The following is a 115343-nucleotide window of genomic DNA, read 5'->3' on the forward strand; positions in this document are numbered from 1 at the left end:
GGGACATCGCCATGGTGTTCCAGTCGTACGCGCTGTACCCGAACATGACCGTGCGGGAGAACATGGCGTTCCCGTTGCGGCTGGCGAAGCTCGACAAGGAGACCATCGACCGCAAGGTCGACGAGGCGGCGAAGGTGCTGGAGCTGACCTCGCTGCTGGATCGCAAGCCGGCGAACCTCTCCGGTGGCCAGCGTCAGCGGGTGGCGATGGGCCGGGCGATCGTCCGCCAGCCGAAGGCGTTCCTGATGGACGAGCCGTTGTCCAACCTCGACGCCAAGCTGCGGGTGCAGATGCGCACGGTGGTGTCCCGCCTGCAGAAGCAGCTCGGCACCACCACCGTCTACGTCACCCACGACCAGACCGAGGCGATGACCCTCGGCGACCGCGTGGTGATCATGCGCGGGGGCGCGGTGCAGCAGGTCGGGCCGCCACAAGAGCTGTACGACCACCCGCGCAACCTCTTCGTGGCCGGTTTCATCGGCTCGCCGTCGATGAACTTCCTGCACGCGGCCGTGCAGGACGGCGAGCTGCACACCGCCCTGGGCACGGTGCCGCTCGGTGACCGGGTCCGCCGGGAGTTGGAGTCGGCCGACGCGCCCCGCGAGTTGATTCTCGGCATCCGGCCCGAGCACTTCGAGGACGCCGAACTGGTCGACGACGACACCCGTCGGCGGGGCATGGAGTTCGAGGCGCCGGTGGACATCGTCGAGTCGATGGGCTCGGACAAGTACGTCTACTTCACCGTCGAGGGCGAGAAGGCAAGCGCCGCCGAGTTGGAGGAGCTGGCCGCCGACGCGGGCGCCACCGACTTCGCCGGCGCCGGCGGCAACCTGGTGACCCGGCTGTCCGCCGAGTCCCCGGTCGCCGAGGGGCAGACGCGCCGAGTCTGGTTCAACCTGGAGAAGATCCACCTGTTCGACCCGGCCAACGGCCGAAACCTGACCCTGCACGAGGGTCGGGCCGCCGGCGCGCTCGCCGACTGACGGCCAGCTCGCGCCGATCTTGCAGTTTCGGTTGTCGACACAGGTGGAATGCCCCTTGTGTCGGGACAGGAAGTGCAAGATCGGCGCGGCGGCAGCGCGGGCGCCCCGCCGCCCTGCGGCGGTTGGCCGGGCGTGGCAAGGTGGTCGCAGGTCGCGTCGTGAAGCGGGGGACGGGCATGAACCGACGATTGGCCGCGCTGGCCAACGCGCACGGTGTTTCCACCTGGTACGAGGATTGGCGGCACCGCCGCGTCGAGGTCGCACCGGAGACCGTGGTGGGGGTGCTGGGGCTGCTCGGGGTGGACGCCACCAGCCCGACGGCGATCGCCGACGCACTCGCCGCCGCCCGTGCGGTCGACCGGAGCGCCCTGCCGGAGACGGTCGTGCTCACCCATGGCCGCACCCGGGCGCTGCCCGGCCCCGGGGTGGTGACCCTGGAGGACGGTGGCCGCCGCGCGGTCGACGGTGAGCTGCCCGCGGACCTGCCGCTGGGTTGGCACCGGCTGGCCTGCGCCGACCGGGAGGTGACGCTGGTGGTGGTGCCACGCCGGCTACCGGTGCCGCCCCGGACGTGGGGGTGGATGCTCCAGCTCTACGCGCTCACGTCGGAGCGTTCCTGGGGGATGGGCGACCTCGGTGACCTCGCCGACTTCACCGGGTGGGCCGGTGCCACCGGGGCGGGGCTGGTGCTGCTCAACCCGCTGCACGCGGTCGGGCCGGCGCACCCGGTGGCCACCTCACCGTACTCACCGGCCAGTCGGCGCTTCGTCAACCCGCTCTACCTGCGGGTCAGCGACACCGCCGCGTACCGTGCGGCGGACCCGGCGACGCGTGCGGTGGTCGACGCGTTGCGTCCCGACCGGGGTTCCCTGATCGACTACGACGAGGTGTGGGCCGCCAAACGGCGCGCCCTGGAGTTGCTGCACCCGTACGCCCAGCCGGTGGACCTCGCCGCGGACCCGGCGCTGACCAGCTTCGCCACCTGGTGCGCGCTCGCCGAGCGGCACGGCAACGACTGGCGGGCCTGGCCCGCGGAGCTGCACCACCCCGACTCCCCGGCGGTCGCCGAGCAGCGCCGGCAGCTCGCCGACCGGGTCGGCTTCCACGCCTGGCTGCAACACCTCTGCGACGAGCAGCTCGACGCCGTCACGGCGGCGGCCCGCTCGGCGGGAATGCCGGTCGGTGTCGTGCACGACCTGGCCGTCGGCATCGACCCGGGCGGCGCGGACGGGTGGCAGCTCGCCGACGTGCTGGCCCAGGGCGTGCGGGTCGGCGCACCGCCGGACGACTTCAACCAGCTCGGCCAGGACTGGGGGCTCGCCGCGTGGCGCCCGGACCGGCTCGCCGCCACCGGCTACGCCGCGTACCGGGACATGCTGCGCCGCACGCTGCGGCACGCGGGTGGTCTGCGGGTCGACCACGTCGCCGGCCTGTGGCGACTGTGGTGGGTGCCGCCGGGCGGCGGCGCGGCCGAGGGCACCTACGTGCGCTACGACGCCGAGGCGATGCTCGGGATCCTCGCGTTGGAGGCGCACCGGGCCGGCGCGGTGGTGGTCGGTGAGGATCTCGGCACGGTCCAACCGGCGGTGACCCGAGGTTTGCGGGGGCGCAACATGCTGGGCTCGACCGTGCTGTGGTTCGCGCGTGACGACGCCGGTGACTTCGTGTCGCCGGCCCGGTGGCCCCGCAACGCCCTCGCCACCATCTCCACCCACGACCTGCCCACCGCGCCGGGCTTCCTGACCGGTGAGCACGTGCGGGTGCGCGACGAGTTGAAACTGCTCGGCACCGACGTGGCGGTGGAGCGGGCCCGTGCCGCCGCCGATCGGGACCGGCTGCTCACGATGTTGCGCGCCGAGCACCTGCTGCCCGAGCCGGCTGCGGGGTCCGGGTCGGCTGAGCCGGCGAAGACGCCCGACGACGGCGAGGTGGTGGTGGCGATGCACGCCGCGCTCGCGGCCAGCCCGACCCGGCTGCTCGGCGTCTCCCTCTACGACGTGCTGGGCGAGGTGCGCCAACCCAACATGCCGGGCACGGTGGACGAGTATCCGAACTGGCGGCTGCCGCTGCCGGCCAGCGTGGCGCAGATCCAGGGGGACCCCCGGGTGACCCGGATCGTCGACCTGCTCAGCGCCGCCCGCCCCCGACCGGCCGACCCGACGCCGGCCGCCGAGGAGTGACCCGGCCCGGTCAGGTCGGCCAGTCGAAGCGTGCCGGCAGCCCGAGGAAGTCCGCGTAGCGCCCGAGCGCCTGCTCCACCCGGGCCCGGGCGGCGACGTCGAGAGTCGTGAGCGGCTGGACCGTCAGGGTGACCGCGGTGCGGCCGATCTTGCGCTTCCACACGCCCACCACCCGACCGGCGCGGACCACGGTGGCCTGGAAGATGCCGTTGTTGCCCGGCACCACGGCCGCCTGGTGGGCCGGGTCGAGCATCAACGTGCGGTCCCGGAAGCCGAGCAGGTACTCGTCGAAGCCGGGCAGCGCCAGCACGTCGTCCGGCGCGGTGCGCGGCGCGTCGGCCAGGGCCGCGTCGACGTACATCGGTGTGCCGTCGACCCGCACCGTGCTCAGCGCGTCTGCGGCGGCGGCCAGGCCGCGTCGGGCGTCGGTGAGGGTGAGGCCGCTCCACACGGCGAACTCACGGTCGGTGACCGGGCCGTGCCCGCGTACGTAGCGGTGGGCGAGCAGGGCCAGCGCCTCGTCCCGTTCCAGCCGGTGGGTCTTGGGCGCCCACTCGTCGAGCAGGGCGAAGGTCTGGTCGGTGCCGATGTTCGGCGCCACGCAGGTCACGCCACGGACGCTCGCATACCACAGCAGGTGGTAGCCACGTTGCCCGTCGGTGCCCAGGCCGGCCGCCCGCAGGGTGGCCAGGCACTGCGCGCGGGTGAGCCGACCGCCGCCGGCCAGCGCGGCGCCGAGGACGTCCGCCGCCCGGTCCGCGTCGGCCTCGGTGAGCCCGAGCTGTGCCCGCCGGGTCGCCAGGCCGGCCAGCGATCGTACGCCGGTCAGCTCCAGCATCCAGCGGGCGTCGGCGGACGGGACGAGGTGCACGGTGCCCCGCATCGGCCAGGTGCGCAGCGCCTCGCGCCGCTCCAACGCCGCCTGCACGTCGGTGACGCTCCGGCCGGGTAGCCGGGCCCCCAGCGACCACAACCCGCTGGCCAGGTCCTGTGCCTGCATCGCGCCGAACCACTCGACCACCTCGGCGACGCTGTCGGGTCGGGTGCCCGGGTGCGGGCGCAGCAGCAGGCTGGTCATCCGCAGCGCCAACGCGTCGGCCGCGCTGAGGTCGACAGGCATCGGGCGCTCCTTTTCGTGGCCGGGCGGCCAGCCTAGGGCCGACCACCGACACTTCCGCAGATGGGAGGCGTAACGGCGGTCGTCGGGGGAATGCGCCCCGCCGGAAGTACGCGCGCCGCGCGTACGGAAGGGAATCTCATGACTGCCGCAAGCGAGCCGGCCCGGGGTGCCGGCGTACCGGCCGGGTCCCGCAGCCATCGGGGGGACACCCGCGCGAAGACGAGCGCCGCCGCGACCTTCGCCCTGGTGTTCGGAGTTGCCGGCCTGTTCAGCGTGTTGACGGCGATCCTCGCCTGGTTGGGGCTGGTGCTCGGCATCATCGGGATCATCCTCGGCATCGTCGGCCTCAAGATGGCCCGCCGACCCGGGGTCACCGGTCGTGGCGTGTCGATCGGCGGCCTGGTGCTCAGCATCCTGGCCGTGCTGATCGGCCTCGGTCTGGCCGCCGGAATCACCACGTTCGTCAACAACGAGAACGCGGTGAACCGCCTGCAGACCCAGGTCGACAAGCTGCGCGACAAGCTCGACTGACCCGCGCGTACCGGTCTGGGCCGGCCCGCCACCCGTCCTGGCCGGCCCCAGTAGGGTGGGCGGCGTGCTCCGCCAGGTCACCGCGATCCGCTACGTCACCCCGCTGCGCGAGGGTGGGTCGCTGCCGGGCGTGGTGGAGGCCGACGACCTGGGCACCTACGTGGCGAAGTTCCGGGGTGCCGGGCAGGGGCCCAAGGCGCTCGTCGCCGAGGTGATCTGCGGTGAGCTGGCCCGCCGGCTGGGGTTGCTGGTGCCGCCGCTGGTGGTCCTCGACGTCGACCCGGTCATCGGGCGGGCCGAGCCCGACCAGGAGGTGCAGGAGCTGCTGCGCAGCAGCGGTGGCGCCAACCTCGGGATGGACTTCCTGCCCGGGGCGCTGGGCTTCGACCCGGTGGCGCACCCCGTCGACCCGGCGTTGGCGTCCCGGGTGCTCTGGTTCGACGCGTACGTGGAGAACGTCGACCGGAGTTGGCGCAATCCGAACCTGCTCGTCTGGCACAGGGAGCTGTGGCTGATCGACCACGGTGCCTCGCTGTACTTCCACCACAACTGGCCGCGCGCCGAGGCCTCCGTGCACCGGGCCTACCGCGCGGAGGATCACGTGCTGGCCCCGTACGCGTCGCGGCTGGCCGAGGCCGACGCCGAGTTGGCCCCCCAGGTCACCCCGGAGCTGCTCACCGAGGTGTTGGCCCAGGTGCCGGGGGAGTGGCTGACCGCCGCCGACTTCGAGACGGCCGACGCGGCGCGCGAGGCGTACCTGGACCACCTGTCCCGCCGCGTCGCCCGCACGGCCGACTGGCTGCCAACGGGGAGCGGGGCATGAGGCAACCCTTCGAGTACGCGCTGATCCGGCTCGTGCCCCGCATCGAGCGCGGTGAGCAGATCAACGTCGGGGTGTTGCTCTACTGCCAGCAGCGCGACTTCCTGGCCGCGCGGACGCACTTGGACGCCGACCGGGTTCGCGCGCTGGCGCCGGACGTCGACCTGCCGGCGGTGGCCGCGGTGCTCGACTCCTGGGACCGGACCTGCTCCGGTGACGGGCCGGCTACCCGGATGCGGCTCGGTGAGCGGTTCCACTGGTTGGCCGCTCCACGGAGCACGATGATCCAGACCGGGCCGGTGCACACCGGCCTCACCGTCGACCCGGCGGCCGAGCTGGACCGGCTGATGGCGACCCTGGTCCGCTGAGCCGGGGCCGGGGCCGGGGCCGGGGCCGGGGCCGGGGCCGGGGCCGGGGCCGGGGCGCGGGAGCGGTGATCGTCCCCTGATCGCGCTACGCCAGCGCCGTCGCCGGCGGAGCGCGATCCCCCGTTCAGGTGCCCGGTGCGGGGCGGCGGCTCGATCCCGCCGGCACCGATGGCATCAGGATCGTCGTCCGCGTGCGGCGTCGGGCCGAAACGACCGGGAAGTTGCGGAAAACTTGAGTTGGCGCACGGCGTGCGGGGCGCCTCGGGCTGTCGTTAGAGCACCTCCGCAGCGGGTAGTCGCGTGAGCTGATCCGAGACGAGAAGGGGACACTCTGATGGCTGCCCAGACCAAGGTAGCGGTGTTTTACTACAGCGCCACCGGCACCACCTACCAGATGGCGCAGGCCGTGTGTGAGGCCGCCGGGGATGCCGGCGCCGACGTGCGCCTGCGCAAGGTGCGCGAGTTGGCGCCGGACGAGGCGATCCGCTCCAACTCCGGCTGGCAGGCGCACCGCCTGGAGACCCAGGACGTGCCCGAGGCGATGCTCGACGACCTCACCTGGGCCGACGTGGCGATCTTCGGTGCGCCGACCCGGTACGGCATGGTCGCGGCGCAGCTGAAGCAGTTCATCGACACCACCGGCCCGCTCTGGAGCCAGGGCGGGCTGGTCAACAAGGTCTACTCCGCCTTCACCTCGACGGCGACCTCGCACGGGGGTCAGGAGACCACGCTGACGTCACTCTTCAACGTCTTCTACCACTGGGGCGGTGTGGTGGTCACTCCCGGTTACACCGACACCAGCCAGTTCATCGCCGGCAATCCGTACGGTGCCTCGCACACCAGCAACAACGGGGAGATCGCCCCGGACGCCGTGGCGCTCGGAGCCTGCGCGCTCACCGCCCGGCGCGCGGTGCAGCTGGGTGCCGCGCTGAAGGCGGGCCTGGCCGGCTGACCGGCTGACGGACGAGGGCGACCGGTGGCGCGGGCGGGGGCTCTCGGCCCGTCCGCGCCACCGGTCCACCCAGCCCTACCCCCGGGGCGGGCCGACTATGCGCCGCCGAGCGTCGCGGGCAGCTCGTCGGTGCGCGACGCGGGCAGCAGATCGGTCACCAGCTCGCTCAGCACGGCGAGCCCGTCCGGGCTGAGCACGGACTCGGCGTGGAACTGCACCCCGGCGAAGCCGCGCCCCCGCAGGGCGTGCACGGCGCCGTCGCCCGGGTCCCGGGCCAGCTCCACCGGCCCGTACGCGGTGGCCAGCAGGTCGGCCTCGGCGCGGGCGGTGAACGTCGAGTAGAACCCGACCCGGCGGGTCCGGCCGAACACCGGTACCTCCCGCTGCAACCCCTGATAGGCCGCCTCCCGGCGGTGCAGCGCCAGCCCCAGCAGCCCGGCCAGCACCTGATGGCCGAGGCAGACCGCGAGGGTGGGACGGCCGGTCGCCAGCAGCCCGGTCAGCAGCTCCCGCAGCGCCACCATCTTCGGCTCGTCCACGCTGCCCGGGTCACCGGGCCCGGGGCCGGCCACCACCAGGTCGTAGTCGTCGACCGGGCCGCTCGCGTGCCACGGCCGGGTGGTCACCGTCAGGCCCAACGCGCCCAGTTGGTGGGCCAGCATGCCGGTGAAGGTGTCCTCGGCGTCCACGATCAGCACCCGGCGGCCGACCAGCCCGGGCAGGCCGGGCGCGTCCGGTGACCGCTGGTCCAGCCAGAAGCGCGCCAGCGGTGCGTTGCGCGCGGCCAGCGCGTCGCGTACCGCCGGGTCGTCGGCCAGCCGCGCGACCGGCCCGCGGTCGCCGACGGCCGCCGCCGGGCCGAGGCCGAGCGCGGCCAGGACCCCGGCGGCCTTGGCGTGCGTCTCGGCCACCTCACCGGCCGCCGTCGAGTGCCGGACCAGGGTCGCGCCGACCGGCACCCGCAGCCGGCCGGTGGGGGAGATCTCGGCGGTACGGATCAGGATCGGCGCATCGAGGGTCTGCCGGCCGGCCTCGTCGTGGCCGAGCAGCGCCAGCACGCCCCCGTAGTAGCCCCGGCCCCGGCGCTCGTGCCGGGCGATCACCCGGCAGGCGTTCTCGATCGGGCTGCCCGTCACGGTGGGGGCGAACATCGTCTCGCGCAGCACCTCCCGCACGTCGCGGGTGCCCCGCCCGGCGAGCAGGTACTCGGTGTGCGCCAGGTGTGACATCTCCTTCAGGTACGGGCCGATCACCTGCCCACCGTGCTCGGCGACGGTGGCCATCATCTTCAGCTCCTCGTCGAGCACCATGTACAGCTCTTCGATCTCCTTCTCGTCGGCGAGGAAGCGCAGCAGGGCCGCCCGGTCCGCGACGCCACCGGGGCAGCGGAAGGTGCCGCTGATCGGGTTCATCATCACCAGGCCGTCGTCGACGCTGACGTGCCGCTCCGGGCTGGCGCCGACGAGCGTCCGGGTGCCGGTGTGCACCACGAACGTCCAGTACGCGCCGCGTTCGGCGATCAGCAGCCGGCGCAGGGCGGCCAGCGCGGCCCCCAGCGGTGGGCCCTGCACGGTGGCGTGCAGGGCGCGGTGGATGACGAAGTTGGCGCCCTCGCCGCGGCCGATCTCCTCGGACAGCACCCGCTGCACGGTCCGCGCGTACTCCTCGTCGCTGACGTCGAAGCCGGCGTCGCCGGTGTGGACCGGTTCGTCGGGCAGCGCGGCGAGGGCGTCGGCCAGCGTGATCCGCTGGTGCTCGCGGACCTGGAGGAACTCCAGCGGGGCGCCGTCGTCGACGCAGGCGAAGCCGCGCTCGGTGATCTGCCGGTACGGCACCAGGGCCAGCGTCCGCGCCCCGGGCGGGCCGGGCGGCAGCGGAAGGTCGGTGAGCCCCTCGACGGTGTCGACCGGGCCGGTGAACAGGTCCAGTTCGTCCGCGCTCTCGCGGCGCAGCAGCGCGAAGGGGCCGGGGTCGACGCCGTGGGCGACGGCGGTGAGCAGGTCGGTCAGGTGGGTCATCGGGCGTCTCCGTCGGGCAGGGGCGCCGCCGTCGGGCGGCCCGCTGGCCGGGAGATCCGGCGACCGCCTCGATGGCGGCCGCGTGGATGGAGCTACGCGCGGGAGATGGCCGCCGGGTCGGCGGGCCACCAACTGGTCAGTTGCGCGAGCATGTGATCCACCCTACGCGCCCGTCGGCCGGCTGGCACGGGGTAACTTGACCGGCGATGAACATTCTCGCGCTCGACCTGGGCACCTCCTCGGTACGCGGGCTGGTGCTGGACGCGGACACCCAGCCGCTGCCCGGCGCCCTGGCCCGCCGCAAGGTCGACCTCGCCATCGGTGACGACGGCACCGGCACGCTGTCCGGTCGGGACTATCTGGCGAACCTGGTCGAGTGCCTGGACGAGCTGGCCGACTCGGGGCACCTGCACGACGTCGGCCTGGTGGCGGTCTCCGCCCAGTGGCACTCGGTGCTCCCGCTGGACCGCGACGGCGCACCCTTGGGCCCGGTGGTCACCTGGCTGGACACCCGGCCCGCCCCGGTCGGGCGTACCGCCGGTCCGGCGGACCCGGACGGCTTCCACCAGCGCACCGGCTGCTGGTGGCACCGCTCGTACTGGTCGATGCGGTTGCCCTGGTTGCGCGAGCAGTCCGGCACCCCGATCGCCCGGTTCGTCGGTCTGCCCGAGTACGTGCTGGGCGAGCTGCTCGACACGGCACCCATGTCGATCTCCCAGGCCTCCGGGACCGGTCTGCTGGACCTGCGCACCCTGCGTTGGGACGAGGAGGCGTTGACCCTCGCCGAGGCGCGACCGGAGGAGCTGCCGCCGCTGGGCGAGCTGGACTGGCACGGCCGGCTCCGGGTCGACCTGGCCCGTCGGTGGCCGCAGTTGGCGCAGGCCCGGTGGTCACCGCCGGTGGGCGACGGTGGGGCGTCGAACGTCGGCTCGGGCTGCGTCGACCCGAGCCGGGCCGCCGTCACCGTGGGCACCTCCGCGGCCGTACGGCTGATGCAGCGGATCCCGGCCGGCGAACCGATGCCCCGCCTGCCCGAACGGCTGTGGCGGTACCGGGTCGACCACGACCACGTGGTGACCGGGGCCGCGTACGCCAACGGAGGCAACCTCTTCGCCTGGGCGGACCGGGAGCTGCGGTTGCCCCGGGGCGCCGAGTTGGACGCGGCGCTGGCGCTGGTGCCGGCGGGCGGCGGCCGACCGGCGGACCCCCGCTTCGGTGGTGACCGGGCGCCGGGGCTGGCGCCTGCGGGCAGCGGTGAGCTGCGCGGTCTGAGCTTCAGCACCACCTCGGTCGACATCCTGGCCGGGCTGATGCAGGGGTTGTGTGAGCTGGTCGCCGCGGACCTCGGGGTGCTGGAGTCCACCATCGACAAACCGGTCGGCGTGGTGCTGGGCGGCGGCGCGGTGGCCGCCTCGGTGTGGTGGCGGCAGGCCTTCGCCACCGCGCTCGCACCGCGACCGGTGTCGCATCAACGCAACCCGGAGATCGGCGCCACAGGTGCCGCGTTGGTGGCGTTGGGGCGCTTCGGTGACGCCATCGAGCTCGCCGACATCGGCCGGACGGACGAGCTGGTTTTACCGACCCCGGCAGGACGTTCCCACCCGCAGTATCCTTCCTGAACCTCGGCCTCGCCCGGGCCGTTGACAGCGGTACCGAGCCTGGTTGGATGGACTGCGCTCCCCCGACCGCGGTGGACGCGGTAGGACGGAGGAGGCAGGGTGGCGGCAGGTCCCGACCCGGCGAACGGCGCGGTGTCGAACCATCGCCGACGCCGCTTCGACGTCCGAGTCGTTCCGCATCGACGGCGCTCTCCGTTCCGGCTGCGCGACTGGCGGATGAGCACGAAGCTCGCCACCGTGCTGCTGGTGCCGTCGATGGCGTTCCTCCTGCTCGCCGGGGTGCAGACCAGCACGCTGGTGGGGCGGACGACGGCGTTGAACGACTTCTCCGGTCAGGTCGGTATCGGCCGGCAGATCACCGCGGCGGTGCACCAGCTCCAGCAGGAGCGCGACCGCTCGGCGGGGGAGCTGGGTGAGCTGCGTAAGGGTGGTGACCGGCAGGCCGCGGCGAACGACCTGAAGCCGTTGCAGGCGTCCACCGACAAGGCCATCGTGGACCTGAGCCGGGCGGCCGAGCCGCTGGCCGACGCGGACGCGTCCTGGCGGGTCGCCTTCTCCGAGGCGCTGGAGGCGTACGACCAGGTGGTCGACATCCGCGCGGCGATTCCGCCGGCGGTGCTGAGCAGCGAGACCATCCTGGGCAACTACCACCGGGCCGTGGGGGCGTTGCTGGACCTGCTCGCCGAACCGACGCCGGGTCAGAACCAGCCGGCTTTGAACGACGCGGTGCTGCGCTACGTCCAGCTGGCCCGGGTCAAGGAACTCTCCTCCCGGGTGCGGGCGCAGCTCTACGCCGCCGCGCGCGCCGGTGCGTACGGCACCGAGGACCGGGTGGTCCTCGCCGACCTGCGCGGCCAGCAGCTCACCGCGCTCGGTGCGTTCCGGGTGGCCGCGACCACCGATCAGATCCGCCGCTACGACGAGACCTCGGTGTCGCCGATGTTCGTGGTCGCCACCGGGTTGGAGGAGCGCAGCCTGTCCTCCGGTGGCGCGTCGCCGCAGGTGCTGCCGTCGGAGCAGTGGTGGTCGGCCAGCCAGCAGCGCCAGGAGCTGCTGCGCCAGCTTGAGGCGGGTGTGCTCGACGACGCCGTGCGCCAGGCCGAGGAGGCCAGCGACGATCAGCTGCGGACGACCCTGCTGGTCGTCGGTGGGGTCGTCACGGTCCTGCTGGCCGCTCTGCTGATCTCGTTGCTCATCGGGCGGTCGGTGGCCCGGTCGATGCGGTTGCTGCGCAGCCAGGCGCTGCGGATCGCCCAGGTCGAGTTGCCGGACACCCTGGACCGGCTGAAGACCGTCACCGGCGGGGTGCCCCGTATCGACGTCGCGCCGGCGGTGGTCCGTTCACTCGACGAGATCGGCGAGCTGGCCGAGGCGTTCGTGGCGGTGCACCGCAGCGCCGTCACGGTCGCCGTCGAGCAGGCGCTCATGCGGCGCAACGTCAACGCGATGTTCGTCAACCTGGCCCGCCGCAGCCAGGTGCTGGTGGAGCGGCAGCTGGAGCTGCTGGACGACCTGGAGCGCGAGGAGAGCGACCCGGACCAGCTGGAGAACCTGTTCAAGCTCGATCACCTGGCCGCCCGGATGCGCCGTAACGACGAGAGCCTGCTGGTGCTCGCCGGCACCGACTCCACCCGCCGGTGGAACCGGCCGGTCGGCCTCGGTGCGGTGCTGCTGGCCGCCGCCGCCGAGATCGAGCAGTACCAGCGGGTCCGGATCGAGTCGGTGGTCGACGTGCACGTGGTCGGGCACGCCGTCGGCGAGTTGGTGCACCTGCTGGCCGAGCTGCTGGAGAACGCCACCGCCTTCTCCCGCCCGGACACCGTCGTGGTGGTGACCGCCCGGGTCGAGGCGGGCGCTCCGCTGATCGAGATCGTCGACCGTGGTCTGGGCATGAGCCCGGCCGCGCTGGTGCAGGCGAACGAGGTGCTGGCCAGCCCTCCGGCCGCGGACGTCGCGGCGGTGGAGCGGATGGGGCTCTTCGTGGTCAGCCACCTGGCGGCCCGGTTGGGCGTACGCGTGCGGTTGACCGGCGGCGAGGACGGCCTGGTCGCGCGACTCGCCCTGCCCGCGGTGTTGCTGGCTCCGGCGGGCAACGTCGAGCTGGACGCGCCCCCGTCTGCGCGGATGTTGGCGGCGAGCGCGGCGCGAGGGTTGGCTGGGCAGTCCGGGGCCGCCGGGCCGGCCGCCGCCCCGGTGCCGGGCGCCGCGGCGCGGGACCTGCCGGTGGCCGGCCGCCCGCCGGGTGTCGGCGTGCCACGTCAGGGCCGCCCGGTGCCGGTGCGCGCCGAGGACGTGTTGACCCCGAACGCTGCTCGCGGTGGCGGCGGGGGCTGGTATTCGCGGCAGGGCCCGAGCGGGCCGGCGGTGCCCGCACCGGCGGCGCCGCCGACCGTCCCGGTGACCGCCGGCACCAATGAGCGGGGATTGCCGGTGCGGGTGCCCATGGCGCAGTTGAGCGCGGTCACCCGTTCGGCACAACCGATGTCGGCACCGACCCGCACCGACCCGGACCCGGAGGCGGTCGGCGGCATGCTCTCGCGGCTCTACAGCGGAGTACGGCGCGCCGAGGCTGAGGACACCACCGAGATACCCGTGCCACCGTCCGGGGGGCACGACGAAGGGGGACGACGACAGTGACGACGTTGAGCCAGGAGGCACGTGACCTGAGCTGGCTGGTGAGCGCGTTCGCGGAGCGGGTGCCGGGTGTGGCGCATGCGGTGGTGGTCTCCTCCGACGGGCTGCTGGTGGCGATCTCCGATCACCTGCCCCGTGACAACGCGGACAAGCTCGCCGCGGTGACCTCCGGGCTGATGAGCATCACCGCGGGTGCGGCCCAGATGTTCGACGGCGACGTCGTCAAGCAGACGGTGGTCGAGATGGGCCGTGGCTACTTCCTGGTGATGCAGATCCGCGACGGTTCGATTCTGGCCACGCTGGCCGCCGGTGACGCGGACATCGGTGTGGTGGGCTACGAGATGGCCCGGCTGGCCAAGCAGGCGGGGGAGATGCTCACCCCGGCCCTGCGGGCGGAGTTGCAGCAGGCGCTGCCCCGCTGAGTGAGCCGGCCGAGGCCCGGACGGTCACCGGCTCACCCGAGCCGAGCCGTCCGGGCCCGGCCGTCCGGGTGGCGGCGCCTTCAGAAGCCGCCGGCGGCGATGACGGAGCGGTACCAGGTGGCGCTGCTCTTGAGCACCCGCCGCTGGGTGGGGTAGTCCACGTAGACCAGGCCCCAGCGTTGGTCGTAGCCCTGGTCCCACTCGAAGTTGTCCAGCAGTGACCAGACGTGGAAGCTCTCCAGCGGCACCCCGTCGGCGATGGCGCGGTGCGCGGCGGTGAGGTGGTCGCGCAGGAAGCTGATCCGGCCGGTGTCCTGGACGGTGTCGTCCGCGTCCAGAGTGTCCGGTGTGGGCAGCCCGTTCTCGGTGATGGTGAGCGGGATCGGGCCGTACTCGCGGGTGATCCGGGTCAGCAGGTCGTACATCCCCTCGGGGTAGATCTGCTGCCACTCGGCCTCGGAGGTCGCCCAGCGGTGCGCGGTGCCGCCGTCGGCGGTGACGTAGATCGGGGTGTAGTACTGCACGGCCAGCAGGTCGACCGGCGAGGAGATGATTTTCAGGTCGCCGTCGCGGATGCCCTGGACCATGCGGCTCTGCGGGCCCAGGTCGGCCAGCAGGTCCTCCGGGTAGCTGCCCTTGAACAGGGAGTCGAGGTAGAGGCGGTTCTCGTAGGCGTCGTAGAGGTGGGCGGCCGCGGCAGCCTGCGGGGAGTCGTCGGCGGGGTAGCAGGGGTGCAGGTTGAGTGCGGGGCCGATCCGGCTGTCGCTGCCGCTGGCCCGCAGCGCGCCGACGGCGAACCCGTGGGCGAGTTGCAGGTGGTGGGCGACCAGGTAGGCGGCGTCCGGGTCCTGCCGGCCGGGGGCGTGGTGGCCGGTGAGGTAGCCGTTCTGCACGACGGTCTTGGGCTCGTTGATGGTGAGCCAGGCCGGCACCCGGTCGCCGAGGGCGCGGAAGACCACGTCGGCGTAGTCGGCGAAGCGGTGGGCGGTGTCGCGTGACTCCCAGCCGCCGGCGTCCTGGAGCGCCTGCGGGAGGTCCCAGTGGAACAGGGTGGCCATCGGGGTGATGTCGCGCTCGTGCAGGCCGTCGAGGAGGCGTCGGTAGAAGTCGAGGCCGCGCTGGTTGGGCGTGCCGGTGCCGTCGGGTTGGATCCGGGGCCAGGAGATGGAGAAGCGGTAGCTGCGCAACCCGAGGTCGCGCATGAGGTCGAGGTCCTCGGCGTAGCGGTGGTAGTGGTCGATGGCCACGTCGCCGGTGTCGCCGTTGCGGGTGCGTCCCGGGACGCGGCTGAAGGTGTCCCAGACCGACTCGCCGCGCCCGTCCTCCTTGGCGGCGCCCTCGATCTGGTACGCGGAGGTGGCTGCGCCCCAGCCGAAGTTGTCCGGGAAGCGCAGCGGGCCGGCGGGCCCAATAGGTATCGACATGGATTCTCCTCATGGATACGGGGCCACCGCCGAAAGTTTCGGGAGCGCTCCCATGATAGGGCAGGCGCTGCCGGCCGGTCAGCCGGCCGTCAGAACGGCCGGCGCTGGCGGATGGGATGCGGGTGTGGCCCCGAGCAGCGAACGAGGCCGTCCGGGCGGCGCGGCGCGCCTGTCCCGTCGGCCTCTTTTCCTATCGTGTACGGGGGTTTAGTGTGGGGACGGGGGAGGGCAACCCCCGTCCCCACCGTAACTGCACACACACGGGCGGAATTTGGGTCCTGCCGTGCGTGTCGCGCGGGAGCCGGGCCACGCGAGTGGCTCTGGTTCCACCTCCCTCCCTGTGGCGGGACGATGGCTGACGACGGCGTCCGGGCTGGCCCGTCGTCGGCCCTCGGTCTGGTTCCCCGGGCTCGTCAGAGACGACCCCAGCGATCTTCTTGTTGGAACCTTGTCGATGGAAGCGCTCCCATCGACCGATGTTGCGACTGTAACGCCCGTCACGCCATTGTGAAAGCCCCAAAACGAGATCGAAACAAGGAGCTGATCCGGCGCTCCGTGCGCTTGTTGTGGGAGCGCTTCCATGGCACACTGTCGATTCGACGCGACACGAGCCACATCGCGTGAGTGCGGGTCCACCGAGGGCAACCGGCAGCACCAGCTCCGGTCACGGTCACCCGAGCGCGGCCGGCGGGACCCCCTCCCGTGCGGGCCGCACCGCCCTACCCCGGCCGGGCCCGGGGAAGACCACCTTCCCGGCGCCTCGACATCCCCGCGGACCACCACCCTCGCGGGCAGGCGCCTCGCCGGAGAACCATCCCGGCCTGGTCCGAGGAGACACCGCGCACATGAGACAACTGGCAATACGCCGCCGCGTGGCGCTCGCCGCCGCCGCGCTGCTCGCCATCGGCGGGGTGACCCTGCCTGCCGGCGCCGCACAGGCCGCACCCGCCTGCGACGTGGTCTACGCGACCAACGACTGGAACACCGGCTTCACCGCCAACGTCACCATCAAGAACCTGGGCGACCCGGTCAGCAACTGGACGCTCAAGTGGACCTTCCCGACCAGCGGTCAGCGGGTCACCCAGGGCTGGTCGGCCAAGTTCAGCCAGTCCGGCAGCGAGGTCACCGCGACCAACGAGTCGTACAACGGCAACCTCGGCACCGGGGCCTCCACCACCATCGGCTTCAACGGCGCCCACTCGGGGAGCAACCCGAAGCCCACCGCGTTCACCCTGAACGGCACCCCCTGCAACGGCACCCCGGCCAACCAGCCGCCGACGGTCTCCCTCGGCCTGCCGGCCGGGCCGTTCACCGCGCCGGCCGACGTGCCGTTGACCGCCACCGCCAGCGACCCGGACGGGACGATCAGCAAGGTCGAGTTCTACCGCAACGGCCTGCTGATCAACACCGACACCAGCGCCCCGTACGCCTACACCCAGGAGGACCTGCCGGCCGGCAGCTACACCGTCCAGGCCAAGGCGTACGACAACGCCAACGGCATCGGGGTCGACGAGAAGGCGTTCACCGTCGGCACCGCCAGCGGCCCGACGTTGATCGCCACTCCGTCCGCGGTGAGCGTCACCGAGGGTGGCACCAGCACCTTCAACCTGAAGCTCAGCGCCGCGCCGACGGCGAGTGTGCCGGTCACCCTCACCCGCACCGGCGACACCGACGTCACGGTCTCGCCGGCCACCGCCACGCTGACCACGAGTAACTGGAACACCGGGGTCACCGTCACGGTCGCCGCGGCGGAGGACACCGACACCGTCGGGGGCGCCGCCACCATCACCGCCTCCGCCACGGGTCTCGCCTCGCTGGCGGTCACCGCCACCGAGATCGACAACGACACCCCGGGCGGCGACAACACCTACATCGCGAAGTTCCTCGACCAGTACGGCAAGATCAAGAACTCGGGCTACTTCAGCCCCGAGGGCGTGCCGTACCACTCGGTGGAGACGCTGATCGTGGAGGCACCCGACCACGGTCACGAGACCACCTCGGAGGCGTTCAGCTTCTGGCTCTGGCTGGAGGCGAACTACGGGCGGGTCACCCAGAACTGGGCCCCGTTCAACAACGCCTGGACGGTGATGGAGAAGTACATCATCCCCACGCACGCCGACCAGCCGACCGCCGGCTCCGCGGGCACCCCGCAGTACGCCGCGGAGTACAACCTGCCCAGCCAGTACCCGTCGGCGCTGAACCCGAACGTCCCGGTCGGTCAGGACCCGCTCCGCTCGGAGTTGCAGTCCACCTACGGCACCGGCGACATCTACGGCATGCACTGGCTGATGGACGTCGACAACACCTACGGCTTCGGCCGCTGCGGTGACGGCACCACCAAGCCGGCCTACATCAACACCTTCCAGCGGGGCACCCAGGAGTCGGTGTGGGAGACCATCCCGCAGCCGTCCTGCGACACCTTCAAGCACGGCGGTCAGTACGGATACCTCGACCTGTTCGTCAAGGACACCGGCGCCCCCGCCAAGCAGTGGAAGTACACCAACGCCCCGGACGCCGACGCCCGCGCCGTGCAGGCCGCGTACTGGGCGCTGACCTGGGCCAAGGCGCAGAACAAGCAGGCCGATGTCGCGGCCACCATCACCAAGGCCGCCAAGATGGGCGACTACCTGCGGTACGCGATGTTCGACAAGTACTTCAAGAAGATCGGCAACTGCGTCGGGGCCAGCACCTGCCCCGCCGGCAGCGGCAAGGACTCGGCGCACTACCTGCTGTCCTGGTACTACGCCTGGGGTGGCGCGTACGACGCCAGCCAGAACTGGTCCTGGCGGATCGGCTCCAGCCACAACCACTTCGGCTACCAGAACCCGTTCGCGGCCTGGGCGCTGACCAACACCCCGGAGCTCAAGCCGCAGTCGTCGACAGCGGTCGCCGACTGGACCAAGAGCTTCGAGCGGCAGCTGGAGTTCTACACCTGGCTGCAGTCCGCCGAGGGCGGCATCGCCGGCGGCGCGACCAACAGCTGGGACGGCAGCTACGCCCAGCCGCCGGCCGGCACCAGCACCTTCTACGGCATGTTCTACGACGTCGACCCGGTCTACAACGACCCGCCGTCGAACCAGTGGTTCGGCATGCAGGCGTGGTCGATGCAGCGCATCGCCGAGCTGTACCTGCAGACCGGCAACGCGAAGGCCAAGGCGCTGCTGGACAAGTGGGTGCCGTGGGCGATCGCCAACACCACCGTCGGCACCAACTGGTCGATCCCGTCGGACATGGCGTGGACCGGTCAGCCGACCACCTGGAACCCGTCCAGCCCGCAGCCCAACACCAACCTGCACGTCGAGGTGATCAGCAAGGGCCAGGACGTCGGCGTCGCCGCCGCCTACGCCCGAACCCTGATCGCGTACGCGGCCAAGTCGGGCAATGTGGCGGCGAAGAACACCGCCAAGGGTCTGCTCGACGCGCTGTCGGCCGCCAGCGACGCCAAGGGCGTCTCCACCACCGAGAAGCGTGGCGACTACCGGCGCTTCGACGACGTCTACAACGCGTCCACCGGGCAGGGAGTCTACGTCCCGCCGGGCTGGACCGGGAAGATGCCGAACGGCGACGCCATCGCCGCCGGCAAGAGCTTCCTCGACATCCGGTCCTTCTACAAGAACGACCCGGACTGGCCCAAGGTGCAGGCGTACCTGGACGGTGGTCCGGAGCCGAGCTTCAACTACCACCGGTTCTGGGCGCAGGCTGACGTCGCCATGGCGTACGCCGACTACGGCAGCCTGTTCCCGAACGGCTGAGGCGACCCGGGGTGGGTGGCGTGGACCGCCCACCCCGGGGTCCGGCCCGGTCCGGGGAACGACGGACCAGGGCTGGCGGACGGCCTGACACCCACGGTCAGGCCGGGGTGGGCCGGCCATCTGGCCGACGCAGCGGATCGGTCGGCCCACCCCACCGCCCGGACTGAAGCCAACCGCGAAAAAGCCCAGAAATTCGGGCCGTCGCGGGATCACACCGAGGTCCGTGACGGAGTAACGTACGTCACCGGAGAGGCCGCTCCCCCCGTGGCGGCCTCTCCACTTTTTTTGCCCCGAGCCCGGCTGCTTTTTGCCCCCGAGCCCGGCCGTGCCCCGGCGGTCAGCGAGGCGGGGTGACCGGGTGACGCAGCCCCGGGTGCCCGGCCGGCAGCGAGCGCCGCAGCACCACCCAGCTCAGTGCCAGCGCCGCGGCGACCAGCGGCCAGGTCAGCGCCACCCGGGCCACCACCAGCGCGAGCACCTGCCCGCCCAGGTAGAGCGGCACGAACACGGCGAGCCGCAGCAGGTAGGTAGCCGTCCACACCCAACTGGCCCGCCCGTACCCGCGCAGCAGCGCCGGGTCGCGCCGCCACCCGGCCCGTTGGCCCAGCACCGCGCCGACCAGCACGCCGAGCAGTGGCCAGCGCACCACGATGCTGACCGTCCACGCCAGAGCGCTCGCGGCGTTGGAGAGCACCTGGATCAGAAAGAAGTTCTCGGCCCGGCCGGTGCGCACCGCGATCAACGCCGCGACGCAGACGGCCAGCAGCCCGATCAGCACCGAACGCGGCCGGTCACCCCGACGCAGCCGTACGCCCGCCACCACCGCGCCCACGGCCAGCGCCGCGCCGACCCCACCCCACAGCGACTCGCCGCCCAGCAGCCAGCCCGCCGCGAACGCCAGCGGCGGCAGGGTGGCGTCGATGGCGCCACGTCGCCCGCCCAGCAGATCCGTCAGCGACTCGGCCCGCGCCGGCCCTGCCGGACCGGTGTCGGCGCCGGTTGGCACCGGCCCTGCCGACCCCGGGTCGTCGCTCCTGCGCTGCTCCGGACCGGGCTGCGCCGGGCCGCTGTCGCGCTCCGGTGTTCCGCTCACCACCGCCTCCTCGCCTCCGGCACAACCTAACCGGCGATGGATGGCGGGCCACCGCTCGGACCGCCGACACCTGCCGCTACGGTGTGCGGATGCGCGCGACGGCACGGGGTTGGACCGCGGTCTGGTTGGTCGTACTGGCCCTCGTCCAGGCGGCTGCCTTCCTCGCCGTGTGGCGGGTGGCCGTGCACCTCGAGATCGGTCAGTGGGTGGACACGGTCGCCCTCACCGGCAACCGGATCGGGCAGGACACCATCGACGGTCCGGTCGATAAGATCCTCAACGCGATGTCGGTGGTCTCGCTGCTGGCCGCCACCGCGACGATCGGGTTCATCGCGCTGATCCGGGGGCGGATCGCCCTGGCGATCACCGCGACCCTGCTGATCGCCGGAGCGAACGTCACCACCCAACTGCTCAAGTACGGGCTGAACCGGCCCGACTACGGTCTCGACCCGGAACGCGCCGCGGTGGGCAACAGCCTGCCCAGCGGGCACGCCACGGTGGCCGCCTCGGTGGCGGTCGCGCTGATGCTCGTGCTGCCGCGCAAGGTGCGGGCCGTCGGCGCCTTCATCGGTGCCGGCTACGCCGCCGCCGCCGGAGTGGCCACCCTCTCCGCCGGCTGGCACCGGCCCAGCGACGCCGTCGCCGCGTACCTGGTGGTGGGCGTGTGGGCGGCGTTGGCCGGGTTGCTGCTGTTGGTCACCCAGCGGGAGCAGGCCGAGATCGCCCCGGGCGACGCGCACCGGGTCGCGGCGCTGGTGCTCGGGCTCGGCGGGGTGCTCGCCCTGGTCGCCTGCGGGCTGTCCCTGTCCTGGCTGCTCGACCTGCGCGACACCGGGCCGGAGGAGTTGGCCCGCCGCCCCCTGTTCGTCGGGTACGCGGGCAGCGCCGCCGGGATCGCCGGCACGATGGCGGTGGTGATGGCGTTGGTGCTCAGCGTCGTGCACCGGCTGGTGCCCCGGGTCAAGGGCTGATCCCGTCCGGTGCAGCCGGTCCGGGCGGCGTTCTCCGCCGAGTGCGCGCGGTTCACCGAGATCCTTGCCGAGCTGACCGACGACGATCTCAACCGGCCCAGCGACTGCCCTCCGTGGAACGTCCGGGACCTGATCGCGCACACCCGCACCGGGGCCGGCCGGCTGACCGACATGCTCGCCGCGCCCGCCCCACCCCGCGCCGAGGTGGACGCCGCCGGCTACTTCGGGGCGGCGAAGTTCACCGCCGAGGTCGACGCCGACCGGATCGCCGGCGGCCAGCGGGAGGCGCTACGGGTGGACCGGGCGGCGCTGGCGACCGAGTTCGACCGGGCCTGGCGGGCCACCGAGGCGGCGGTCGCCGCCGCGCCGCCCGACCGGGTGGTGCGAACCCGGCACGGCGACGCGATGCGCCTCGACGAGTTCCTGCGGACCCGGGTCGTCGAGGTGGGTGTGCACGGGTTGGATCTGGCCGCCGCGCTGGGCCGGCCCCCGTGGCTCACCCCACCGGCGGCGGTGGTCATCGCCGAGCTGCTCACCGGCGGACGACCGACACCGGCCGGGTTGAGCTGGGACCGGCTGACCCTGATCCGCAAGGCCACCGGCCGGGCGGTGCTGACCGCCGCGGAACGGGCCGCGATCGACGCCGCCGGCTTCCGTTGGCTCGCCTTCGGCCGCTGACCCGGGTCATCCGAGCCGCGGCCGTTCGGTCGCTGCTCGCCTCTAGCTGCTGGCGTTGACCAGTCAGCTCGCGGAGCGTGGGGCGGGGACGTGCGGGGCGACGCCGCGCAGGTGTGTCAGCACCACCGGGTCGATCCGCCCCGGCACCAGCCGCTCCTCCAGGTTCTCCAACCCGGCCCAGGAGATCAACGCCGCCTCCGTGCCGGCCTGGTGCACCGGGTGGCCCAGCGCGCCGAGCAGCGCCGCCACCTCGGCGGCGACCGCGCCGCTCAGGTCGAGCAGGGTGGCCGGGTCGGGCTTGCCGAACAGCATGGTGTGCACGGCGAGCAGGCGACCCAGCTCGGCTACCGGGGCCGGGTGGTCGTCCACGCGCAGGTCCACCACCACGTCGCTGGTGCCGCCGTACCCGCCGCCGCGTTCGACCACCAGCAGGCCGGCGCTCTGCCGGCCACGCCGGTCTCCGCCGGCCTCGTCGCCGGCGCGCAGTGCGGCGAGCAGCCGCTCGGCGAACGGCAGCGCCGTATTCGCCTGCCAGGCCTGGCCGAGGGCGTCGACGACCTCCGGGCCGGTGAGCACGTTGCCCTGTGCGGCCCAGCCGTCGCCGGTCCGCCCGCCGGCCCACGGATGGCAGGCCGGCCCCGTCCAGGTGGCGCCCGAACCGCTGGCCCCCACGACGCCGAGCTGGCGGTGCTCCCGCTCCGGGTCGGCGGCGATCAGCCCGGCCACCACGTCGGCGGCGGCGACCCCGGTGCGCAGCAGGGTGAGGCCCTGCGGGCGGTAGGCGAGGTTGACGTGCGCCTGGGTGGCCAGCGCGCCCACCTCGGCGGCGGCGGCCGGCACCAGCGCCCCGGCGGCGAGGAACTTGCTGGCGACGGCCACGCCGTGCAGGCGGCCGTCGGCGGAGCGGGCGACGAGCGAGAAGGTCACCGGCCGAGAGTAACCGTCCGCGCCGGCGCCACATCGACCCGCGAGGCTCAGAACGGCGGTGCGGCGGCTTCCGGTGGGGCGCCGTGGGCCCGTCGGGCGTCCGCCACCGCGACCGCGGCCAGCACCACCGCCCCGACCGCTGTCGAGACCACACCGGGCAGGAACAGCAGCGGCACCGACGACGCCACCAGCACCGTGAGGGCGATCCACCGGGACGGGGAGACCCGGGCGAACACCTCGTACTCCAGGCGGGCCCGCCCGGCCAGGAACAGGGCTGGCCCGCCGAGCACCATGGCCAGCCATGGCCCGGGGATCCGCTCCAGCGGATGGTTGATGATCAGTTCGTAGCCGATGGCGGTGGCAGCGAGACCGATCACCATCAGCAGGTGGGTGTCGGCCGCCGACCGGCCGATGGTGGCGGGGTGGCGGGCCTTCATCACCGCCTCGCCCAGGATCCGGCCGGCCCGCTGCACGTAGATGCGCCACAACATGATCGAGGTGGCCAGTGCGAGCGCGAACGCCCACACGTGCCCCGCCTCGTACGGCCCCGCGCTGTAGGCGAACCCCGCCACCAGGATCGTCTCGCCCAGCGCGACGAGGAAGAACTGCTGGTACCGCTCGGCCAGGTGCTCCCCGGCGATCTCCCACTTGGAGACCGTCGAACGACCCAGGCCGGGTACCGGCCAGCCGTAACGGCCGGCCAGGTACTCGATGAGCAGCGCCGCCGACCAGAGCACCACCTGCGCGTTGGTGGTCAACATCGCGCCGCTGATCCAGAGCACCCCGGTGACGGCGAAGACCACCGCCATGCGCACCTTCAACCGGCGGTACGGGTGCGGTCCGAGCGCGATCGACAGGATCACCGGCCGGGTCACCTGCGCGATGACGTACGCCACCGCGAACATCAGTCCGGTCGCGCTGAACGCGCGGGGGACCGCCACCCCCATCACCATGCTGCACACCAACGCGGTGATCACCACGGTCTGCAGCGGCACCCGGTACGGGTCGTACCGGCTGGTCGTCCACGCGGTGCCCTGCCAGACCGCCCAGAGCGCGAGCAGCAACAGCAGTGTCTTGCCGCCGCCGGTGACCGTCCCCCAGCCGTGCTCCCGGCCCGGGTCCTGGGTCAGGTCCTCGAACGCGCGCGCCGAGATCCGGGTGAGCGCGAAGACGAATACCAGGTCGAAGAAGAGTTCCAGGAACGTCGCCCGGCCGGGCGTGACCGCCGCGGGGACCGGCTCCAGGTGTCCCGCCGCCCTGGAACCCATGGTCAGCGGCCTGCGCCGTCGGTCCGGTCCACCTCGAAGTGGTAGCACTTCCCACCGGCGCGCACGGCCGGAAACCGGCGATTCTGCCCAACCCGGGGATCTTGCTCGGGCCGGCGTCAACGGGCACGATCGATCGGTGACGAATCGATGGGGCATGACGGTGCCGCTGGGCGGGATCGCGCTGGCGCAGCACGACGCGGCCTACGCGGCCCTCGACCGGGCCGGGTTCACCGACGTGTGGTCGTCCGAGGTCGCCGGGACCGACGCGTTCACCCCGCTGGCGCTCGCCGCGGCCTGGCAGCCCGGGCTGCGGCTCGGCACCGCGATCACGCCGGTCTTCACCCGGGGGCCCGGGCTGTTGGCGATGAGCGCGGCGGCGCTGGCCGAGGCGGCGCCGGGCCGGTTCTCGCTCGGCATCGGCGCGTCCTCACCCGTGCTGGTCCGGGACTGGAACGCGGTGCCGTTCGAGGAGCCGTTCCGCCGCACCCGCGACGTGCTGCGCTTCCTGCGCGCCGCGCTGGCCGGCGAGACCGTCGACGAGGTCTACGACACGTTCGCCGTCCGCCGGTTCACGCTGGAACGACCGCCGGCGGTGCCGCCACCGATCCTGCTCGCCGCGCTGCGCCCGGGAATGCTCCGGCTGGCCGGCGCGGAGGCCGACGGGGTCATCCTCAACTGGCTCAGCGCCGACGACGTGCCGCGTGCCCTCGCCGAGCTGGGCGAGCGCCGCGCCGGCTTCGAGGTCGCCGCCCGCATCTTCGTCTGCCCCACCGAGGACGCCGCGTACGCCCGGGCGCTGGGCCGTCGGCTCATCACCAGCTACCTCACCGTTCCGGCGTACGCGGAGTTCCACCGCTGGCTCGGCCGCGACGAGACGCTCGCGCCCATGTGGGCGGCCTGGGCCGCCGGTGACCGGCGTGGCGCCAGCGCGGCCGTGCCCGACGAGGTGGTCGACGCGCTGGTGCTGCACGGCTCACCGGAGCGGTGCCGCGCCGAGGTGCGCCGCTACGCCGACAACGGGGTGGACGTGCCGGTCTTCGCGCTGCTTCCCACCCCCGAGGTCACCGCCGGCGGCGCGACCGCGCTGCTCAGCCTCATCGCCCGGTTGGGCACCAACCTCGTGGAGGCGTCCGCGTGAACCTCACCGACCGGGTCGTGGTGGTCACCGGCGGGGCCGGTGGCATCGGCGCGGCGCTGTCGCGCCGGTTCGCCGCCGAGGGGGCCGCCGCCGTGGTGGTCGCCGACCTGGACGCCGACGCCGCCCGCGCGGTTGCCGAGGGCATCGGCCCGGTCGCGCACCCCCGCGCCCTCGACGTCACCGACGAGGAGCAGGTCCGCGCGCTGGTCGCCGACACCGAGCAGCGGTACGGCCGGATCGACCTGTTCTGCGCCAACGCGGGGGTGACCACCGGCGGGGGAGTTGAGGTCGACGACGCCGGCTGGGACCGCTCCTGGCGGGTCAACGTGCTCGCCCACGTCTACTCGGCCCGCGCGGTGCTGCCCGGAATGCTGGCCCGGGGCGGCGGGCACCTGCTGCACACCTGCTCCGCGGCCGGTGTGCTGACGGCGGTGGGCGACGCCGCGTACACCGCGACGAAGCACGCCTCGGTGGGGTTCGCCGAGTGGTTGGCGATCACCTACCGGGACCGGGGCATCCGGGTCAGCGCGCTCTGCCCGCAGGGGGTGGACACCCCGATGCTCGCCGACGGGCTCGCCGACGGTCACCTGGGCGCCCGGGTGGTCGCCGCGTCCGGTGCGGTGCTCACCCCGGACCAGGTCGCCGACGCGGCCATCGCCGGGCTGGCCGAGGAACGGTTCCTGATCCTGCCGCACCCCGAGGTCGCCGACTACGCGCGCCGCCGCGCCGAGGACCCGGACGGCTGGCAGGCCGGCATGCGCAAACTCATCCGCCGGCTGACCGCCTGACCCGCTACCGCGTTGGAACGCGTCCGACGGCCAGGAGGTGGGCGCTGGAACTGATCAGCGCCGGCTCGCTGCTGTAGAGCCGGGCGAGGTCCAACGCCGCGGCGAAGACGGCGTCCTGCGCCGGTCCGTTCGCCGCGGCCTCCGCCGCTGTCCAGGCCGGGCCCTCCACCCCGTGTACGACGACGTCGGTCAGCCCCGCGGCCACGCACTCGTCGGTGATCTCCTCGACGCGGTGGAAGTAGGCGTGGGTGAAACCGATCCGCGGGTCGTTGACGCCGTCGCTCAGCAGCGCCCTGGCCTCGTCGAGCAGCCTCTCGTCGAGTCGTCCGGTGGCCGCGAAGTCCAACGGGCCGGCGAAGCGGGAGATGACGGCGGCCACGACGAGACCGCCGGGGCGGGTGACCCGGACCGCCTCGCGGAGGGCCTGGAGCCGGTCGTCGCGGCGGATCAGGTGGTACAGCGGACCCAGCAGCAGCGCGGCGTCATACCCGCCGTCGGCGTCGGGAAGCGCACGCGCGTCGGCCACCTGCGACTCGACCGGAGGGTGCCCGTCGCGGGCCTGCGCGACGTGGTTGGGCACCAAATCGACGAGGCGGACCTCGTAGCCGGCGACGACGAGGGCCCGCGCGTACTCGCCGGTACCGCCGCCGATGTCCAGCACCCGGGCACCGGCACCGGGCAGGAGGTCCCGCAGGAGCTGCATCGTGCGGGTCCACTCCAGTCGCGCCTGTGGCCTGCCGGTGAGCCGCTGGTCCTCGCGGTAGCGCTGCGTGTAGTAGTCGACGATGTCACTCGAATGCTGGTCCACGCTCTGATGGTCATCGTTGCGCACACGTACCGCCAGCGTGTTTCGGTCCCCGTTGATCCTGCCGCCGGTGATCAAGAAGTTTGGGTCAGAAGTGGGCCCGCAGTCGACGCAAAGCTCTTGATCAGCGGGGGGAGCGGCGGGCGCGGCGCAGGGGGGCGGGGTGCACGGACCAGAGCAGGCGGCGCCACCAGGGGCGGGCGGAGCGCAGGGTGGCCACGTACGCGGTGGCCACGTCGGCGGCCCGGGTGGCCTGGTCGGGCGTTGCGGCGCCGGGGGCGAAGCCCACCTGATTGAGCAGGGTCGCCAACTCGTCGACGGCCGGGCCGGACGCGTCTGCCTCCGCCGTACCGGCGGTGGGCGCGACGGCGTCCGGGGCGGCGGTCGTGTCGCCGATCGTGCCGGTTCGGGCCTCGGCCAGGGTTCGGCGGGCGTGCCTGGCGACCTCGGTGGCGGCCAGGTCGTCCCCGACCGGTTTCCCGGCCAGCCGGAGCGCGTCGGTGACCTCCCGCCAGGCGCCGGCGATGCGCTGGCCGGGGTCGCCCCGCACGAGCCGGCTGCGGGTGAGGGAGCGGCGCATGGCCAGCAGGGTGAGCAGGAGTGCTCCCACCACCAGCAGTAGGCCGCTGCTGCCGCCGGCGACCAGCACCGGCGTGGACAGCCCGTTCGAGGCGGGCGGGGCGTCGGCGGCGGTCGCCGGTTCCGGTGCGGCGCTCGGCTCGGCGGTCGGTGCGGGTGCCTCCGACGGCGGCGGGTCTTCCGGCGTCGGGGGGAAGTCCTCCTCCACCGGCCTCGGTTCGTCGTTCGGGCGGGGTAGCGGGTCGAACGACACCCAGCCCAGCCCGTCGAAGAGCACCTCCGGCCAGGCGTACGCGTCACCGGCCAGCACCGGCCCCTGCCCGCTGGTCCGGAAGCCCACCACCACCCGCGTGGGTAGCCCGGAGAGCCGGCCGAGGACCGCGAAGGCCGCCGCGAACTGCTCCGAGGTGCCCTCCTGCCCGCCGCCGTTGCGGGGTCCGAACAGGAAGAAACCCAGATTCGGGTACGCGTGCCCGCTCGGGGCGTCCGCCACCACCCGGTAGTGCTCGGCCAGGAACGCCTCGATCGCCAAGGCGCGGGCGTACGGGGCGCCGTTCTCCTCGGCGAGTTGGGTGGCCAGCCGGCGCATCGGGTCGGGTACCCCGTCGGCGACCCGCAGTACCCGGGCCACCTCGTCGCCGGCGGGCACGTTCGCGGTGGCCAACAGGTTGGAGTCCGGGCGTTCCTCGGCGGAGGTCACCGTGTACCGCAGCCCCGGCGTCAGCCCTTCCGGCCGGATCAGCGTTCCGCTCGCCGGGTCGTACGCCACCCGTGCCCCGCTGACCTCCCGGGGCGTCGCCACGGCGGGCAGTAGCCGACCGCTCAATTCGGCCACGCTGATCTGCTGCCGGACCGTCTGCAGGGTGCTGTCCCGGGCGGGAGTCGCGGCCGGCAGGATCCGCCCGGCGTTGCGGTACGTCGCGCCGACGCGCCAGGTCACTCCGTCGTAGTCGCTGAGCACCGCCAACCGGATCCGCACACTGCGCGCGGTGTCAGGCGCTGGCGGGGCGTCGGCGGGTGGTACGTCGGGTCGTTCCGTGCTCACGTCGAGGAGCTTCTGCTCCGGGTGCAGCGCCCATCCGGAGATCCGGATCAACGGGTTCTCGTCGAGCGTCTGCACCTGTGGCGGTTCGACGTACCGGCGGGGGTCCACCGGCCGGCCGTCGACCTGCTCGGCGACGAGCGGGCTGAGCAACGCGACCAGCCCGACCACCAGGGCCACCCCGAGCGCCGCGCTGGTGGCCAGTCGCAGCCGCACCGCCGCGCGTACCCGGGGGGTCAGCTCGGCGGTCGGGTCGCCGCCGCCCGGCGCCGTCTGGGTGGGGGTGGCCAGGCCGAGGGCCGCGACCGCGACGAACGCCAGCGTCGACCCGAGCGCCGGTTCGGCGTTCGGGCCGACCACGTAGAGGGCGGCGGCGTAGAGCCCCGCCGCCGGCAGGTAACCCAGCAGCACCCGGCCGGTGCGCAGCGCCACCTCCGCGCCGGTCAGCCCGGCCAGCCAGGCGGCGACGACAGGCACCAGCACCGTGTCCGGTGTGGGCTCCACCGGGATCATCGCGGTGAGCAGTCGGGGGATGCCGTTGCGGGCGGCGTCCGCGGTGACCTCCAGCAGGCCGCCCGGCACCTCCGCGCGGGTGGCGGCCAGCCGCAGCGACCACAGTGTCCAGCCGGCCATCGCGGCCACCGACACCGGTGCCACCAGCCACGACGGCAGCCGTCGGGCGGCCACGCTGACCAGCACCGAGCCCGCCGCCGCGCCGACGACCAGCCAGGTGAGCAGGGCACCGGCGTACACCCGGGCGAGCACCACCCCGGCGAGCGCCGTCAGCCCGATCAACGCCAGCGGAAGGACGGCCGCCCGCAGCACCCGCACGGCGCCCGTCACCACCGGCGTACCCCGTCCCACTCGGCGGCGAACTGCGCGCCGTCCGCGGCGTCGACGACCACCAGGCCGGCGGTGCCCGGCGGCGTCGGCTCGGCCGCGCCGAACACCCCGACCACCACCGACGGGTACGCCCCGCGCAGCGCCCCGACGTGTCCCAGCTCGTCCCGGCCGCCCGGCCCGGTGAGGAAGATCAGCGTGTCGCCGAGCCGGTCCTGCCGCAGCCGGGTGGTGGCCGCCCGCACCGCGTCTCGGTCGGTGGACAGTTCGGCGGCGGCGAGCCGGTCCAGCGGCCCGAGCGGGCCGTCGGCCCCGCCGTCGGCCGTCGTGACCTCCGCGGGCTCTGCCGGCTCGGCGCCGACCAACAGCAACAGCACCGGCAGGTCGGCGCGGTGCGCGGCGGTGACGATCGACGCCGCCGCCTCACAGGCCGACTCGAACGATTCCGCCACCCCGCCGACCCGCTGCGGGTGCGCGGCGACGCGGTTGTCCAGCAGGACGACCAGGCGCGGCAGGCTGGTGTCCACGTTCTCCCGCACCATCAGCTCACCCACCCGGGCGCTGGTGCGCCAGTGCACCCGGCGCAGTTCGTCGCCGACCACGTACTCCCGCAGCGAGTCGAACGTGATCGACCCGTGCGGTACCCCGTCCACCCGGCCGTCGAGGCTGCGCCCCGCACCTCTGGGCACCGCCGTCAGCGGGTGGATGCGGGGGTGCACCCAGACCGGCACCGCCGCACCGTACGGGCGGGCCAGCGCCACCAACCCCAGCGGGTCGCGCCGGGTCACCCGCAGCGGACCGACCGGCACCACCCCACGACGGTCGGTCGGCACGTCGTAGCGGACCTCGGTGTCCCGGCCGGGTCGCAGGCGCAGCACCGGCACCGGCACCGTCCGCGTCCCGCACCGGTCCTCCGCCAGCAGGTTCGCCGAGCGCAGCCGCCCGGTGTTGCGCACGGTCAACGTCATGCTCGCCGGCTCGCCGCGCGCCACCCGGTCCGGGTCCGCGCGGCGGGTCACGGTCAGCCGGGGCCGCCAGACCGCGACCAGCGCCGCGTAGCCGACGGCCGCGCCGGCCGCCGCGCCGAGCAGCGTCAACTCGGGGTACGCGAACCGGAAACCCGCCCCCAGCAGCACCACGGCGGCAACGAGCAGCCCGATTCCACGGGCGGTGATCCCCATCGCGCTGCTGCCGGTCAGCCCTGCACCGGAGCGGGTTGCCCCGACGGCAGCGGCACCGGCACCGAGGCGACCGCCTGGCGCAGCACCTCCGCGGGGGTCATCCCGCGCACCTGGGCGTCCGGGGTGAGCAGCAGCCGGTGCGCGAACACCGCCTCGACGAGCGCCTTCAGATCCTCCGGCATGATCCAGCCCCGCCCGTCGATCAGCGCGTACGCGCACGCCGCACGGGTCAACGCGATCACGCCCCGAGGGCTGACCCCGACGCGCACCTGCGGGTGGGTGCGGGTGGCCGCGGCCAACCGGACCGCGTACGCGTAGAGCGGCTCGGCGATGTGCACCCGGCGGGCCATCCGGACCATCTCGCCGACGGTGGCGGTGTCGGTGACCGGGGCGAGCGCCTCGGGAGACCGTACGGTCGCGCCGCGCAGCACCTCGACCTCGACCGCCTCGTCCGGGTACCCGACGGAGAGCTTCACCAGGAAACGGTCCAACTGCGCCTCGGGCAGCCGGTAGGTGCCGTCCATCTCCACCGGGTTCTGGGTGGCCACCACCAGGAACGGCGACGGCACCGGGTGCCGGACCCCGTCCACTGTGACGGTGCGTTCCTCCATCACCTCCAGCAGCGCCGACTGGGTCTTCGGCGACGCCCGGTTGATCTCGTCGGCGATGACGATGTTGGCGAAGACCGGCCCCGGATGGAACTCGAAGTCCCGGGTCGCCTGGTTGAAGATCGTCACACCGGACACGTCCGAGGGGAGCAGGTCGGGCGTGAACTGGATGCGCCGCCACTCGCCCTTCACCGTGGCGGCGATGGCCCGTGCCAGGGTCGTCTTACCGACCCCGGGCACGTCCTCCAGCAGCACATGGCCCTGGGCGAAGAGCGCGGTCAGCGCCAGCCGCACCACCTGCGGCTTGCCGAGCACCACCGCGTTGACGTTCTCGGCCAGCCGGGCGGCCAGGGCGGCGAAACCCTGCACCTCCGGTTGGGTGAGCGGCTCGTGGGTGTTCACGGTCGGTGGTGCTCCTCGCCTGGTGTCCTCAGCAGGTGGGCAGGACGTTGATGTTGTCGCCGCCCTCCAGGTTGAGCCAGGCCCAGGGGATGTAGTTCTTTCCCTTGTAGCTGACCTGCACCCACCAGGTGCTGCGCTTGTTGTTGTTGTAGATGTAGGCGTAGACCTCTTCGCCCGACTTCTTGCAGTACGCCTGCAAGCGTTCGCCGTTGGGCACCCAGCCCGCCTGCCGGTCGTTGTCCTGCCGGGTGACCTCGAAGATCTCGTTGCCGTTGCGCTCGCCGGGAATCTCCCGGGTGCAGTAGCTCGCCTCCGGGCCCGATACGCCGTTGCGGCAGGTCGCGATCCCGTACAGCGGCTGCGTCTTCTGGGCCCGCGTCGCGGTGCCCTTGCCGGCGGCGTTGCTCGCCGTCACCGTGAACGTGTAGTCGGTGCCCGGCGTCAGGCCCGTCATCGTGATGCTGGAGCACGCCCCGGCCTTCGCCGGCTCGCCCGCCGTGGTCAGCGCGCAGGTGGCCTGACCGCCACCGGCGTCCACGGTGAACGTGACCGTCGCCCCGGTGGCCGTCGACGAGGAGCCGGTCACCGTGACCCGTGGCTCGGCCACCGTGCGGGCGGTGGCGGTGGCCTCCGGGCCCGGGCCGGCCTCGTTGACCGCCTTCACCTTCACCGTGACGTTCTGCCCGTTGCCCAGCCCGGTGACGGTCGTGCGGGTGTCGGTCACCTCGCTGACCCGCCCGCCGACGTCCACCAGGTACTTCGTCACCGGTCGACCGTTCGCCTCGGCCGGCGCCCACTGCACCGTCACCGCGCCCGGCTGGTTGGCGACCGTGCCGGCGCGCAGGTCGAGTGGCCGACCGGGCGCGGCGAAGGGCACGACCGTGTTGCTGACCGGGGACGCCGCCGACCCGGCGCCCTTGCTGTTGACCGCCACGACGGTGAACGCGTACTGGGTGCCGAACTCCAGCTCACCGGCGGGCACCACCAGCTCCGTCTTGGTCGACTCACCGGCCGGCGCGTTCGTCCCCGCCGAACTGGCCGTCACCGCGTACCTCGCGATGGTGTTGCCCTGCCCGTTCGCCGCCGGCCACTTGACGAGGACCGTGCCGTCCGGCCGTTCCTGCGCGGTGACGCTCGCCGGCGGGTCGGGCACCGCGGCGGTCGGCGTCACCGGGTTGCTGGTGCGCGGCGGGCCGTCGCCCTTGGCGTTGACGGCGTGCACCGCGAACCGGTACGTCTCGCCGTTGGTCAGACCCTTGACCTCGACCGCACGCTGGTTGGCGCCCACCTCCAGGCGCTGGTCGGCGCCCTCCACCACGTACTTGATGATCTCGGCGCCGTTGGCGGCGGCCGGCCGCCAACTCACCCGCGCCTGGGCGTTGCCGGCGGAGGCGGTGACGCTGCGCGGTGCGCTCGGCTTGCCCACCCGCGGCTTCTTCGGCGGAGGCGGCGGCGGCGGAACCGGCGGTGGGTCGCCGCCGAGCACGTCGTTGGCGTACTTGTTGACCTCGCGCACCTGGTGCTTGTCGTCCACCACCCGGGCGGTCGCCGAGTCGGGGGAGTTGATGAACAGGTGGTTCTCCCGGACCTCCAGCTCCAGCGGCCCGTTGGCCCGCCCGCGGATGGTCTCCACCAGCTGACCCGCGGCGTCGAAGGAGTAGATGGTGCCGGTGGCCTCGTCGGCGCAGTAGAAGCGGTTCGCCCAAGCCACCGCCGGGCTGAGCCGATCCCCCTCACCCGGCACGGTGAACCCGCTCTCCTGCCCACCGTCACCCACGAGCAGCACCCGCCGGTCGGCGGTCACCGTGACGGGGACCCGTGGGCCGCTGGTGCGCGCGGGCAGCGCCGCCGGGCCGGACAGCGTCAGCGGCGTCGGGTGGACCTCACCGTGCTGCACCCGCACGAGCTTGCCGGCCGTTCGGTCGAGCACCGCCACCCCGTCGTCCAGGGTGGAGACAACCAGCTCGTGGCTGGCGTCGGCGACGTCGTACGACTCGACCCGCTGCGGGCTGAGCCCGGCACTCGCAGTCGCCGGCGCGGACGGCAGCTTCGCGGCAGTGATCGCCGAGACGGTGCCCTGGCTGGGCACCGCGATCCAGAGTCGACCCTTGCCGTCGAAGGTGCCGCCGGTGATGCCGGGCGGGTAGCGCACCGGCTCGCCGACCGGGGTCAACGATCGCGGGTCGAGTTGCCGGACGATGCCCTGCACGGCGTCGACGACGAACGCCGCGTCCTCGTGTAGGGCGACGCTGACGCCCAGGCCGGGGGTGGTGCGGGTGGTCGCGCTGAGCTGGAGGGTGGCCAGGTCCAGGGAGCTGACCTGGCCCGTCTGCAGGTCGCGCAGGAGCAGCAGCCGGTCGGTCTGGGTGATCTGCATCGGATGTTGCCGGGCACCGGGGATCTCGGTGCGGGTGTCGACCCGGGCGGTGACCCCGTTGACCCGGGCCAGCTCGCTGCGCGCTGCGCTCCACAGCCAGGAACTCGCGTCGTAGTTGGCCACCGCGTTGTCCGCCGCGCCCAACCCGAGGACGGTCAGCCCCATGGCGGCCAGCAGTGCCGCGACCGTGCCGACGGTCACCAGCCCGCCGCGCAGCCGGGACCGGGAGCGGGGGGCCTCGGTCTGTACGGCGTCGTCGATGCTGGCCACAGCCGGCTGCCTCCCCTGAGTCGTGGCAGGTGGCGCGCCTCGCGGCGACCCCTCCCCTGAGCCGGGTGCCATCATATGGCGCTGGTGGTGGCGGGGGAACCCGCAGTGTCACCCCTGTGGATACCGAGCGTGTGCGTTGTGGACGTCCAGCTCAGCCCGGTTCCAACGCGACTCGCGCGGTTTCGGGGCGACTCAGCGCGGCGACGGTCGGCCGGAGGGCTCCCCGCTCGACGTGGCTGTGCGCTCCCGGGCGGTGCAGACCTGTCCCGAAGTCGCAAAGCTGTCAGTCGAGTAGACCGCCAACACGGTGAAACAGTGATCCACTCGGGAGTTCAACCCGTTGACCGTGTAGGTGGTCCGGCCCGGGTCCACGGTGGCGATCACGCCCAGAGCCTGCCCGGCCCGGCCGGCGGCGACCATGAACGGCACCGCCCCGCCGGTCGGGTCCGTCCAGGTCAACGTGATCGTGGTCGAATCGTCCCGCAGCTTCAGGTCGCCCGGTGGAAGCCCGGCCGCCGTCGGTGCCGGCGCCGCCGCCGTCGGCGCGCTCCCGGTCGGCGGTGGATCGTCGCGGGTCAGCACCACCGCTCCCAGGCCCGCCACCGCCACGACGGCCACCCCGGCCGCCACCACCGCGCCGATCAGCGCCGCCCGGTTGCGGCCCGTCGACCCACCTTCATCGGCGTACGCCGGCCGGTACGCATCCGGCGCCGGGTGGTACTGCTGACCCGGGTACGGCGCCTGGTCCTGGGTGTACGGCGTCTGGGGTGGCTGGTGGTGGTACTGCTGTACCGGTGGCGGTGCGGCTGGAGGTGCCAGCGCCGGGTCGACGCCGAGTCCCGGTGACCAGGCCGGCGCCGCCGAGGCTGCGACGGGGCTTGCCTGAGTGATGCTCGGGTTCGCCGGGGCGGCGGTGGGGTTCGCCCGTGCGGCCGTGGGATGCGGCTGTGCGCCCGTCGGGGCTGGCTGGCTGGCTGCGGGCCAGCCCGGACTGGTCTCGACCCCGGCCGTGCCGCCATGCGACGGAACTGATGGGAACACCTCGGTCTGGTCGGACGGCACGCCACGGGCCTGCCGGGTCGGTCCCACCGGGGCGTCGAGAATGCCCAGCCCGGAGTCACCACCGGCACCGGTGCCGCCCGGGTCCATCATGGTCTGTCCAGCCACCGTGGTCTGCCCAGCGGTCGTGGCCTGCGCAGCGGTCGTGGCCTGCCCAGCGGTCGTGGCCTGCGCAGCCGTCGTCGTCTGCTCGGCGGGGCCGGCACCTGGAGTTGGCAGGGGCTGCGGTGGGGCGCTGCTGCTCCAGGGCGGCGCGGTCAACCCCCAGGGCGGCACGGGTGGCGCGCTCACCGGCGGCGCGGAGATCGGTGGTCCGTAGGGCGGCCCGGAGACAGGCGGCCCGAAACCGGGCGGCGCGGACACCGGGTAGGTGTGCCCGGGTGGTGCGGAGACGGGTTGGCTGTGCCCGGGTGGCCCGGACACCGGTTGGCTGTAGCCGGGTGGCCCGGACACGGGTTGGCCGTAGCCGGGCGGTCCGGAGACGGGCTGGCCGTAGCCGGGCGGTCCGGAGACGGGCTGGCTGTGCCCAGGTGGTGCGGAGACGGGCTGGCCGTAGCCGGGTGGTGCGGAGACCGGGTACGGCTGCGCTGGTGGTCCGAAGACCGGGTGCGGCTGGGCCGGTGGTCCGGAGACCGGGTACGGCTGGGCCGGTGGTCCGGAGACCGGGTACGGCTGGGCCGGTGGTCCGGAGACCGGGTACGGCTGGTCGGGTGGTGCGGAGATCGGATGCGGGGTCGCAGGCGGTGCGTTCGTGGGCTGGGCCGGTGGTTCGCTCACCGGGTACGCCGCCCCTGGGCGGTCAACGGTCGGAGAGGGCCTGCCCCATGGTGTCGCCTCGGCGGCGGACACGTTGTGCGATTCGCTCGGCCCGGTTGGCCGGGCGGCGGCTCGGGCGGCCTCCTCGGCGAGGAGTGGCTCGATCTGCCGTACCTGGATCGTGGGGTTGTCCCAGCGCGGTGCCGGCACCACCGGTGTTGCCGGCGGGGCGGTCGACGCCGGGGCGGTTGGGGTTGTCGGCTGGGGTGGCACGGCGACCACCGGTGGGGACGCCTGGTCGCCCACCCGCTGACGGGGTGCGACGGCGGGCCCGGCCGGCGTTGTCGGCGGACCTTCAACCCTCGTTCGGGGCATCGGGCCGACCGCCGGCCGGGGCGGTCCGGGCGGTGGCGCGTCGGCGCGTTGGCGGGGCGGCATCGCAGGTCCGGGTGCGGCCGTCGGCGTGGGCTGCGCTGGCGCGATCGAGGAAGCTGCCGGCTGGACGGGCGCTGCCCGAGGGGCTGGAACGGGCGTCGCGGTGGCGTTGCCGGGCGACGTGGGTGTGGCGGGTGCGCGTACCGCTGGAGGGGTTGGTGGGGGCGTGGCCGGCGGTTGCGGTGGTGCCCAGGGTGAGACGGCGGGCGGCGGGCTACTGGCGGAGGGCCGCATCGCGGCGAGGGTCGCCAGCGACAGGGTCGGGCCGGAGAGCGCCGACCGGGCACCCGGGTCGGTCATCGCGACGGGGGCCGGACCGGGCGTAGGTGCGGGGTGCTGCGCGCCCGGCGTCGACGGGGGTGGGCCGAGGTAGTCGCGGGCTGCGCGTACCGCCGGGTGGTTCTCCCCGAGCGCGGCGGGCCCGGCGGTGGCGACGCGGGTGTAGTTGCGGCGGGCCTCGTGCCGGTTGCCGAGTTCCTCCGCCACCTCGGCGAGTTCGAAGGCGAGCGCGAGCATCAGCGGGTCGGAGTGCTCCCACCGCCGCTCGCCCGCCGCGAACGCCTCCTCCAGCACCCGGCGGGCGGCGAGTGGGTCGTCCCCCTCCCGGTGCAGCCGTGCCAGCACATGCGCGGTGTGCAGCATCTCCGGATGATCGTCACCGTACGGCGGGGGAGCGGATTCGACGGCCTCCGCGAGCAGTTGCCGGGCGGCGCTGAGGTCGCCCGCGGCGCGCAGGGCGAGGGCTCGGTGCTGGGCGGCTGCCAAGGGGGAGGGATGGGACACGTGGCAATGCTGCCGTCAGAGGACCGCCGGACGCTACCCGTACACGCTCCGACGGTGTGTCGCCGCGGCCGTTCGAGGCGGCCTGAGCAGCGCGTTCGAGGCGGTCTGAGCAGCGGCGGAAGCGCCGGGGGAGAGGCGCCGGAAGGCGATGTGCATGATCCACGGCCGGCGTGTACAGTAACTCCCCGTGCGGCCCGCCGTGCCGACCACCGGATGGAAAGATCATCTGGTCGGCGAGGTAGGCTGAACGTGTAGGTCCGGGTGGCGGAATGGCAGACGCGCTAGCTTGAGGTGCTAGTACCCGTATAGGGTGTGGGGGTTCAAGTCCCCCCTCGGACACGACCCATAGGCCCACGGTGCGCGCTGAGATCGGTTTCAGCGTGCACCGTTTGCGCTGCCGGGTGGTACGTCAGCCGCAGACCGAGCTGACGGTAGACCTCGGCTTTGTCCGCAGGGTCCGCATCGCGGAGCACGGTGACGATGTTCCCGAGGGCGTGAACCAGCGCGGTGATCTCTGCCTGGGTCATCCGGCGTAGTGCGGCGGAGGTCCCCGTGTGCAGCTCGGTTTCGGCTCGGGTCCGTTCAGCTTGTGTCTGGGCTATCCAGTTGCTGACGATCGAGGGGTCGGCTCCGGCGTCCAGAGCCGCCCGGTAGCGCTGAAGTTTCGCGTCGCACTCGGTGATGGTCGCGCGGGCGGCGGTGATGGCGGGAGATGGGTGGTCGGCCAGCTGGGCGTCTCCCATCGCGGTGATCGTGTTCTCGATCTGGTCGGGGTGGAACGCGGTAGCGAGCCAGGTGTCGAGTGGATCGGTGAGGGTCTCCTCGCGCAGGTAGACGTTGCGGGGATGGTCGACGTCGTTGGCGAGGGCGTATTCCTGGGGGAAGCGGCAGCGGTAGTAGGCGGCGCCGTGGTTGTACTGGCCCTGCATGCGCCGGTTGCAGGCGGCGCAGTAGTTCAGGCCGCGGAAGACGTACGGGTTGCGGGCGCGGCGTTGTCTTTGCGGGATGTCCAGGCCCAACCGGTGTCGTGCGAGCAGTGTCTGCGCCTGTTCGAAGGTGGCCTCATCGATGATCGGTGGGTGGGTGATCTCTTTGGAGATGACCCACTTGTCCCGCGGGTTCCAGCGCATGACACCGGTGTGACCGAGCGCGACGTCGTCGACGTCGAGAAGGACCTCGTCGGTGCGTTGCTTGTTCCAGACCTGCCGGCCGGTATACCGGGGGTTGGTGAGGATGACGCGGACGGCGCTCTTGGACCAGGCGATGCCGCTGCGGTGGGGGTTACGGGCCCGGTCGTGTGCGGAGGGGCAGGGCACGTGGTTACTGGTGAGTGCTTCGGCGATGGCGTAGAGGCCGCTGCCGGTGAGGAACTCGTGGAAGATCTGGCGGACGATCGGGGCTGTCCGCGGGTCGGGGGTGAGGCCGCGTAGGTGTTTGCCGTCGGCTGCCTTCGCCGGGTTGGGGTGGGGGCCGAGGTCCTGCAGGGTGTAGCCGTATGGGGGACGCCCGCCGAGGTAGCGGCCTTCGAGCAGGGTCTGAGCGGCCATGGCGGTACGGACGCGCAGCTTGATGCGGTTGCGTTCACCTTTGCTCATGCCGCCGAAGACGGACATGACCAGTTCGTGGGCTTCGTTGTCCGGGTCGATCGGACCGCCGATCTCCGGTACCCACAGTTCGACGCCGTAGTGGGCGAACAGCGGCACGGTGAGACCGAACTGGTTGCCGTAGAACGCGCGGTGGGGTTCTCCGACGACGACGGCGGAGAATCCGCGTTTGGGGTCGCGGAGCGCGGCGAGAAGTCGGCTGGCGTGCGGGCGGCGCTGCCACGGCAGCGAACGGCTCTGGCCGATGTCGAAGTACTCGGCGGTGATCTGGCCGTCGCGCGGCTGGATGAGGGTTGTCGCCCGGCTGAGTTGCCAGCTGCGGGAGGACTCCGGGTCTTGGTTGTCCTCGGTCGACACGCGGCCGTAGAACGCGAAGGGTTTCGGTTGAGGGGCGGTCATCGGTTCTCCTGGTTCGAGTTGTCGGTGCGGCGGTCGTTCACGTGTCTGAGTAGCTTCAGGAGGGCGGCAGCGGCGCCGGGGTGCAGCTCGGGTGGCTGCCTGGGTACCACCACGCTGGTAACGCTGTGCGGTGCGCTGCCGTCGATGGTCCCGACCGTCCATGAACCGTTGTCTTCGCTGGGCTGGTCAAGTCGCTCGTCGGCCGGTGCGGGCGAATCCGGCTCTTTGTGATGTTCAGATTGCTGGTCGGGCGGCAGTGTCATGCGCCTCCGTCCGGCGGTCGCCCCGGCCGGGACGCGCGGCGGTGGGCGTGTGCCGTTCGCTCCTTGGCCTCCGTCATTTCGTGGTGAGAGGGGGCGGCTTGAAGGGCGATGCCAGCATCGGCCGTGTGGTTGGGCGGGATCGTGGCGCTGCAGCTCGTAACGCTGGTCACTCGTGTCGTGGCAGATGAGTGGGTTGTCATGGGAGACGTCCTTCGGGTTGGTCGGTGCCGGTTGCCCCGGCGGGCATGAAGAAGCGGCCGGTGCCGTCAGGCACCGGCCGCTCGTTGAGCAGTGAGGGCGTTACGTGTGTCCGGTTGTCAGGGTGGTTGGCGGCCGTTGAGATGGGGGCAAGCGCCTGATGGCGCGGCTTGCTGGGCGTCCGGATGGACCAACTTGCTGGGAAGAGCACTCTCTTCACCGCGGAGTGCTCTGCGGTTCTGCACAGCGGTCGTCAAGCTTCTATGTGGCCTGGCAGGGGAGTGCGCGTAGGTCAAGGCGGTAAGGCGCCGTCGGCTCGCCCGGCCTTGCAACTGGGAGCAGATTGGGTGCAGGTTGGCGAAGAGGTCACCGCGACCGAAGTGCTCACCGACGCCGGACTGACACGAGGGCTCTGAACTGCAGTAATGCGGTTAAGCGGTGCGGTGTGACCTCCCAGTAGAGGTCGAAGTGGTCAGGCGTTGCTGCTCCCGGGATGGCTGGCCCCGGCCGGCGTCTCGGTTCGCCTAGAGTCACGTCTGTAGCTCGTCTTCTGTGACGACACTTCCACCCGAATCGCCGGTAACCGCAGGAAGAACCCATGATCGTTGAGCCCGCGATGGGCACCGCACTTCAGGTGGTGCTCGGCCTGCTAGCCGACCGCGAGTACGAAACGCTCGCTTCCATGACCGGGGAGGAGCGCCTGTCGGCCGATGAGATCCGGACTGCGGTCGAGTCATATGGCCGGACCGTTGTTCGGCCACCCGGGGACGGGCTGCCTCCAGATCTCGATGTGATTGAGGTTGAGGGCGAGGGTCGTCGCCGGGTGGCCGCTACAATGTCGCTCTGGACGGTTGAGGAGGGACGCTCAGACCTGTCACTGCAACTTCTTCTCACTGAGATTGCAGATGGGCTATGGACAGTCCGACTCGACGATATCCGTACCCTGTGAACGGGCGTGAGCGCGCTTCGGTCCGCTGCCTTGCCTATAAGCGCGGAAGTGATGGACTGTGGCTGAACTAGAGGAACTCCTCCTGCTGGCAGAGTCGCAGAGCTGGCAAGAGCGCAGCAAGGCTGGCCAGGGACTGGTGGCTCGGCTGGGCGAACCGGCTGTCGATGCCGTCATCCTTCGATTGCTGCTGGATGCGAGGGACACCGCTGTCACCACTGCCACCGCTGAGGCGCTATTGGCTCGAGGTGATCTCGTTTCATGGCGGATGTTTGCGCGCGCATGGGGGGCAGCCGCCGAGGATTCGAGTGCGACGAACTATATAGATCACCTTAACAGCTGCTTGATTGGCGCGATGTATGTCGCGAGCATGGACCCCGAGAAAGCCGCGAGCCTGAGGGGGATGGTCGAGCGGCTGTCCTTTGATGAGGATGAGGGCGTGAGGTTTGCTGCGACAGAGCTACGCAGTTTGGTGTTGGAAGGGCTGTGACGTCCAGTAAAGCGTCTGCGGCGCCCGGCTGGCTGCGACCGGTTGCCGCTGGCCGGGTTGTGTTGCGTTGTTAGCCTGCGTGGCCGGAAGCGCAATGACGCACTGCGCCTCTTCCGCCCATGGGCGACGCCCGTGCCGCGCAGGCCAAGTGAGAGCCACACGACCTGCGTGGGCAGCCGCGACGAGAGCGACGGCCCGGGCGCCTCGACCAAAGCCTTGCCGGCTACGTCCTGAGCTGGCCCTTCAGGATGGTGACCTCTTCGGCGAGTCCGAAGGCGTCAGCGCTGGCCCCGCAGAGACGGTAGAGCCGCGTCCGCTCATGGCGACTTGAATGCGGTGCACGGGATCCCGCCTTGGGTGCCGACGCACCACGGGCGGCCGTTAAGTCTTGCTTGCGGGCCTAGATCCCATGAAACTGCGGTTCTGACTGCGACACGGACGCGCGCATACGCGGGCGACCAACCCGCCTTTGATCCGGTTCGCTCTCATGCCGCTGGGCGCTCGGATGCGTCCGCTCGCCGTTCGCCAGCCCAGTGATCGTCGAGTGCTGGTCGTATGGTGTCCGGATGTCGTCAAGGGTGCTTGGTGTGGACGCGTGCAAGGCTGGCTGGGTTGGTGTTGTCCTGCAAGATGGCGCCGTGACGGTACACGTCGGGAGAACGATCGTCGCGCTCGTAGCCGGTGCTGAGATGGATGGTCACCTCACCGTCATCGGCATCGACATCCCGATCGGCCTGCCGGATACCGGGCGGCGCCATGCGGACGTGCTGGCGTACAAGTTGGTAGGGCCTCGACGATCGTCGGTGTTCATGACGCCGGTCCGGGCCGCGTTGGAGGCCGAGAGCCATGCGGCGGCGGTGCAGGTGAACAAGGAGCGGACCGGTGAGGGCGTCTCTGCCCAGGTGTACGGGTTGCGCGCCAAGATTTTCGAAGTCGACATCTGGGCCCGGCAGGCAGGGCGACAGGTCGTGGAGGTGCACCCGGAGGTCTCGTTCGCGAGGTTGGCCGGCTCGCCGCTGCCCGACGGTAAGCGCACCTGGGCGGGAGCGCATCATCGCCGGCGCTTGCTCAACGATGCTGGCATTCATCTTGCCGACGACGTGGGGCAGGCTGGCCACGCCGCGGCCGTTGACGACGTGCTCGACGCTGGTGTCGCAGCTTGGACGGCCGCACGAGTCGCTACCGGTGCCGCAACGTCTCTTCCAGAACCGCCTATCGAATACTCGGATGGCTGGCCCTCAGCAATCTGGGTCTGATCCGACGTTCAAACGGCATCCAGGAGGGCAAGCTTCGTCTGCAGTCTCAACTTGATGATCGACAGCGGATCAGGGCATAACGTGATGCCGCTGCTGGATCGGGATGCCGCGGTGAGGGATCGCTATCGTGCTCGGTTCCAAAGCGGTGACGCCGCTCGCGAAGGAAGCCCGATGACCCTCGCCGCGCACCTGCTCAGCTCTTCCAGGCCGCAGCTCCTCGTGTCGGCACGTTGCAGGCCGGCGGCGTGAACCGCGACGGGGTGAAGCGGGCCTTCGCAGAGCGGTCCTGTTGGCCGCCGTCTCCTGTCCGGCCCGGGGTCGCCGCGCCGGATGTCTCGTGCCGCATCCCGTTCGAGGCCGTACGCACCCGGCCGGAACAGCGGCCCGGGCCAGGCCATGGCTCAGTCGAGCAGATAGCTGGCAGGGATCGCGTCGGTGAGCCAGACGCCGTTGGCGCTGCGGTGGAACACGTGCCCGTCGGCGGCCATCGCCGCCGCGTCGATGGTGAGGATCACGACCCGACCGGCCCGTCGGGCGCCGACCCGGTGGGCGGTCTCGGTGTCGGCGGAGAGATGGACGTGGTGCCGTCCGCCGCGGTGCAGGCCGGTGGCCCGGATCGACTCCAGCGCACTGGCGCTGGTGCCGTGATAGAGCCGCTCCGGTGGGGTCACCGGGGGCAGCCCGAGGTCCACCGGGACTGAGTGGCCCTGGTTGGCCCGGATCCGCAGCACCCCGTCGGTGCCGGGCTCGACAGCGAACCGCTGCTTGTCGTTGCCGGCGACGACCGCGTCCAGCTCGGCCCGCTCGATCCGTAGGGCGGCGAGCAGAGCGTCGACGGGAGTCCAACCGGCCGGGTCGAGCACCAGGCCGGCCCTGTCGGGATCGTGCCGGAGTGCCTTCGACATCCGTTTGCTCAACTTCACCAGGTGCTCGCGTTCCACGGTGGCATTGTGGTCGATCCCTGTCGCGGGAATCGAGAGGTTTTCCGACGACGCCGAACCCAGCGTTTCTCCGGTGGGCCTGCGTCGCTGCTGCCAGGATGGCTGCCGCTGGCCGGTGCCACGGCTCGCCTGATGCCACGCCTGTAGGTCTGCTGCAGATCGATGTGAAGAGTTGCGGGTGAGCTTGCTGGAGTCCGATGAGGTTCGGTCATCTGAGACACCGATCCCAGGGGGCAACGCCCCTGGCGCCCGCGGAGACGGCAAGGCCGCCTCCGCCTTTGCCGTTGAGCGGTCGGAGAACTCGTGGACAACCTAACGGTGACGAAGCGATCGACGCGCCGACCTGGATGACCGACCGCACACGACATATCCGTTGGCGGCGATGCTGGCACTTGGACAGAATGGGCAGGTGGGCGACGTGCGGGACACCGACGAGGCAGGACAGCACGGTTGGTACGCGGTGAGGTCTGTCTTCCAGTACGGCAGTGCCGCACCGTTCGTGTATGAGGAACGCATAACAATCTGGCGCGCCACGAACTTCGACACCGCGATCGCTCTAGCTGAGGCTGAAGCCACCGAGTACACCGAGGACATCGACCGTGCCTACTTGGGCTTTGCTCAGGTCCACCACTTGTTTGACGAGCCGGGTCACGGCGCTGAAATCTACTCACTGATGAGGGACAGCGCCCTCCCCGCCGACGCCTACCTGGACAGGTTCTTCGACACCGGTGACGAACGCCAGGGATCTTCGGGATCGTCACCCAGGAATAGCGGCGAGAACGATACTGATTCATCGCGCCGCGCTCGTGCTCGCTGCGGCCTTGACCCTCAGTGAGCGAGGCGACGTCCGGGCCACGATCGCTGAGCACCCCGCTCACATCCCACCAACAACCTTCTGACCAGGGATCCTTTGCTGGGAGACCTCTTCGGCGGTCCCGAAGGTGTCAGCCGTGGTGTTCCCGGTCGTCGATCGGGCGGCGCCCGCTCAGGCCGAACGTACTATCGCCAACGGCGTCACGCCCGTCGGGAGGCTAGCGTCGATGCGATACCTGGGGCCGGCCTGGACCACGCGCAGCCGATAGTGGCGCGCAGGCTCCCGTAATTGTTCGCGGTTCAACGGAGGACGAGCGCGTCGCCGATGCGTAGAACTCTTCCATCGTGGTGGATGTGCTGACCGTCGTCGAACGCGGCGCTGGTTATTCGGAACCGCGACGGTTGGGTGATCCCCTCGCTGGCGAGAGTCCACGGTACTGCGGGATCTGCGCCTGGCACCGCGGCGAGCAGGACGGCACTGCCGTGGTGAGGGACGTCGTAATCGTCGTGGGGCTCGTCGTACCGGGCATGACGCAGCATGACCGGGCCGGAGCGGATTGCCTCGGGCGGCACCTCGGGCGGTACGTGACGCCACCGTTGTTCAAGCTGCCCGAACGCCGTCTGACGCGCCGCTCCACGGCGCGCGCTCGCGGCAATAATGGCGCTGCCCGCGTCGGCCGCGACACGGCAGATGTCAAGGATCGGGACGCCGGCGGCCAGATTCGGATAGTGGTGGACAAGCCGAGCGTGGTTCATCAACATGACGAGCGATCGAGCGGCGGCCCGCTGCGGTGCGGTCAGGGTCGACGTCGGTATCGGCTTCCGCCGTTGCGGCCGCTCGTGTTGCGTGGTGAGGTCGGCCGCCTGGCCGGCCGTCGACTCGTACCATCGCGGGTCGTCGGGCCAGACTGAAGCCTCGGTCGCCTGCAGGTGACCGCTCCGCCCGATCGTCACGGCCGACCCGGCGCTAGTTCGGCTTACGGCCATCCCGATCCGGTCCTCGGCGTCGAACTGCAAGTTGGTGACCCCGTTGAAGGTGAACTTCAGCGGCGCGGCCGGCCAGGGCATCCTGGACCCGTCCCGCGAGACGCGTCCGGTACTGGGTATGAACCGCCGTGGAGCGGCCAGAGTCAGGCGTACTTGCAATCCCTCATTCGACGGTTGGGCGGTGAGCGAGCGGACGCTGCCGTTGACGAGGTCGTAGTCCTCGGCTAGCACATCGATGATCTCTGCGGTCAGCCGGAAGGCGCCCGGGAAGACGCGCCCTTGGTAGTCCCGATGTACGGAACGCTGCGGCCGTGCGGTGGGAAGCAACCTGTCGAGGCTCGGGTCCAGGTCGACCATCAGCCTGCGTCGGTCGGCCCCGAGGTCAGCCATCCATTCCAGGCCGCTGCTGGCTCGTCGGGATCGAAGTGGCCAAGGAGCACATGCGGCGCCCACCAGAGGCAGAGCGTTGTTGTCCCAGAGATCGGCGATGCGGCCAATGCGAGTCGCGTCGAAGCTCCGGGCGTCCATGGCCAAGGCGACGATCTCCCGGATGGAGCGGTCGAGCAGCCCGGCGAAGGTCCCCAGCGGCAAGCTCACAGCGGCGAGTATGGCAGCTGCGCGAAGAGGAGGGCCGCGTGGATTACGAGGCGACTTGCCGTGGGGGTGCTCCTCGTTCGACCGATGCGGCTGCTGGTGCCAACCAAAGCACTCGTCCAGCAGCTCATGATCGATCGGCGGTCGGCGGTCGGCGGTCGGTGCGAGCCCGGTTAGTGGGAGCAGGTTGGGAGCAGCGGGGTGCCCTGAACGGCCTTGAACTGCGTCCAACGGCATGGAACGGCGCTCAACTGCACCTGCCCCACCTGCGGCTTCTCGTTTCCGCAGGCCAGAGTGGGTGCGGCGTCCTGTTTCCCGCAGAGGGCTCCGCGGTTCTGCGCAGCGGTCGACAGTGCTCTATGTCGCCTGGCAGGGAAGTGTGCGCAGGTCAAGGCGGTAAGGAGCCGCTGGTTGGCCTGGCCTTGCATCTGGGAGCAGATTGGGTGCAGGTTGGCGAAGAGGTCTCCGCGCCCGAAGTGCTCACCGATGCCCTACAGAGACGAGGGACTTTGACCTGCGGTGATGGAGATCGAGCGGTGCGGCGTGACCTCCCAGTGAATACCGAAGAGGTCAACCCTCCAGCCTCCCGACTGGCTGGTGACGGCTGTTGAACTGAGGCCTACCGGCGCCAATTACGAGGCCAGCCCGCATCGATTCGCGTCTCTGGCTGTCGTCGCGGTGGCGTCGGTACGGACCCCGCGAGCTGCGACCCAGATCCCACTGGCGAGCCTCTGAGCAGGGCTTCCTGAACAGCGACCTCTTCGGCGGGGTCGAAGTGGTCAGGCGTGTCGTTCCGCAATGGCTGGCGCGGGCCGGGCGCGGTGGTGGTGGGTCGTCGGCTGAGCGCGATAGCCGGTCACCTCGAGCTCTCGCCCGGCTTCCCGCCCCAGATGCGACCGGGCGGTGGCGTGCCGCGCGCAGGGACCTAGGCGAGAATGGGCCAGTTCGGAATCTGTGCAACCCTGGAAGGACCCTCCCTTGGCCGGTGGACTCGTAGCCCTGCTGGATGACGTGGCGGCGCTGGCTCGCGCGGCTGCAGCGTCGATCGATGACATCGGGGCGGGCGCCGCGAAGGCCGGCGCTAAGGCGGCGGGTGTCGTCGTCGACGATGCTGCCGTCACGCCGCAGTACGTGCGGAGCCTGGCGGCCGAGCGCGAGTTGCCGATTATCAAGCGCATTGCCGTGGGGTCGCTGCGCAACAAGTTCTTCATCATCCTGCCGGCGGTGCTGCTGCTCAGTCAGTTCGTGCCCTGGCTGCTCACGCCGATCCTCATGCTCGGCGGCGCCTACCTCTGTTATGAAGGCGCGGAGAAGGTATGGGCCAAGATCGCCCATCACGATGCCTACAGCGCGGGCGAGGAAGAGGTGCAGGACGAGACGACGCTGGTGTCCGGGGCGGTACGAACCGACCTGATCCTCTCGGCGGAGATCATGGTCATCACCCTTAACGAGGTGATCGATGAGGCGTTCTGGTCCCGCCTGGCGATCCTGGCTGTCGTCGCCGTCGTCATAACCGTCCTGGTGTACGGCGTGGTGGCCCTGATCGTAAAGATGGACGACGCCGGGCTGCGCCTGTCGCAACGTTCCGGCGCCGTCGCCACGTTCGGCCGCGGTCTGGTGAGGGCGATGCCGGTTGTCCTCACCGTGCTGACGGTAGTCGGCACCGCGGCGATGCTGTGGGTGGGCGGGCACATCCTGCTGCTAGGCACGAACGAGCTGAACCTGCACTTCCTGTATGAGGCCGTGCACCACGTGGAGGTCGCCGCCCACGACGCCACGGGTGTTCTCGGCGGGCTCGTCGGCTGGCTCGTCAACACGGTGGCCAGCGCGATCCTCGGGCTGATCGTCGGAGCGCTGGTCGTGCTGGTCATGACTCTCACGCTCCACCGCCGCACATCCAAGGCTGCGGCTGCGACTGCGGCGGGCCCGACTCGCACTGACGGCACCATCCCCGCGCCGCCGAGCCGTGCAGCTCCGCGTCGCGACGCTCCTGCGGACCGAGCGCCGCGCGGATGACCGCAAAATCATCGCAACTCGACCACGCGGGTCAGGCGTTCTGGTGCCGAACCGCGCTTAACCCGGTTGAGCTGCGCGGGTATGCCGAGAGGACACCGTTTAACCTCGCGAGAGGTGGGTGGGTCCCAATGACCGGGAAGGGATGAATGACATTTTCATGCCACCGCTTTTTTTCTTTGGCAACGTCGTCGGCGGCGTCATGATCAATGCCAGCGAGGCGACAGAGATCGCGGTTGCGCCCAGGACTGCGGCCTGCGCGGGAGTCGGAACGATCCGTAGGGCGCAGGACGCGGCTGCCTCTGTCTGACATGTGCGCTACCGGCGCTCCGGCGGCTGAGCTGCCGATCAGTCAAGCCAGCAGATCACCGCGGCACCATCGCGGGCGGCTGCAGCGAAGAAGGTCTGGACGCCTGGCAGATAGTGGGCCACCCACGCAAGTTCGCTGGGTCCTTCCCAGGGGCCGGGGTAGATGTCGGCCCGTTTCAACTCCTTCGGGTCGACGCCCCGAATGAGGCCGTCTTCGGTGAGCGCGGCCAGTCGCGAGGCCGCCGTCGCTACTTGGACCAGCGTCAGATAAGAGGGTGGCCCGTAGCCCCAGTCGTCTTCGAGGTTCTCCAGGAAATCGAACATCTCCTCGCTGTCAGGTTCGACGTCTGGCAGCTCCACGAACCTCTCCGCGCCCAGGACCAGCGGAATTTCGAAGCCCAGCCGATCGAGTAGGAAGTCAAGCCCGTTCCATGCCTTGTCGGTAGCTCCCCAGCGTTCGGAGTTGTCGTCGCGTTCCGTCATGGCGAGTTCGTAGGCCCAGTCGAGGTCAGTTCTCGCCTGCTCCAGTTCGTCCGGCGAAACGCGCAGCCAGTTGCCGTTCATGCTCACCGCGCGAGCCTAAGTGCTGGTTACGACAGTTCCGTCGACAGCGGGTGAACGTCGCCGGCAACCTGGCGGCGCGATGTTCTGCCGCTGACAGGCGCGGCGATCGTGAGCGTGCTCCCCGATCGGCCGATGCGGCTGCGAGAGCCAGCGCTGGCGCGAGCCGAAGCACTAGGCCGGCAGCTCACGATCGGTCGGCGGTCGGCGGCCCGATGCGAGCCCGGTCTGGGGGAGCAGGTTGGGAGCAGCGGGGTGCCCTGAACGGCCTTGAACTGCGCCCAACGGCACCGAACGGCACTCAACTGCACTCAACTGCACCCACCCCTGCCTGCGGCTTTACGTTGCCGCAGGTCAGAGTCGGTGCGGCGTCCTGTTTCCCGCGGAGTGCTCTGCGGTTCTGTGCAACGGTCGACAAGGCTCTATGTCGCCTGGCGGGGGAGTGTGCGCAGGTCAAGGCGGTGAGGAGCCGTTGGTTGGCCTGGCCTTGCGACTGGGAGCAGATTGGGTGCAGGTTAGCGAAGAGGTCTCCGCATCCAGAATGCTCACCGACGCCGGACAGAGACGATGGTTCTGACCTGCGGTAATGCGGTCAAGCGGTGCGGTGTGACCTCCCAGTGGATACCGAAGTGGTCAGGGCTCGCTGCTTGAGCATTGCTCGTGGCCCCCGGTCACGGGTCGCTGATCGTCACAGTGTCTGGTCTGCTTTTCATCGATGTCCGGTCATGCACTCCCGCCGTGCCGGACCAGTAGCTGGTCCCGTTATCTGAGACACCGATCCCACTCGCGGCGCCGTGAGCAGCGCATCCTTTGTGGTGATCTCTTCGGCGGATCCGAAGCCGTCAGCGCTGGCGCCCCGCTGAGGTTGTAGGGCGGCGGCTGCTCATGTCGAGTGAGTGCGTTCAGGGTGGCGGGAACCTCGATGAGGCTTGTCCAGGCGAACGCCTTGGTCCCTCATCCTCGGATGCCTTCGCCTGGCCCGAATGGCAAACTGTGGCGGTGGAGGGCTTTCGGTGTGCGAGCTGTGGGAACACGCTGAGCGTCCCGGTCCGGTTGGTGGAGCTGCCGGCAGGACCGCACTGGTCGGTCTTGGATTGTCATCACGTGAACCCGCCGCTGTTGGACCCCGGCACCTATGCAATCGACGAGTCGGTGTATGGCCGTGATCAGGTCGTCGGCACCTTCGTCCTCTCACCTGGCGATGTACGTGGGACGCGCTTCATCCATGACCTTGTTCTTACGGGCTGCTGGTCGATGGTGGGCTGGGACCCGTCCGTGGCTTGCGGAGACTGTGGCGCCTTGGTCGCCTCCCGGACGGACGACTGCAGGGTGGCTCAGGAGACGCGCTTCTACCCAGCGATGGTTGTCCGGGAGCCGTGTGACGATGAGCCTGGCCGCGACACGGATCCTTTTTCGCTAATCGCCGACTGGGACAGCCCCGCGCCCGACACCAGTCAACACGGCCGGGTCCCCAAGCCGGCCCGCCCTCGTCCCGAACTCGTTGCAACCCGCTGGGGACCAGGCTTGAAAGAGCACCTCTTTCGAGATGATCCGCCAGCCTGACCAGATGGCCAATCAAAGTCTGTACAAGATCCGGGGCGGTTCAGTTGCTGTCGCCCGGGGTCCCTGCGACAGGACAGGGCAGGCCGCGACGTCGAGAGGTGGGCCGCCGAGGAACACGTCGTGCAGTTAGTTCGGCAGATCAGCGCCTGCATCGGGTATGCCTATGACGATCTGGACGAGGTGGCACTGATCGGCGCGGTCGGTGATACGTACGACGAAGCAGTCAACGGCTGGTTCGACCCGCTGGAAGGTTGTGGGCCGTCTCTGGCCCACCATCGATTGGCAGGTAGGCATTCCCGACTGTGCCGCTGATGAGGTGATACGCGACGATCACCCGATGCAGCGTTTCGACAGCGTCGGTGGTGACCTGGTGGCGGGCACCGCTGTCCGGGCGACGATCATCAGCCACGAGCCTTGGGGGGTCATGGCCGAGGTCCTCGGACATGAAACGGTGGGTGCGTCGGCCGACGCCGGCGTCATCGACAGCCCTTCGGGCGCACCTCGGGCACTGCCTGAGGAATACCCGCCGGTCGGAGTGCAGGTCGAGGCGGTCGTCCAAGAGATCCGCCGGTACCACCCGCCCGCCTGGATACGCCTTACGATGCGCGCCGCGGACCTGCGTGAGTTCAGCTGGCTGTGCGGATGCTGCGGCCAGCTCACGATCCTCAGTCCTGGTGGCGACGGCGTCACCGTCGACGTGCGCAGCAGCGACGGACCGGGCTGTGCTTCATTTGCCGCGCACCGGTCGTGTTTGGCCGACCGCCTCGACCCGGACTTCAACGGCGACCGCGCACGGGTTGTCGCCGTGGGACGCAAACCGACCGCCGCTTGCCAGAGACGGCCTCCAATCGCCCTGATTGCCGCACCGCTACCGCCGCGCGGTCGGCGCCGCAATCCTCAGCCGGAAGTGACCCACGGGCATCCGTAGCCGGGTGCGGTTGGCGCGTTCGGGTGATTAGTCTGCGCGGTCCAGCGTGACGGCGCTGTGCACGGGGCTCGCCCACAGTGCTTGCAATGTCGGGTGGTGCTGCACCTTCCACTCCGCTTTGCCGATCGCATGGTTTCGCGCCGGGCCGGGTGGACTGAAGTTGAACCCGGTGTCCTGGACGTCGAGCTTGTCGAGGTCGGCGAGCGCGGGTGCAACTGCGAATACCAGATCCAGGCTTACGTGCCAGATTTCTGGCTGGTACCAGTCGGTCTCGGTCCAAGTTTCCGCAGTCTCAGGCAGCAGCCGACAGTCCTCTATGTCCCCTGGCGGGGGAGTGTGTGCAGGTCAAGTGGTAAGGAGTTGCCGGGTAGCCCGGCCTTGCGACTGGGAGCAGTTGGGCGCAGGTTGGCGAAGTGGTCAGCGCGCCCGAAGTGTTCACCAATCCTGGACGGGACCGCAGGCGTTGACCTGCCGTGATTCGAACGAGCGGTCCGGCATGAACTCCCAGAGAAGATCGAAGAGGTCAGCCCTCACTAATCTGACTTGGCCAGCCAGGCCGGTCAACATCTGCCCGTTCTAGGGCAACTCACTAACAATTTTCATAGTCGCCGTGCGAATGGCATCGTGTGATGTGGCGTGAATAGTTGTGATGCGAGCGTTCGTGGCGCCGTCGCTAATAGCCACGTAACGCAGATCGGAGAATCGGGAACTTCCCTCGAGCATGGCGGCGATAGGAGCCTCGCCGGCCGCAATGATGAGTGCACATTTCTGGAGTGCGAGGCTGTTGAAATAGGCGGCGGCATTTGCTGCGGTCTGCGGTCCAAATACCGAAAGGTACTGCACCTTGGTGAGCGTGACGACTGACGCCTCTTGCATGCCTGCCCAGGCGGCCTGCGCCTGCTCACTGGCGAGTCCTTTGTCGTCTGTGAGTAGGCAGGCAGTCGTAGCGCGGTACTGACGTTCCCGCGGGGGTGGCGAGGACTGCGGCCAGAGTGCCCATGTACCGCAAGCAACGAAGAGCGCTGCCAGGGCTAGCGCGGCTGCCCTCCATTTCGGATGCTGCCAGGCTCGCATCGGCGTGTCCCCCGTTCTCTGATGTCCTGCGGGATCGTACTGTAGGCGCTGCGGCGGCGATCGTCGCCGCCTAATGGACATCGAGCCCATACCTAAGAGATCCGGTTGAGGCCTGCGCCGCCGCCGAGCGGCCGTACATCAACGGTCGTGTGCGCTAGCCGTGGGAGCCGCCGGGTCGGCGTGGCGAGTCAGTCGACTGCCTCACGGGCTGTGACGCGCCGGATCGTTCTGACGTCGGCCGTAGCAGCGGACGTGCGGCGTTGCAACCGCCCGACTATCCCAAGGGTGGCGACCCGCTCTCGGGTCCCAGCGGGCGTCGAGGTGGTTCAGACCCGGGCCGGCAGCATAACCATGGCAATCGGGTCGTCGGAGCTGCGCGGCGTGCGAGGTTAGTGCAGTGTCATTCGGTGGTGAATTCATCCAGTTCCGCTGAGTATGAACCATCTCGCTGATGCCCCACCTGCCCGTTTAGGGCTATTAACAGCTTAAAACGCACGTCCCAAATCTGGGTCCATCAGATGAGATCACCTGTGGTGATCATCGCTGGTGGAATGGGATGCCGTGCTGCGTGAGCGCTGTTGTTCTTGTGTTCTCAGCTTATGTACAGCAAGCTTCCGCGCAGTCTGTTTCGACGGGGGAGAACTGTCATGCGTGGTTGGCCGGCATCGGTTGGTGCGGTGGGCGAGTGTGTTCGGCCGAGACGCCGGGTGGGCGGCTTCACCCGGAGATTGGCCGTCCTCGTGACGTTGGCGCTCGTGCTATCCGTGGCGGTGCCAGCAGGTGCGGTTCCCCCCAGCCGTTCGGGGGGCTCCCTGTCGTGGCTGTGGGACTTGTTGTCCACTCGCCCGTCGTGGGCCTTCGCTGATCCGCCCACCCCCGAACAGAAGCGCGGAGTGTCCCCTGAGCGCGGACATTATGTGCCCGCCAAGTATGTGAACGACTTCGGTGACGAAGAGGACCGGGCGAAGAGTGAGCTGAAGCGCTATCAGCCGCACCGGCCGGATGCGAAGAAGGTCACTACACCTAAAGCGGGGGATGGTTTCAGCGTATCGGCCAGTAAGGCGGTTCCCTCTGGGGCGTCGCGGAACGGGGATCTCTTCCGGAACGCCGACGGCTCGTACACGCGCTGGGTCCACGAGCACTCGGTCAACTTCAAGGCCACGGATGGGTCCTGGCGGGCAATCGACAGCTCTCTGAAGCTGGGTCCGCAGGGGCGTCCCCAGGTGACCGCGAACTCGTTCGGACTGAGTTTTGCCGACGGGCTGACGCGATCCGACGTCGGCTCGACAAGCCGATCCGGCGGGCCGGTCGCGGAGTCGACGGAGTCGACCGCCGCGGATGACCTTGTTCGGCTCACATTCGACGCTCGCCGCGAATTGGCCTATTCGCTATCCGGTGCCTCGATCAGTCTGCCCGCATTGGATCGGGAGATCGCCCGGTATGCCGGCGTCTACCAGAATGTGGACCTGGAACTGGCCGCCATGGCCGACGGGGTCAAGGAAACCCTGGTCTTCCGGTCGGCGGACGTGCCGACGTCATACGAGTTCCCGCTGCGCCTCAAGGGGTTGACGGCTCGGGTGGGCGAGGCAGGAGCGGTTGAGTTCATCGATGACGACAGCGCCGTTGTCGCCACAATGCCGGTGGGCTACATGGAAGACGCGGCAGTTGGCGTATCGGGTGCGGGTGCGATGTCGCACGACATCCGCTATTCAATCGACACCGCCGGCGAAATTCCTATTCTCAAGATGTCAGTCGACGCCGCCTGGTTGCAGGATCCGGTTCGGAAATTTCCAGTGGTCTTGGATCCGACGATCGCGACGACAAGCGGCGACACGTACGTCCAATCGGGAGTGTCTGAGTCGGATCGGAAAGCAGAGAATAACGTCGCGGTCGGAACGTTCGGATCGGACAACGGCGTTCCCGGCAGGGCCAAGGCCCTTCTGCCGTTCCCTACCTTCGGCACATCGTACGCCGGGAAAAGGCTCAGCGCCGCCACCCTTAACGTTTTCATGTCCTACCAGGGGGTGGGCGGCCCTTGCGTGGCTCGACAGTTCGACGTCCGCAGAGTCACCGCCAACTGGTCGTCCTCGGTGAAGTATGACACCTTCCCCGCCTATTCTGATCCGCTCGGTAGCGCCTCACCGAGCAGCACGGCTGCCTGCAACAACTCTACCTATCCGCCGCCCCGCAATGTCGGTACGTGGGTCGCGGTTCCTCTCGACACGGCGGGCGTCAACGAATGGGTGACCGGTAGTGGAAACTTCGGCTTGGCGCTGACCGCGTCGGAGACGGACACGGCCGCATGGAAACGGTTCACTTCCGTAGATGCGAATGTGATGTGTGCGCATCCAACGCGAGGCAGTATCCGGTGTGACCCCTTCATTGACATCACTTACAGCGACAACGTGCCGCCGCAGGTCGATTCGCAGTACCCCTCGAACAACTACGTGGTCGGTACGCTAACTCCGGAGCTGGCGGCCGGCGGCCACGACCCGGACAATTGGCCCAACAAGGGTTTGCGCTTCAACTTCCTCGTCTACAACGACCAGGGTACGCAGGTCACCTCATCCGGGTGGGTGCCCGGCGTATGGAAGGTGCCCGCAGGCGTACTCGCTTGGGGAAAGACCTACACCTACGCGGTCGAGGTCGATGACTTCTCGTCAAAAAATCCTACGCCGACGACCAAATCGGCCCTCACCACTCAAGTGCCGCAACCCATGGTGACATCGACGTTAGCGCAAAACGGTGGAAAGGGTTACGAGGCGAACGTCGGTAACTACACCTCGTCAGATACGGACGCCCAGGTAGCCGTCGCCGGCCCGGCCCTGTCCATCACTCGTGACTACAACAGCCTCGACACCAGGGTCGATGGTGCCTTCGCCAGCGGCTGGTCTTCTGTCCTGGACATGCGGGCCCGAGACATCCTCGACGGCACCGGTGTCCTGCAAACCGTGAATGTGCGGTACCCGAACGGGCAGGAGGTCGCCTTCGGCCGCAACAACGACGGCACCTTCATGGCACCGGCGGGCCGCTTCTCGGTCTTCAAATCCATCACGGGTGGGTATTCACTCACCGACAAGGATGCCACTGCGTACGAGTTCACGCGGTCCACCGGCAGTGGCGTCTACGCCATCACCAAGGTCACCGACTCGTCCGGGAGAGCGGTGACGTTCCGCTACGACGCGAACGGCCGCGTCGATCAGATGAAATCGACGTCGAACCGGACGCTGTCCATCGCCTGGTCCACACCGCCGAACTCGGTACACCCGCACGTCTCGTCCGTCACCACCGATCCCGCGGTGGCGGGCGCCGCGAGCACGGCACTCACCTGGAATTACACGTACGACAACGACCTGTTGACGAAGGTCTGCCCGCCGGGAACGACCACCAGCTGCGCCACCTATGAATACAGCCGCGTCTCCCAGCACGCCACCACAGTGCTGAACACGAGCCCGTACTCGTTCTGGCGGCTGAACGAGGCGGCCGGTACGGCGGCAGCGGCCAGCTCCGTGCTGTCCAACGACGGCACTGACAACGCGACGTACAGCAATGTCACCCTGGGAGGCCCGGGGCCGCTGGCCAACTCGACGTCAACTTCTGCGGCGTTCAACGGCACGACCTCGCTTGTCGCACTCCCTTCGAAGCCCGTCGCCGAGACGTCATACCAGTCGATCAGCATGTGGTTCCGGACCAGCACGCCCACGGGCGTCCTGTTCAGCTACCAACGGGACACGGTCGCCCCCGGCGCGACCACAACGGGCAGATTCAACCCGGCCCTGTACGTCGGATCGGACGGCAAGCTGCATGGCGCGTTCCCGACGGGGACCGATGGTGCGGCCATGTCGTCGCCGAACACCGTGACCGATGGTCAGTGGCATCACGTCGCGCTGGCCGGCAACGGCGGCAATCAGCAGCTCTACCTGGACGGTGCGCAGGTCGCCACGCTGACCGGCACCATCAAGCTCAGTGAGCTCGATGCGACAAAGAGCTACGTGGGCGCCGGATTCCTCGGTGGAGCCTGGCCCAACCAGCCGAACACGACCGCAACAGCCACCTACTTCAACGGCTCGGTCGCCGATGTCGCCTTCTTCAACAAGACCCTGACCCTGCCGATGGTCGTTGCGATGCATTCATCGGGCAGGACCGGCACCGCGCAGCTGACCAAGGTGACGAGCGAGGCCGGCCGCGTGCAGGCTGAGGTCTCCTACGACACGGTCAGCGGCCGCACCAGCACGGTGACGGACGAGAACCGCGGCGTGTGGAAGATCGGTGCACCGACGGCGTACGGGTCCAGCCAGGTTTACGTCTCCTCAGTGCTGGGCTCTCAGCCAACCGACTACTGGCGCCTGGGCGATGTCCAAGCGCCGGTCGACGCCGTCAACGTCGTTCACAGTAACGAGGCCCGATACAACAACGTCACGTTCGACACCACCCAACCAAACACCACCAGCCCGTTCCCGGATACCTACGGCGCCGTCTTCAACGGCACCTCCTCCTTCGTGAAGCCCTACAACCCCAACAATCAGGCCTACCCGGGCACCGACTATCCGGCAACCGAGGCGACCACGGTCGAGATGTGGTTCAAGGTTCCGGCGAACCACGCCGCCAGCGGAGTGCTCTACTCCTACCAGTTTGCACAGTTAGGCGCATCGATCGCCGCTAGCTGGACGCCTGCGCTGTACGTCGGCGCCGACGGCTACCTCCGCGGGGGTTTCTGGACGGGCAGCGCGGCACCGGTAACCTCGGCAAAGAAGGTCAACGACGGGCAGTGGCACCACGTCGTCCTGTCAGCGTCGAACACCCTCCAGCTGCTCTACCTCGACAACACCATCGTGGGCGGAACCGCCGCGATGCTCGCCACCAACGCCGCACACTCCTACATCGGTGCCGGCACCACCCGGTCATGGCCCGGATCGTCGGGTGATGTGAGCTACTTCAAGGGCAACATCGCCGAGGTCGCCTACTACAACCGCGCTTTGTCGCCGTTCGAGGTTGACTCCCACTTCAAGGCGTCGAAGAGCAGCCTGGCTGTCGGAACGACGCCGACGCTGACGCCGGTGTCGAGCGTCACGATCACCGACCCCACCCAAAAGACATCGAAGCAGCTTTTCGACCTGCTCAACGGCGGCCGGATGGTCGCCTCGACCGACGTCTTGGGCCAGACCACGTCGTTCGGCTACGACATCGGCGGGTACGAGTCGGTGGTGTACGACCCGCTCGGTATGAAGTCGGTGACCGGCCGGGACGTCCGAGGCAACACCATCCGATCCACGGTGTGCCGCGATCAGGAATACTGCGACACCACCTACTACAAGTACTGGCCCGACGCGACGACGGTGAACCTGACCCCGGACCCGCGCAACGATCAGCTAATCGAGATTCGCGACGCCAGGTCGCAGTCCGAGACGGACAACAAGTATCTGACGAAGTTCGCCTACGACACGTCCGGCAACCGACTGAGCATGACCACGCCGCCCATCGCCGGGTATCCGAATGGGCGCACCACGACCATGACGTACACGACCGCGACGACGACCGCCGTGGGCGGTGGTACGACTCCGGCCGGGCTGCCGCTGACCACGAAATCTCCGGGCAACGCCCAACAGAGCACTGAGTACAACGCAGCCGGCGACGTGGTACGAGTGACCGACGCCGCCGGCCTGGCCACCGAGTTCAGCTATGACGGGCTTGGACGCACGGTCACCAAGACCGCCAAGGCCGGTGCTCCGACCGGCGACCTGACCACCACCTTCCTCTACGACTCGGATGGCCAGGTCGTCGAGCAGGTCGACCCACCGGTGCTCAACCAGGTCACCGGTGCCACGCACACCGCGAAGACGACCACCTCATATGACGCCGACGGCAACGTGACCTACCGCAAGGTCGAAGACACGACCGGCGGAGACGCGTACCGGGACGCCAGCAGCTTCTACAACAGCTATGGCCAAGTGGTGAAAACCGTCGACGCGGTCGGCACGGTCACCTTGTTCGAGTACGACCCGTACGGCAACAACACCAAGACAGTCATCTGCGACAGCAACCCGAGCCCATCGGCTCCCTGCCCCGCCGGCGATCGGCTGCGAATCGTGGAGGAGATCTACGACGCCGCTGGCCAACAGCTCACCACGACGGTCACAGGCCAGGACGGCACCGCCACCCGCGTGTCGTCGAAGGCGTACTACGCCAACGGCAACGTCGCCTCGGACACCGACGCGATGAACTGGGTCACCAGTTACGAGTACGACCTGAACGACAACGTCACCAAGGTCACCCGGACCGACGGCGTGAAGATCTTCGTTCAGGAGGAGAACAAGTACGACGCGGTCGGGAATCCGACCTCGCGCCGGTCAGACAACGGGGCGAACTGGTCGACATTCGAATACGACGAGGCGAACCGGCTGCGCAAATCGGTTCTCCAGCCCTTCGATCTACACCGCGTGACCAGCTACCAGTACGACGCGGACGACCATCCGACCAGCACCCGGAACTCCGTCGGTCAGCTCGAGACACCCCTTCAGACCATCGACAACACATACGACCCGATGGGGAACGTGACCTCGAAGAGTGTCAGCGTCAACCACAGTTCCGGACCGTCGGGCTGGTGGAAGATGGAGGAGCCCGGACCGGCGTGGGAGGCGTACGACTCATCGCCATCCCAACAAACCCTGGCTTCCTGGAACGGCGCCATCGCGCGTTCGGGCGGCGCCGCCGTCTTCAACGGGACGGCGCTGTACCAGACGCAGCAGCCCGTCCTCAACACCACGCAGTCATACTCGGTCTCCGCCTGGGTGAAGCTAAACAACTTCACTACCTACCAGACGTTCGTGGGCGAAGGTGGATCAAATCATGGAGCCTTCTTCCTTCAGTACAGCAAGGGCCTGAACAAGTGGGCGTTCATCTCGCCCAGCAGCGATTCGGCGTCACCGTCGGCCTACTACTCAGCCAGCTCCGCAGCCTCGCTCACTACCAACACCTGGGTGCACCTGGTCGGCGTCTTCGACTCGGGTACCAAGGCCATGACGCTGTACGTCAACGGCACCCAAGGAGGCACGGGCACCAACCCCACGCCATTCAACGCGATCACGCCACTGGGTGTCGGTGGAGTCATGATCGGCGCCCGCGAGGGCGACTACGTCAACGGGTCCATGGACAACGTGCAGATCTTCCAACGCGCGTTGTCGGCGTCGGAGGCCTCAACGCTGTATGGCGCAGGCAACGGCCGTAGCGCCGACACGACGGTCACCGGCCAGCAGCTGACCACCAGGTACACGGTCGACAAGCGCGGTCTGACCACCGCGATGACCGACCCGATGGGCAACCTGACGAGCTACGAGTACGACAGCGCCGGGCAACTGGCCAAGGTCGTCGCGCCATCGGTGCCGACGGAGACGTTCGCAGGGGCCGGACCGGTACCCGCGGTGCCAGTGTCACGAAGCGGCTACAACACCTTCGGCGAGGCAACGGAATCCCAAGACCCGCTGACCAACACCGTCACTACCCGATACGACGCCGCAGGCCGCCCGGTAGAAACGCGCTTGCCCGACTACACCCCACCCGGCGGCACGCCGATCACCGACGCGAAAACCATCACTGTCTACGACAAGCTCAGCCAGGTCGCGTCAACCACCGACCCGCTCGGCAAGACCACGACCTACGGATATGACTCACTCGGCAACACGGTGAGGGTGACCGATCCGCGTGGGAAGGTGTCGACCGCGGCCTACAACAAGGTCGGCGACCCGATCGAGTCCGTCGACCCAACCGGCGCCAAGACGACAGCGACGTACGACTTCCTGGGCCGAAAACTCACGTCAAGCCAGGTGGTCCGACAGCCCACCCCGACAACGAACACCACCACCTACGACTACGGCTCAGGCGCGTACGGCACGACACCCGCCGCAGGTCCCTGGCTGCAGAAGGTGACCTCCCCCGACGGAGTCGTCACGTCGTCGACGTACAACTGGGTCGGGGAACCGCTGACGGTCAAAGACGGCGCCGGCAACCTCACCACCACCGAATACGACGGCCTGGGACGTGCCGTCAAGACGATCCTGGCGGACAACACCAAGCAGACACTCTCGTACGACGGCGCCGGCCGTCCGGTGCAGACCCAGAACCTCGACGCCTCCAATGCCGTGCTCACCACCCAGTCGATGGGCTACGACAACAACGGCAACGTCACATCGGTCAAGGACGCCCGAAACACCACCACCACATTCAGCTACGACGCCCTCGGCCGCGTCACCGGCGAAGTCCAGCCAGTCACCGCCACCAAGTCGATCGGCACCTCGTTCGCATACGACCTGGCGGGCAACCGCACGCGCTTCACCGACGGCCGAGGCAACCCGTTCTGGACGACATACAACTCGTGGGGACTGCCGGAATCGCAGATCGAACCGTCCACGACGGCCTACCCCAACCCCGCAGACCGCACCTTCACCACCAGCTACGACGCGGTGGGCCGCCCCAAGAAGCAGACAATGCCAGGCGGGGTCACCGTCTCCAACACCTATGACGAGCTGGGCCGGATCAAGCAGATCTCCGGCGCGGGCGCCGAGTTGGCCACGGCCGATCGGACGTTCGACTACGACGATGCGGGCCGGCTCACCTCCCTGTCCGTGCCGTCCGGTACGAACACGCTGTCCTACGATGACCGCGGTCTCCCGCTCACCATCAGCGGACCGAACGACAACGCCTCGTTCTCCTACACCAGAGACGGCCGCATGGCATCGCGCAGCGATGCCGCCGGCACGACCAGTTACACCTACGACACGGCCGGCCGATTCAAGACCGCGACCAACCCCACGACCGGGATCAACCTGACCGTCGGTTACAACAACCTGTCGCTGCCAGCCTCCGTCACCTATGGCACGAACAACAACGTCCGCACGCTCACCTATGACGCCCTGCACCGGTTGAAGACCGACACCGTCAAGACATCCAGCGGCGCGCAGACCCTCGGGTCGATCACCTACGGCTACGACAACAACGGCAACGAGACGTCGAAGGTCACCACCGGATTCACCGGAGCCGGATCTAACACCTACACCTACGACCTCGCCGACCGGTTGGCGACCTGGACCAGCGGCTCCGCCACCACCAGCTACACCTACGACGACTCCGGCAACCGGACCCAGGCCGGCGCGAAGGTGTTCACCTACGACGCCCGCAACCAGTTGACCGCCCAAACTGGAGTCGGCTCGTACGCATACACCGCTCGGGGCACCCTGCGCCAGACGACCGTGGGCACGGTCAACTACGCCACGACGTCGAACGCGTTCGGCGAGGTGCTGTCCCAGCAGGGCACCGGTGGTGTCACCAGCACCTACCTCTACGACGCGTTGGGTCGGGTGGTCCGACCCGGGTTCAAGTACTCGGGCTTGGGCAACACCCTGGCCCAGGACAACACCGCCACCTACACACGGGGCCCCGAGGACGCCCTGATCGGCGTCGGGTCCGGCGCCGGCGCGAGCTCCCTGTACGCCTGGACCGACCAGCACACGGACCTCGTCGGACTGCTCTCTGCCACCGGCGCCACTCTGTCGGCGTCCACCACCTACAACCCTCTCGGCACAGTCACCGCGACATCCGGAATGGCAGGCAGCCTCGGCTACCAATCCGAGTGGACCGACTCGACGACCGGGCGGGTGAACATGCTCGCCCGCTGGTACAACCCAGACACCGCGCAGTTCGACTCCCGCGACACGGTTGCCAACAATCCCGTGCCGGATTCGGTCACCGCCAACCGCTTCCAGTACGGCGATGCCAACCCCCTCACCACCACCGACCCGACCGGGCACTGGGGCATCAAGAGCTTCTTCAAGGCCGCGGTGAAGGTCGTGAGCAACCCGGTCGCGACGTACAAGGCGGCGGTCAAGACCGCAAGCAAGGCCTACAACTACGTCAAGACGGCGACGAAGAAGGTCGCCAGTGTGGCGAAGAAGGCCGTCAGCAAGGCGAAGAAGGCCTACAACGTCGTCAAGGAATCCACCGTCCGCTGGGCGAAGAAAAAGATCAACACCGTCAAGGACGCCTACCACTCGGCCAACAAATGTCTCTCCGGTGGGGTCGGAAAATGTGTGAAGGCGACCGCGAAAAAGGCGGTCAAGTCAGCCGCGGCGAGTGTGCAATCCACGGTCGACGCCATCAAACAGGATCCGTGGAAGTTCTTCGCCTCGGCGGCAGTCGGCCTGGCCGCGGCGGTGGCGGTCGGGGCACTGTGCGCCACCGGTGTGGGGTGCTTGATCCTGGCCGGCGCGGTCGCGGGCGCGATGTCGGCCGGTGCGGGTTACATGACTGATGTTGCCCAGGGAGATGAAGACTTCTCCTGGAGCGGGCTGGCCAGCAATATGATCGAGGGCGGTCTCGATGGCGCCTGGTCGGCCGGGGCAAGCCGACTGACCGGCGGTCTTGGCACCAAGCTTCGCGGCGGGTCTGGCGGCCGGATGCCTGGGGTCTCCAGCCGCGCCGCAGGTACGGGTGGGTCGCCGTCTTCCGCGCCGCGGTCTCGTTCCAAGGAGAGTTCCTCGTCAGGGCCGGGGTGTTCGCGACACAGCTTCGACCCGGCAACGCGGGTGTTGATGGCGAACGGGAACACCAAACCGATCGAGGATGTCGAACTCGGCGACGAGGTGACCACCACGGATCCCACCACCGGCGAAAGCATGTCCCAGAAGGTCACCTACCTGCACGTCAACGTCGATGAAGACCTGACCGACGTCACCGTCCGCGACGGCGAGACCGGCACCACGTCGGTGCTGAAGACGACCGAGCATCACCCATTTTGGGACGCGACGGACCGGCGATGGGTAGACGCCGCGCAGTTGACGCCGGGACACCGACTGCTCGTCCACGACGACAAGCGGCTCGAGGGCGACAGCACCGGCGCCGGTATGGGCGGCGGCGGACCAGGACACACCGTCACCGTCGTCCAGGTCACCAACGTCGACGGCAGCAAGACCATGCGCGACCTCACCGTCGACAACACCCACACGTACTATGTGATCGCCGGGAATCAGCCGGTCCTGGTTCACAATAATGACCCGGGCTTAATCAAACTCGGCGTCTCCGGTGGCGAGTCGTGCCCGGTCGGCCGTGGCGCGAATTCATGGACGCCGGACTCTGCTAACGGGTATCCCAGCTATGACAAAGCTGGTGGCTGGTTGCAGGTGCACGGGCCGGCCAGAGATTATGCGACGCCAGGCGGGCCTAAATTAAACTGGGAGCACGTCGTTGAGCAGAGTCAGGGGAAGCAGGGGCCAGGAAGATCCAACTTCCCGCAGGAGTGGATCAATAACCCTGATAATATTTTCCTTCAGGATCAAAGCATAAACTTCGCCAAGAATGGGTACTACGCGAAAACCTTTAACTGGACAGGCGGAAAGCCGATCCGAGACATGCTTGCGGATATGCCTTTTAATCAGCAATGGGACTTTGGATTGTACGTAAATAACACACTCAGGACGCATGGGAAATCGGGTCTAGTGGGGGATGTGTAGGAGCCATGAGAGCGATGGACAGCGTATACAACCTGGCAGTCGACTATGGAGTTGAAGGCGTGGTGCCGGCCGACGCGCCGCTCGGGGTGGCTAAGCTTGCCCATGTCCATCGTGTCTTCAATGCAATTATGGGCGGTGGCTTCGGCTTTGCTGTGGAGGTCATCGAACCGGATGAGTTCGAACGCGCGATTGACGGTTTTCGGTACCTCGACCTCGTCGAGGTTGCGGACCTGCTTGCCGAATTAGTTAGGAGTTATGGTGAGTCCAGCTACGACGAACGCAAGGAAGAGGCCTTTGATGCGCTGATCAACGAGAGCGCCTTGGTTCTGGATGCCTATCGACGAAAGGCGGCCGAAGAACCTGCCGACTTCGGGCTCTGATGTCTCAACCCCGCGTTTCGCTTGTGGGTCGGGATTGCATCAACGACGCGACCCCGGTCCCACCGAAGGCTGCCGCCGGACGCGAGAACCTCGAACAGCGCTACGGGCGCGGCGTAGTCGACTCATGGCTCATGAATCCCAGGGGCGAGCGCACGGTGCGACCAGGAGACGAGGTTGTACTGGTCCAGGCAGGCACTCTCCGTCAACGACCGCGTAGCGACTCGCCTGCCAGACCGCCGCAATCGTGGCGCGTGTCGTCCTCGACGGAAGGAGGCCGACCGCCTTGCTGGTCTGGCCCCAGGCCGCGGAGGACGACCTCGAACTGCGGACCTACGAGCAGGTGCTGGACGCGGTCGAGCAGGCTGGCGGGGAGATTGACTGGGACAAGCCGTTCCCGGCGCGGTCGACCCACGCGACGGCTATCCGAGCGCTGTGGGGACAGCGGGCGGTGTGATCTGCGCGGCACTGAACCGCTGGAGCGCGGTGTCGCCCCCGCTCAGGCTCACGCAAAACAGGCGATACGGCCTGGCGCACAACACCAACCGAGTTCACGCGGCGCGGGCCGAGACCATCGCGGCTTCGACCGGCCGGTGCGAATCGTGGATCGGGGAGCAGATTGGGAGCAACACGGTGCCCTGAACGGCGTTGAACTGCGCCAAACGGAATCGAACGTCCCTCAACTGCACCCACCCCTGCCTGCGGCTCCACCTACCCGCAGGTCAGAGTCGCTGCAGCGTCCTGTTTCACCGCGGAGCGCTCCGCGGTTCTGCACAACGGTCGACATGGCTCTATGTCGCCTCGTGAGGGAGTGTGTGCAGGTCAAGGCGGTAAGGAGCTGTTGGTTGGCCTGACCTTGCGTCTGGGGGCAGGCTGGGTACCGGTTGGCGAAGAGGTCTCCGCGCCCGAAGTGCTCACCGATGCCGGACAGGGACGAGGGGCTTGACCTGTGGTGATGCGGTGGAGCGGTGCCGCGTGACCTCCCAGTAGAGGTCGAAGTGGTCAGGTGTTTCTGCTCTCGGGATGGCTGGCGCCGGCCGCCGTCTCGGTTCGCCTAAGGCCACGTCTGCAGACGTGCTGCATATCGATGTGGAACGTTGCGGGTGAGCTTGCTGGAGTCCGCCGCGGTTCCGTCTTTCGAGACACCGATCCCAGGTGCAGTGCCCTGACCAGGCCCTTCAGGCTGAAGACCTCTTCGGCGTGCCCGAAGATGTCAGCCGCGGCGCTCGCGGTCGTCAGTCGGGGGTGTCCGCTCATGCCGAGTTGAGTGCACGTAATCATGTCAATGTTGACACGCCGAGACACTCCTTGGAGTTTAGGGTCAACCTTCTTTTACACCGTAAGGAAGGGCAAATATCCATTGTTGAGACATATCTCCCCTGCGCGGCTCGAACCATGGTTGCCAGCCATTTTCGGCGCTCTCGTTCAAGGCGAGGAAGAGATGACTACTCGCAGATTGAATCCGATAGCCCACGCCGTCCGGTGTCCCACTCAACCGCCACCGCTGTGAAGGCGAGCCATTGGGCTCACGCATCTCAGGATGAGGATCCTCGCTTCGCTGATCGGTGGCGTCCAAGGCCAACCCGTTCGACGCGGAAAGGATGAGCACTTCACCTTGGACGCCGCTTGGCTGCACGGTCCACAGTTGCTGGGGCTGTCCGTGCGCCGCCCAAACGATGACGCCGTGGTTGGGCTCTGCGGCGTATGCGGTGTCGAGGCCCTTGCCGCAAGAGCGGGCGAAGATGACAAAGGGGCCGGCCTCCCTGCGTCTACCCTTGAACACGGTCCGCACATCATCAACGCCGATCGTCAGAAACGGCAGCTTGAGCTCCACCTTGATCCGTGGCATCGGCATGGGAGGAAGATACGCCATGTCCGTCAGGGTGGGCGATGATGTCGGACTGACGACGCAATGATGATCTCGATTTGCGCCCCGGATAGTGGTGCAACGCCGCTGGCGTGATCGCAGACGACACGGCTCGGGGCTGGACGAACGGCATGGCCTCCCCCGAGCGAGTCAACGCCCCCAACAGGCCACCGGCACCGCATCCTTGAAATGGAGCATCCCGGCCGATGGCGGTTCGCCTGATCCGCCACAACGTCTGGCCATCTCGGTCGCTTCAACAAACTCATCTGCCGCTGACAATGCGCGGCGATCGTGAGCGTACTTCCCGATCAACCGATGCGGCTGTGAGGGCCAGCGCTGGTGCCAGCCAAAGCACTGGCCGGCAGCTTACGAGCGGTCGGCGGTCGGCGAGCCGGTGCGAGCCGGATTGGGGGGGCAGGTTGGGAGCAGCGGGGTGCCCTGAACGGCTTTGAACTGTGTCCGACGGCATCGAACGGCGCTCAACTGCACCCATCCCTGCCTGCGGCTCCACGTTATCGCAGGTCAGAGTCGGTGCGGCGTCCTGTTTCACCGCGGAGTGCTCCGCGACTTTGCGCAGCAGGCGACAGCGCTCAATATCTGCTGGCAGGGGAGATGCGCAGGTCAAGGCGGTAAGGAGCTGCCAGATGGCCCGGCCTTGCAGTTGGGAGCAGATTGGGTGCAGGTTGGCGAAGTGGTCAACTCGCCCGAAGTGCTCACCGATGCTGGACAGGGCGGCGGGCGTTGACCTGCGACGATGCGGACGATCGGTCCGGCATGAACACCCAGAGGAGGTTGAAGTGGTCAGGCGTGGGATGGCTGGTGCCGGCCGACGTCTCGGTTCGCTTGAGGCCACGTCTGAAGGCGTGTTGCAGATCGATGTGGAGCGTTGCAGGTGACCTTGCTGGAGTCCGCCGCAGATCCGTCATTGGAGACACCGATCCCACGGGGAGCGCCCTGACCAGGCCCTTCCGGCTGAAGACCACTTCGGCGAACCCGAAGGCGTCAGCGCTGGCGCTCCCAGCGGATGGGGTAGGGCGGCGTCCGCTCATGGAGACGAGAGGGCGTCGCGGTCGCTGTTGCACCGATGTGAGTTCGCCGAGAAGTGGCCGTGAGTGGGTCGACTGACCGCCGGGCACTCGGAGCGCGTACGGCGGTGGGGTGCTCGGCGCCGGCGGTCAGCAGTTCCCGCCAGTTGGCCGGCGGCGCCGTTGAGTACATCCCGGCTCACGCTGTGGTTGCCTTCCGGGCACCGGCAGGCCTGAGTGGTCGAACAACTTCTCAGGCACGCCAGGCTCGCATCGAGGGACCGCGCGAACGCGCACTCGATCAGGTGCTCGCTCATGCCGCTGGTCGGGTGCCCGCCTCTGCGTCTCGGTCAGGAACGCGCGGCGCTGGCTTTGAGGCTCCGCAGCTGTTCGACCTTGCGCTCGGCGTCCTGCCGTGAGTACGAGCCGAGCGCTGAGAGAGGCATAGCGTCGGCGTCGTCACCGAGACGGAGGACGGGAGCGTAGAGCGGCAAGCCTCCCCGTACGCCGATTTGCCTGCAGTCGACCGACTGGATCGCGCTCCACGGTGTGACCTGGTCACGGCTGTCGAAGCCGCGGACACGGACACCCTCTCCGCCGATAACCACGCCGAGTCGAAGAGCCCGCCAGATGCCGGCCAGGCCGCTCGTGACGAGTAGGCATCCGAGCACGATGCCGAACCAGTCGCGCTCGGCCAGTACGTGCCCGGAGGTGAAGTACGTGACGCCCAGCAGGGTCCACACCGCGAAGATCACGACTAGGGCCGGAATCTGGATGCGTGGCCTGATGACGATGCGGTGCATGGCCGAACATGCTACGGAGGGGCCTGTCCGGCCAACGGCGTAGTCCAGTCCGACTGCGGCGTTAAGCCGTCGGATCAACGGACTGCCGTCAAGATCGGGCGCACGGATCTGCCGCAGACAAAGCGCGTGGCTTGGATGGCGCGTAACGCAGTGTGACGAAATGAGGGTCCCGTGCGGTCGCTCAGTGGACCAGCTGGAGCCGTCCAGGCCACCCGACCAGATAGCCAGAATCAAGTGGCCGGATTACTGAGCTGCTCTGGGGCTAGTGAGCAGCTGCCGCGCGTTGGTGGCCCACCGGATCGCCGTGCCTTCGCTGAGGCCGAACACGGCGGCCAGGTGTAACGGGTCCGCGCCGGCGGTGATGGCTTCCTCGAGCTGGCGGTCGATGCGTAACCGTTCGAGGGTGCCGGGTAGACCGCGTAGGTTCAAGATCCAGGTGTGGCTGACGGGCGCGTGGCCCAGCGCGCTCGTGCTGCTGACCAGCAGATGTGGGTTGGCGGTGCCGGGCCACCGTTCGCGCCGGTGGGCAAGCCAGTCGAGCAGGGCGTGGGTGGTGAGTTCGTCGAGCAGGCGGCTGTTGCCGCCGATGGTGATGCGCCGGGTGGCGAGATCGACGTCGTCGAGGTGCAGGGCGCGGATCTGGCCCGGTCTCGCAGCGTGGACGGCCGCGAGGATCACGTAGAGCCTGGCCTGCGGGGTGGTCGCGGCGGCGACGCTGGCGGTGATTTCCTCCGGGCGCAGCGGCTGCCAGATCGGGTCCGGCACGGCCGGGATCGAGATGCCGTGGGTCGGGTTCCGGAAGATCAGCTTGTGGCTTTTGGCCCATCGGAACAATGCGCGTAACGCGGTGGCGGCGATCTCCCGGCGTGTTCCTCGCAGCGTGCCGAGGTAGGCCAGGACATCGTCGCGGACGACCTCGCGCAGGTGGCCGTGTTGTGGCCAGGTCGCGGCAGCGTTCGCCGCGACGCCGAGGTAGGCGCGGACGGTCTGCTCGTCGCGGGCCCGGCTGCGGGGGCCGCCGTCGCGTAGCAACCGTGCCCAGGTGAGCAGGTCGCGGCGCCAGGGGTCCGGTAGGCCGGCGACTTTGGCGGCCATCAGGCTCTCCAGAGCGGGCGGCCGGTCGTCGTCGAGGACGTCCATCGTCGCGAGGATCTCGACGACATGGTCGAGGTTGATGAAGTACTGGGCCGTGAGGGCGCCGAGGTCGGTCGCTCGGATGAGGTCGGGTTCCCGGTGATCGGCCAGCAGCCGGACGAGGACGCGCTGCATGGCGCGCTGTGCGGTGGGCCGCCAGCCGCGTGTCTCGGCGATGCTGTGGGTCAGGTGCAGGGCCCAGGCCAGCCAGGGATTGTCCGGTGGCGGCCCGGTGCGCAGGTCAACGACGGCGTTCAGGTAGTCACGCGGTCCCGGCGGCAGCAGGACTGGTTGCAGCCAGGCGCTGACTGGCCGTGCGGCGGGTGGCGGAGCTTGCTTGAGCGGGCGTCTTTGGTGCCGTAGCGGCGTGGGGTGGGTCGTTCGTGGCGACGAATTCTTCATGGAGAAGCCGGTGCCCGAGGGTGGATTTGTTGTGATTGAAGGAACGCGGCCACCTTGTTCAAGTTGTCAGGGGGCGATGAACCGGGCTGCTGAGGACACTGCCTCAACCTTCGCTTACTTCTGGCAGGACAATAGTGGCAGAGTTCAAACTTGGCAAAGCACCAAGTAGAATCCGGTTGTTAGGGAATAGTGGCGGCGCGGAGGTTGGAAGCGTAATGGAGAGTGGGCGCATTGACCCCGTGGAGATTCTTGCAAGGGTCGGCGGATCGAGGCCAGGGATCGGCGGTAGCGAGCGCGCTTTTCAGGTGTGGGTCGACAAGGCGCGCAGGGCCGGCTGGGAAGTGCGCGAAGACCCCGGATTTAGGGACGTTGAAGATTCTACCGAATGCGGGTCGGTGATTATCGAAGGGATCCGGTACTGTATTCACTACGGACTGCGAGTCCGTCGCGATCTGGTTGACGACTCTGGTGGGCAGCTAAGGCAGCGCGTCATTTTGGGATATGCCGCATGGGGCGAGCCCGACCTTAGGAATTACAATCCCGAATAGAGGCATTCCTCGGATTGGCTGCGGAGTGACTAATGAGAACGTTGTCCCGCTGGCCTATCTGTACATCAACCGGATTTCGCGAACAGTGAGCTTAAGTGGCGGCTTCCGGTCGGTGGGCCGTACAGCGGGGCGGTTAGAACCCGTAGGCAGTGGTTAAGTTCCGCGTAAATCACGTCGCCCTAAGAGCGCGTTTAGTTTGTGGGTCGGTCGGGTGGGTCGCACAGTGGGTCCGGTCGATGGACGTGGCTCTAAGCTGACGAGCACCCGCTGAGCGCGAGCCAGAAGGGCCGACACCAGATTCGCGATCGTGTGCGTCTTGCCGATGCCAGGAGATCCCTGTACCATCACCCCCGCCTCGGAGCGAAGCAGCTCGAACTGGGGAGGACGTGGCGATGACGGTTGCCTGGAGTCGGCTCGGGCACGCGTACGGCCGGGCGATTGACACCGCGACGTATCTGGCCGCGCTAGAGTTCGGTGACGCCGAGGCCCGGGAGGCCGCCCTGGACCACCTCGACATGGCGGTGCTGCATCAGGGTTTACCGGAGACAGCTACCGCGCCGACAGTTCGGGCCGTGACCGCGCTGCTCGCCGAGGGGCGAGCCCACCCGGACACCGTCGAATCGCTTTTGGAGTTCCTCGGCGACGCGGCTATGAGCGTGATCGACCTTTCTGACGATCGCTACTTCGAGGGGATACTGCCGGACCTCGCTGATGCCGTTGCGCAGGCGTACCCGGTGGTGCTTCCGCTGCTCGTGGCGTCACCGCCGGACCGCGCGTTGTTCCGCGCAGAGAATCTTGTGGCGATTGCCCGGATGCGGTCCCTGGCGGATCGGCGGGAGGAATTGACGCTGCTCCTCCTGCAGTGGTCGGAACGCGGTGCCGGGCCGCAGGCCGAGTGGCTACGCTGCCTCGGCCAGCTCGGCGTTGACCTCCGCGATCGGCTCATCGACCCGGACCCGGCGGTCCGGCTCCTGGCCGCACTGGTTCATGAGGATGACCCGCGCGGCCGTGAGCTGATCCTGGCCGCCCTGGCTGAGCCACCACCTCCGGGAGTTCATCAGTTCGATCTCGTCGCCGCGGCGATCCGCGTCGCCGCTGACTTCGACGAGATCGCCACGGCTGCTTGCCAGGTGGCCAGTCGGGACAGTTGGGCCGGCTTCGACGACGGCTGGGGCGCGTTGGTGCGGTTCACGTTCCCCAAGCCGTACGCGACGAGCCGGCCCCTCACTGAACCGCAGCGCGCGCTGGTCCGGGCTTTGGTGACCAACGACGAGCTCTGGGACCCGACGAACGGCAGTTGCGGGCTCGTCTTCAACCAGGCCGGACTACCGCACGGTCGGAGTGCGTGCCGCCGGCTCGTTGGGTGAGCACCCATCAAGATCAGAAATCCGGATCTTCCCGACGACCCAGCCACCCGGATATGCCGCCGACCGTGCGTTGCGGGTGAGCCTGCTGGAGTCCGCCGCGGTTCCGTCATTCGAGACACCGATCCCACGGGCAACGTCCTGAGCAGGCCTTTTAGCCTGGCGACCTCTTCGGCGGGTCCGAAGAGGTCACCACCGCAGCTTGCGCGAGTTTCAGAGTCGCGCCGAGCGTCATCGGCGGTGGGGCAATGGATCGAATCCCCCCTCGGACACAAAAATTTGCCCACGGTGTGCGCTGAGATCGATTGCAGCGCGCACCGTTTGCGTTTCAGGCTGGTAGTTCAGCCGGAGACCGGGTTGCCGGTAGACCTCGGCTTTGTCGGCGGGATCGGCGTCGCGGAGCACGGCGGTGATGTCGCCGAGCGCTCGGACTAGGTCAACGATCTGGGAGCGGCTCATCCGGCGTGGCTCTGTCTGCTGGGTCGTTTGAAGATCAGCTTCGGCTCGTGTCCGTTCGGCCTGGGTTTGAGTGATCCAATCGGTGACTAGTGCGGGATCTGTGCCGGCGTCGAGGGCGGCCAGGTACTGGGCGACCTTCAGGCTGGAGACCTCCTCGGCGGACCCGAAGAGGTCGGCCGGTTTGCTCCCGGTCGTCAGTCGAGCGGCGTCCGCTCATGTCGATGAGCGGATGCCATTCTCGAATGATCGACTGTGTGTTGGTCTGATCACCTTCTGTATCGTGCGGGTGTGCTTCGGGCTGGGTTGAGGTGGGTCGGGCGCTGCTGGTGGGCGGTGCTGGTTCCCGCAGCGGTCGCTGTACCCGCCACAGGCGCATCTGGTGGACGCGTTGACCGTGCCGGCGAACGTCATCGAGGTGCCGGCTCGTATTGAGGACTACACCCCGCAGCAGATCGTGGCCGAGGCGGTGGTGGCGTTCTCCGCCCGGCTGCATCGCCGGCCTCCGGGTGATGTTCCACCCCTGATTGGGGTAGGTCCGATGTTCCGGTACTGCGGATGCATGCGCAGGCGCTGCTGGCGGTGTTGGGCGGGCCGCTTGGTGATGACCCGTACGACGTGCTGGCTGAGGTGCTGGGCCATGAGGCCCGGTACTGCGGCACCGGGCCCGCCGCGACGGTCTACCAGGTGCGGATGGGCCAGCTGCCGACGCCGTGTTGCGGCGGCTGGTCGCCGTGGCGGCGCTGCTGGGCGCGGACAACCGTGAGCAGGCCATGGATGCGCGGAGATCTCCCCGGTCGTCAGGCCTTTGGCATACAGCGACAGGATCGCCTCGTTGAACCCGTCCAACCGGCGGGCATGCTTCGGCACGATCCGCGGCGTGAACGACCCGGCCCGGTCCCGCGGGAATGTTGGTCCGCCAGCCGGTCGCCTCGTCGACGCCGACCTCGTCGAGGTGCGCATCCACCTCACCGTCAAGCGCTGATTCAAGGACCGTGCCGGTGATCCCTGCGAGGAGCCCTCGCGGCCCGACCAACGAAACTCCGTCGGCTTTGGCCCGCTCGACCAGCTGCTGCCCGAACTCCACCTCAGCCGCCGTCGGCTCCGGAAGCTGAACAGCGTTCTTCTTGTCTGCCCTGACGTGGTCCTTCCCGGACAGGATCAACGTCCTGTCCAACGGACCACACCCAGGTCAAACACGGAAATCTACGCAGTCCCCATCCGGGGCGCGACCGCCGCACTCTTCTGCCGCGATCCGCGCCGCCCGTATTCACGCGGCCGGCATCGGGCGCAGCGCCTTCAGCGCGGCAAGTACGCGGTCAACTGGTCGGCGAGTTGCTTCGGACGGCTGAGCGCCACCGCGTGACCACCGTCGATTTCACCCGGTACGGCATCGAGCGGTCGGCCGCCGCGCGGCGCTGGAAATCGGGAGGAAGAACCGGTCTTCGCGGGCGATGAGCACCCTCGTCGGCACGTCCGGCCACGCATCCACGGGGCCACGGCTCGTTCCATTCGGCGCTGACCTGGTCCCTGCCAGGCGCCGTAGCCTTCGCGACAATCTCGGCCGGCACGCCATTGTAGAACTGTTCCTCCTCACTGAACCCTATGCGCTGCGGTAACCGGTGTTGCCCCACCAGTAGCTGGGACTCTCACCCGGCTTCGGGATCATGGGAGTGAGCAGGACAATGAGCCGCACAGGCAGCTTGTCAGCGACCAGCGGCGCCGTGAACGCACCATACGAGTCTCCGACGACCACAAGGTTGCTGCGATCGCCGACGGCATTGACGACCCGTGTCACAGAACTCGGCGAGGCCTGCCGCCCTATCCCTCGATCGGTAGCTCCGGCACCACCACGTCGTGGCCCCGCTTTACCGGGAGTTGCGCCTGACCACCGCCTTCCCCGGCGCGACCCGTTTGGCCCGGTGCGGCGACGCGGTACGCGGTTGTTCGGCGTTGTGCGAGATTGATTGATTGGCGCCACCACCAGCGGCGATCAACTTCGCTGTTCCGTAGAAGTGGACGGCGGGACGACTCTCAACCAACCCCGTCCCTGAGGAGTGGAAGTCATGATGCTGCGCAAGGCGTTCGGAGCGCTGCTGGCGATGCTGACCTTCGGCACGGTGCTGGTCGTCACGGCGGCCCCGTCGCAGGCGGCGGTGGCCTGCTCGGGCACGGTCACCTACAGCTACGCGTACCCGCCGAGCAAGCCCGTTGCCGAGCTGGTCATCTACTACAACAGCACCAACGGCGGCACGAACAGCGCCTGCATGTACCACCGCGGCGCGGCGTACGGCTCCTCGGCGCGGACCTCCGTGCAGATCGCCCGGTGCGCGGAGACCTCCGGCACCGGCTCTTGCACCGCCACCGCGGTCTCCACCAAGGACAACGCCGACTACCTGTACTACGCCGGGCCGCGCGGAGTGACCGGCACGGCGAACAACTGCGTCGACGCGTACGGCGAGATGGACTGGGCCGGCACCACCTACTGGATCCACTCCGGTCGCCAGGGCTGTTGAGTTCGGTGCGCCTGACCGGTGGCCCGGTGGGATCCGTCCCGCCGGGCCACCGGTGGTGGCCATCCGCCGTCCGCGTACGTCCCCATCAGGGGTAGAGGCAGGCGGTACGGCGGGCCGCGAGCCGCTGGTCGGCGGCGAGCGGCAGGGCCTCGGCGGTGCTGGAGCCATCGGGGCGGGCCGCCCGCACGTCGAGTACGTCGGTCGGCGCGCCACCGCCGAGACAGGCGACCGCGGCCACCGGGATCTCGGCAGTGGGTCCGGGTTGCACGGACAGGCGCTCGAGCTTCCAGACGAGGTCGAACGGCGGGGCGGCCGTGCCGGTCATTCCGATCTGGTGCCAGCGGCGCTCCGCCGGCAGCGCGGGGTCGTCCGCGTAGTAGGCGGCAAAGCCGACGATCTCCACGTGCGTGCCGGTCGCGCTCAGCCGCCACCCACCCGGGCCGGTCACATCGGGGGCGATCGCGAGGGCGATCGCTTCCGGCCCGGGTCGGTCGCCCTGGCAGCGGGACGGTTCCAGGCCCGTGGGCGGGTTGCCGTGCACCACCCCGGAGGCGATCAGCCCACCGTCGGCGAGGGTGAACCAGCGGATGTCGGGGGTCTGGGAGGTGGAGTCGGTGATCCGCTCACCCAGGCAGTAGCCGGTGAGCCCGACCACGCAGCCGGGCGGAATGGTGTAGAGGATGCCCTGGTCGCGGCGGGGCTCGCTCCGGACGTGCACGCCACCGCCGTACGTGACGGCGGTGAAGGCGGCGTCCGTGGTGGTCGCCGGGCAGGCTGTGGTTGTCGTCGTGCCAGCGGCCGACGTCGCCCCCTTGGCCGCCCACCTAGGCTGGGTCATCGGCACCACGGCGGCCGTACCGGCGAGACCGGCGACCGCCACCGCCGCCGCCACCGCCAGTCGCCGTCGGAGTTTCCGGTGGCCCGGGGGGCTCGCGGGCCGGTCGTGGGTCGGTCCGGCTGCACCGCTGGTGCCGGTTGGCTCACCCGTAGTCGGGGCGGGTGGATCCCCCGCAGTCACAGTGGACGGTGGCTCTGCAAGGGGCGTGGCGATCGGTTCGGCCGGCGTCGGGTCGGGTGTTTCTGCCCTCGCCGGGTCGGCTGGTGCGCTGGCCGATCTGGCGGGCCGCAGTTCCTCGTTCAGTTCGAACCAACGCTGCCTCCACTGGGCGGCGTCCCCGCCGCAGGCCCCGACGTACGCGAGCAGCACGTCGAGGCTGGGTTGCCGGATTCCGCTGGCAGCGGCGGAGAGGGTCGAGGCGCTGTAGCCGGCGATTTCGGCCAATCGCCGGTAGGTGGGGTTTCCCGCTTCGACACGTAACTCTCGTAGCTCATGGGCGAAGGACGACAACGGCCCAGCCGTTGGATCTACGGGCCGCTCGTGCCGAGCCATGCCGCTCCCTTGTCCCGGTAGCGCCCTGGAGCGGGGGTGCCGCAGCACAGGGCTCATGTTCCTTGGTAAGTCCTCCAAAGTGGAGGAATTATATTGAATTCCTCGACCGGCAGACGACGGCTACCAGTGTCCGGGGGGCGTGGGATCGGCAGTGCGCGCTCAGCCGTTGAACGTCGCCGGGTGCGGCCCGACACGCAGGTCCCGCTCCAGCGAGCTGATCGCATCGAGCTTCGCGGCGCTCAGTTGTGGTCGGTCTTGCCGAACCCGAACACCAATCGCGCCGGCTCATTGATCGCCACGAAATTCTAATACCGATCCCTGACGTACGCCGGACGACGTGCCGACGGCGGCCGCTCGCCGGTCGGCGCCGCCGGAGTGAGACCCGCCAACCGGAAGAGGTGAGCCGTCTCGGCGGTATCCAGCCGCAGCGCCCGCCCGACCGCGCCCAGCACCGACTCGGACACCTTGATATCCCGACCTTGCTCCAGCCACAGGTCGAAGACGGCGACGCCATCCTGTGCGCCGACCGCGAGCAGGCGCCGTTAGTACTGCAACGGCAGCTGGGTAGGGCTAGCCCTGTCGTCGGTAGTGGCAGGTTCGGGCTTGGTGTTGGCGTCGTCGGCGCCAGTGGGACCAGGCCCAGACGTGCTGGGCCGTCCGGCCCCAGCCGGACGGCCCATTACTGAAGGTTGTCAGCTGCCTGCGCGCAGGAGAGCGGGTTCGGGCGTGCTCGTCGGCGGCTGAGGGTCGTCGTGACGCCTGAACAGATCGCTCGGCCACCACATCCATCGATCAACGTCCACTGTTAGCGCGGTGACCAGCACCGAGCGGACGATCATGGTGTCCAGCAGCACACCAAACGCCACCGTGAACCCCAGCTGCGCCGCGAAGACCAACGGCAGTGATCCCAGCGCCGCGAAGGTACCGGCCAGGACCAGACCGGCGGAGGTGATCACGCCGCCGGTGGCGGACAGTCCGGCCCGCGCGCCCTGTCGGGTGCCGTGTAGCTGTGCCTCTTCCCGTACCCGACTGACCAGGAAGATGTTGTAGTCGATGCCGAGGGCGACCAGGAACACGAACACCAGGAGTGGGAAGTTCGCGTCCGCCCCGGCGAAGTCGAACACGTGGTTGAACACCAGCGCGCTCACGCCGAGGGCCGCTCCGAGCGACAGCACCACCGTCGCCATGAGCAGCAGCGGTGCGACGATCGCCCGTAGCAGCAGCGCGAGGATGAGGAAGACAACGATTAGTACGACGGGGACGATCACCCTGGTGTCGCGGGCCGCCGCCTGTTGTGTGTCGAGCGCGATCGCCGTACTGCCGCCGACCCGCGCATCCGCACCCTCGATCTTGTGGACCGTGGCTCTGGCTTGCTCGACGGTGCGCATCGCGGCCTTGCTGCCGGGCGCGTCCTCGAGCGTCCCGAGAACGAAGACGTCACCATCCTTGACCATAGGTGCCGCGACGCCGGCGACCCCTGGGACGCCTGACAGTGCCGTCCTGACCTGCTCCGCCGAGGCGGCCTTGGCCACGACGTAGATGGGTCACCCGACCCGGCCGGAAAGTGCCTGGACTGGATCTCCTCGCCGACGACCGCCTGCGGCTCGCTGGTGAACTGGCCCTTGCTCGGGATCCCATCGGCCTTGAGCCCCGTCATCCCGATCGCCATGACACCGAGGACGAGCGCGGTGGCGACCCACACGATCCGCGGCCGGCGGGAGATGGCGGTGCCGATCCGCGTCCAGATGCTGTCCTTGGCCGTCCCGACCGAACCGTACGACGGCTTCACCGGCCAGAAGATCCAGCGGCCGCAGATGACCAGGAGGGCCGGCATCAGGGTAAGCATGGCAAGCAGCCCGATGACGATACCGATGGCACAGGCCGGGCCGAGACCTTTTGTGGAGTTGAGTGTGGCCATCAGCAGCACCAGCAGGCTGACAGCGACCGTCGCGGCGCTGGCGATGATCGCGGGACTGGAGCGGTACAGGGCTTCCGCCATCGCCTCGTGCCGGTCCTCGTGTCGCCGCAACTCTTCCCGGTACCGGGAGATGAGTAGTAGCGCGTAGTCGGTGGCGGCACCGAACACCAGTACGGTCAGAATGAGGCTGGTCTGCGTGTTGACGGTGAGCCCGGCATTCTTCGCCAGCAGGTAGATCACCGCTTCCGCCGCGACCAGAGCGCCGCCCGCGCTCAGCAGCGGCAGCAGTGGAAGTAACGGACTGCGGTAGGTGAACAACAGGATGACCACCACCACCAACGCCGTGATCATCCCCAGGGCGCCTCCTCCGCTGAAGGCCGTTACCGAGTCGGATGCGTAGCCGGCCGGCCCCGTGACGTGGAACCCGAGACCGTCGGCGTCTCGTTCGCCGATCGCGGTCATCTCGTCGACGACCTTGCGGGCCCCATCCCAGCCGTCAGTACCGTCGTCGACCTGGACCACGGTCTGGATCGCCTTGCCGTCCTGGGACGTCAATGGGCCCTGTGGCTGCCCTACGACCTTCTCGATGCCCTTGAAGGCGTCCGCGTTGGCGTGGGCCTTGGCTATGTCGGCAGGGGTGACGCCCTCCGGCCGGTCGTAGATCACGATCGCGGGCAGGGTCTCGGCTGGCTGGAACTTCTTGGCCTGGTCGAGGACCTTGGTCGCCTCGGCATTGCTGGGCAGCCAGGCCGAACTGTCGTTCTTCTCAACGTCGCCCAGGTTGCCGGCCAGCATGAAGGCTGGTGCCAGCAGGGCGACCCAAATGGCTACGATGGCCCATTTCGTGATCCGGCCACTGGGCAAGGTTACTACTTTTCGCAACATAGGATTCCTCAGTGCTCGGTCGACGTGAGAACGCTTGCAGGGATTCCAGACGGCATCGATTCCGCGTACCTGGCCGCAGGCCGAAATGAGGTCGGGGACGATGACGGCGAGGGGGATCGCAGCCGGCGAACAGCAGCGCGCCGTTGACATTTTGGTAGACGACGTTGAGAGCCGTGCCGAAGCGGGGAAGCCCTCTACAGGCGTCCCACCGTCCATGGCCGGAGTTTGTCGGGGTGGCGTACCGCCCAGATGCGCTTGATCCGGTCGCCGACGACCTCGAACGCGTACACCGATACGGTGACGCCGTCCTGTTGGGCGATAAGGCCGGGTTGGCCGTTGACCGTACGCTCCAGGATCGTCAGGTTTCGAAGTCTGCCCTCGAGGTGGATCAGGGAGCGGACGATCTGCTGGGCGCCTTCGATCGGGTGGAGCACGGCGCCGACAATGCCGCCGCCGTCGGCGATTGCCGTGGCGTTGGGGTCGAGGAGGCCGATGAGGGCGTTGATGTCCTTGGCTTCCCAGGCCTGTTTGAAATTCCTGACGATGTCGGCGCGTGGGGCTGTCGAGGTCGCGGGCGTCTGTGTTGCGCGTACGCGCCGGCGGGCCGAGGAAGCCAACTGGCGGCACGCCGCAGGGGTACGACCGACGATGTCGCCGACTTCCGCGAAGGAGTAGCGGAAGACGTCGTGCAGGATGAACGCGACGCGCTCGGCCGGGGTCATCGATTCGAGTACGACGAGGAAGGCCATGTTGATCGACTCGTCGAGGGTGATGCGATCGGCCGGGTCCGTGGTGGTGGCATTGGACCGTCCGCTGATCCACTCTGTGGGTTCGGGTAGCGGCTCGGGGATCCATTCGCCCACGTAGGTCTCCCGCCTAACCCGCGCCGAGGAGAGCAGGTTGAGGCAGATCCGGCTGGCGACCTTGGTCAACCAGGCGCCGGGGGATCGGATCGCCTCCTGCTGTTGGTGGGACATGGCGTACCAGCGGACGTAGGTCTCCTGGACGGCGTCTTCGGCGTCGGCCAGGGAGCCGAGGAGCCGGTAGGCGAGATTGATCAGCTGACGCCGTTCGTTCATGACCGCGGTCAGGCCTGGGTCGGGTCGGCCATGTCCTGGCTCGGTTGGTCTGGTCATGGTGTCGCCGGCTCCCCTTGGTCGCATCTGCCCTCGCTTGGTTCGACAAGACAGCACACCGAACTGTGAGGTTCGTGCGTCGCCTCACATTCCGAGGCGCCCTGTTGTCGTACCACTGAGACGAACAGCCACCCAGCCGGCCGAAAGCGCAGTGAGACGGTGGCCCTTCCCTCGGTCCTGACGATCGCAACTGACCGGAACCCTGGCCTGTCCCGACAGCACCGATTACACCGCCAGCGTGGACAGCTGCTTCCGGCCCCGGCTGTCTACTTCCATTGCGCGATCCCGGCAATTTCCGACACATCAGACCGATTTGACGAGGCGACTGAGATGCGAACTGAAGCGACCAGAAAGTTCCAGGAAGCGACCGACGAGAAGTCGGCTACCGTCACACGAAGCGGCTGGGACTGGAGCCGGATCCGCCCCATCGCCTTTTGGGTAACGACGTTTGTAATCGTCTTCGAATTGGCTGCTGGATCGGTGTGGAATCTGCTGACGATCGAATGGGTGGAAGTGCAGTTGCACCACCTGGGGTACCCGCACTTCTTCGCCTACATTCTCGGCGCGTGGCAGGCCGGCGCGGCCGTCGCGATCGTCGCGCCCGGGCTCCCGCTGCTCAAGGAATGGGCGTACGTGGGCGCCTTCTTCCTGTGGTCCGGTGCCGTGGCGTCGCACCTGGCAGTCGGTGACGGCCTTCAATCGTGGGGGGTGCCGCTGATGTTCGGTGCGTGCGCGATCGCCTCGTGGGTGCTGAGGCCAGCCGACCGCCGGCTTCCGGAGACGCGGCTCCGTCGGGCCCGCCCTGCCGACGCTGGACCGGATGGCTTCGGGCCGTTGGAGATCCGTCCTCGCACCTGGGCAACCCGTCCTCGCGCTTGGATCGTCCCGATCGGACTCGTCGCTGTTCTGTATGCCGTCTCGTTCCTGACGCTACCCGTGATGGAAGACGTCATGCGTGAGCAGGCAGTTGAGCTCGGCTGGATCGACAGGTAACGACTAGGGGCTCGACGTTACGCGATGCTTCCTCGCCCTGTCGTGGGCGCACCATATCCGTATCGGAACCGTTCAGGGCGCTAGGTGATGCCACGGCTCGTAGATCGCCCAGCACCCCGCAGTGTCGTCGAAGACCACGCCTGCACGGGAAGACGGTCACGAAGCTGCCCCGTCACCCGTCAACCACTGCACATGAAGGGAGACGACCATGACTCACCGCCTGGTGGTACTCGGCGCCGGGTACGCGGGCCTAGGCGCCGCCAGGCGCGCCGCCCGCCGGCTGCGCCGCACCGACGTCGAGGTGACGCTGATCAACGCCACCGACCGATTCGTGGAACGAATCCGGTTGCACCAGCTCGCCGCAGGGCAGACCCTGCGAGACCGGCCGCTGCGAACCATGCTGGACGGCGCCGACGTGAAACTCGTCGTGGCGCGGGTCACCGCCATCGACGTCGACGCCAGCATCGTCCGAATGGACGCCGAGCCGCACACGGTCGGTTATGACACCTTGGTGTACGCGCTGGGCAGTGGCGCCGACGTCGGCAGCGTGCCGGGGGTACGGCAGCACGCATTCACGATCGCGGAGGCGGCTCAGGCGCGGCGGTTACGGTCGCGTCTGCTCGGTGCCTCGGCCGGCGATGTCGTTGCCGTCGTCGGCGGTGGTCTGACTGGCATCGAGGCCGCCACCGAGCTTGCCGAGGCATATCCGGGGCTACGGATCAAGCTGGTGACGAATGACGCCCTCGGGGGTTGGCTGTCTCCGCCCGCCAGACGCCACCTCGGCCGGGCGTTCGACAGGATGGGCATTGGCGTCCACCAGGGTGTCCGGGTCGAGACGGTCTCGGCGGCAGGCCTGCGCCTCGACGACGGGCGGGATCTCGACGCGGAGGTCGTCGTCTGGACAGCCGGTTTCCGGGTGTCCGCGCTGGCCGATCGGGCCGGTCTGGCCGTCGACGGCCGTGGCCGGATGATCGTTGACGAGACCTGTCGATCGGTTTCGCACCCGCAGGTGTACGGGATCGGTGACGCCGCGGCGGCACCCGCACTCGGCGGTGAGACCCGGATGTCCTGCCAGACCGGCCTTCCGATGGGTCTGTACGCGGCGGACGCGATCGCGGCCGTTCTGAGCGGACGGACGCCGAGGCCGCTTCGGATCCGTTACGTCTGGCAGAACATCAGCCTCGGTCGACGGGACGCGATCACCCAGTTCACCCGAGCCGATGACTCCCCGATCGGTGCGTTACTCACCGGCCGGTCCGCCATAGGCTTCAAGGAGGCGATCAGTCGCAGCACGGTGTACCGCCTGCGCCACTCCGGCCCGGTGCGCTGAGGGCAAGGCCCGGCAGTGTTGTCGTCATCGTGGAGGTGGCGTTGTGGCGCACGCTGACGGCAAGCATGACGTGGCTGATGGCGATCGTTTCCCCGCCGCCGAGACCTACTAAGCAGGATCGCCGGAAACGCCGTTAGCGAGCCATGGCCCGAGTTGGCGTCATTGGTGTACGTCTATCCACCACCCGTCGGCGACCTCGCGGCCGCGAGCGTCAGGGACGCGGCGGCGGCGAGCACCGCAGCGACCGGTCCGGACAGGACGTGTCGAGATTGCACAAGGTCGGCCTGATGGTCAACAGGGTGCCTGCCCTGATGCATTGAAGTGGGCAGGCAGCGCGGGAGGCCGTTACTGGATGGGGACGTTGAGGTCGCGGAACGGGCCGATCTTGACTTTGAGGGTGTCGGCGGTGTCGGGTAGGGCGAAGAGGTTCCAGAACTCACGGGTCTGGCCTGGTGCGAACTTTTCGGTGTTGATGCGGACGCCGGAGACTGCTGTGCATGCGCAGTAGGAGTCCACGCCGTCGTCGGTGGGGACCTCGATGCGGCCGGGCAGGTACTGGCGGTGGGCGGCGACGTCGGTCATGCGGACGTTCGTTGCGGCCTGGTATTTGTACGCCTCCCAGTCCTGAGCGTGGTGGAGGTTCCTGAACCATGCCTCGGCCGATCCCTGATTGGTGATCGTGTAGGTGAGCAGGCCGAGACCGCCGGGCAGTCGGCGCAGGCTGGTGACCTGCAAGGCGATGGGTTGGCCGTCGGCTTTGGTGGTGCCGGTCAGGCCGGTGGCGCCGGGCGAGGTGGTGGCCGCTGGTTTCTGGGTGGCGGGTTGCGGTTTGGGGAAGGTGACCGTGACGCGGCGGTTGCGGCGTTTGCCCTCGTCGCTGTCGTTGCTGTAGAGCGGGCGGCGTGAGCCGTACCCCTGGGTTTGGAAGCGGATCCCGTTCCTGGTCAGCAGCGTCGACAGGGCGTGTTGTACCGCTTGGGCGCGGCGCAGCGACAGTGGGTTGTTGATGGCGTCGGTGCCGGAGGAGTCGGCGTGGCCGGCCACCGTCACCATTGTGGCGGGGGAGGCGTCGATGAGCTTCGCGGTCTGGGCCATGACCGATTTCGCTTCGGGGGTGAGGGTGGCCTTGTCCACCGCGAACAGCACGTCGGCGGAGAGGTTGACCTGTAGGTCCTTGCCGTCGTCGGCGGTTTCCTCGGACTTGTCCAGGGATTCGGAGGGGAGGATGAGGCGGCGGGTGAGCGGGGTGATGGGTTCGGCGTCGGGGTCGGGGAAGTCGCCGGCCGGAGGGTCGTCGCTGATGGGCACGTCGAGCATCGGCGGGCCCACGGGGGTGACGACGGTTGTTGTCGCGGGGTTGCCCGACGGTGCGGGCAGCACCGCGTAGACGGTGATCGACTGGCCAGGGTCGATGAAGCGGCTGGGGACGTCGCGGTCCACCGCGCTGCACAGGCAGGGGGAGTTGGCGGGTTTGTAGGGCAGGAGCCAGGTGCGGGCCTGGGCGTCGAGGATCCCGATGCCGGAGGCCCATTTGATCTCGCCGAGGGGGCGCGTGTGGTCGCCCATCTCGCCGGGCCAGGACAGGTGCTTCTCGGTGCCGGTGTTGGACAGCCGGATCTGGGCGATGAGGTGTTTGCCCTTGACGCGGTTGAGGCCGACGACCTCGACCTTGAGATTCTCGGTCATGGTGCTGCGGGTTCCGGCCAACGCCGCGCCGGTGCTGGCGCTGGCTGCCGGAGTATTGGAGGCGGGCGGGGCCGGGGAGTCCTTATTCGGCGGTCCCTCGCACCCGACCATTGCCAGGGTGAGTACGGCGCTCAGGGCTAGCCTTCGGCTAGAGCTGGGGGAGGCGTCCTGCCATCGGAAATGACGGAGCTTGGTCATGATCCTCGTTCTCGGTCGATGTGGTTGGTCGCGAGTGGACCCGGGGTGGCGCAGCAGGTATTAGTGCACGCCGTTGTTCGGATCGGGCCGCGTCCGCTGTTCCGGCCTATGCCCGGCTCCTGCCTTTCCACCTCGGTCTCACCACACGCACTGGACGAAGCTCCAACCCGGTTTGTGACAGCCGCGAGCCACGACCATCTCCCGCCCCGGGACTGTCCAGGAAGGTTGCCGGCGAATCCTGTAGTGCCCACTACAATTAGAACGATCGCTACGGTAGATTTGTGGCGGCGGCATCGTCAAGGTCGCGGTGAGAGGTGTGCGGAATGACAGGGGCACGGCCCACGCGCAGGAAGCGCGCCAACGGCGTGGAGTCGCGGCAACGCATCCTCGACGCCGCCGTGCAGATCGCGAGTGAACGCGGGTATGAGGGGACCTCGATCGCGGCGGTGAGTGCCCGTTGCGGATTGCCCGCGAGCTCGATCTACTGGCATTTCAAGGACAAGGACGACCTGCTCGCCGCAGTGATCGAGCGCAGCTTCGAGACCTGGCTGGCGGCCGTCGACCTGCCCGGCGAGGAAACCGGTACGCCGCTGCAGCGTTTCGTCGCCGTCGGCGCGGCGGTGGCCGCGTCGCTCGTCGACGCCCCCGACTTCCTGCGCCTCGGTCTCATGCTCGCCTTGGAGCGGCGGCCCGAGGAGCCCCGCGGGCGGGCCGTGTTTCTGCAGGTCCGCGAGGTCGCCCGACAGAGGTTCATCGAGGTGATCGAGACGCTGGTGCCGGACCTCGATCCGGCGGACGTGCGGACCGTCGTGACGTACGCCCTGGCCGGGGCCGACGGGCTGTTCCTGCAGCGAGAGATCCACGGCGATGCCGTCGATCTCGCGGCGATGTTCGAGCTGCACGCGCGGCTGGTCTACGAGGCGGCCCTCCGGATGGCCCCAGGGGCTTCCCATGACCATGACCATGACCATGACCATGCCAAGCCGTAGCCGTGGTCAGCGGTGGTGGGGATGGAGCTCACGGCCGTCCCGCAGCAGCCGTGTCTAGCGCGTCGAGAGGAACCACAGCATGACCGGTCAGTTAACCAGGATCGACGTCCATCAGCACATCCTGCCGCCCTTCTACCGCGCCCTGCTCGCCGAGGCCGGCGTCACGGCAGCGGGCGGTCGGGCGCTGCCCGCCTGGACACCCGAGTCCGCATTGGACCAGATGGACCTGCTCGGCACCGCCGTGGCCCTGCTGTCCGTCTCGACCCCCGGCACCAGCTTCTTCACCAGCCCGACCGAAGCCGGCGACCTTGCGCGGCAGCTCAACGACTACGCCGCGGGGCTGGCCGCCGAGCATCCCACCCGATTCGGGTACTTCGCCACCCTGCCGATGCCCGACATCGCGGCCGCCACCACCGAGGCCCGTCGCGTCCTCGACGAACTCAGCGCCGACGGCGTCACTCTGCTCGCCAACAGCAACGGCGACTACCTCGGTGGCCCCGACCAGGACGCGCTGTGGCAGGCCCTGGACGAGCGCGCTGCCGTCGTCTTCGTTCACCCCGCTGACCTGCCCGGACCAGCCATCGACGGCATCCCACCGTTCGCCGCCGATTTCCTGCTCGACACCACCCGAGCGGCCTACCTCCTCGTCCGAACCGGCGTCCTCCGGCGATACCCCAGAATCCGGTTCGTCCTCAGCCACGCCGGAGGCTTTCTGCCCTACGCCTCACACCGCATGGCCCTGGCCATCGCCGCCGACACCGCACGCAGCCCGCTGGACATCCTGGACGACTTCCGCACCTTCTACTTCGACACCGCCCTGTCCTCGAGCCCGGCCGCCCTGCCCACCCTGCTTGCCTTCGCCCGACCCGGGCGTGTGCTTTTCGGCAGTGACTGGCCCTTCGCGCCCATCCCGGCCGGGCAGTACTTCGCCAACGGAATCGACACCTGCCTCGAACTCGGGCAACTGCGAGCGGTCAACCGCACCAACGCCGAAGCCCTCTTCCCGCGCCTGGCCAACGGCGGCACGCCAGACCCGGACCATCGGGTGGCCGCGCGCCTGCAACGGGCAGCGCAGCGAAGCGCAGCCCGGTTCTTCTTCCGACTCGTCCAATCCGGCAACGGGGAGAAACAGATCCCCTGAGCGCCACCGGCGAGCCGTCTGGGACGGGTAGCGCGGCGGCACGGTCAGCGGCCAACCCGGCCTGATCGCCCAACAGGACGGCGTCACCGTATCGGTGTACGCGTTCGAGGTCGTCGGCGACCGAATCAAGCGCATCTGGACGGTACGCCACCCCGACAAGCTCCGGCCGTGGACGGATCGCCGGCCGGGTGGTCGAGGTCGCGCGGGATCGGCGTGAACTTCGCCCTTTCGGGCACGTGCAGGGGGCGCGCAGCCGTCTCATCTCCTTCGGCGGCACGGATCGGCGGCCCCGGCATACGGAGCCTCAGCCCCTGCACCGCAAAGGCCCGATCGGCGATTGATCAGGCGCTCGTCGACGCGAAATGCCCCACGGCGGCGACGGCGAAGACGAGGAAGACCGCGGGAAACGCGATGTTGTGGAACACCCGCGCGCGGGCGTGAGCCAGGATCGCGCCGACGAAGAACAGGACGAGGCCGAGGGCTGCGGCCAATCCGAAGGGACGTACGCCGAGAAGGCCGAGCACCAGACCCACGACGCCGGCCCCCTCGACCACCGCGAGGTAGGGTATCCACCGCGCGGACAGCCCGACCTCGGCGCAGTTGCGCATCACGAAGTCGGCCCTGATCACCTTGGCGGTCACCTCGATGGCGTTGGCGAGGGCGCAAAGGATGGTCGCGACGACCAGGACGCCCTCCAGTACGGCGATCATGACGCGCGCCGACGCGATCGAGCCATCGGTAAACTCACAGGTGCCTCCACGTGTGCGGGTTCATCAGATTGTGGTCTCTCGCCCTTCTGACGCCCAGCACGCATGAAAGGTGACCAGACGTGGAACTCGTCGAACACTTCGAGGCCTCGAGGGCCCGACTGATGTCGTTGGCCTATCGCATCGTCGGCTCGCACCACGATGCCGAAGACGCGGTGCAGGCCGCCTGGCTGCGCGCGCGGTCGGCCGACCCGGCGCAACTGGTCAACCCCGAGGGCTGGCTCACCACAGTGACGGCACGCCTGTGCCTCGACCAGCTTCGCGCCCGCCATCGCCGGCGCGAGGTCCCGCTCACGGCCGACGACATCCCCCGCGAGCAGCTCGCGGCCGACGAGGCGTTCATCCGTCGTGAGGACGTCTCCCGGGCACTGCTGGTCGTGCTCGACGAGCTGTCTCCCCCGCAGCGGGTGGCCTACGTGCTGCATGACCTCTTCGCCGTCCCGTTCGACGAGATCGGGCCCGTGCTCGACACGACGGTGGCCGCGGCGAAGAAGCTCGCGAGTCGAGCGCGGATCCGGCTCAGGGACGCTCGTGCGATCGACCTGCCGGGGTCGGCCCACCAGATGGAGATCATCGATGCGTTCCTCGCCGCGGCGCGTGGCGGCGACATCGCGCGGCTCGTCACGCTCCTGGCGCCTGACGTCGTCCGCACGGCCGACCTCGGATTCCTCACGGACGGCACCGCGCCTGTCGTCCGGGGCGCCTGGGCGGTCGCGAAGGAGACCAGGGCGTTCGTGGATCGCATCGCCGCCGCCGCCCCGGTCCTCGTTGAGGGTCACCCAGGGGCGGTGATCGCCCCTGGTGGCCACCCGTTCGCATTGATCCGGATCGGCGTCCGTGACGGCCTCGTCACGAGCATCGACATCACCCCCTACGAGCGCGGCACCGTGTCCCTCCCCGCTGCCTTGGGTGCGTGATTCTCAGTCCACTCAGGATCAGAGTGATGGCTGTGCCCACGCAGGCCCTTGAGCCGGCCGAGCGCGGGTCTTCGCGGGTGAGCGTTGTGTTCGGCGGTGATCGGGATCCTTGCGGAAGGATCTGCATACCATACCGTATGGTATGCTCGACTCATGGGAACGCGTGATCTCTGGCTCGGCGAGGGCATCGTGGTATTGACCGACGAGGGACCGGCGGGTTTGCGGATCGACCGTCTGGCTGCCCGCCTCGGCCTGACGAAGGGGTCGTTCCATCACCACTTCACGGGGGTCGCCGACTACCACGCGGCGTTGCTGACTCATATCGAGCATGGACAGGTCACCCTGTTGGATGGGCTGTTAGGCGAGCTCGCGACCGTCGATCCGGTCGACGCCCTGCGGGCCCTTCCCTCGCGGCTCGACGAGCTGTTCGACGCCGAGCTGGATCGGGCCCTGCGGGCGTGGGCGATCGGGAACGACGCTGCGCGTGGCGTGGTCGAACGCGTCGACAGCGCACGGCTCACTTTCCTCGAGACCCTCTGGAACCGCGTTGTGCCCGACCCGACCCGGGCGCACGCCGCCGCCCTGCTGCCGCATCTTCTCCTGATCGGAGCGAACGCCATCCGCCCACCGCTCGACGCTGCCAGTCGACGTGCGGTGTTCGACCTACTGCCAGACCTGATCGCCCATGTCTGAGGTCCCACGCGCCCCCGCCTGCGGACGGGCGCCGTGATTGCCGTCGCTGTTGCGCTCGCGCCGGGCATCGTGACTGCTACCGGGGTTCATCGCCGAGAAAGAGGAGACAGATGCCCGCTGCCGATGTGCTGATCGTCGGGGCCGGCCCGACCGGGCTCACCCTCGCGGTCGATTTGGCCCGCCGTGGAGTTCGCGCGGTACTGATCGAGGCCGCGCCCGCACTGCCTCGTCAGTCCCGAGGCAAGGGCCTGCAACCTCGAAGCCTGGAGGTGCTTGACGATCTCGGTGTTGTCGACGCGGTTCTGGGACACGGCCAGTCGCGCCAGGACATCACCCTGTACCGCGATGGCCGGCGCCTTGCGCGGATACCCGCCGGTCTCGCCGAGCCGCGCGCGGACTTGCCGTACCCGAACATCGTGATGATTCCCCAGTGGCGCACCACCACGCTGCTCGCACGGCGGCTGCACGAACTCGGTTCCGCGATTCGGTTCAACACCCGCCTTGAGTCGTTCACCGCTGGCGACGACGCGGTGCGCGCCGTGGTCACCACACCGGACGGCGGCCGGGAGGATCTGACCGTCCGCTACCTCGTCGGCTGCGACGGCGCGCACAGCATCGTGCGCCGCACACTCGACCTCGAGTTCGCCGGCTCGTCCGACGGGACGCAGCGCTACCTGCTCGGTGATGTCACAGTTCCCGGTTGGCACCCCGAAGCCGGCGGAGCCGTTCGCTCACACGCATGGTTCGGCACGGACGGGTCGTTCCTCGGTCTGGCTGGCCTGCCCGGGACCGGGCAGTGGCAGATCGGCGCGAGCATCAACGTCGGCGACGACCTCGAGCCCACCCTGGAGGCCCTCCAGCGGCTCTGGGACGAACGCACCGGCCACCCGCAGGTCCGCCTGTCCGACGCGACCTGGTTGTCGAACTTCCGGGTCAACGTCCGCATGGTCGAGGACTACCGCCGCGGCAGAGTCCTCCTCGCCGGCGACGCCGCGCACGTGCACCCGCCCACCGGAGGGCAGGGAATGAACACCGGCATCCAGGACGCCTACAACCTGGGATGGAAGCTTGCCGCCTGCCTCAACGGCCACGACGACACCCTGCTCGACACCTACCCGGCCGAACGCCTTCCCGTCGCCCGTCGTGCGTTGGCGCAAAGCACCAACATCCTCGACGTGGTCACCAACCGCAACCCACTCGTCCGGTTCGCCGTGCAACGACTGCTCCTGCCGCTACTCAGCCGACCCTCGATCAACCGCAGGCTCACCGCGCGTGTGTCCCAGATCGACATCGGCTACCACGACGGGCCCCTGGCAGACGACGAGCTGTCCGGCGGCCGCGTCCGACCCGGCGATCGAGCCCCAGATGCCCACCTCGTCGATACCGCAACCGGGCAGCCGCTGCGGTTGTTCGACCTGCTCCGCGGGCCACAATGGATGTTGCTTCTCGTCGGTGACGCCTCGACCAGCCGCCTCGACTGTGATGCTCTTCCCGACGAGGTGCACACCTGCTTGATCACGCCCGCGCGGTCGACGTCGTTCTCCGGCCGGGTGGTCATCGACCGCGACGGGACGTTTCGCCGGGCCTACCGAGCAAAGCCCGGCACGGCGTTGCTCATTCGCCCGGACGGCTACCTCCACTGGCGCGCGCACACCCCCTGCGCCGACGCGGTGGCCAAGCACGTCCTCGGCGCGGGCGCGCACCCCCCACGCGCTGCCGCACCCCGACGACAGCCCGGCACGTGAGAAGGCCAAGACACGGAGGAGGGCTGAGCCTTTCCGCTGAGGCAGGGTGGCTGACGGGCACGGCAGCAGGCGTCGGGAACGGGCCGTAGACGATGGCGGGTCACCGCTGTCCGACATGGTGAGGCTCACTCCACGTCCAGTGTGGTCGATTGTGACCCATTACCTGAGGAGTCCTTCGAGATGGTGCAACCCTGGTGGCCGCTCGCCTTGTTGGCAGTGATCCAGCTCTGCGATGCGGTGCTATGCGTAAAGCCGGTCGCCTTCATTCGGCAATGTTTGACCGACGTCCGATTCCCCGAACGCTTCTGGAAGTTTCTTCCTCCGCTCAAGGCTGCCGCAGCTGCTGGGCTCATCGTCGGGATCTGGGTCGCGCCGTTAGCGGTGCTCGTGTCCGCGGCGCTGGTCTGCTACTTCGCGGTGGCGCTCTCGGCGCACGTCCGCGCCCGCGATTTCGGCCGCAACCTGTTCCTGAACGCGACGGCGATGTTGGTCATCTGCTCGGCGACGCTGGTCTTCACCGTCCAAACCGCATGATCGAACACGCGACGATGGCGCGGGGGTTGGTCATCGCGTGTAACGCTTCGTATTCGCGGCTGGGGCGTTGGAGTGCCTGCGCCGGATCGCAACCTGCAGCGCGTCCAATGCCAGGTCGACCTAATCGATTGCGGCATAACGGCGAACAATCGGGGGGTTAGGATCGTGGAGTTTCGGATCCTGGGCACAGTCGAGGCATGGGCGGGCGGGAAACAGGTCGATCTCGGTTCGCGCAAGCAGCGCCTGGTGCTCGCGGTCCTGCTGCTGGAACCCAACCGAATGGTGCCGCTGGACCGGCTGGTCGACCTCGTCTGGGGCGAGGATGTGCCGGCGTCCGCACGAGCCTCGATCCAGACGCTCGTATCCCGGCTACGTGCGGCGCTTCGGCAGGCCGGCGACGGGCCCGCCATCGTCGGCCGTGGAGCAGGCTACGTCATACACGTGGATCCGCTCGTGATCGACGCGCATCGGTTCACGGACCTGATTCTCGCGGCGCGCTCGTCGGACGACGAGCGCGCGGTCGAGCTGTTCGACCAGGCGCTCGCCCTCTGGCACGGCGAGGCACTCGCAGGCGTGGCGTCCACCGAAGTCGCCGAACGCCTGTGCGGTCACCTCGATGAAGCCCGATGGACCGCCCTGGAAGACCGCCTGGATGCCCAACTGCGGCTGGGCGACGGCCGGCGGCTGCTCGCCGAGCTCACCCGGCTCGTGACCGACCACCCGCTGCGGCAGCGGCTCGTGGGCCAACTCATGCTGGCCCTGCACCGTGACGGCCGCACCGCCGCCGCGCTCGACGTCTATCGCACGCTGCGGAAGCGACTGGCCGGCGACCTCGGCCTCGATCCGGCACCAAAACTGGTGCGGTTGGAATCCGCGATCCTGCGCGCGGACCCGGCTCTGGATCCGGCCGCGAGACCCATGGACACATCACCACCCGAGCCGGTACGACCGGCGCAGTTACCGCCCGCCGCCCACGGATTCGCCGGACGCGCAGAAGAACTCGCCCAGCTCGACACCGGATTGGAGCCCGCGTCGGGCATGAAGATCTGGGTGATCAGTGGCACCGCCGGCGTCGGCAAGACGGCGCTCGCCCTCCAGTGGGCCCACCGACACCGGGAGAGGTTCCCGGGTGGGCAGCTCTACCTCGACCTCCGTGGCTTCGACGCCGAGCACGACCCGCTCAGCGAGTCCGCCGGACTCCTCCAGTTGCTCAGCGGCCTCGGTGTCGATCATCGGCTGATCCCGGCCGATGCGGCGGGCCGGGCCGCCCTGTTCCGCTCACTGCTGGCCGGCGAACGCGTCCTGCTGGTGCTGGACAACGTGCGCGACGCCGCCCAGGTGAACGCGCTGATCCCGTCGGCGGGCACGGTCATCCTCACCAGTAGGCAGCGGCTCGGAGAGCTGATCGCCCGCACCGGCGCGCAAACACTGTCGCTGTCCGTGCTCACCGCCGCCGACTCTCGCCGGCTGCTGGAGGCCGCGCTCGGCGTCGACCAGGTCGCCGCCGAAGCAGCCGCCGCCGGGAAGCTGGCGGATCTCTGCGGTCACCTGCCGCTCGCACTGCGGATCGCGGTGGCCAACATCGTCGCTGTCCCGAAGGCGGAGATCACCGGGTTGGTGCAGGAACTCTCCGAGGGCGACCGGTTGGCCGGGTTCACTGTGGACGGCGCCGAGGAAAGTGCTGTCACGAGAGCGTTCGCCTCGTCCTACTGGGCGCTTCCGGCGGAGCATCGCCTGCTCTTCCGTCGCCTCGGGCTGCTGCCGGGACCGACGTTCACTGCGCTGTCAGCGAGCGTGGCGGCCGGGCTGCCCCCGGCTCGGACTGACCGACTGATAAAGGCATTGGCCGCGGCACACCTGATCGAGCAATACACACGCGGGCGCTTCCGGCTCCACGACCTGCTCCGAAGGTATGCGGTCGGCCGGGCGCTGGTAGAAGACACCGCTGTGGAGCTCGAACACGCTCGCGGACTCGTCCTGGACCATTACCTGCACACGGCTGACGCGGCGGGCAGGCAGCTCATTCCTCACTTTCTGCGGCTGCCGAGGAAGGCGGAGGACGGGATCAGCTTCCCGGACAACGACAGTGCGCTCGCCTGGCTCGACGCCGAGTGGCCGACTCTCGCCGCCGCGGTCGGTCAGGCAGCGGCGCGAGGTCCGCGACCGCTGGCATGGCACATCGATGCTCAGGCGGCGGAACCACTGCAGTAGGGCTCAATCGAGCTTCAGGCCCTCCGTGACGACTCCCTCTCCCGCTCGGCCGCGCACCTGTGGGACGGGGCGCGCTTCAGAGGGGTCGGGATGCTCACCACGTCACGGCTGCGCTGTCGCCCCGCCTCCCTAGTCGAGGTCGATTTGCGAGCCGACGCGGACGAGTGCATGGCTTTTGCAAGCGCGTCACGTGACAGTGGCCGGACTCGCCCATCAACTGGCAGGAGCCGATACGTGCGGAAGATCCTCAGCCTGGTCTTGACTGTTCTGTCAGTCGTCATGTCCGCGGCGACAGTCGCGCATGCCGACGACGGGCCCGTGACCCGGGTGACGCTGACCAGCGCGAACAGTTTCCACTCGCGGGTCGAGGAGCGTCTGGTGAGCAGGACGGTCACCCTTGCGGCCGGTGAATCCCGGCACGTGCGCGGACGCCTCCAGGCGACCAGCAGCGTGCAGCAGATCGTGTCGATGAACAACACCCTGAAGTGTGTGAACCCAGCCGGCGCAGTCGTCGGCACCACATCAACGTCCTCGCGGAACCACGAGGGCTCGGACACCACCTATTACGCCAGGCCTGGGCACCTGCCGATCTACGCCGACCTGCTATTCACCGCGCCATCGGCGGGCACCTACACCTGCGGCATGTACGGGTACACGGCCTCCACCTCGCTCGACGGCTACTACCTGACCGCCGTCGCGACAGACACCTGGCTGGAGGTGAGCGACACCAACCAGGTGGGTGCGCGGTGGTGGCAGAACCCCGCCTGCAGCAGCACCGGTACGTCGAGCACCTGCACCTACGTCGGCGCCGGCACGTCCACGGCCTGGGTGTTCTACGACGACGGCACCCCGGTGCACAAATGGAACGCCGCCGCCAACGCGACCTCGGCTCAGGCGCTGGCGACGCTGGAACTGACCACCTGCTACACGGGCACCGCGTCATGCAAGAGCGCGATCGACGCGTACGAGCAGCCGCGCGGGACGAATGCGGTGGTCGACGTGCGTTTCGAGTTCATCCAACTCGACCCGACCGCCCACACGTGCCGGACCACGAGCACCGCAACCTCGCGCAAGACGATTCGCGACGACGCCCACCACTACGTCGCGAACTTCGCCCTCACCGGCGTGCCGATCGACCCGACCTGCGGAACCCGGACCTTCATCATGCGGATCTTCGTGAAACACGTCTCCGGCAACCCGATCAAGATCGACGGGGTCCAGAGCACGACCTCACTGACGAACGGCATCGCCATGAACATCTTCTGACCGTCGCCGGTCCCGGTCGCCCGACGGCCGGCCAAGACGGACAGGGAAAGGATGCGGGCCCTCCACGGGAGGGGCCCGCATTCGTGCGTTCCGCAGGCCGAGGTGGGGGCCACCGCGATCCGGCGGGAGGCGGACTGCAGGCGGATTGCAAGCGGACTGCAGGCGGATTGCAAGCGGACTGCGGGCATCCCGCGCGAAGGTAGCGGCATCGAGCCCATCGCCCCAACAGGAGGTTCCGTGCGTAGACGCATGGTGTTTGTCAGTTGTGTACTCGTAGCGGTCGCGGGTACGACGTCCGCAGCCCAGGCAAAGGTGTCCCCGGATCGGGCGGCCGCACAACCGTCGCTCGCCGGTTTCGCCCCGGCCGTCGACGTCGACGCGATGAACCGGCAGTTCCACCACCTGGAAGCCATTGCCGCCAGAAGTCCGGAGGGCTCGGGCGGCACGTACTTCGACGAGAAGACCGGGCAACTGGTCGTCCGGCAGGTGGCGAACGCCGACGGCGCGCGACTGCGGGCCGAGGTGGCGGCACGTTCCCGACAGGCGGGCGAGGTGCCGGTCCGGTTCGAGACCACGACGGTGTCAATGCAGCGGCTGGAGACCGCCACGAAGGCGTTGAAGAGTTCCCGGGCCTGGGCCGGCGGCAGCGCCGGGAGTGTGCACCAGGTATGGCTGGACCGCCTGACACCGCAGATCGTCATCGACGCCTCCGGCGACGCCGAGGCCCTCGTCGCGGCGGCGGTCAAGGCCACCTCCCTGACGCCGAGGGTGTCCCTATCGAAGACCGGAACCGTCGAGGCGAGCCGCCGGGTCGACAGCGTCCCCTACTACGGTGGGCTGGCACTGTTCAACAGCGTTCCCGGAAACGCCCGTACCGCGGACGCGTGGTGCACGACCGGATTCCGGATGACCCGCGGCGGGACCAACAGCAACTGGGTGACCACCGCCGGACACTGCGGCCCGAACCAGCGCAACTTCTGGCACGGCGGCTGGAACCTGCGGGTCAGCTCGAACTACTACAGCCTGGGCACGGACGTCGCCATGCTGGCGGGGGAGAACGGCGCCTACTTCAGCCGGCACTCCTGGTTCGGTGGGCGGGACACCAGCACGTCGCACCCGGTGACGGCGAAGTTGACCGGATGGCCCGCCATCGGGTCGGCGGTCTACCTGTCCGGCGCCAACGGTGGTCTGGTGTACGGCCTGGTCCGGGACACCAACAACACCGACTGCAACGGCACGCCGACGGTTGTCGTCGACACGGACACCGGGCACCCGAGCGACGGTCCGGTGCTCAGTGGCGACTCGGGCGGGCCGGTCACGCGGTGGAACACCGCCACCTCGGCGACGGACGACCTCACCGCCGAGGGCATCATCACCTGTAGCGACAGCTCGAGCCGGGCGGACTTCACGCCCATCCACCGCGTCGAGGCGGCCACGGACGCCGTCGTGGTGATCGGCGGCAACTGACCGGTCCGGTACGCGGGCGGCGAGCGTGCCGCCCGCGTACCGGTGCCTTGGGGCCGCGCGGTGCTCGCGGCCTACGCGGGCACCATCACCGAGGCGTGTGACAACGGGTCGCTGGGCGGTCGCACCCCGGAGAGCCCGGACGGCCCACGCCGGCAGGGCGGCGGCTACTGGGTGTACGAGAGACGCCGCCGAGACCGGCTACGCCAGGGTCTGATGTAGCGCGGCCGCACCCTCGCCGCCTCGCGTGCCCCGTGTCCCCGTGCTGCAGGGTCGTCGTGCGGTGTGGCGTGGTGTCGCCATAGACGGAAGGCGTGCCGCCATGATCATCCACCCAGCGGGGCGGCGGGGGTGTTTCGTTACGCGTTCAACTGCGCGACGGCCCTTACTAAGCGATGTCTCGGCGGGGCGATCGTCTCACCCCGTACCTCGTCGAGCAGGTCGGCCTGCTGGTAGATGCGCAGCGCCTCGTCGTCGCAGGAAAAGGCCCGGTCTGGGAGTCGCTGACCCCGACGCGTCGGTGGGCGCACAAAGTCGCCGCCAAGTGGCCACCAAGTCGCTGCTGGCCTGATCCTCATATGAAACGCACGCTTGCGGGGGCGGCAGCCCTCCTCACGACGCTCGGAGTGCTGACGACGCCGGGCGCGGCCAGCGCCGTCCCGATCTGTGAAACCAATCCGCTGGGCTGCGAGCCCCCGCCACCACCGCCACCACCGACGCCGACCGACAAGGCACCCACCGGGACCGCCCAGGCCACCGGGCCACAGAACAACGGTGTCCTCGGCATCACCGGCTGGGCCACCGACAGCAACGGGTGGCCGGTCACCGTGGACATCACCTTCGACGGAACCCTGGTCGCGTCGAAGCCGGCCATCGACTTCCGGACCTGGCTGCCGGCCGGACCATTCGGGTTCACCCACACCGTCGTCGTCCCGCCGACCGGGCCGGTCCGTCGGCTGTGCGCGACCGCACGCAACGTGCCCGACGGCAGCACACCGGTGGCGTCGGCCGTGCCGCTGGGCTGCGTCAGCTCCCGGCCGTCGAAGCCGACCGACCTGCTGTCGACGGCCGAGAGCGCCTACAACCGCAGCACCCTGCGACTGGGCTGGACCGACAACGCGACCGACGAGACGTCCTACCTGGTCACGCTCAGCTACCTGCGTCGGCACTGGGAGGGCAACTACTCCTGGCAGGAGCCGATGAGTGAGTCCTTCGTCGTCGCGGCGCAGCCCGGTACCGGACGGATGTCGCTGGTGCTTTCCGACCAGGACGCCAACACCCATTTCCAGGTGCTCGTGAACAGCAGAGTCGGCGAGATCACCTCGGAGTCGCTCAGCGGCGGGGTCACGGCGCCGTGACCACCATGGGAGATGAGGGAGGTTCGCAGGTGAGACCAGGCAGAATCCGCAGGCGCGTGGGTGCCGCGGCCGTCGGGGTCGTCGTGGCGGTGTCGACGTACGCGGTCCCCGGCTACGCCGCGCCGGTTCCGATCGACGAGGCGGCCCTGCACGACAGTCTGTATGCCGCAGCGGTGCAGTCGCGCGCGACCGGCGTCGCGGGCGTGGTCGACGCCGTCGTGGCCGCGGAGATCGTCGACTGGCGAGCGGCCCATCCGAACGTGGAAAGCACGCAGGTGGTCCGCCACCTCGGACGCACCGACGCGGCCGTGCGGGCGGCCGTGTCCGGCGTCGGCTCGTCCGAGGGGCTCGCCGCGTTCACGGCCGCCACCGCGGGGTTGCTCGCGGTCGCTGTCGACCAGGACCCGGCGCAGGCCGCGCTGGACCGGGCCGAGGTGCGCGGGCCCAGCCTGCGCGCCCTGCTGACCGCCACCACCGGGGAGGAACTCGGCGCGGTGGTCACACCGACCGAGCAGGTGCGTACCGGCAGCCAGAACTTCCTGTGGGAGGTGTCGGCGCCGGGGCGGCTCGCCGGAGCCTGGAAGCGGTTGCACCGGGCCGCGTCCACCGACGCGGAGCTGCGCGCGGCGTGGGACGGCACCTACGCGGCGCGCCTGTCGGTCCGGCTGGACACCCCGGCGCAGGACCTGATGGCACTACCGGCGTTCGCGAGCCGGGTCGACCTGCCGGGCATCCTGGCCAAGAAGGACGACGAGGCGGCGTTCTCCGTTGCCGTACGCACGGCGGTGCAGTCGCAGTTCGACGCGCTGGAGGCGTTGGCGAACGACCGGATCACCGCCGCGACCGCCCTCAACGCGAAGTTCCCGATCGAGGGCGCCAAGCCGACCCCGGCGGAGGAGGCGGCGGCCAAGAAGTCGGCCGAGGACGCCAAGAAGCTGGTCAGCGAGGCTGGCAGTCTGCTGACCGTGGTCCTCGGCGACATCGGGGGGATCTACGACCCGAAGTTCGCCAAGACCGTCAAGACGGTCGGTGACGCGCTGGTCAAATCGGTGACCTCGGTGATCTCTTACGAGATGACGATCGCCTCGGGTCAGCTCACCGGCGCCGCGTCGGCCGCCGCCGCCCTCTCGCTGACCGGCAACTTCATCGGTGCCGGGATGGCCCTGCTGCCGCTGTTCATGGGCCAGGAGTCACCGGATCAGATGATCAGCAAGCAAATCAAGGGGCTCAGCGAGCAGGTCCGGCGGATGGCCGAGGGCATCGGCGACCGATTCGACCGGGTCGACGCGAAACTCACCGCGATGTACGACGGCCTGAGCACCCAGCTCGGTCTGTTGGGCCAGGACGTCAGGGAGGTCAAGCGGATCCTCGGCGTGATCGGGGACCAGCTCCACACGATGGATCAGAAGATCGACCAGATGGCGCTGGCCAACCAGGCTGCCTTCGAACAGTTGGCCGCGGACGACGTCGACGACGCCACCGACCGCTACCTGCATCGGGCCGTCCGCGTCGACGGTGGCGCGATCGGGTCGGTGGCCGAGTACTTCGACGAGGTGGACTCGCCGACCCGGACGTTCGCGACGACGGCCGCGAAGAAGGCCCCGTTCGTGGTGCCCGCGGGCACGTCGACCGCGAACCCGGTCAACGTCCTCGACCTCCATTTGCCCAACGGCGCGATCGACTACCTCGCCGGGTGGGCGGCGGCCAAGGGCGTTCCGCTGCGGCCGGCCACCGGCGACCAGGCGGTCAGCGGCGTGGCGAACCCGTCCGCCTGGCTGATCGGCGCCCGCGCGAACCTCGTCATGCAGCTGGAGAACCCGCAGTTCGCGGCGGCGGTCACGGCGGAGCACACCGCCGGCACCTTCGACGCGGGGGACCGGGTCAATCAGCGGGTGCGGCAGTTCAGCAACCCGGGCGCCGGTGGTGCCACCAACGAGCTGTTCACCCGGCTTGTCGCCGACTACCGGGCCGCTCTCGACGGGTGGTCCGACGCGCTCGACGACGTGGGGCGCGCCGTCCGCTGGAACCAGGCCGACCCCGCCTACCCGGCCGCCGGCAACGACCGGACGTACGACCTGTGGGGTGCCCCCGACCAGGCGCTGCCCGCGGCGGCGCAGATCCCGGACGCGCCCGGCCTGACGCCCTGCCGGGTCGGCGACATCGGTATGCCTGCCTGGTCGGTCCCCGCCACGCTGCGCAACTCGGACCTGCCCGCCTACTACGACCTGCTGGCATACGCGGCGCCGCCCAGCTACCGGCCGACGCTGCGCACCTGTATCGAGGGCGACTTCGTCAACGTCAAGGAGACCATCAGGCCCAAGTACGAGATCTACTCCGGCGACCTGAAGATCACTCTGCGCCACCAGGTGAAGCAGGGCGGCAGTGAGACCTGGCAGGACGTGCGCAGTGTCACCACGACCCGGCCGGTCGGCGTCTACTGCGAGATCTACAACGGCAGCGGGCCCTACCCCGACACCGAGTGCCACAGCCCGTCGGACTACGTGCTCACCCAGTGGCCGCAGTACCTCAACGCACTGCAGACCCAGGGCACCGTCACCACCCATCCCCAGGTCGACAACGACACACTTGCGCGTACCCGGTCGATGCTCTCCGGACGGCAGAAGTACTTCTACCGGGTGGCGGCCGTCGGCACCGGTGTCGAGGCCCCGCCCGTCACCACCTGGGCCGTCTCGCAGACGTTGTGGGAGAAGGGCCGCCAGCTCGCCGAGTCCGTTCGACTGTTGCAGGCGTTCACCCAGTTGGGCTGGGCGAGCGCGCTCGACCGGGACGAGATGATGCACCTCGTCCTGTTCGGTGACCGCTCGCTGCCCGGCGACTACACCGCGCCGCGTGGCGACCTCAACGGCGACACGGGCCGGCGTTACCTCCAGACGGCGTACGCCCAGGCGGTGAGCAACTACGCCGGCTGCGCGCAGGCCGTCGACTGGGATCCCTGCCAGGGCCTGAATTCCGGGTTCGACCCGAAGCAGGGCCAGAACCCGTACTTCGCGTGTGGGCAGGTCGACCGGCCCAACGCGCCGGTCGACCCGCTGGGCCGGTGCGTATACGCCGTCGCCGGTGACCGGACCAATGAGCTGGCCGGCCGGTACGCCCACTGGTCGGCGGAGATCGCCGGCGGCCGGCACCGGGAGGGCATTCCGGAGGTCACCACCGTCACCAACCTCCTGCGGATCACCAACGAACACCTGCACTGATCGGGGTCGGCACGACGCGGCGGGCCCGCACCAGCTCGGTGTGGGTCCGTCGCCCGTACGCGGGCTGATGCCCCCGGCCGCGGGGACTGTCCGCCAGTTGTCTGCACGTGCCGCCGCACTGACCTACGCTCCTGCCCGTGCTGAGAATCGGGGTCCTCGGTCCGCTGCGGGCGTGGCGCGGCGACGTGCCCGTGGAACTCGGTCCGCTGCGGCAGCGTGCCGTGCTGGCCCGACTGGCCATCATGGTCGATCAGGTGGTTCCGGTGGACCGGCTCATCGAGGACCTGTGGGCCGGCGACCCGCCACCGCGCGCCCAGGCGGCACTTCAGGTGTACGTGTCCAACCTGCGTCGGGCCCTCGAGCCGGACCGGCCGCCCCGCAGCCCCGCACAGGTGATCGTCACCGCCGCGCCCGGCTACGCGCTGCGGCTGCGGGCGGAGCAGCTCGACGCGGGGCGGTTCGAGGCGTCGACCCGCTCGGCGATGGCCGTGCTCGATGCGGATCCCGAGGAGGCGTACCGTCGGCTTGACGTGGAGCTGGCTTGCTGGCGCGGCCCGGCCTACGTGGAGTTCACCGACGAGGGCTGGGCCGCCGCGGAGTCGGCCCGGCTGGCCGAGTTCCGTCTGGTCGCCATCGAACACCGGGCCCGGGCGGCGCTGGCGTTGGGCCGGGCCGAACAGGTCGCGCCCGAGCTGGAGCGGCACGTCCGGGCGCATCCGCTGCGGGAACAGGCGGTCGCCCTCCTGGCCCTGACCCTGTACCGATCGGGCCGGCAGGCCGACGCGCTGGCCGTGCTCCGGCGGCTGCGCACCGAACTGGCCGACCAGCTCGGCGTCGACCCGAGCCCCGGCCTGCGGGCCCTCGAGACGGATCTGCTGCAGCAGGCGCCCTCCCTGGAACGGCCGACGCCTGCCACGCACCTCCGGCTCGCCGCGCCGCGATTCCCCGCCGCAGTCGTGGCGTCCGCTCCGGTGGACGGGGACCCGCTGCCCCGACCAGATGAGTTGGCCCGGCTGCGCGAGGCCGCCGCGTACGCCGTCCGGAGCGGATTCCGGATGTCCTGGGTGCTGGGCGACGCCGGCGCGGGAAAGTCGACCCTCGGTCGGCTGCTGGTCGGGCAGTTGACGGCCGACGGTTGGCGGACGGCCGTCGGCCGCTGCCCCGAGCTGGACGGGGCCCCGCCGGCCTGGGCCTGGGGTGAGGTGCTGCGCGCGTTGCAGACCACCGCTCCGCCGGCACCCGCGCAGGCCGACCGGCTCGCCACGCTGCTCAGCGAGGGCGGCGCCCCGCTGCCGACGGGCGGCGAATTCCACCTCCGGAGGGCGGTCGGCGACTACCTCGGCACCGTCGCCGCTGGCGGGCCGCTGCTGCTGGTCCTCGACGACGTTCACTGTGCCGATGGGGAGACCCTCCAGGTGCTGCGGCACCTGGCCGTCGCGTTGGTCGACCGGCCGGTACTGGTGGTGGCCACCTACCGTCCCCACGAGGTGAACGCCGACCTGGTCGCCGCCCGTGGCGCGCTGACCGGGGGGTGTGGTGAGGACGTTGTCCTCGCCGGTCTGTCCGAGACCGACGTCGCGGAGCTGCTGCGGCGCCACGGCGCGGGGATGGTGGGCCCGGACGTGGTCCGCGCGGTCTGGCAACGCACCGGCGGCAACCCGCTCTATGTCACCGAGACGGCCCGGCTGATCGCCGCGGAGGGACCGGCGGCGGCCGTCGCCGGGGTGCCGGTCGGTCTGCGGCACGTGTTGCGCCGCCGGCTGGCCCGGCTGCCGGCAGCCGCCCGGTCGACATTGCGGACCGCCTCGGTGATCGGCCAGGAGGTCGATGTCGACCTGCTGATCGAGGTGGTGGGCGGCCCGGAGGAGACGGTGCTGGACGGGTTGGAGGCCGGGCTGCTGGCCGGGCTGCTCGTCGAACCCGCTCCCGGGCGGGTCCGGTTCGCGCACGCGGTGATGCGCGACGCCCTCTACCAGGACATTCCGCTGCTGCGTCGCACCCGCGCGCACCACCGTGCCCTGGAGGCCCTGGAACGGCGTCGGCCCCACGACGTGGCCGGCCTGGGCCGGCACGCCCTGGCCGGGCTCTCCACGTCCACCGCCGAGCGGGCGTTGCGTTACACCACCGCCGCCGCCCACCACGCCACCGATCTGGACGCGCCCCGAGAGGCTGCCGCATTGTGGTCGGGGGTGGGCCGGGCGATTGCGCTGCTGCCCGAGACGCCCCTGGCGACCCGGCTGGCGGGCTGGTGTGCGCGAGCCGCGGCAACCGCCCGCGCCGGCGACATCCTCACCGCCCGGCAGGTACGCGGCGAGGCCGTCGCGCTGGCGGCCATGGCCGCCGATCCATCCGCCCTGCGTCGGGCACTGACCTGCCTGGATGCCCCGGTCGCCTGGACCGTCCGGCCGGACCGCGCGGTCGACACGAAGTTCGTCGCCGCCGTCGAGGCCGCGCTCGCTGCTCTCGGTTCGGACGCCCCGGTGTCCCGCTGCGAGCTGCTGTGCACCCTGGTCTTCGAGGTGGAGGGCGCCGACGACGACCGGGCCGACGAGGCCAGCCGCGAGGCTCTCTCGCTGGCGCGCGAGTCGGGGCAGCCAGGGCTGCTGTGTCGGGCGCTAAACGCCCGCTACTTCCCCGTGATGGCGCCGGCCCGGCGTGCCGAGCTGCCGGCCGTCGGCGAGGAGATGCTGCGGGTGGCCACTGCCCACGGGCTGACCGGGTACCGGGCCCAGGCTCATCACATCCTCTTCCAGGCGGCGCTGCACCGGGCCGACCTCGTCGACGCTCGCCGGCACGTCGACAAGGCGGTGGAGCAGGCCAACACCGGACAACTGGCACTGATGCTGGCCGTGCTGTCCTGGTTCGATGGGCTGACCGCGTTGCTCGCGGGGGACTATCCGCTCGCCCTGCGGCGCTACGGCGAGGCCGCGACGCGGATGGAACAGGTTGGCGGGCCCAACGCGCAGGCGATGGGGATGCTCGGCCGGTTCGTCGTAGGGCTGACCGGGGGTGGCGCGGCCCAGTCGGTGCCCGAGCTGCGGCAGGTGCACGCCCGGGTGCCCCAGGACAGCCACGACCTGCTCGCCCTGGCCCTGGTGGAGGCCGGCGATCTGGAGCAGGCGCGCGCCGTGTGGAAGCCGGAGCTGCCGATCCGGCCCGACTACTTCTGGCTGCTGTGGGCCTGCGTGCGCGGGGAGGTCGCCGCCCGGCTCGGGAACCGGACGGTCGCCCGCAAGTCCTATGCCGAACTGACGCCGTGGCGGGGGTGTTTCGCGGGTCTCGAAACTGGTTCGCTGTCGCTGGGTCCTGTCGACAACACGTTGGCGGCGCTGGCCGACCTGCTCGACGACCCGTTGGCGGCGGGTCGGCACCGAGCCGACGGGCTGAGCCTTGCACGGCGGGTCGGCGCGGTGCCGTGGGCGACGAGCGCCGCCGGTTGACGACGTCGCCGCGTGGGCCAGCGACCGGGCAGCCGGATCGTCCCACCGGCGCCGACCGTTCAGGCGATTTTGCGATACACGTCGATTAACAAATGCACTATTCGGCTGACGCCATTTCCGTCGAAGTGACGTCGCACAACGATTTGGGCGTGCCGACATCTTATGACCGGCACGGGCATCACGAAGCGGTGGTGATTGAAGAACCCGGGAATATTTCCCCATGCACATTCGATACTCATGGAGCGAAAAACGTTGCTGGCCCACTGTGGACATTGGAGGATCCGAGCCCAGTCAGACTCGCCGTACACTCTCCCAGCTCATCGCAGAAGAACAGTCGCTCGTCGGTGACCTCCTCGATGATGTCTTGGCACCTTCGTTGCGGCTTGAGCAGGAGTGCATCCGTACTCCGATATCACGGATCCGTGGAGCCCGCGGAAGCGTCCGGGTGAGCACCCCGACCGCGATCCGATCCACAGGCGCTCACCCGACGACTTCACCTGACCAGCACGCGGTACACCACTACAACGACCCCAAACAGCAGAGTAACCGGTAGTGGGTCTAGACCGGCTTCGGACTAACTGGGAAGCCAGATGTAAAGGTGGAACTCGCCCCCCGCCATAGGTCCACGACACTGGCCGCGAATACCTTTGTTGTTCCAGTAGTTATTGGCCGCTACATCACACGTCCCACGGCTAGGGTAGGAGCCGTTGTAAAACCAATCCCAAGCGACGACCGATTTGCTTTCTACCGGTTTGGCGATTGGGCCGGCCGTAGCCGGTGTGGCCGCCATGCCTCCCATGAGTGCCAGTCCCGTCAGGATCGCTGTCGCTGACACTTTCCGCTTGGTGAGGATGCTCATCCCTTACCTCCCTCTCATGTTGAGACGCACAGGACGGAGACGTCCTGCATGGGCTACATCGACCTGGCGCTTAGCCTGGTCTACGGCTGATGAGGCGAGGAAGGGCTTGAGCTGTGCGGAACAGTTCCGAACACGTTGTCTCGACCGCTACCCGCGGGCTGCCTGTCATGAGAGGGTGGTTCGGAAGGGCATGTCCGTGGTGGCTTTGCGCGGGGTAGAGGTCCTGCTCGTGGTGCTAGTACGACAGCCCGGGTTCGTTATGTAGATGTCGATTGATGGATAAGCTGTCCGCGTCGGCGGTAGTGGCTGGTCTTGGCGCGGGCTTGGTGCCGGCGCCGCCAGGTCGACCAGTGCAGCCAGTGGTCGAGGCTGTGGATCGTGTTGGTGATCATCCGGGTGAAGAGTCGTCGGATCTCGTTGAACGTCAACGGGATCAGTATCTGATCGGTGTGGCGCTCGCGCTCGCGGGCGGCGATCACGGTAAGGATGGCGTGGGCGAGCATGACCAGCGTGACGTGCCGGTACCAGGAGACCCAGCGGCGTACCTGCGGCTCGTCCAAGCCGATTGTCTTGCCGGTTTGGAAACAGGTCTCGACGTTCCAGCGGGTGCCGGCCACCCGGCCCAGGGTCCGCAGCGGTACCGGCTGGGGTGTCCAGCAGCGGTAGAAGACAAGTCATCGATGATCATTCGGCGGCCGCCTCTATGCTCGCCAACACACCGAGTCAACGTCCGGGCAAGTCGCGACATTGGCGCGCGACCCACCCCGCCATGATCGGCACCGCGAAGCCGCAACTACATTGCGGGCCAGCACGCCAGATCCCTACGATCTGCCACGTGACTGACCGCGAGCGCATCGGCACAACAACAGCCACCACGCGCGAGTGGCGAGACGAAGAGGGCTGGGGAGTCGTCGACTCACCCGATACGCCCGGCGGGTGCTGGGTGCACTTCAGCCACATCGACATGCCCGGTTACCGCGCCCTGACCCCGGGACAAGTAGTACGACTCGACTGGGAATCCCCTGGCCAGGATGGCTACGACTACCGCGCCGTCCGCGTCATTCCGTAAACCCAACAGCGAGCCGACGCCCCCGAACACCAGGTCAGGTCCAAGGACACAACCACCCGCCCTCGCATGCCGAACCACGCTCTGCTCATCGCTGGCCATCTACATAACGAACCCGGGCTGCCGTACTAGGCCGATCCGGACAGGCGGTGCCGGTGTCATCTCTTATGCCCCGGTCAATCGACGTTCGGCGAGGTCATCTCCCGCACGCAGGACATCGTCTGGCGACCGCGAGGTCGACGCCACCGGTTGGCACGCTCACGGATCCTCGTCGGCGGGCAGCTACCCAGCCGCAAGGCATCCCCGCTGAACTGCGGAGTACGGCGGCGACCGTCCCGACGGTGACTGAACAGGCGGGATCAGGTGCACCGACGAGGTCATGGGCCAGGGTACTCAGCGGACGTTGTTGGGTTGCCAGATCTGGCTGTGCAGGTCGGTGCCGCGGATGACCTGGACCCGCCACGGCGCCAGGTGCAGTACGTGGAGCTTGGGATCAGCGGGCCCCTGCCAGAACTGACCCAGGTCGTACCCGGCTCCCTGCGGGCTGGTCTGGCGGTAGAGGTGCCAGACGTGACGCTTGGTTTCCAGGTCGTCGACCCACTTGGCGACGGTATCGATGGCGACCGCGTTCTGGCGCGCGGTCCAGTAGGAGAAGGTGGTGTGGGGATTGTTGGCCAGATGGGCCGCCTTGACCGGGGTCTTGTAGGTGGCCAGCCACCCGACGGGCTGCCCGTCGACGATCTCCCAGACCGGGATCAGCACCCGGGCCCGTGGGCGCCCCATCCTGTCGACGGTGGTCATGGTGGCGTAGACGATGTCGCCGATGTAGGTGTTGAACTGGTCCTGGATCGCGGCGAACCGCTTCACTTCGGTGGCCATCGGATTCTCCAGTCGAGGTCAGACCGAGCTCTCGCCGCCAACGAGTGCGGGTGTGGGGACGGGCTCGGCGGCCGTACGGGCGGCGCGGAGGCCGAACGCTGTGATGATCGCGCCGAGGACCGCGGCGGCGACCGGGACGATGAGCGCGGCCCGGAGTGCGTCAAGGCCCGCCTGGGGTGAGTCGCCGTCGGCGAGCGCGGCGACGTTGACCGCGGTCACCGCCGACAGTCCGAGCGCGGTGCCGAACTGCATGGCCGTGTACAGCAGGCCACCGGCGAGTCCGTGCTCGCTTTCGTCGATCCCTTCGAGGGCGGCCATGGTCAACGGCCCGTACGCGAGCGAGAAGGCCAGGCCGAGCAGGGCCATCGTCGGCAGCATGGCGGCATAGGTCCAGTCGGGCCCGACCGGCAGGAAGAGCGCGTAGGCCAGGGACGCCAGCACCAGCCCACCGAACAGCACCCGGACGTTGCCGAAGCGGTTCACCAGCCTGGGTGTCAGAGTGGGGGCGAGCACCGTGTCGATACCGATTACCAGCATGGCCAGACCTGTCTCCAGCGCGCTCCAGCCGCGTATCTCCTGGAGGTAGAGGGTGGCCAGGAACTGGAAGCCGGCGAAGGAGAAGAGGAACAACAGCGCTCCTAGGTTGGCCCGGACCAGCGGTCCTGAGCGCAGGACGCCAAGCCGTACCAACGGGTTCGCCGACCGGCGCTCGATCAGCACGAAGGCCACCAGCAGCACCAGACTGGCGGTGAACACCGCGATCGTGACGTTCTGGCCGTTGTCCAGGTGTTCCAGTCGGATCACCCCGTACACCAGCAGCAACATCGCGCCGGTGATGCTGAACGCGCCGGTGAGGTCGAAGCCGCCGGTCGGGAGCGCCGGCGTAGGCGAATCCTTGAGCAGTGGGATCGCGGCCAGCAGGAGCAGCGCGGACAGGATGACCGGGGCGAAGAACACCCACCGCCAGCCCACCGCGGTCAGCAGGCCGCCGGCGACCAGACCGAGCGAGAATCCGCCGGCCGCCGTGCCGGCGTAGACGCCGAGCGCCCTGGTGCGCTGTGGGCCCTCGGGAAACAGGCCGGTGAGCAGCGACAACCCGGCGGGGGCCATGAACGCCGCCGCGACCCCGGTGGCGAACCGGGCGACCAGCAGCGTCCAGCCCTCGGTGGCAAATCCGCCCAGACCGGAGAAGATCAGGAAGACGGTCAGCCAGAACAGGAACATCCGGCGCCGCCCCAACAGGTCGGCGGCGCGACCGCCGAGCAGCATGAACCCGCCGTAGCCGAGCACGTAGGCGCTGACCACGCCGCTGAGCATCCCGGTGGAGAGACCGAGATCGGACCGGATCGCGGGCAGCGCGACGTTCAGCATCGCCACGTCGATCCCCTCCAGGAAGATCGCACCGCACAGCACCAGCAGCACAGCCCAGGCGCGACCGCCCATCCGGACGCTCGATGTGGACATCATTCGACTCCTCTCGGGAAACGCGGAAACAGGCCATGGTTCCCCAAGTGGATGCCGGTTCCCTCTTGTAACCAGCAGAATCGTCGAGCAGCATCGGTATCCATGGAAGACGGCACTTCAAAGTCCCCCGGTTACTGCCGGGATACCGACGGCGACTACGACGTTCTCCAGTGGGACACCCGGGAGGACTGCGAGGTACGGCAGATCCTCGACCGGGTCGCGGACAAGTGGTCGCTCCTGGTGATCGCCCTACTCGACCGGCGCAGGCTGCGCTTCACCGAACTGCGCCGATCGGTCGACGGGATCAGCCAGCGGATGCTCACCCGGACCCTGCGCCACCTGGAACGCGACGGCCTCGTCAGCCGTACGGTCCACCCGACGGTGCCGCCACGGGTCGACTACGAACTCACCGCCATGGGCGCCACCCTGCACGACACCATTCGCGCACTGGTCGCCTGGACCGAGGAGCACCAGAACCAGATCGCGACCGCCCGAGCGGCGTACGACGCCCGCGCCGTGCTCGAACGGGAGGCGACGGAGCAGGACGTCGCCGAGCGAAACGCCGTCGCCCGAGACGTCCTCGCCGGCCGGAGGGGCTGATCAGGTCTGGGTGCCGGGAGGCCGGTGCCGGGGTTGCCGCTCAGTCGGACCAGTCACACACCAAGGGCCGGCAGCGCCAGTGCCAGCAGGCCCAGCGTTGCCTAGGGCACGAGATAGAACAACGGCGGTCCCGTCATGCCAGCCAGATCGGCGATAGGCACGACGGCGGCGTGAGCACCAGGGCCACCACGAAGGCAGAACCGCAGCTCATGCTCCTCGTGGGCGACATTGGGAATGGTCGGACGAGCTGTAGCGGGATTCGGGATCCAAATCGCCGGCGATCTGCGTCTTACGTGCGGTTGTCGGGGCTGGTGACGACGACGTCCGCTGCGACGATCTTCACGCAGGTGCCTTTCTCGTGAGGGGTGTGAACGGGGGCCGGTCGTCCGGGAGAGGCGGCCCGGCGAGTGGTCACCGGCGCGGGGCCGGCCCGCTGGACTGCCGGATGGTCAGGTGCGTGGGCAGCAGCACGGTCTGACGGGACGGCGTTTCCCCCAGGTGCTCAAGGTGGTCCAGCAGCATCGACACCGCCACCCGGCCGGCCTGTTCGATCGGCGCGGTGAGGGTGGTCAGCGGGGGGCTGCAGAAGTCGGCGCCGAAGATGTCGTCGCAGCCCACCACGCTGATCTCGCCGGGGACGTCGACGCCGCGTTCGGCCAGCCGCCGCAGGATGCCGATCGCCAGCAGGTCGTTGAAGGTGATGCCGGCGGTGGCGCCGGTGTTCAGCAGCGCGTCCGCGGCGACCGACCCGGAGCTGCGGGACACGCCGAACGGTCCGACGCGGGCCGCGGTGAGGCCGTGTCGGGCCATCGCGGTCCGCATCGCCCGCCACCGGGCCTCGTTGGCCCAGGACGACGGCGGTCCGGCGACGTACGCGATCGCCCGGTGGTCCAGCGAGACCAGGTGCTCGACGGCCTGCATCACCCCGTCCGGGCTGTCGATGACGACGCTGCGCACCCGGGGGACGTTGCGGTTGACGGTGACGACCGGCAGTTCGGCGGCGATGACGGAGAGGGTCTGCTCGGGAAGGCGGGAGGCGGCGAGGATCACCCCGTCGACCGACCGGCGCACCTTGTGCAGCAGATGGTTCTCCAGCTCGGCCGAGTCCTCGGTGTCGATCAGCAGCAGGGCGTGGCCGGCGGCGCGCAGTTGTTGCTGCGCGCCGCGGATCAGTCCGAAGTAGAACGGATTCGTCGCGTCCGAAACGAGCAGGGCGACCGTTTCGGTACGCCCCGACGACAGCGCCCGCGCCTGGGTGTTGGGTACGTAGTTCAGCTCGCGGGCGGCGGCCTGGATGCGTTCCCGGGTGATCCGGTTGACCCGGTTGGGCCGGCTCAGCGCCCGGGACACGGTGGAGGCGGCAACGCCGGTGAGGGCAGCGATGTCGTTGATGGTCACGCGGCCCTCCCGGCGTACCGCCGCACGGGGAGAGGACGCATCTTCGGGGTTCATGCACATCAGCAGATCATCGATGGCAATTAATGGCAATCGGTTGCCACCCGGTTTCCATGGTTGTTACGTTTCCTCTCACGTTTCATCGAACCAGGGGAATTCCCGGGCGTTTGGCTATGTGTTTTCCACGCCATTCCTCTCCGGACAGCCACCACCCAAGGAGCAGAGATGAACGCCATCCGTGCGCTTCTCGCGGCGGCCCTGGCCGTCACGGTCGCCATACCCGTCACCGCCTGCGACCCCGGTAGCTCCGCCGAGGACGGCAGGACGCTCAACGTGCTCATCGCGGCGAACTCGATCTATCCCACGGAGCAGAAGCAGTGGTTCGCCGACGTCTCGGCGAAGTTCCAACAGCAGGCCGGGGCGAAGGTCACGTTCGAGACCTTCGCCAGCCCCACCGACGAACTCACCAAGATCCAGACATCGATGCTCTCCGGGCAGGGGCCGGACATCTATGCCCTCGGCACCACCTTCACCCCGACGGCATACTCCACCGGCGCCTTCGTCGACCTCACCGCCGACCAGTGGACGAAGATCGGCGGCCGGGACCGGTTCCTGCCGGCCACCCTCGGCATCTCCGGCCCGGACGCCACGCACGAGGTCGGCATCCCCTTCACCAGCCGCCCGTTCGTCATGGCGTACAACAAGGAACTGCTGGCCGCGGCGGGCATCGACAAGCCGGCCAGCACCTGGGACGGCCTGCGGCAGCAGGCCAGAGAGCTGACCGGGGCCGGCAGGTACGGCCTGGCCGTGGCGTACGGCGACGGCTTCGACCCGTGGAAGTTCATCTGGGCGATGAGCATCCAGGCCGGCAACCCGCTGGTCTCCGACGGCAAGGCGCGGCTGACCGATCCGGTCACGGTCAAGGCCTACCAGACGTACCTCGGTTGGCTCGCCACCGACAAGGTCGTCGACCCGGCGGCGACCGGCTGGAAGAACGCCCAGGCCATCGCCGCGTTCGGCGCCGGCAAGGCCGCCTTCCTGCCGATGGTCTCGGCGACCTCGAAGGTCACGCTGGACAAGTCCGCGGTCGCCGGCAAGTACGGCTACGCCGTCATGCCGACCGTCCCGCCGGGCGCCACCAGCCTGCCGTCGGGCGGCGTCGGCGCCACCAGCATCCTCTCCGGTGACAACCTGGTGATCGCCAAGTACAGCAAGAACCAGGACCTGGCGCTGCGCCTGGTGAACATGCTGACCACCGCCGAGTCGCAGGAGGCCTACTACCGGACCTTCGGCGAGTTGCCGACGAACGCGGAGCTGGCGAACCGGCTGGTCGCCGACCCGGCGCTCGCGGCCATCGTGGACTCCGCGTCGAAGGCGCACGGCACCCCGTTCCACGGCGGGTGGAGCAAGGTGCAGCTCGCGCTGGTCAACGTGGTCGTCCAGTCGGTGCCGAACCTCGCCGCCGGCAAGGTCGACGACACGTCCCTCAACGCCCTGCTCACCCAGGGCCAGTCCGAGGCGCAGGCCGCGCTCGACAAGGCGAAGTAGATGACGGTCAACGCCCCAGCGACCGCGGACGCTCCGGGCACCGGCGATGCGCGCCGGGCCGGGGTGGCCCGCCCGTCCCCGCCGCGTCGCCGTCGCGGCGCGACCGCCGGCGGTGCCGCGGTCTGGCTGCTCGCGCCCGGCGGCCTGCTCACCCTGGCCGTCATCATCGTGCCGTTCGTCGTCGCGCTGGTGATGTCGCTGCTCGACCTCGACCAGTACACCTTCCGGCAGTGGCTGTCGGCGCCGTTCGTCGGCGCCGGCAACTACGTCGAGGCGGTGGGCCGCACCAGCCTGCCGCACGCCATCTGGGTCAGCGGGTCCGCGGCGGTGATCGCGACGCTGCTCGCGTTGCCGCTGGGGGTCGCCGCCGCGCTGACCACCCACCTGCCGTTCCGCGGGCGGTCACTGATCCGGTCCCTCTACCTCATCCCGTACGTGCTGCCCGCCTTCGTCGTCGGCACCATCTGGCGGATCATCCTGCAACCCGACGGGGTCGCCAACCAGGGCCTGGCGACCCTGGGCATCGCCGGCGGGCTGTGGCTGAACGGGCCGAAGAGCTACCTTGCCCTGATCGTCGTGCAGGCCTGGTCGGGCTGGCCGCTGGTCTACCTGCTCGCCCTGGCCGGCCTGCAGGGCATCGACGACAGCCTGCACGAGGCCGCCGCGCTCGACGGCGCGCAGTGGCGGGCGAAGCTGCGCCACGTCATCCTCCCGCTGCTGCGCCCCCCGGTCGCGCTCGCCGCGATCATCTCGCTACTGCACATGGTGAACAGCTTCACCCTGCCGTTCGTGCTCTTCGGCGTCCCGAGCCCGCACGACGTGGAGGTGCTGCCGGTGCTGACGTACGTGGAGAGCTTCCAGAACCTGCGGTTCGGGCTGAGCGCGGCGATGGCCGTGATCTCGCTGGTGCTGATCCTGGTCCCGCTGCTGGTCTATCTGCGCACCGTCAGACTCGACGTGCCGGAGGCCGCCGCATGAACTCCGTGCTTCGCCTGCTGCCGCGACCACTGCAGATCGGCCTGACGGTGTTTCTGCTGACCATCGTCGGCGCGCCGGTCGGGTACGTCTTCCTCGCCTCGGTCAACACCGACCTGGCCGTGGCCGCCGGTGAGTTCTGGCCGGAGCGGGTCAGCGTCGACAACTACGTCCGGATCTGGTCGACAGTTCCGCTCGGCCGGGGGCTCGCGAACAGCCTGCTCGTCGCCGGCACGGTGGCGGTGACCTGCGCGGCGGTCGCGGTCTGCTCGGCGTACGTCCTGGTCCGGCACCGGTTCCGGGGTCGGCGCACCGTGCTGCGCGCGCTGCTGGGCATGCAGTCGATCCCCGGCACGCTGCTGCTCCTGCCGGTCTTCGTGCTCTTCGCGACGATCGGCAGCAGCCTCGGCGTGCCGACGATCGGCACCCGGTGGTCGCTGGTCGTCACCTACCTCACGTTCGGGCTGCCGTTCTCCACCTGGATCATGGTGACCTACCTGCGTGAGCTGCCCGGCGAGCTGATCGAGGCCGCCCGCGTGGACGGTGCCGGGAGCTGGCAGATCCTGCTGCGTGTCGTCATCCCGCTGAGCTGGCCGGGCCTGGTCGTCGCGGCGATCTTCGCGTTCCTGCTCGGCTGGAACGACGTGCTGTTCGCCTCGGTCATGACCGACGTGGACACCCGCACCGCGGCGGTCGTGCTGCAGGTCTTCGGCGCGGCGCAGGAGGGCGGGGCGATCCCGCCGTACGGGCAGATGATGGCCGCCGCCCTCGTCTGCGCGGCCCCGGTGGTCGCCCTCTACCTCGCCTTCCAGCGGTACATCGTCGGTGGGCTGACCGCGGGAGGTGTGAAGTGACGGCGTGGACGCTGTCCGGCTTCGGCGACGAGATCGATCCCGACCCGGCGGTGCAGCTCGCGGTGCTCGGTGCCCTCGGTGCCCGGCACATCGAGGTGCGCAGCGCGTGGGGCACCAACGTGGTGGAGCTCGGCGACGCCCAACTGGACGCCCTGGCGGAGGCGGTCGACGCGCGCGGCATGGCGGTTTCGGCAGTCGCGTCGCCCGTCGGGAAGGTAGACGTGACCACCGAGGACGGCGGTGAGCTCGACCGGCTGCGCGCCGCCGTGGCGGCCGCGCACCGGCTGGGCAGCCGGTACGTCCGGATCTTCTCGTTCTACCGCCCGGCTGGGGTCGCCCCGGCCGAGATCCGCGCGGCGGTGCTGGCGAGGATGCGGGCCTTCGCGGCCCTCGCCGAGGACTCCGGCGTCGTGCTGCTGCACGAGAACGAGAAGGACATCTACGGCGATGTGCCGCGGCGGGTCGCGGACCTCGTCGAGTCGGTCGATTCGCCCGCGCTGCGCGTCGCCTGGGACAACGCGAACTTCGTGCAGGTCGGGGTGCGGCCCTACGACGACGGGTACGCGCTGCTGCGCCCGCACCTGGAGTACCTGCAGGTCAAGGACGCGATCGCGGCCACCGCCGAGGTCGTGCCCGCCGGCCACGGCGACGGCCAGCTGCTGCGGACGCTCACCGCGCTGCGCGACGACGGCTATGCCGGCTTCGCCTCCCTCGAACCGCACCTAGCCAGCCAGCACGCCCTCGGCGGATTCTCGGGTCCCGCCGAGTTCGGCCGGGCGGCGCGCGCGTTCGTGAACCTCACCGCCTCGATAGGAGTGCATCTTCGATGACCGTCCTCAACGTCGTGATCACGGGCAGCGGGGTCATCGCCCGCACCCACGCCGGGGCCATCCTGCGGCACCCCGGACTGCGCCTCACCGCGCTCGCCGACCCGGACCCGCAGGCCAATGACCGGCTCGCCGGGTGGATCGGCGAGCAGGGCGGCCCGCCGCCGGCCCGGTACGCCTCGCTGGGCGAGGCCCTCGCGGCCGAGGCGGCGGACCTGGTAGTGGTCTGCACGCCCAGCGGCACGCACGCCGACCTCGCCGAGGAGGCCCTCGCGGCCGGCGTGCACGTGCTCGTCGAGAAGCCCCTCGATGCCTCCCTGCCGGCGGCCCGCCGCATCGCCCGGGTCGCCACGGACGCCGAGGCAGCCGGTCAGGTCTGCGCGGTGGTCTGCCAGCACCGGTTCGACCCGGCGAGCGTCGCGGTCGCCGCCCGGGTGCGCGCCGGCGACCTGGGGCGGCTCACCTCAGCGGTGGCCAGCGTGCCGTGGTGGCGGGGCCAGCGGTACTACGACTCGGCGGGCTGGCGCGGCACCTGGGAACAGGACGGCGGCGGCGCCACCATAAACCAGGGCGTGCACACCGTGGACCTGCTGCTGTGGCTGTTCGGCCGGCCCGAGGAGGTGTTCGCCTACACCGGCGTGCTCGCCCACGAGCGGGTCGAGGTGGAGGACGTCGCCGTGGCGGCGATCCGGTTCGCCGACGGGGCGCTCGCCGTGCTGCACGCCACCACTTCGGCGTACCCGGGCCTCGGCGTGCGGTTGCAGGTGCACGGCTCGCAGGGGTCCGCGGTGATCCACGACGACCAGCTGGAATACCTGCACACCGCCGACGGCCCGGACCCGTCCGCGTACGCCGACGGGCCCGACCGGTCCGGCGACGCCCTGCCACCGTCACAGCTGCGGGGGGCGACCAAGCCCGACGACGCCTTCGTGACCGGGCACCTGCGGCAGTACCACGACACGGTCGAGGCGATCCTCGGCGGCCGGCGACCGGGGGTCACGGCGGTCGAGGCGCTGCTCGACGTCGCCGTGGTCAAGGCGGTCTACCTCTCGGCGCACCTGCGTCGGCCGGTGTCGGTGCCGGCGGTGCTGGCCGGCGACTTCGACGACGTGCTCGCCGCCGTCGAGGGCTCCGCGGCCACGGTGTCGTCCGTCCTGCGAGCGGGGGTGGCGCGATGAGGTGGTCGGTGTTCACGGCGTCCACGCCGGACTGGACGCCGGAGGAGACGGTCGGGCAGTTGGCCGCGCAGGGCTGGGACGGTGTCGAGTGGCGGGTCACCGACCAGGAACCGGCCCGACCGCCCGGGTTCTGGGCCGGCAACCGGGCGACCGTCCCGTTGACCGGGCTGGAGGGTGAGCTGACCCGGATCGCCACGATCACCCGCGAGGCCGGGCTGACGCTGTCCGGGCTCGGGGCGTACGTGCCGGCGGCCGACCACGGCAACGTCGAGCGGGTGTTGGCCGCGGCCGCCGCGCTGGGCGCGGAACGGGTCCGGGTGACCATGCCGCAACTGGGCAGCGGCGACTATCGGGAGCTGATGGCCGGTACCCGCCGGGACCTGGCGTGGATCGCCGGGCGGGCGGCGGAGCACGGGGTGACCGCGCTGGTCGAGCTGCACCACGGCACCATCGTCGCCTCGGCGTCGGCGGCGATGCGGCTGCTCGACGGCCTGCCGCCGGAGCATGCCGGCGTCATCCACGACATCGGCAACCTGACCATCGAGGGGTTCGAGGATCCGCTGGCCGGTTTCCAGCTGCTCGGCCCGTACCTGGCGCACGTGCACGTGAAGAACGTCGCGTGGCGGGTGAGCGGCACCCGGGACGACGGGGGACCGCGCTGGTCGGCCGA

At 69.4% G+C, this 115343-nt stretch carries 82 protein-coding genes, 1 tRNA gene and 2 pseudogenes (2 of these 85 only partly in view); 51 read left to right on the top strand and 34 right to left on the bottom strand.

Annotated elements, in window-relative coordinates; translation table 11 throughout:
• Positions 1 to 983 carry the 3' portion of an ABC transporter ATP-binding protein gene (locus tag ACFYL6_RS15495; RefSeq protein WP_387171572.1) on the top strand. The gene continues 226 nt to the left of window position 1, outside the view, so 983 of the gene's 1209 nt are visible here — the last part of the coding sequence; its start codon lies beyond the left edge, outside the window; the stop codon is at positions 981 to 983.
• A 176-nt stretch (positions 984 to 1159) separates the two neighbouring features.
• Positions 1160 to 3163 (top strand): 4-alpha-glucanotransferase, encoded by a 2004-nt coding sequence (gene malQ / locus ACFYL6_RS15500; RefSeq protein WP_387171574.1) that lies wholly within the window; start codon positions 1160 to 1162, stop codon positions 3161 to 3163.
• A 10-nt stretch (positions 3164 to 3173) separates the two neighbouring features.
• On the opposite strand, the gene ACFYL6_RS15505 is transcribed toward malQ, so the two are convergent.
• The gene (locus ACFYL6_RS15505) at positions 3174 to 4283 is read right to left on the bottom strand and encodes a winged helix DNA-binding domain-containing protein (RefSeq protein WP_387171576.1); all 1110 of its coding nucleotides are present in this window, start codon (positions 4281 to 4283) and stop codon (positions 3174 to 3176) included.
• A gap of 138 nt (positions 4284 to 4421) precedes the next feature.
• On the opposite strand from ACFYL6_RS15505, the gene ACFYL6_RS15510 reads away from it, so the two are divergent.
• The 4 genes from ACFYL6_RS15510 (at position 4422) to wrbA (ending at position 6954) form a co-directional block, all read left to right on the top strand.
• Entirely contained in the window at positions 4422 to 4814 is a 393-nt protein-coding gene (locus tag ACFYL6_RS15510) for a hypothetical protein (RefSeq protein ID WP_387171577.1), read from the top strand.
• A 64-nt stretch (positions 4815 to 4878) separates the two neighbouring features.
• Entirely contained in the window at positions 4879 to 5637 is a 759-nt protein-coding gene (locus tag ACFYL6_RS15515) for a HipA family kinase (RefSeq protein ID WP_387171578.1), read from the top strand.
• Complete coding sequence (locus tag ACFYL6_RS15520; RefSeq protein WP_091404117.1) at positions 5634 to 6002, top strand: DUF3037 domain-containing protein; 369 nt, start codon at positions 5634 to 5636, stop codon at positions 6000 to 6002. Before ACFYL6_RS15515 ends, ACFYL6_RS15520 begins: the two co-directional genes overlap by 4 nt.
• A gap of 334 nt (positions 6003 to 6336) precedes the next feature.
• On the top strand, positions 6337 to 6954 hold the full coding sequence (wrbA, locus tag ACFYL6_RS15525) for an NAD(P)H:quinone oxidoreductase (RefSeq protein WP_387171580.1): 618 nt from the start codon (positions 6337 to 6339) through the stop codon (positions 6952 to 6954).
• Between the two features lie 95 nt (positions 6955 to 7049).
• Here the strand turns inward: wrbA and ACFYL6_RS15530 are convergent, their stop codons facing one another.
• Complete coding sequence (locus ACFYL6_RS15530) at positions 7050 to 8972, bottom strand: anthranilate synthase family protein (protein ID WP_387171582.1); 1923 nt, start codon at positions 8970 to 8972, stop codon at positions 7050 to 7052.
• A gap of 206 nt (positions 8973 to 9178) precedes the next feature.
• Between ACFYL6_RS15530 and ACFYL6_RS15535 the strand changes: the two genes are divergently transcribed.
• The 3 genes from ACFYL6_RS15535 (at position 9179) to ACFYL6_RS15545 (ending at position 13647) form a co-directional block, all read left to right on the top strand.
• Positions 9179 to 10591: an FGGY family carbohydrate kinase gene (locus tag ACFYL6_RS15535; protein WP_387171584.1), complete on the top strand. Its 1413-nt coding sequence runs from the start codon at positions 9179 to 9181 to the stop codon at positions 10589 to 10591.
• A gap of 99 nt (positions 10592 to 10690) precedes the next feature.
• On the top strand, positions 10691 to 13228 hold the full coding sequence (locus ACFYL6_RS15540; RefSeq protein WP_387171586.1) for a nitrate- and nitrite sensing domain-containing protein: 2538 nt from the start codon (positions 10691 to 10693) through the stop codon (positions 13226 to 13228).
• A 5-nt stretch (positions 13229 to 13233) separates the two neighbouring features.
• The gene (locus ACFYL6_RS15545) at positions 13234 to 13647 is read left to right on the top strand and encodes a roadblock/LC7 domain-containing protein (protein ID WP_203148617.1); all 414 of its coding nucleotides are present in this window, start codon (positions 13234 to 13236) and stop codon (positions 13645 to 13647) included.
• Between the two features lie 80 nt (positions 13648 to 13727).
• Here ACFYL6_RS15545 and ACFYL6_RS15550 read toward each other — a convergent pair whose 3' ends face one another.
• Entirely contained in the window at positions 13728 to 15071 is a 1344-nt protein-coding gene (locus ACFYL6_RS15550; RefSeq protein WP_387171588.1) for a GH1 family beta-glucosidase, read from the bottom strand.
• Between the two features lie 845 nt (positions 15072 to 15916).
• On the opposite strand from ACFYL6_RS15550, the gene ACFYL6_RS15555 reads away from it, so the two are divergent.
• Entirely contained in the window at positions 15917 to 18823 is a 2907-nt protein-coding gene (locus tag ACFYL6_RS15555) for a glycoside hydrolase family 48 protein (protein ID WP_387171590.1), read from the top strand.
• Between the two features lie 337 nt (positions 18824 to 19160).
• Here ACFYL6_RS15555 and ACFYL6_RS15560 read toward each other — a convergent pair whose 3' ends face one another.
• The gene (locus ACFYL6_RS15560) at positions 19161 to 19829 is read right to left on the bottom strand and encodes a DUF3159 domain-containing protein (protein WP_387171780.1); all 669 of its coding nucleotides are present in this window, start codon (positions 19827 to 19829) and stop codon (positions 19161 to 19163) included.
• Between the two features lie 170 nt (positions 19830 to 19999).
• Here ACFYL6_RS15560 and ACFYL6_RS15565 point away from each other — a divergent pair, with 170 nt between their 5' ends.
• Complete coding sequence (locus ACFYL6_RS15565) at positions 20000 to 20887, top strand: phosphatase PAP2 family protein (protein ID WP_387171592.1); 888 nt, start codon at positions 20000 to 20002, stop codon at positions 20885 to 20887.
• Between the two features lie 9 nt (positions 20888 to 20896).
• Positions 20897 to 21565 carry a maleylpyruvate isomerase N-terminal domain-containing protein gene (locus ACFYL6_RS15570; protein ID WP_387171594.1) on the top strand — a complete coding sequence of 223 codons (669 nt, stop codon included), beginning with the start codon at positions 20897 to 20899 and terminating at the stop codon, positions 21563 to 21565.
• Positions 21566 to 21628: 63 nt separating this feature from the next.
• Here ACFYL6_RS15570 and ACFYL6_RS15575 read toward each other — a convergent pair whose 3' ends face one another.
• On the bottom strand, positions 21629 to 22492 hold the full coding sequence (locus ACFYL6_RS15575; RefSeq protein ID WP_387171596.1) for a DUF1028 domain-containing protein: 864 nt from the start codon (positions 22490 to 22492) through the stop codon (positions 21629 to 21631).
• A gap of 47 nt (positions 22493 to 22539) precedes the next feature.
• On the bottom strand, positions 22540 to 23760 hold the full coding sequence (locus tag ACFYL6_RS15580) for a low temperature requirement protein A (protein ID WP_387171598.1): 1221 nt from the start codon (positions 23758 to 23760) through the stop codon (positions 22540 to 22542).
• Positions 23761 to 23914: 154 nt separating this feature from the next.
• Here ACFYL6_RS15580 and ACFYL6_RS15585 point away from each other — a divergent pair, with 154 nt between their 5' ends.
• The gene (locus ACFYL6_RS15585; protein ID WP_387171782.1) at positions 23915 to 24898 is read left to right on the top strand and encodes an LLM class F420-dependent oxidoreductase; all 984 of its coding nucleotides are present in this window, start codon (positions 23915 to 23917) and stop codon (positions 24896 to 24898) included.
• A complete protein-coding gene (locus tag ACFYL6_RS15590; RefSeq protein WP_387171600.1) occupies positions 24895 to 25686 on the top strand; it encodes an SDR family oxidoreductase in 792 nt (263 codons plus the stop codon). Before ACFYL6_RS15585 ends, ACFYL6_RS15590 begins: the two co-directional genes overlap by 4 nt.
• A 4-nt stretch (positions 25687 to 25690) precedes the next feature.
• Here ACFYL6_RS15590 and ACFYL6_RS15595 read toward each other — a convergent pair whose 3' ends face one another.
• From ACFYL6_RS15595 to ACFYL6_RS15620, 6 genes are all read right to left on the bottom strand, one after another.
• A complete protein-coding gene (locus ACFYL6_RS15595; RefSeq protein WP_387171602.1) occupies positions 25691 to 26494 on the bottom strand; it encodes a class I SAM-dependent methyltransferase in 804 nt (267 codons plus the stop codon).
• Positions 26495 to 26615: 121 nt separating this feature from the next.
• The gene (locus ACFYL6_RS15600; RefSeq protein ID WP_387171604.1) at positions 26616 to 28955 is read right to left on the bottom strand and encodes a DUF3488 and transglutaminase-like domain-containing protein; all 2340 of its coding nucleotides are present in this window, start codon (positions 28953 to 28955) and stop codon (positions 26616 to 26618) included.
• On the bottom strand, positions 28952 to 30133 hold the full coding sequence (locus ACFYL6_RS15605; RefSeq protein WP_387171605.1) for a DUF58 domain-containing protein: 1182 nt from the start codon (positions 30131 to 30133) through the stop codon (positions 28952 to 28954). Before ACFYL6_RS15605 ends, ACFYL6_RS15600 begins: the two co-directional genes overlap by 4 nt.
• A 14-nt stretch (positions 30134 to 30147) precedes the next feature.
• A complete protein-coding gene (locus tag ACFYL6_RS15610) occupies positions 30148 to 31143 on the bottom strand; it encodes a MoxR family ATPase (protein WP_112583044.1) in 996 nt (331 codons plus the stop codon).
• A gap of 28 nt (positions 31144 to 31171) precedes the next feature.
• Positions 31172 to 33790 (bottom strand): fibronectin type III domain-containing protein, encoded by a 2619-nt coding sequence (locus ACFYL6_RS15615; RefSeq protein ID WP_387171607.1) that lies wholly within the window; start codon positions 33788 to 33790, stop codon positions 31172 to 31174.
• Between the two features lie 192 nt (positions 33791 to 33982).
• Positions 33983 to 36823, bottom strand: coding sequence for a tetratricopeptide repeat protein (locus ACFYL6_RS15620; protein ID WP_387171609.1), 2841 nt, complete (start codon positions 36821 to 36823; stop codon positions 33983 to 33985).
• Positions 36824 to 37078: 255 nt separating this feature from the next.
• On the opposite strand from ACFYL6_RS15620, the gene ACFYL6_RS15625 reads away from it, so the two are divergent.
• Positions 37079 to 37162 (top strand) — tRNA-Leu (locus ACFYL6_RS15625).
• On the opposite strand, the gene ACFYL6_RS15630 is transcribed toward ACFYL6_RS15625, so the two are convergent.
• Positions 37144 to 38826, bottom strand: a complete 1683-nt coding sequence (locus ACFYL6_RS15630; RefSeq protein ID WP_387171611.1) for a recombinase family protein — start codon at positions 38824 to 38826, stop codon at positions 37144 to 37146. The genes ACFYL6_RS15625 and ACFYL6_RS15630 overlap by 19 nt on opposite strands.
• The gene (locus tag ACFYL6_RS15635; RefSeq protein WP_387171613.1) at positions 38823 to 39089 is read right to left on the bottom strand and encodes a hypothetical protein; all 267 of its coding nucleotides are present in this window, start codon (positions 39087 to 39089) and stop codon (positions 38823 to 38825) included. Before ACFYL6_RS15635 ends, ACFYL6_RS15630 begins: the two co-directional genes overlap by 4 nt.
• Before the next feature lie 796 nt (positions 39090 to 39885).
• Here ACFYL6_RS15635 and ACFYL6_RS15640 point away from each other — a divergent pair.
• The 3 genes from ACFYL6_RS15640 (at position 39886) to ACFYL6_RS15650 (ending at position 41979) form a co-directional block, all read left to right on the top strand.
• A complete protein-coding gene (locus tag ACFYL6_RS15640) occupies positions 39886 to 40236 on the top strand; it encodes a hypothetical protein (protein ID WP_387171615.1) in 351 nt (116 codons plus the stop codon).
• A gap of 58 nt (positions 40237 to 40294) precedes the next feature.
• Complete coding sequence (locus ACFYL6_RS15645; protein WP_387171617.1) at positions 40295 to 40723, top strand: hypothetical protein; 429 nt, start codon at positions 40295 to 40297, stop codon at positions 40721 to 40723.
• A gap of 566 nt (positions 40724 to 41289) precedes the next feature.
• A complete protein-coding gene (locus ACFYL6_RS15650) occupies positions 41290 to 41979 on the top strand; it encodes a DUF429 domain-containing protein (protein WP_387171619.1) in 690 nt (229 codons plus the stop codon).
• A 401-nt stretch (positions 41980 to 42380) separates the two neighbouring features.
• Here the strand turns inward: ACFYL6_RS15650 and ACFYL6_RS15655 are convergent, their stop codons facing one another.
• The gene (locus tag ACFYL6_RS15655; RefSeq protein ID WP_387171621.1) at positions 42381 to 42920 is read right to left on the bottom strand and encodes an RNA 2'-phosphotransferase; all 540 of its coding nucleotides are present in this window, start codon (positions 42918 to 42920) and stop codon (positions 42381 to 42383) included.
• A 409-nt stretch (positions 42921 to 43329) separates the two neighbouring features.
• On the opposite strand from ACFYL6_RS15655, the gene ACFYL6_RS15660 reads away from it, so the two are divergent.
• Positions 43330 to 43755, top strand: coding sequence for a hypothetical protein (locus tag ACFYL6_RS15660; RefSeq protein ID WP_387171623.1), 426 nt, complete (start codon positions 43330 to 43332; stop codon positions 43753 to 43755).
• A 278-nt stretch (positions 43756 to 44033) separates the two neighbouring features.
• On the opposite strand, the gene ACFYL6_RS15665 is transcribed toward ACFYL6_RS15660, so the two are convergent.
• Entirely contained in the window at positions 44034 to 45317 is a 1284-nt protein-coding gene (locus ACFYL6_RS15665) for a hypothetical protein (RefSeq protein ID WP_387171625.1), read from the bottom strand.
• 975 nt (positions 45318 to 46292) lie between these two features.
• On the opposite strand from ACFYL6_RS15665, the gene ACFYL6_RS15670 reads away from it, so the two are divergent.
• Positions 46293 to 47330, top strand: a complete 1038-nt coding sequence (locus tag ACFYL6_RS15670; protein ID WP_387171627.1) for a DUF808 domain-containing protein — start codon at positions 46293 to 46295, stop codon at positions 47328 to 47330.
• Positions 47331 to 47675: 345 nt separating this feature from the next.
• Here the strand turns inward: ACFYL6_RS15670 and ACFYL6_RS15675 are convergent, their stop codons facing one another.
• On the bottom strand, positions 47676 to 48200 hold the full coding sequence (locus ACFYL6_RS15675; RefSeq protein ID WP_387171784.1) for a DUF1877 family protein: 525 nt from the start codon (positions 48198 to 48200) through the stop codon (positions 47676 to 47678).
• 1680 nt (positions 48201 to 49880) lie between these two features.
• Between ACFYL6_RS15675 and ACFYL6_RS15680 the strand changes: the two genes are divergently transcribed.
• Positions 49881 to 50072, top strand: coding sequence for a hypothetical protein (locus ACFYL6_RS15680; protein WP_387171629.1), 192 nt, complete (start codon positions 49881 to 49883; stop codon positions 50070 to 50072).
• A 25-nt stretch (positions 50073 to 50097) separates the two neighbouring features.
• Entirely contained in the window at positions 50098 to 50688 is a 591-nt protein-coding gene (locus tag ACFYL6_RS15685) for a hypothetical protein (protein WP_387171630.1), read from the top strand.
• Between the two features lie 576 nt (positions 50689 to 51264).
• Here the strand turns inward: ACFYL6_RS15685 and ACFYL6_RS15690 are convergent.
• The gene (locus tag ACFYL6_RS15690) at positions 51265 to 51531 is read right to left on the bottom strand and encodes a hypothetical protein (RefSeq protein WP_387171632.1); all 267 of its coding nucleotides are present in this window, start codon (positions 51529 to 51531) and stop codon (positions 51265 to 51267) included.
• Positions 51532 to 52655: 1124 nt separating this feature from the next.
• Between ACFYL6_RS15690 and ACFYL6_RS15695 the strand changes: the two genes are divergently transcribed.
• The 3 genes from ACFYL6_RS15695 (at position 52656) to ACFYL6_RS15705 (ending at position 64094) form a co-directional block, all read left to right on the top strand.
• A complete protein-coding gene (locus ACFYL6_RS15695) occupies positions 52656 to 63260 on the top strand; it encodes a LamG-like jellyroll fold domain-containing protein (RefSeq protein WP_387171634.1) in 10605 nt (3534 codons plus the stop codon).
• A 14-nt stretch (positions 63261 to 63274) separates the two neighbouring features.
• The gene (locus ACFYL6_RS15700) at positions 63275 to 63640 is read left to right on the top strand and encodes a hypothetical protein (protein WP_387171636.1); all 366 of its coding nucleotides are present in this window, start codon (positions 63275 to 63277) and stop codon (positions 63638 to 63640) included.
• 283 nt (positions 63641 to 63923) lie between these two features.
• Positions 63924 to 64094: a hypothetical protein gene (locus tag ACFYL6_RS15705; protein ID WP_387171638.1), complete on the top strand. Its 171-nt coding sequence runs from the start codon at positions 63924 to 63926 to the stop codon at positions 64092 to 64094.
• A gap of 864 nt (positions 64095 to 64958) precedes the next feature.
• Here the strand turns inward: ACFYL6_RS15705 and ACFYL6_RS15710 are convergent.
• From ACFYL6_RS15710 to ACFYL6_RS15720, 3 genes are all read right to left on the bottom strand, one after another.
• Positions 64959 to 65510, bottom strand: a complete 552-nt coding sequence (locus ACFYL6_RS15710; protein ID WP_387171640.1) for an RICIN domain-containing protein — start codon at positions 65508 to 65510, stop codon at positions 64959 to 64961.
• 1369 nt (positions 65511 to 66879) lie between these two features.
• Positions 66880 to 67332 (bottom strand): PH domain-containing protein, encoded by a 453-nt coding sequence (locus ACFYL6_RS15715; protein WP_387171642.1) that lies wholly within the window; start codon positions 67330 to 67332, stop codon positions 66880 to 66882.
• A 243-nt stretch (positions 67333 to 67575) separates the two neighbouring features.
• Positions 67576 to 68868: an integrase gene (locus ACFYL6_RS15720; RefSeq protein ID WP_387171644.1), complete on the bottom strand. Its 1293-nt coding sequence runs from the start codon at positions 68866 to 68868 to the stop codon at positions 67576 to 67578.
• On the opposite strand from ACFYL6_RS15720, the gene ACFYL6_RS15725 reads away from it, so the two are divergent.
• Both ACFYL6_RS15725 and ACFYL6_RS15730 read left to right on the top strand, forming a co-directional pair.
• Positions 68867 to 69037: a hypothetical protein gene (locus tag ACFYL6_RS15725; RefSeq protein WP_387171646.1), complete on the top strand. Its 171-nt coding sequence runs from the start codon at positions 68867 to 68869 to the stop codon at positions 69035 to 69037. The genes ACFYL6_RS15720 and ACFYL6_RS15725 overlap by 2 nt on opposite strands.
• Positions 69038 to 69808: 771 nt before the next feature.
• Positions 69809 to 70783 carry a hypothetical protein gene (locus ACFYL6_RS15730; protein WP_387171648.1) on the top strand — a complete coding sequence of 325 codons (975 nt, stop codon included), beginning with the start codon at positions 69809 to 69811 and terminating at the stop codon, positions 70781 to 70783.
• 228 nt (positions 70784 to 71011) lie between these two features.
• On the opposite strand, the gene ACFYL6_RS15735 is transcribed toward ACFYL6_RS15730, so the two are convergent.
• Positions 71012 to 71239, bottom strand: a complete 228-nt coding sequence (locus ACFYL6_RS15735) for a hypothetical protein (RefSeq protein ID WP_387171650.1) — start codon at positions 71237 to 71239, stop codon at positions 71012 to 71014.
• Between the two features lie 435 nt (positions 71240 to 71674).
• The gene (locus tag ACFYL6_RS15740) at positions 71675 to 72106 is read right to left on the bottom strand and encodes a hypothetical protein (RefSeq protein WP_387171652.1); all 432 of its coding nucleotides are present in this window, start codon (positions 72104 to 72106) and stop codon (positions 71675 to 71677) included.
• A 1196-nt stretch (positions 72107 to 73302) separates the two neighbouring features.
• Here ACFYL6_RS15740 and ACFYL6_RS15745 point away from each other — a divergent pair.
• On the top strand, positions 73303 to 73752 hold the full coding sequence (locus ACFYL6_RS15745; RefSeq protein WP_357816451.1) for a hypothetical protein: 450 nt from the start codon (positions 73303 to 73305) through the stop codon (positions 73750 to 73752).
• 85 nt (positions 73753 to 73837) lie between these two features.
• On the opposite strand, the gene ACFYL6_RS15750 is transcribed toward ACFYL6_RS15745, so the two are convergent.
• From ACFYL6_RS15750 to sigJ, 5 genes and pseudogenes are all read right to left on the bottom strand, one after another.
• Positions 73838 to 74644: a hypothetical protein gene (locus ACFYL6_RS15750; protein ID WP_387171786.1), complete on the bottom strand. Its 807-nt coding sequence runs from the start codon at positions 74642 to 74644 to the stop codon at positions 73838 to 73840.
• A 279-nt stretch (positions 74645 to 74923) separates the two neighbouring features.
• Positions 74924 to 75199, bottom strand: a pseudogene (locus tag ACFYL6_RS15755) (helix-turn-helix domain-containing protein); the annotation flags it as partial.
• A gap of 635 nt (positions 75200 to 75834) precedes the next feature.
• Positions 75835 to 76596 carry an MMPL family transporter gene (locus tag ACFYL6_RS15760; RefSeq protein ID WP_387171654.1) on the bottom strand — a complete coding sequence of 254 codons (762 nt, stop codon included), beginning with the start codon at positions 76594 to 76596 and terminating at the stop codon, positions 75835 to 75837.
• Positions 76597 to 76904: 308 nt separating this feature from the next.
• Positions 76905 to 78161: pseudogene (locus ACFYL6_RS15765) on the bottom strand (MMPL family transporter); the annotation flags it as partial.
• Positions 78140 to 79024, bottom strand: coding sequence for an RNA polymerase sigma factor SigJ (gene sigJ / locus ACFYL6_RS15770; protein WP_387171656.1), 885 nt, complete (start codon positions 79022 to 79024; stop codon positions 78140 to 78142). The gene sigJ and the pseudogene ACFYL6_RS15765, both read right to left, overlap by 22 nt.
• 387 nt (positions 79025 to 79411) lie before the next feature.
• On the opposite strand from sigJ, the gene ACFYL6_RS15775 reads away from it, so the two are divergent.
• Complete coding sequence (locus ACFYL6_RS15775; protein ID WP_387171658.1) at positions 79412 to 80074, top strand: DoxX family protein; 663 nt, start codon at positions 79412 to 79414, stop codon at positions 80072 to 80074.
• Between the two features lie 208 nt (positions 80075 to 80282).
• On the top strand, positions 80283 to 81404 hold the full coding sequence (locus ACFYL6_RS15780; RefSeq protein WP_387171660.1) for an NAD(P)/FAD-dependent oxidoreductase: 1122 nt from the start codon (positions 80283 to 80285) through the stop codon (positions 81402 to 81404).
• A 345-nt stretch (positions 81405 to 81749) separates the two neighbouring features.
• Here ACFYL6_RS15780 and ACFYL6_RS15785 read toward each other — a convergent pair whose 3' ends face one another.
• Complete coding sequence (locus ACFYL6_RS15785; protein WP_387171662.1) at positions 81750 to 83288, bottom strand: OmpA family protein; 1539 nt, start codon at positions 83286 to 83288, stop codon at positions 81750 to 81752.
• 323 nt (positions 83289 to 83611) lie between these two features.
• Between ACFYL6_RS15785 and ACFYL6_RS15790 the strand changes: the two genes are divergently transcribed.
• On the top strand, positions 83612 to 84277 hold the full coding sequence (locus tag ACFYL6_RS15790; RefSeq protein WP_387171664.1) for a TetR/AcrR family transcriptional regulator: 666 nt from the start codon (positions 83612 to 83614) through the stop codon (positions 84275 to 84277).
• A gap of 79 nt (positions 84278 to 84356) precedes the next feature.
• Positions 84357 to 85418 carry an amidohydrolase family protein gene (locus tag ACFYL6_RS15795; protein WP_387171666.1) on the top strand — a complete coding sequence of 354 codons (1062 nt, stop codon included), beginning with the start codon at positions 84357 to 84359 and terminating at the stop codon, positions 85416 to 85418.
• Between the two features lie 341 nt (positions 85419 to 85759).
• On the opposite strand, the gene ACFYL6_RS15800 is transcribed toward ACFYL6_RS15795, so the two are convergent.
• Positions 85760 to 86128, bottom strand: coding sequence for a DoxX family protein (locus ACFYL6_RS15800; RefSeq protein ID WP_387171668.1), 369 nt, complete (start codon positions 86126 to 86128; stop codon positions 85760 to 85762).
• 119 nt (positions 86129 to 86247) lie between these two features.
• On the opposite strand from ACFYL6_RS15800, the gene ACFYL6_RS15805 reads away from it, so the two are divergent.
• From ACFYL6_RS15805 to ACFYL6_RS15855, 11 genes are all read left to right on the top strand, one after another.
• Positions 86248 to 87102 carry a sigma-70 family RNA polymerase sigma factor gene (locus ACFYL6_RS15805; RefSeq protein WP_387171670.1) on the top strand — a complete coding sequence of 285 codons (855 nt, stop codon included), beginning with the start codon at positions 86248 to 86250 and terminating at the stop codon, positions 87100 to 87102.
• A gap of 153 nt (positions 87103 to 87255) precedes the next feature.
• Positions 87256 to 87795 (top strand): TetR/AcrR family transcriptional regulator, encoded by a 540-nt coding sequence (locus tag ACFYL6_RS15810; protein WP_387171672.1) that lies wholly within the window; start codon positions 87256 to 87258, stop codon positions 87793 to 87795.
• Between the two features lie 110 nt (positions 87796 to 87905).
• Complete coding sequence (locus tag ACFYL6_RS15815; RefSeq protein ID WP_387171674.1) at positions 87906 to 89540, top strand: FAD-dependent oxidoreductase; 1635 nt, start codon at positions 87906 to 87908, stop codon at positions 89538 to 89540.
• A gap of 180 nt (positions 89541 to 89720) precedes the next feature.
• Positions 89721 to 90074 carry a DoxX family protein gene (locus ACFYL6_RS15820; RefSeq protein WP_387171676.1) on the top strand — a complete coding sequence of 118 codons (354 nt, stop codon included), beginning with the start codon at positions 89721 to 89723 and terminating at the stop codon, positions 90072 to 90074.
• 165 nt (positions 90075 to 90239) lie between these two features.
• Positions 90240 to 92285, top strand: coding sequence for a BTAD domain-containing putative transcriptional regulator (locus ACFYL6_RS15825; protein ID WP_387171677.1), 2046 nt, complete (start codon positions 90240 to 90242; stop codon positions 92283 to 92285).
• A gap of 90 nt (positions 92286 to 92375) precedes the next feature.
• Positions 92376 to 93551, top strand: coding sequence for a hypothetical protein (locus ACFYL6_RS15830; protein ID WP_387171679.1), 1176 nt, complete (start codon positions 92376 to 92378; stop codon positions 93549 to 93551).
• 312 nt (positions 93552 to 93863) lie between these two features.
• Positions 93864 to 95018, top strand: a complete 1155-nt coding sequence (locus ACFYL6_RS15835; protein ID WP_387171681.1) for a hypothetical protein — start codon at positions 93864 to 93866, stop codon at positions 95016 to 95018.
• A gap of 60 nt (positions 95019 to 95078) precedes the next feature.
• Positions 95079 to 95237, top strand: coding sequence for a hypothetical protein (locus ACFYL6_RS15840; RefSeq protein WP_387171683.1), 159 nt, complete (start codon positions 95079 to 95081; stop codon positions 95235 to 95237).
• Between the two features lie 356 nt (positions 95238 to 95593).
• Complete coding sequence (locus ACFYL6_RS15845) at positions 95594 to 96373, top strand: hypothetical protein (protein WP_387171685.1); 780 nt, start codon at positions 95594 to 95596, stop codon at positions 96371 to 96373.
• Positions 96374 to 96402: 29 nt separating this feature from the next.
• On the top strand, positions 96403 to 99588 hold the full coding sequence (locus ACFYL6_RS15850) for a hypothetical protein (protein WP_387171687.1): 3186 nt from the start codon (positions 96403 to 96405) through the stop codon (positions 99586 to 99588).
• Positions 99589 to 99725: 137 nt separating this feature from the next.
• Positions 99726 to 103028, top strand: coding sequence for a BTAD domain-containing putative transcriptional regulator (locus tag ACFYL6_RS15855; protein ID WP_387171689.1), 3303 nt, complete (start codon positions 99726 to 99728; stop codon positions 103026 to 103028).
• Positions 103029 to 104144: 1116 nt separating this feature from the next.
• Here the strand turns inward: ACFYL6_RS15855 and ACFYL6_RS15860 are convergent.
• Entirely contained in the window at positions 104145 to 104504 is a 360-nt protein-coding gene (locus ACFYL6_RS15860; RefSeq protein ID WP_387171691.1) for a hypothetical protein, read from the bottom strand.
• A gap of 218 nt (positions 104505 to 104722) precedes the next feature.
• Here ACFYL6_RS15860 and ACFYL6_RS15865 point away from each other — a divergent pair, with 218 nt between their 5' ends.
• On the top strand, positions 104723 to 104956 hold the full coding sequence (locus tag ACFYL6_RS15865) for a cold-shock protein (RefSeq protein ID WP_387171693.1): 234 nt from the start codon (positions 104723 to 104725) through the stop codon (positions 104954 to 104956).
• Between the two features lie 390 nt (positions 104957 to 105346).
• On the opposite strand, the gene ACFYL6_RS15870 is transcribed toward ACFYL6_RS15865, so the two are convergent.
• Together ACFYL6_RS15870 and ACFYL6_RS15875 are read right to left on the bottom strand one after the other, a co-directional pair.
• A complete protein-coding gene (locus ACFYL6_RS15870; protein ID WP_387171694.1) occupies positions 105347 to 105832 on the bottom strand; it encodes a pyridoxamine 5'-phosphate oxidase family protein in 486 nt (161 codons plus the stop codon).
• 18 nt (positions 105833 to 105850) lie between these two features.
• Positions 105851 to 107296 (bottom strand): MFS transporter, encoded by a 1446-nt coding sequence (locus ACFYL6_RS15875; protein ID WP_387171696.1) that lies wholly within the window; start codon positions 107294 to 107296, stop codon positions 105851 to 105853.
• 102 nt (positions 107297 to 107398) lie between these two features.
• On the opposite strand from ACFYL6_RS15875, the gene ACFYL6_RS15880 reads away from it, so the two are divergent.
• Entirely contained in the window at positions 107399 to 107896 is a 498-nt protein-coding gene (locus ACFYL6_RS15880) for a winged helix-turn-helix transcriptional regulator (protein WP_387171698.1), read from the top strand.
• A 411-nt stretch (positions 107897 to 108307) separates the two neighbouring features.
• On the opposite strand, the gene ACFYL6_RS15885 is transcribed toward ACFYL6_RS15880, so the two are convergent.
• Positions 108308 to 109294: a LacI family DNA-binding transcriptional regulator gene (locus tag ACFYL6_RS15885; RefSeq protein WP_387171700.1), complete on the bottom strand. Its 987-nt coding sequence runs from the start codon at positions 109292 to 109294 to the stop codon at positions 108308 to 108310.
• A 222-nt stretch (positions 109295 to 109516) separates the two neighbouring features.
• Here ACFYL6_RS15885 and ACFYL6_RS15890 point away from each other — a divergent pair, with 222 nt between their 5' ends.
• The 6 genes in view from ACFYL6_RS15890 to ACFYL6_RS15915 are tightly spaced (each overlapping or abutting the next) and all read left to right on the top strand, a layout consistent with a single transcriptional unit that may run on beyond the window.
• Positions 109517 to 110839, top strand: a complete 1323-nt coding sequence (locus ACFYL6_RS15890; RefSeq protein ID WP_387171702.1) for an ABC transporter substrate-binding protein — start codon at positions 109517 to 109519, stop codon at positions 110837 to 110839.
• Positions 110840 to 111817 (top strand): carbohydrate ABC transporter permease, encoded by a 978-nt coding sequence (locus ACFYL6_RS15895; protein ID WP_387171704.1) that lies wholly within the window; start codon positions 110840 to 110842, stop codon positions 111815 to 111817.
• Positions 111814 to 112668 carry a carbohydrate ABC transporter permease gene (locus ACFYL6_RS15900; protein WP_387171706.1) on the top strand — a complete coding sequence of 285 codons (855 nt, stop codon included), beginning with the start codon at positions 111814 to 111816 and terminating at the stop codon, positions 112666 to 112668. The genes ACFYL6_RS15895 and ACFYL6_RS15900 overlap by 4 nt, the downstream gene beginning before the upstream one ends.
• Positions 112665 to 113498 carry a sugar phosphate isomerase/epimerase family protein gene (locus tag ACFYL6_RS15905; protein ID WP_387171708.1) on the top strand — a complete coding sequence of 278 codons (834 nt, stop codon included), beginning with the start codon at positions 112665 to 112667 and terminating at the stop codon, positions 113496 to 113498. Before ACFYL6_RS15900 ends, ACFYL6_RS15905 begins: the two co-directional genes overlap by 4 nt.
• On the top strand, positions 113495 to 114673 hold the full coding sequence (locus ACFYL6_RS15910; protein WP_387171710.1) for a Gfo/Idh/MocA family protein: 1179 nt from the start codon (positions 113495 to 113497) through the stop codon (positions 114671 to 114673). The genes ACFYL6_RS15905 and ACFYL6_RS15910 overlap by 4 nt, the downstream gene beginning before the upstream one ends.
• Positions 114670 to 115343, top strand: partial view of a sugar phosphate isomerase/epimerase family protein gene (locus ACFYL6_RS15915; protein ID WP_387171712.1) — the 5' portion only. Its footprint extends 193 nt past the window's final position; only the first 674 of its 867 coding nucleotides appear in the window; its start codon is at positions 114670 to 114672; the stop codon falls past the right edge of the window. Before ACFYL6_RS15910 ends, ACFYL6_RS15915 begins: the two co-directional genes overlap by 4 nt.

The organism is Micromonospora sp. NPDC007208 (genome assembly GCF_042869175.1).
Lineage (GTDB): Bacteria > Actinomycetota > Actinomycetes > Mycobacteriales > Micromonosporaceae > Micromonospora > Micromonospora foliorum.

What these genes read in the sequence shown, in the direction of transcription:
- malQ (WP_387171574.1), top strand. Translation starts at nt 1,160, where the DNA reads ATGAACCGACGATTGGCCGCGCTGGCCAACGCGCACGGTGTTTCCACC.
- ACFYL6_RS15505 (WP_387171576.1), bottom strand. Translation starts at nt 4,283, where the DNA reads ATGCCTGTCGACCTCAGCGCGGCCGACGCGTTGGCGCTGCGGATGACC.
- ACFYL6_RS15510 (WP_387171577.1), top strand. Translation starts at nt 4,422, where the DNA reads ATGACTGCCGCAAGCGAGCCGGCCCGGGGTGCCGGCGTACCGGCCGGG.
- ACFYL6_RS15520 (WP_091404117.1), top strand. Translation starts at nt 5,634, where the DNA reads ATGAGGCAACCCTTCGAGTACGCGCTGATCCGGCTCGTGCCCCGCATC.
- wrbA (WP_387171580.1), top strand. Translation starts at nt 6,337, where the DNA reads ATGGCTGCCCAGACCAAGGTAGCGGTGTTTTACTACAGCGCCACCGGC.
- ACFYL6_RS15530 (WP_387171582.1), bottom strand. Translation starts at nt 8,972, where the DNA reads ATGACCCACCTGACCGACCTGCTCACCGCCGTCGCCCACGGCGTCGAC.
- ACFYL6_RS15535 (WP_387171584.1), top strand. Translation starts at nt 9,179, where the DNA reads ATGAACATTCTCGCGCTCGACCTGGGCACCTCCTCGGTACGCGGGCTG.
- ACFYL6_RS15550 (WP_387171588.1), bottom strand. Translation starts at nt 15,071, where the DNA reads ATGTCGATACCTATTGGGCCCGCCGGCCCGCTGCGCTTCCCGGACAAC.
- ACFYL6_RS15555 (WP_387171590.1), top strand. Translation starts at nt 15,917, where the DNA reads ATGAGACAACTGGCAATACGCCGCCGCGTGGCGCTCGCCGCCGCCGCG.
- ACFYL6_RS15580 (WP_387171598.1), bottom strand. Translation starts at nt 23,760, where the DNA reads ATGGGTTCCAGGGCGGCGGGACACCTGGAGCCGGTCCCCGCGGCGGTC.
- ACFYL6_RS15585 (WP_387171782.1), top strand. Translation starts at nt 23,915, where the DNA reads ATGACGGTGCCGCTGGGCGGGATCGCGCTGGCGCAGCACGACGCGGCC.
- ACFYL6_RS15605 (WP_387171605.1), bottom strand. Translation starts at nt 30,133, where the DNA reads ATGGGGATCACCGCCCGTGGAATCGGGCTGCTCGTTGCCGCCGTGGTG.
- ACFYL6_RS15630 (WP_387171611.1), bottom strand. Translation starts at nt 38,826, where the DNA reads ATGACCGCCCCTCAACCGAAACCCTTCGCGTTCTACGGCCGCGTGTCG.
- ACFYL6_RS15635 (WP_387171613.1), bottom strand. Translation starts at nt 39,089, where the DNA reads ATGACACTGCCGCCCGACCAGCAATCTGAACATCACAAAGAGCCGGAT.
- ACFYL6_RS15640 (WP_387171615.1), top strand. Translation starts at nt 39,886, where the DNA reads ATGATCGTTGAGCCCGCGATGGGCACCGCACTTCAGGTGGTGCTCGGC.
- ACFYL6_RS15650 (WP_387171619.1), top strand. Translation starts at nt 41,290, where the DNA reads ATGTCGTCAAGGGTGCTTGGTGTGGACGCGTGCAAGGCTGGCTGGGTT.
- ACFYL6_RS15675 (WP_387171784.1), bottom strand. Translation starts at nt 48,200, where the DNA reads ATGAACGGCAACTGGCTGCGCGTTTCGCCGGACGAACTGGAGCAGGCG.
- ACFYL6_RS15685 (WP_387171630.1), top strand. Translation starts at nt 50,098, where the DNA reads ATGCAGCGTTTCGACAGCGTCGGTGGTGACCTGGTGGCGGGCACCGCT.
- ACFYL6_RS15700 (WP_387171636.1), top strand. Translation starts at nt 63,275, where the DNA reads ATGGACAGCGTATACAACCTGGCAGTCGACTATGGAGTTGAAGGCGTG.
- ACFYL6_RS15710 (WP_387171640.1), bottom strand. Translation starts at nt 65,510, where the DNA reads ATGGCGTATCTTCCTCCCATGCCGATGCCACGGATCAAGGTGGAGCTC.
- ACFYL6_RS15715 (WP_387171642.1), bottom strand. Translation starts at nt 67,332, where the DNA reads ATGCACCGCATCGTCATCAGGCCACGCATCCAGATTCCGGCCCTAGTC.
- ACFYL6_RS15725 (WP_387171646.1), top strand. Translation starts at nt 68,867, where the DNA reads ATGGAGAAGCCGGTGCCCGAGGGTGGATTTGTTGTGATTGAAGGAACG.
- ACFYL6_RS15720 (WP_387171644.1), bottom strand. Translation starts at nt 68,868, where the DNA reads ATGAAGAATTCGTCGCCACGAACGACCCACCCCACGCCGCTACGGCAC.
- ACFYL6_RS15730 (WP_387171648.1), top strand. Translation starts at nt 69,809, where the DNA reads ATGACGGTTGCCTGGAGTCGGCTCGGGCACGCGTACGGCCGGGCGATT.
- ACFYL6_RS15735 (WP_387171650.1), bottom strand. Translation starts at nt 71,239, where the DNA reads ATGAGCCGCTCCCAGATCGTTGACCTAGTCCGAGCGCTCGGCGACATC.
- ACFYL6_RS15745 (WP_357816451.1), top strand. Translation starts at nt 73,303, where the DNA reads ATGATGCTGCGCAAGGCGTTCGGAGCGCTGCTGGCGATGCTGACCTTC.
- ACFYL6_RS15760 (WP_387171654.1), bottom strand. Translation starts at nt 76,596, where the DNA reads ATGGTCAAGGATGGTGACGTCTTCGTTCTCGGGACGCTCGAGGACGCG.
- sigJ (WP_387171656.1), bottom strand. Translation starts at nt 79,024, where the DNA reads ATGAACGAACGGCGTCAGCTGATCAATCTCGCCTACCGGCTCCTCGGC.
- ACFYL6_RS15775 (WP_387171658.1), top strand. Translation starts at nt 79,412, where the DNA reads ATGCGAACTGAAGCGACCAGAAAGTTCCAGGAAGCGACCGACGAGAAG.
- ACFYL6_RS15780 (WP_387171660.1), top strand. Translation starts at nt 80,283, where the DNA reads ATGACTCACCGCCTGGTGGTACTCGGCGCCGGGTACGCGGGCCTAGGC.
- ACFYL6_RS15785 (WP_387171662.1), bottom strand. Translation starts at nt 83,288, where the DNA reads ATGACCAAGCTCCGTCATTTCCGATGGCAGGACGCCTCCCCCAGCTCT.
- ACFYL6_RS15790 (WP_387171664.1), top strand. Translation starts at nt 83,612, where the DNA reads ATGACAGGGGCACGGCCCACGCGCAGGAAGCGCGCCAACGGCGTGGAG.
- ACFYL6_RS15795 (WP_387171666.1), top strand. Translation starts at nt 84,357, where the DNA reads ATGACCGGTCAGTTAACCAGGATCGACGTCCATCAGCACATCCTGCCG.
- ACFYL6_RS15800 (WP_387171668.1), bottom strand. Translation starts at nt 86,128, where the DNA reads ATGATCGCCGTACTGGAGGGCGTCCTGGTCGTCGCGACCATCCTTTGC.
- ACFYL6_RS15810 (WP_387171672.1), top strand. Translation starts at nt 87,256, where the DNA reads ATGGGAACGCGTGATCTCTGGCTCGGCGAGGGCATCGTGGTATTGACC.
- ACFYL6_RS15815 (WP_387171674.1), top strand. Translation starts at nt 87,906, where the DNA reads ATGCCCGCTGCCGATGTGCTGATCGTCGGGGCCGGCCCGACCGGGCTC.
- ACFYL6_RS15820 (WP_387171676.1), top strand. Translation starts at nt 89,721, where the DNA reads ATGGTGCAACCCTGGTGGCCGCTCGCCTTGTTGGCAGTGATCCAGCTC.
- ACFYL6_RS15830 (WP_387171679.1), top strand. Translation starts at nt 92,376, where the DNA reads ATGCTCACCACGTCACGGCTGCGCTGTCGCCCCGCCTCCCTAGTCGAG.
- ACFYL6_RS15845 (WP_387171685.1), top strand. Translation starts at nt 95,594, where the DNA reads ATGAAACGCACGCTTGCGGGGGCGGCAGCCCTCCTCACGACGCTCGGA.
- ACFYL6_RS15870 (WP_387171694.1), bottom strand. Translation starts at nt 105,832, where the DNA reads ATGGCCACCGAAGTGAAGCGGTTCGCCGCGATCCAGGACCAGTTCAAC.
- ACFYL6_RS15875 (WP_387171696.1), bottom strand. Translation starts at nt 107,296, where the DNA reads ATGTCCACATCGAGCGTCCGGATGGGCGGTCGCGCCTGGGCTGTGCTG.
- ACFYL6_RS15880 (WP_387171698.1), top strand. Translation starts at nt 107,399, where the DNA reads ATGGAAGACGGCACTTCAAAGTCCCCCGGTTACTGCCGGGATACCGAC.
- ACFYL6_RS15890 (WP_387171702.1), top strand. Translation starts at nt 109,517, where the DNA reads ATGAACGCCATCCGTGCGCTTCTCGCGGCGGCCCTGGCCGTCACGGTC.
- ACFYL6_RS15895 (WP_387171704.1), top strand. Translation starts at nt 110,840, where the DNA reads ATGACGGTCAACGCCCCAGCGACCGCGGACGCTCCGGGCACCGGCGAT.
- ACFYL6_RS15900 (WP_387171706.1), top strand. Translation starts at nt 111,814, where the DNA reads ATGAACTCCGTGCTTCGCCTGCTGCCGCGACCACTGCAGATCGGCCTG.
- ACFYL6_RS15910 (WP_387171710.1), top strand. Translation starts at nt 113,495, where the DNA reads ATGACCGTCCTCAACGTCGTGATCACGGGCAGCGGGGTCATCGCCCGC.